Annotated in this window: 109 protein-coding genes, 2 tRNA genes and 3 pseudogenes (1 of these 114 only partly in view); 20 read left to right on the top strand and 94 right to left on the bottom strand. The window is 69.5% G+C overall.

The features are described 5' to 3' along the window. Positions 1-67 precede the first annotated feature (67 nt). The 7 genes from D473_RS0114725 to msrA form a co-directional block, all read right to left on the bottom strand. Positions 68-1,180 carry an acyltransferase gene (locus D473_RS0114725; protein WP_026126966.1) on the bottom strand — a complete coding sequence of 371 codons (1,113 nt, stop codon included), beginning with the start codon at positions 1,178-1,180 and terminating at the stop codon, positions 68-70. A gap of 437 nt (positions 1,181-1,617) precedes the next feature. Then, on the bottom strand, positions 1,618-2,217 hold the full coding sequence (locus D473_RS0114730; RefSeq protein WP_051043086.1) for a hypothetical protein: 600 nt from the start codon (positions 2,215-2,217) through the stop codon (positions 1,618-1,620). Between the two features lie 384 nt (positions 2,218-2,601). Continuing rightward, the gene (locus tag D473_RS0114735; RefSeq protein WP_051043089.1) at positions 2,602-3,204 is read right to left on the bottom strand and encodes a hypothetical protein; all 603 of its coding nucleotides are present in this window, start codon (positions 3,202-3,204) and stop codon (positions 2,602-2,604) included. Positions 3,205-3,769: 565 nt separating this feature from the next. After that, complete coding sequence (locus D473_RS0114745; protein WP_017609833.1) at positions 3,770-4,435, bottom strand: response regulator; 666 nt, start codon at positions 4,433-4,435, stop codon at positions 3,770-3,772. 122 nt (positions 4,436-4,557) lie between these two features. Further along, positions 4,558-5,769, bottom strand: coding sequence for a sensor histidine kinase (locus tag D473_RS0114750; RefSeq protein WP_017609834.1), 1,212 nt, complete (start codon positions 5,767-5,769; stop codon positions 4,558-4,560). A gap of 5 nt (positions 5,770-5,774) precedes the next feature. Then, complete coding sequence (locus D473_RS0114755; protein WP_017609835.1) at positions 5,775-5,990, bottom strand: hypothetical protein; 216 nt, start codon at positions 5,988-5,990, stop codon at positions 5,775-5,777. A 382-nt stretch (positions 5,991-6,372) separates the two neighbouring features. Further along, positions 6,373-7,032 carry a peptide-methionine (S)-S-oxide reductase MsrA gene (gene msrA, locus D473_RS0114760; protein ID WP_026126968.1) on the bottom strand — a complete coding sequence of 220 codons (660 nt, stop codon included), beginning with the start codon at positions 7,030-7,032 and terminating at the stop codon, positions 6,373-6,375. 78 nt (positions 7,033-7,110) lie between these two features. Here msrA and rarD point away from each other — a divergent pair, with 78 nt between their 5' ends. The 5 genes from rarD (at position 7,111) to D473_RS0114785 (ending at position 11,319) form a co-directional block, all read left to right on the top strand. Further along, positions 7,111-8,109: an EamA family transporter RarD gene (rarD, locus tag D473_RS0114765; RefSeq protein ID WP_017609837.1), complete on the top strand. Its 999-nt coding sequence runs from the start codon at positions 7,111-7,113 to the stop codon at positions 8,107-8,109. 118 nt (positions 8,110-8,227) lie between these two features. Next, entirely contained in the window at positions 8,228-9,166 is a 939-nt protein-coding gene (locus tag D473_RS27475) for a hypothetical protein (RefSeq protein ID WP_017609838.1), read from the top strand. A gap of 223 nt (positions 9,167-9,389) precedes the next feature. Beyond that, the gene (locus D473_RS0114775) at positions 9,390-10,481 is read left to right on the top strand and encodes a hypothetical protein (protein WP_017609839.1); all 1,092 of its coding nucleotides are present in this window, start codon (positions 9,390-9,392) and stop codon (positions 10,479-10,481) included. A gap of 188 nt (positions 10,482-10,669) precedes the next feature. Further along, the gene (locus tag D473_RS27700; protein ID WP_017609840.1) at positions 10,670-10,840 is read left to right on the top strand and encodes a hypothetical protein; all 171 of its coding nucleotides are present in this window, start codon (positions 10,670-10,672) and stop codon (positions 10,838-10,840) included. A gap of 251 nt (positions 10,841-11,091) precedes the next feature. After that, complete coding sequence (locus D473_RS0114785; protein ID WP_026126969.1) at positions 11,092-11,319, top strand: hypothetical protein; 228 nt, start codon at positions 11,092-11,094, stop codon at positions 11,317-11,319. Between the two features lie 363 nt (positions 11,320-11,682). Here the strand turns inward: D473_RS0114785 and D473_RS0114790 are convergent, their stop codons facing one another. From D473_RS0114790 to D473_RS28705, 18 genes are all read right to left on the bottom strand, one after another. Next, positions 11,683-12,687 (bottom strand): polyprenyl synthetase family protein, encoded by a 1,005-nt coding sequence (locus D473_RS0114790; protein WP_026126970.1) that lies wholly within the window; start codon positions 12,685-12,687, stop codon positions 11,683-11,685. A gap of 151 nt (positions 12,688-12,838) precedes the next feature. After that, entirely contained in the window at positions 12,839-14,497 is a 1,659-nt protein-coding gene (gene nuoN / locus D473_RS0114795; protein WP_017609843.1) for an NADH-quinone oxidoreductase subunit NuoN, read from the bottom strand. Next, positions 14,494-16,131: an NADH-quinone oxidoreductase subunit M gene (locus D473_RS0114800; RefSeq protein WP_017609844.1), complete on the bottom strand. Its 1,638-nt coding sequence runs from the start codon at positions 16,129-16,131 to the stop codon at positions 14,494-14,496. The genes nuoN and D473_RS0114800 overlap by 4 nt, the downstream gene beginning before the upstream one ends. After that, a complete protein-coding gene (gene nuoL / locus D473_RS0114805; protein WP_017609845.1) occupies positions 16,132-18,075 on the bottom strand; it encodes an NADH-quinone oxidoreductase subunit L in 1,944 nt (647 codons plus the stop codon). A 17-nt stretch (positions 18,076-18,092) separates the two neighbouring features. Next, positions 18,093-18,392 (bottom strand): NADH-quinone oxidoreductase subunit NuoK, encoded by a 300-nt coding sequence (gene nuoK, locus D473_RS0114810; RefSeq protein ID WP_017575853.1) that lies wholly within the window; start codon positions 18,390-18,392, stop codon positions 18,093-18,095. After that, complete coding sequence (locus D473_RS0114815; RefSeq protein WP_017609846.1) at positions 18,380-19,351, bottom strand: NADH-quinone oxidoreductase subunit J; 972 nt, start codon at positions 19,349-19,351, stop codon at positions 18,380-18,382. Before D473_RS0114815 ends, nuoK begins: the two co-directional genes overlap by 13 nt. Next, a complete protein-coding gene (gene nuoI / locus D473_RS0114820; protein ID WP_017609847.1) occupies positions 19,348-19,896 on the bottom strand; it encodes an NADH-quinone oxidoreductase subunit NuoI in 549 nt (182 codons plus the stop codon). Before nuoI ends, D473_RS0114815 begins: the two co-directional genes overlap by 4 nt. Next, positions 19,889-21,211, bottom strand: coding sequence for an NADH-quinone oxidoreductase subunit NuoH (gene nuoH / locus D473_RS0114825; protein WP_241474801.1), 1,323 nt, complete (start codon positions 21,209-21,211; stop codon positions 19,889-19,891). Before nuoH ends, nuoI begins: the two co-directional genes overlap by 8 nt. Before the next feature lie 56 nt (positions 21,212-21,267). Beyond that, on the bottom strand, positions 21,268-23,730 hold the full coding sequence (locus D473_RS0114830) for an NADH-quinone oxidoreductase subunit G (protein WP_017609849.1): 2,463 nt from the start codon (positions 23,728-23,730) through the stop codon (positions 21,268-21,270). Then, positions 23,727-25,046, bottom strand: a complete 1,320-nt coding sequence (nuoF, locus tag D473_RS0114835) for an NADH-quinone oxidoreductase subunit NuoF (RefSeq protein ID WP_017609850.1) — start codon at positions 25,044-25,046, stop codon at positions 23,727-23,729. The genes D473_RS0114830 and nuoF overlap by 4 nt, the downstream gene beginning before the upstream one ends. Continuing rightward, positions 25,043-25,780 (bottom strand): NADH-quinone oxidoreductase subunit NuoE, encoded by a 738-nt coding sequence (nuoE, locus tag D473_RS0114840; protein WP_017609851.1) that lies wholly within the window; start codon positions 25,778-25,780, stop codon positions 25,043-25,045. The genes nuoF and nuoE overlap by 4 nt, the downstream gene beginning before the upstream one ends. Beyond that, the gene (locus tag D473_RS0114845) at positions 25,777-27,072 is read right to left on the bottom strand and encodes an NADH-quinone oxidoreductase subunit D (RefSeq protein ID WP_017609852.1); all 1,296 of its coding nucleotides are present in this window, start codon (positions 27,070-27,072) and stop codon (positions 25,777-25,779) included. Before D473_RS0114845 ends, nuoE begins: the two co-directional genes overlap by 4 nt. Positions 27,073-27,118: 46 nt before the next feature. Further along, positions 27,119-27,859, bottom strand: a complete 741-nt coding sequence (locus D473_RS0114850) for an NADH-quinone oxidoreductase subunit C (protein ID WP_017609853.1) — start codon at positions 27,857-27,859, stop codon at positions 27,119-27,121. A gap of 2 nt (positions 27,860-27,861) precedes the next feature. Next, a complete protein-coding gene (locus D473_RS0114855) occupies positions 27,862-28,407 on the bottom strand; it encodes a NuoB/complex I 20 kDa subunit family protein (RefSeq protein WP_017609854.1) in 546 nt (181 codons plus the stop codon). A gap of 58 nt (positions 28,408-28,465) precedes the next feature. Beyond that, on the bottom strand, positions 28,466-28,825 hold the full coding sequence (locus tag D473_RS0114860; protein WP_026115710.1) for an NADH-quinone oxidoreductase subunit A: 360 nt from the start codon (positions 28,823-28,825) through the stop codon (positions 28,466-28,468). A 146-nt stretch (positions 28,826-28,971) separates the two neighbouring features. Then, entirely contained in the window at positions 28,972-30,276 is a 1,305-nt protein-coding gene (locus D473_RS0114865) for a geranylgeranyl reductase family protein (RefSeq protein ID WP_017609855.1), read from the bottom strand. Positions 30,277-30,750: 474 nt separating this feature from the next. Further along, the gene (locus D473_RS0114870; RefSeq protein ID WP_017609856.1) at positions 30,751-31,461 is read right to left on the bottom strand and encodes a demethylmenaquinone methyltransferase; all 711 of its coding nucleotides are present in this window, start codon (positions 31,459-31,461) and stop codon (positions 30,751-30,753) included. 544 nt (positions 31,462-32,005) lie between these two features. Further along, positions 32,006-32,521: a DUF4229 domain-containing protein gene (locus D473_RS28705; protein ID WP_017609857.1), complete on the bottom strand. Its 516-nt coding sequence runs from the start codon at positions 32,519-32,521 to the stop codon at positions 32,006-32,008. Positions 32,522-32,914: 393 nt separating this feature from the next. Here D473_RS28705 and D473_RS0114880 point away from each other — a divergent pair, with 393 nt between their 5' ends. Beyond that, complete coding sequence (locus D473_RS0114880; RefSeq protein WP_017575837.1) at positions 32,915-33,112, top strand: BldC family transcriptional regulator; 198 nt, start codon at positions 32,915-32,917, stop codon at positions 33,110-33,112. Positions 33,113-33,197: 85 nt separating this feature from the next. After that, a complete protein-coding gene (locus D473_RS0114885) occupies positions 33,198-33,554 on the top strand; it encodes a PLD nuclease N-terminal domain-containing protein (protein ID WP_017609859.1) in 357 nt (118 codons plus the stop codon). A 122-nt stretch (positions 33,555-33,676) separates the two neighbouring features. Here D473_RS0114885 and ccsB read toward each other — a convergent pair whose 3' ends face one another. The 12 genes from ccsB to D473_RS0114945 all read right to left on the bottom strand — a co-directional run bounded on the left by ccsB (position 33,677) and on the right by D473_RS0114945 (position 46,588). Further along, positions 33,677-34,669: a c-type cytochrome biogenesis protein CcsB gene (gene ccsB, locus D473_RS0114890; RefSeq protein WP_017609860.1), complete on the bottom strand. Its 993-nt coding sequence runs from the start codon at positions 34,667-34,669 to the stop codon at positions 33,677-33,679. Between the two features lie 3 nt (positions 34,670-34,672). After that, on the bottom strand, positions 34,673-36,286 hold the full coding sequence (gene resB, locus D473_RS25750) for a cytochrome c biogenesis protein ResB (RefSeq protein WP_017609861.1): 1,614 nt from the start codon (positions 36,284-36,286) through the stop codon (positions 34,673-34,675). Then, positions 36,286-37,092: a cytochrome c biogenesis CcdA family protein gene (locus tag D473_RS0114900; protein ID WP_017609862.1), complete on the bottom strand. Its 807-nt coding sequence runs from the start codon at positions 37,090-37,092 to the stop codon at positions 36,286-36,288. Before D473_RS0114900 ends, resB begins: the two co-directional genes overlap by 1 nt. Further along, entirely contained in the window at positions 37,092-37,820 is a 729-nt protein-coding gene (locus D473_RS0114905) for a TlpA family protein disulfide reductase (RefSeq protein ID WP_017609863.1), read from the bottom strand. Before D473_RS0114905 ends, D473_RS0114900 begins: the two co-directional genes overlap by 1 nt. Positions 37,821-38,089: 269 nt before the next feature. After that, the gene (locus D473_RS0114910) at positions 38,090-38,293 is read right to left on the bottom strand and encodes a helix-turn-helix domain-containing protein (protein WP_017575831.1); all 204 of its coding nucleotides are present in this window, start codon (positions 38,291-38,293) and stop codon (positions 38,090-38,092) included. A 251-nt stretch (positions 38,294-38,544) separates the two neighbouring features. Beyond that, a complete protein-coding gene (locus tag D473_RS0114915; protein ID WP_017609864.1) occupies positions 38,545-39,342 on the bottom strand; it encodes a phosphatase in 798 nt (265 codons plus the stop codon). A 203-nt stretch (positions 39,343-39,545) separates the two neighbouring features. Continuing rightward, a complete protein-coding gene (locus D473_RS0114920; protein WP_017609865.1) occupies positions 39,546-40,706 on the bottom strand; it encodes an acetoin utilization protein AcuC in 1,161 nt (386 codons plus the stop codon). 215 nt (positions 40,707-40,921) lie between these two features. After that, positions 40,922-42,388 (bottom strand): hypothetical protein, encoded by a 1,467-nt coding sequence (locus D473_RS0114925; RefSeq protein WP_017609866.1) that lies wholly within the window; start codon positions 42,386-42,388, stop codon positions 40,922-40,924. Between the two features lie 366 nt (positions 42,389-42,754). Further along, a complete protein-coding gene (proC, locus tag D473_RS0114930; protein WP_026126972.1) occupies positions 42,755-43,549 on the bottom strand; it encodes a pyrroline-5-carboxylate reductase in 795 nt (264 codons plus the stop codon). Positions 43,550-43,742: 193 nt separating this feature from the next. Further along, entirely contained in the window at positions 43,743-44,681 is a 939-nt protein-coding gene (locus D473_RS0114935) for a sugar phosphate isomerase/epimerase family protein (RefSeq protein ID WP_017609868.1), read from the bottom strand. A 159-nt stretch (positions 44,682-44,840) separates the two neighbouring features. Continuing rightward, positions 44,841-45,425, bottom strand: coding sequence for a C40 family peptidase (locus tag D473_RS0114940; protein WP_026126973.1), 585 nt, complete (start codon positions 45,423-45,425; stop codon positions 44,841-44,843). 230 nt (positions 45,426-45,655) lie between these two features. After that, entirely contained in the window at positions 45,656-46,588 is a 933-nt protein-coding gene (locus D473_RS0114945; RefSeq protein ID WP_017609870.1) for an SGNH/GDSL hydrolase family protein, read from the bottom strand. A 202-nt stretch (positions 46,589-46,790) separates the two neighbouring features. Between D473_RS0114945 and radA the strand changes: the two genes are divergently transcribed. Continuing rightward, the gene (gene radA, locus D473_RS0114950; protein ID WP_017609871.1) at positions 46,791-48,164 is read left to right on the top strand and encodes a DNA repair protein RadA; all 1,374 of its coding nucleotides are present in this window, start codon (positions 46,791-46,793) and stop codon (positions 48,162-48,164) included. Positions 48,165-48,183: 19 nt separating this feature from the next. Here radA and D473_RS0114955 read toward each other — a convergent pair whose 3' ends face one another. Beyond that, positions 48,184-48,558, bottom strand: a complete 375-nt coding sequence (locus D473_RS0114955; RefSeq protein ID WP_017609872.1) for an SSI family serine proteinase inhibitor — start codon at positions 48,556-48,558, stop codon at positions 48,184-48,186. A 394-nt stretch (positions 48,559-48,952) separates the two neighbouring features. Then, on the bottom strand, positions 48,953-49,663 hold the full coding sequence (locus tag D473_RS0114960; RefSeq protein ID WP_017609873.1) for a hypothetical protein: 711 nt from the start codon (positions 49,661-49,663) through the stop codon (positions 48,953-48,955). 129 nt (positions 49,664-49,792) lie between these two features. Here D473_RS0114960 and D473_RS0114965 point away from each other — a divergent pair, with 129 nt between their 5' ends. After that, positions 49,793-50,668: an HhH-GPD family protein gene (locus D473_RS0114965; RefSeq protein WP_017609874.1), complete on the top strand. Its 876-nt coding sequence runs from the start codon at positions 49,793-49,795 to the stop codon at positions 50,666-50,668. Positions 50,669-50,734: 66 nt separating this feature from the next. On the opposite strand, the gene D473_RS24915 is transcribed toward D473_RS0114965, so the two are convergent. The 28 genes and pseudogenes from D473_RS24915 to dacB form a co-directional block, all read right to left on the bottom strand. Then, on the bottom strand, positions 50,735-51,487 hold the full coding sequence (locus D473_RS24915; RefSeq protein ID WP_026126975.1) for a DUF3105 domain-containing protein: 753 nt from the start codon (positions 51,485-51,487) through the stop codon (positions 50,735-50,737). Between the two features lie 195 nt (positions 51,488-51,682). Beyond that, the gene (locus D473_RS0114975) at positions 51,683-54,193 is read right to left on the bottom strand and encodes an ATP-dependent Clp protease ATP-binding subunit (RefSeq protein WP_026126976.1); all 2,511 of its coding nucleotides are present in this window, start codon (positions 54,191-54,193) and stop codon (positions 51,683-51,685) included. A 679-nt stretch (positions 54,194-54,872) separates the two neighbouring features. Further along, positions 54,873-55,208 carry a histone-like nucleoid-structuring protein Lsr2 gene (locus D473_RS0114980; protein WP_017609877.1) on the bottom strand — a complete coding sequence of 112 codons (336 nt, stop codon included), beginning with the start codon at positions 55,206-55,208 and terminating at the stop codon, positions 54,873-54,875. Positions 55,209-55,410: 202 nt separating this feature from the next. Then, a complete protein-coding gene (locus D473_RS0114985) occupies positions 55,411-55,689 on the bottom strand; it encodes a hypothetical protein (RefSeq protein ID WP_026126977.1) in 279 nt (92 codons plus the stop codon). Positions 55,690-56,041: 352 nt separating this feature from the next. Further along, a complete protein-coding gene (locus D473_RS0114990) occupies positions 56,042-56,674 on the bottom strand; it encodes an amino-acid N-acetyltransferase (RefSeq protein WP_033353431.1) in 633 nt (210 codons plus the stop codon). 155 nt (positions 56,675-56,829) lie between these two features. Further along, positions 56,830-57,153 carry a LuxR C-terminal-related transcriptional regulator gene (locus D473_RS0114995; protein ID WP_017609880.1) on the bottom strand — a complete coding sequence of 108 codons (324 nt, stop codon included), beginning with the start codon at positions 57,151-57,153 and terminating at the stop codon, positions 56,830-56,832. A gap of 616 nt (positions 57,154-57,769) precedes the next feature. Next, positions 57,770-59,272, bottom strand: coding sequence for a bifunctional lysylphosphatidylglycerol synthetase/lysine--tRNA ligase LysX (lysX, locus tag D473_RS0115000; RefSeq protein WP_026126978.1), 1,503 nt, complete (start codon positions 59,270-59,272; stop codon positions 57,770-57,772). Positions 59,273-59,334: 62 nt separating this feature from the next. Further along, positions 59,335-60,117, bottom strand: coding sequence for a type III pantothenate kinase (locus D473_RS0115005; RefSeq protein ID WP_017609882.1), 783 nt, complete (start codon positions 60,115-60,117; stop codon positions 59,335-59,337). Between the two features lie 62 nt (positions 60,118-60,179). After that, positions 60,180-62,840, bottom strand: a complete 2,661-nt coding sequence (locus tag D473_RS0115010; RefSeq protein ID WP_017609883.1) for an L-aspartate oxidase — start codon at positions 62,838-62,840, stop codon at positions 60,180-60,182. A gap of 30 nt (positions 62,841-62,870) precedes the next feature. Then, the gene (gene panC / locus D473_RS0115015) at positions 62,871-63,734 is read right to left on the bottom strand and encodes a pantoate--beta-alanine ligase (protein WP_017609884.1); all 864 of its coding nucleotides are present in this window, start codon (positions 63,732-63,734) and stop codon (positions 62,871-62,873) included. 69 nt (positions 63,735-63,803) lie between these two features. Further along, positions 63,804-64,617, bottom strand: a pseudogene (locus D473_RS25755) (Rossmann-like and DUF2520 domain-containing protein). A gap of 173 nt (positions 64,618-64,790) precedes the next feature. Continuing rightward, positions 64,791-65,033, bottom strand: coding sequence for a hypothetical protein (locus D473_RS0115025; RefSeq protein ID WP_017575808.1), 243 nt, complete (start codon positions 65,031-65,033; stop codon positions 64,791-64,793). Positions 65,034-65,460: 427 nt separating this feature from the next. Further along, positions 65,461-65,703, bottom strand: a complete 243-nt coding sequence (locus tag D473_RS0115030; protein WP_017609887.1) for a chaplin family protein — start codon at positions 65,701-65,703, stop codon at positions 65,461-65,463. A 376-nt stretch (positions 65,704-66,079) separates the two neighbouring features. Next, positions 66,080-66,322: a chaplin family protein gene (locus D473_RS0115035; RefSeq protein WP_017609888.1), complete on the bottom strand. Its 243-nt coding sequence runs from the start codon at positions 66,320-66,322 to the stop codon at positions 66,080-66,082. 330 nt (positions 66,323-66,652) lie between these two features. Further along, complete coding sequence (locus D473_RS0115040) at positions 66,653-66,892, bottom strand: chaplin family protein (RefSeq protein WP_017609889.1); 240 nt, start codon at positions 66,890-66,892, stop codon at positions 66,653-66,655. A 153-nt stretch (positions 66,893-67,045) separates the two neighbouring features. Then, entirely contained in the window at positions 67,046-68,341 is a 1,296-nt protein-coding gene (locus D473_RS0115045; RefSeq protein WP_017609890.1) for a PH domain-containing protein, read from the bottom strand. Positions 68,342-68,650: 309 nt separating this feature from the next. Next, positions 68,651-69,097: a PH domain-containing protein gene (locus D473_RS0115050; RefSeq protein WP_026126979.1), complete on the bottom strand. Its 447-nt coding sequence runs from the start codon at positions 69,095-69,097 to the stop codon at positions 68,651-68,653. 167 nt (positions 69,098-69,264) lie between these two features. After that, positions 69,265-69,744, bottom strand: a complete 480-nt coding sequence (locus D473_RS0115055; RefSeq protein ID WP_017609892.1) for a DUF3180 family protein — start codon at positions 69,742-69,744, stop codon at positions 69,265-69,267. Beyond that, entirely contained in the window at positions 69,744-70,259 is a 516-nt protein-coding gene (gene folK / locus D473_RS0115060) for a 2-amino-4-hydroxy-6-hydroxymethyldihydropteridine diphosphokinase (protein ID WP_017609893.1), read from the bottom strand. The genes D473_RS0115055 and folK overlap by 1 nt, the downstream gene beginning before the upstream one ends. After that, positions 70,256-70,627 (bottom strand): dihydroneopterin aldolase, encoded by a 372-nt coding sequence (gene folB, locus D473_RS0115065; RefSeq protein WP_017609894.1) that lies wholly within the window; start codon positions 70,625-70,627, stop codon positions 70,256-70,258. The genes folK and folB overlap by 4 nt, the downstream gene beginning before the upstream one ends. Beyond that, entirely contained in the window at positions 70,620-71,072 is a 453-nt protein-coding gene (locus D473_RS0115070; RefSeq protein ID WP_017609895.1) for a nuclear transport factor 2 family protein, read from the bottom strand. The genes folB and D473_RS0115070 overlap by 8 nt, the downstream gene beginning before the upstream one ends. Then, positions 71,069-71,974 carry a dihydropteroate synthase gene (gene folP, locus D473_RS0115075; RefSeq protein WP_026126980.1) on the bottom strand — a complete coding sequence of 302 codons (906 nt, stop codon included), beginning with the start codon at positions 71,972-71,974 and terminating at the stop codon, positions 71,069-71,071. Before folP ends, D473_RS0115070 begins: the two co-directional genes overlap by 4 nt. 91 nt (positions 71,975-72,065) lie before the next feature. Beyond that, a complete protein-coding gene (gene folE, locus D473_RS0115080) occupies positions 72,066-72,665 on the bottom strand; it encodes a GTP cyclohydrolase I FolE (protein ID WP_017609897.1) in 600 nt (199 codons plus the stop codon). Next, complete coding sequence (gene ftsH, locus D473_RS0115085) at positions 72,662-74,671, bottom strand: ATP-dependent zinc metalloprotease FtsH (protein WP_017609898.1); 2,010 nt, start codon at positions 74,669-74,671, stop codon at positions 72,662-72,664. Before ftsH ends, folE begins: the two co-directional genes overlap by 4 nt. 271 nt (positions 74,672-74,942) lie before the next feature. Beyond that, positions 74,943-75,500 (bottom strand): hypoxanthine phosphoribosyltransferase, encoded by a 558-nt coding sequence (hpt, locus tag D473_RS0115090; RefSeq protein ID WP_017609899.1) that lies wholly within the window; start codon positions 75,498-75,500, stop codon positions 74,943-74,945. 78 nt (positions 75,501-75,578) lie between these two features. Beyond that, the gene (tilS, locus tag D473_RS0115095) at positions 75,579-76,553 is read right to left on the bottom strand and encodes a tRNA lysidine(34) synthetase TilS (RefSeq protein WP_017609900.1); all 975 of its coding nucleotides are present in this window, start codon (positions 76,551-76,553) and stop codon (positions 75,579-75,581) included. Continuing rightward, complete coding sequence (locus D473_RS0115100) at positions 76,550-77,638, bottom strand: zinc-dependent metalloprotease (protein ID WP_017609901.1); 1,089 nt, start codon at positions 77,636-77,638, stop codon at positions 76,550-76,552. Before D473_RS0115100 ends, tilS begins: the two co-directional genes overlap by 4 nt. Positions 77,639-77,758: 120 nt before the next feature. Further along, on the bottom strand, positions 77,759-79,120 hold the full coding sequence (gene dacB / locus D473_RS0115105) for a D-alanyl-D-alanine carboxypeptidase/D-alanyl-D-alanine endopeptidase (RefSeq protein ID WP_026126981.1): 1,362 nt from the start codon (positions 79,118-79,120) through the stop codon (positions 77,759-77,761). A 76-nt stretch (positions 79,121-79,196) separates the two neighbouring features. Here dacB and D473_RS0115110 point away from each other — a divergent pair, with 76 nt between their 5' ends. Beyond that, entirely contained in the window at positions 79,197-79,727 is a 531-nt protein-coding gene (locus tag D473_RS0115110) for an inorganic diphosphatase (protein WP_193373284.1), read from the top strand. A 20-nt stretch (positions 79,728-79,747) separates the two neighbouring features. Here the strand turns inward: D473_RS0115110 and D473_RS0115115 are convergent, their stop codons facing one another. Together D473_RS0115115 and D473_RS0115120 are read right to left on the bottom strand one after the other, a co-directional pair. Further along, entirely contained in the window at positions 79,748-80,326 is a 579-nt protein-coding gene (locus tag D473_RS0115115; protein ID WP_017609903.1) for a hypothetical protein, read from the bottom strand. 42 nt (positions 80,327-80,368) lie between these two features. Beyond that, entirely contained in the window at positions 80,369-80,617 is a 249-nt protein-coding gene (locus tag D473_RS0115120) for a hypothetical protein (RefSeq protein ID WP_017609904.1), read from the bottom strand. Between the two features lie 500 nt (positions 80,618-81,117). Here D473_RS0115120 and D473_RS0115125 point away from each other — a divergent pair, with 500 nt between their 5' ends. Further along, complete coding sequence (locus tag D473_RS0115125; protein WP_017609905.1) at positions 81,118-81,651, top strand: hypothetical protein; 534 nt, start codon at positions 81,118-81,120, stop codon at positions 81,649-81,651. 10 nt (positions 81,652-81,661) lie between these two features. Here D473_RS0115125 and D473_RS0115130 read toward each other — a convergent pair whose 3' ends face one another. Both D473_RS0115130 and D473_RS0115135 read right to left on the bottom strand, forming a co-directional pair. Beyond that, positions 81,662-82,039: a hypothetical protein gene (locus tag D473_RS0115130; protein WP_017609906.1), complete on the bottom strand. Its 378-nt coding sequence runs from the start codon at positions 82,037-82,039 to the stop codon at positions 81,662-81,664. Between the two features lie 48 nt (positions 82,040-82,087). Continuing rightward, positions 82,088-82,321: a hypothetical protein gene (locus tag D473_RS0115135; protein WP_026126982.1), complete on the bottom strand. Its 234-nt coding sequence runs from the start codon at positions 82,319-82,321 to the stop codon at positions 82,088-82,090. A 189-nt stretch (positions 82,322-82,510) separates the two neighbouring features. On the opposite strand from D473_RS0115135, the gene D473_RS27705 reads away from it, so the two are divergent. Next, on the top strand, positions 82,511-82,666 hold the full coding sequence (locus D473_RS27705) for a DUF7554 family protein (RefSeq protein WP_017609908.1): 156 nt from the start codon (positions 82,511-82,513) through the stop codon (positions 82,664-82,666). Between the two features lie 12 nt (positions 82,667-82,678). Here the strand turns inward: D473_RS27705 and D473_RS0115145 are convergent, their stop codons facing one another. The 10 genes from D473_RS0115145 to D473_RS0115190 all read right to left on the bottom strand — a co-directional run bounded on the left by D473_RS0115145 (position 82,679) and on the right by D473_RS0115190 (position 97,164). After that, positions 82,679-83,038 (bottom strand): hypothetical protein, encoded by a 360-nt coding sequence (locus D473_RS0115145; RefSeq protein WP_017609909.1) that lies wholly within the window; start codon positions 83,036-83,038, stop codon positions 82,679-82,681. Positions 83,039-83,161: 123 nt separating this feature from the next. Further along, a tRNA-Thr gene (locus D473_RS0115150) sits at positions 83,162-83,234 on the bottom strand. An 82-nt stretch (positions 83,235-83,316) separates the two neighbouring features. Continuing rightward, positions 83,317-84,852 carry an alpha/beta hydrolase gene (locus D473_RS0115155; protein ID WP_017609910.1) on the bottom strand — a complete coding sequence of 512 codons (1,536 nt, stop codon included), beginning with the start codon at positions 84,850-84,852 and terminating at the stop codon, positions 83,317-83,319. 104 nt (positions 84,853-84,956) lie between these two features. After that, positions 84,957-86,129, bottom strand: a complete 1,173-nt coding sequence (locus D473_RS0115160) for a DNA polymerase III subunit delta' (protein ID WP_017609911.1) — start codon at positions 86,127-86,129, stop codon at positions 84,957-84,959. A 184-nt stretch (positions 86,130-86,313) separates the two neighbouring features. Then, on the bottom strand, positions 86,314-88,455 hold the full coding sequence (gene tmk, locus D473_RS0115165) for a dTMP kinase (protein ID WP_026126983.1): 2,142 nt from the start codon (positions 88,453-88,455) through the stop codon (positions 86,314-86,316). A gap of 237 nt (positions 88,456-88,692) precedes the next feature. Beyond that, positions 88,693-91,536, bottom strand: a complete 2,844-nt coding sequence (gene topA, locus D473_RS0115170) for a type I DNA topoisomerase (protein ID WP_017609913.1) — start codon at positions 91,534-91,536, stop codon at positions 88,693-88,695. A 626-nt stretch (positions 91,537-92,162) separates the two neighbouring features. Beyond that, complete coding sequence (locus D473_RS0115175; RefSeq protein WP_017609914.1) at positions 92,163-93,407, bottom strand: hypothetical protein; 1,245 nt, start codon at positions 93,405-93,407, stop codon at positions 92,163-92,165. A 341-nt stretch (positions 93,408-93,748) separates the two neighbouring features. Then, positions 93,749-94,381 (bottom strand): chaplin family protein, encoded by a 633-nt coding sequence (locus D473_RS0115180; protein WP_017609915.1) that lies wholly within the window; start codon positions 94,379-94,381, stop codon positions 93,749-93,751. Positions 94,382-94,547: 166 nt separating this feature from the next. Beyond that, positions 94,548-95,600, bottom strand: coding sequence for a putative sodium/potassium/calcium exchanger (locus D473_RS0115185; RefSeq protein WP_017609916.1), 1,053 nt, complete (start codon positions 95,598-95,600; stop codon positions 94,548-94,550). A gap of 241 nt (positions 95,601-95,841) precedes the next feature. Beyond that, positions 95,842-97,164, bottom strand: coding sequence for a M20/M25/M40 family metallo-hydrolase (locus D473_RS0115190; RefSeq protein ID WP_026126984.1), 1,323 nt, complete (start codon positions 97,162-97,164; stop codon positions 95,842-95,844). A gap of 146 nt (positions 97,165-97,310) precedes the next feature. Between D473_RS0115190 and D473_RS0115195 the strand changes: the two genes are divergently transcribed. Next, positions 97,311-97,395, top strand: a tRNA-Leu gene (locus D473_RS0115195). A 593-nt stretch (positions 97,396-97,988) separates the two neighbouring features. Here D473_RS0115195 and D473_RS0115205 read toward each other — a convergent pair. The 7 genes and pseudogenes from D473_RS0115205 to D473_RS28710 all read right to left on the bottom strand — a co-directional run. Beyond that, a complete protein-coding gene (locus D473_RS0115205; RefSeq protein WP_017609919.1) occupies positions 97,989-98,567 on the bottom strand; it encodes a hypothetical protein in 579 nt (192 codons plus the stop codon). Then, complete coding sequence (locus D473_RS0115210) at positions 98,564-99,970, bottom strand: hypothetical protein (RefSeq protein WP_017609920.1); 1,407 nt, start codon at positions 99,968-99,970, stop codon at positions 98,564-98,566. The genes D473_RS0115205 and D473_RS0115210 overlap by 4 nt, the downstream gene beginning before the upstream one ends. Next, positions 99,967-100,776, bottom strand: coding sequence for an ABC transporter ATP-binding protein (locus D473_RS0115215; protein ID WP_017609921.1), 810 nt, complete (start codon positions 100,774-100,776; stop codon positions 99,967-99,969). Before D473_RS0115215 ends, D473_RS0115210 begins: the two co-directional genes overlap by 4 nt. Positions 100,777-100,844: 68 nt before the next feature. Next, positions 100,845-101,654, bottom strand: a complete 810-nt coding sequence (locus D473_RS0115220) for a hypothetical protein (protein WP_017609922.1) — start codon at positions 101,652-101,654, stop codon at positions 100,845-100,847. Further along, positions 101,651-102,211, bottom strand: a complete 561-nt coding sequence (locus D473_RS0115225) for an RNA polymerase sigma factor (RefSeq protein ID WP_017609923.1) — start codon at positions 102,209-102,211, stop codon at positions 101,651-101,653. Before D473_RS0115225 ends, D473_RS0115220 begins: the two co-directional genes overlap by 4 nt. A gap of 425 nt (positions 102,212-102,636) precedes the next feature. Next, entirely contained in the window at positions 102,637-102,819 is a 183-nt protein-coding gene (locus tag D473_RS27250) for a hypothetical protein (RefSeq protein WP_051043091.1), read from the bottom strand. 85 nt (positions 102,820-102,904) lie between these two features. Then, positions 102,905-103,093: pseudogene (locus D473_RS28710) on the bottom strand (transposase family protein); the annotation flags it as partial. Positions 103,094-103,382: 289 nt separating this feature from the next. Between D473_RS28710 and D473_RS0115235 the strand changes: the two are divergent. After that, on the top strand, positions 103,383-103,592 hold the full coding sequence (locus D473_RS0115235; protein ID WP_017609925.1) for a hypothetical protein: 210 nt from the start codon (positions 103,383-103,385) through the stop codon (positions 103,590-103,592). Between the two features lie 437 nt (positions 103,593-104,029). Here D473_RS0115235 and D473_RS0115240 read toward each other — a convergent pair whose 3' ends face one another. The 3 genes and pseudogenes from D473_RS0115240 to D473_RS0115245 form a co-directional block, all read right to left on the bottom strand. Then, positions 104,030-104,503 carry a VOC family protein gene (locus D473_RS0115240; protein WP_017609926.1) on the bottom strand — a complete coding sequence of 158 codons (474 nt, stop codon included), beginning with the start codon at positions 104,501-104,503 and terminating at the stop codon, positions 104,030-104,032. 87 nt (positions 104,504-104,590) lie between these two features. Further along, positions 104,591-104,800, bottom strand: a pseudogene (locus D473_RS28715) (DUF5996 family protein); the annotation flags it as partial. 23 nt (positions 104,801-104,823) lie between these two features. Beyond that, entirely contained in the window at positions 104,824-105,546 is a 723-nt protein-coding gene (locus tag D473_RS0115245) for a flavodoxin family protein (protein WP_017609927.1), read from the bottom strand. A gap of 617 nt (positions 105,547-106,163) precedes the next feature. Between D473_RS0115245 and D473_RS24930 the strand changes: the two genes are divergently transcribed. The 5 genes from D473_RS24930 to D473_RS0115270 all read left to right on the top strand — a co-directional run bounded on the left by D473_RS24930 (position 106,164) and on the right by D473_RS0115270 (position 111,130). Beyond that, positions 106,164-106,751: a TetR family transcriptional regulator gene (locus D473_RS24930; RefSeq protein WP_017609928.1), complete on the top strand. Its 588-nt coding sequence runs from the start codon at positions 106,164-106,166 to the stop codon at positions 106,749-106,751. Then, positions 106,744-107,622, top strand: coding sequence for an ABC transporter ATP-binding protein (locus tag D473_RS0115255; protein WP_017609929.1), 879 nt, complete (start codon positions 106,744-106,746; stop codon positions 107,620-107,622). The genes D473_RS24930 and D473_RS0115255 overlap by 8 nt, the downstream gene beginning before the upstream one ends. Then, positions 107,619-109,193 carry a fluoroquinolone export ABC transporter permease subunit gene (locus D473_RS0115260; protein ID WP_017609930.1) on the top strand — a complete coding sequence of 525 codons (1,575 nt, stop codon included), beginning with the start codon at positions 107,619-107,621 and terminating at the stop codon, positions 109,191-109,193. Before D473_RS0115255 ends, D473_RS0115260 begins: the two co-directional genes overlap by 4 nt. 98 nt (positions 109,194-109,291) lie before the next feature. Next, positions 109,292-110,461, top strand: coding sequence for a cytochrome P450 family protein (locus tag D473_RS24935; protein ID WP_017609931.1), 1,170 nt, complete (start codon positions 109,292-109,294; stop codon positions 110,459-110,461). A gap of 45 nt (positions 110,462-110,506) precedes the next feature. Further along, entirely contained in the window at positions 110,507-111,130 is a 624-nt protein-coding gene (locus tag D473_RS0115270) for a TetR/AcrR family transcriptional regulator (protein ID WP_017609932.1), read from the top strand. Between the two features lie 317 nt (positions 111,131-111,447). On the opposite strand, the gene D473_RS0115275 is transcribed toward D473_RS0115270, so the two are convergent. The 3 genes from D473_RS0115275 to D473_RS0115285 all read right to left on the bottom strand — a co-directional run bounded on the left by D473_RS0115275 (position 111,448) and on the right by D473_RS0115285 (position 113,905). Further along, positions 111,448-112,791, bottom strand: coding sequence for a DUF2252 domain-containing protein (locus D473_RS0115275; RefSeq protein ID WP_026126985.1), 1,344 nt, complete (start codon positions 112,789-112,791; stop codon positions 111,448-111,450). Between the two features lie 99 nt (positions 112,792-112,890). Continuing rightward, on the bottom strand, positions 112,891-113,220 hold the full coding sequence (locus D473_RS0115280) for a branched-chain amino acid transporter permease (protein WP_017609934.1): 330 nt from the start codon (positions 113,218-113,220) through the stop codon (positions 112,891-112,893). Further along, positions 113,213-113,905, bottom strand: coding sequence for an AzlC family ABC transporter permease (locus D473_RS0115285; protein ID WP_017609935.1), 693 nt, complete (start codon positions 113,903-113,905; stop codon positions 113,213-113,215). The genes D473_RS0115280 and D473_RS0115285 overlap by 8 nt, the downstream gene beginning before the upstream one ends. A 62-nt stretch (positions 113,906-113,967) precedes the next feature. Here D473_RS0115285 and D473_RS0115290 point away from each other — a divergent pair, with 62 nt between their 5' ends. Continuing rightward, positions 113,968-114,168, top strand: the start of a protein-coding gene (locus D473_RS0115290; RefSeq protein ID WP_026126986.1) for an Lrp/AsnC family transcriptional regulator. The gene runs 258 nt beyond the window's last position; 201 of the gene's 459 nt are visible here — the first part of the coding sequence; its start codon is at positions 113,968-113,970; its stop codon lies beyond the right edge, outside the window.

Below are 114,168 nucleotides of genomic sequence, written 5' to 3' on the forward strand. Positions count from 1 at the left end.
GCGCCGGTGGCACGGACACGCCCCTCGAAAGCCGCCCCGGGTGTTCCGCGGCCGGGACGCGCTCGGCTCAGACCGTGGCCCTCAGGTACGGGATCCGCTGGACGGCGGCGACCAGGACGAGGCTGATCACGAAGGTGGCGGCCGCGTACCCGCACGCTGCGAGGAACGCCGCACCCCCGTGCGGGGTACCCCCGAGGTCCCGCAACGTGTTGAGCACCATGACGTGCACGAGGTAGACGCCGAAGCTGAGGCCGGAGAGGACACTGACGATCCGGCCGATCCCCTGGGCGGCGGGACCGCCGATGGCCGCCAGTTTCAGGCCGGCGCTCCGCAACAGCAGGAAGGCACCCACGGATGCGAGCACCATCGTCGGCGACAGGAAATCGTAGACGTACTCGGCGCCGATACCCCATTCCCCCGCCGTGGCGGCGACCGCCCACGCGCCCACCACGGTGGCCGTGACACCCGCGGTGAACAGCACCGCGCCGTAGCGCAGGGCCCGGGGCCCGGGGTCGCTGGTCATCAGCAGCCAGCCGAGCAGGTAGTAGCCGAGGAAGGGCAGGAACTGCGTGGCCGCGGTCGCTCCGCCGACCCCGTCGACCAGCCCGAGGAGTTGGTCGGCCGCCCCGATACCGAGCGCGAGCCCGGCGAACCACCACAGTCCGGTGCGGGAGGTGTAGGCGACCACCGTGCGCAGGAACGGGGTGAGCAGGTAGAGGCCTGCGATGACGTAGAGGAAGTACAGGTGGATCGAGGGTGTGCCCGAGGAGGCCGCCGCGACCGCGTCGGAGGCGGCGATACCGTCACGCCAGTGCTCCCAGATCAAGTAGGCGGCGGTCCACACGATGAGGGGCACGCCGATCTTGGCCCACCGCTTGCGGTAGAAGGCGGCCGCGTCCTCGTGTTGCCTGGGGCGCAGGAGCAGTCCCCCGCTGATCATCACGAAGACGGGCACGCACCACCGCAGGGCGGAATCGAAGACGTGCGCGGCCCACCACGACTGGCTGCCGAGGTCTGCGTGGGTGGTACTCACGAGCGGGCTGAAGGCGTGTACGAGGACGACGGCCCCCATCGCGCAGACTCTGGCGAGATCGATCCAATTGGTCGCCGGAGCAGCGGTGTGGTTCGGGGCGCGCTTCGTCGACGCCGGGTCGCCCGCAGGGGTTTCGTCGACTCGCATCCCCCATCGATACCAGTTCGTTATCCTGTGGCTCAACCCTGTTCGCCGCTTTCCGTGGACAGCGATGCGCACAACACACAGCGGCCGCCCCCTGTCACCTGCGCTCCGGTTCCAAAAACCGGATCACCGCGGTTGCGACCCGTCCGAAAAACGTGACACGGCATGCCCCGAGCCTCCACTCCGGGCCCGACCGTGTCGTGAACACGGGGCGTGGCTCAAATAACACAAGGGGAAACCCCGGGGGAGAAACCCGGACCACATGCTCCCCACAGCGCGGGCCGGCGCTCATGGAAACAAAAAAGGTCCCGGCTCCATCAGGAACCGGGACCGGGGTCTCAGCGGCGAAGCGCGCAAGAGCGGGGTTCACACGCTCCACCGCCAGCGGGCTCGCGAAGGTCTTGTCACCAAGAAGGGGCTTGTCACCAAGAAGGGGCTTGTCACCAGAGGTGGTCGACGATGATCTCGGCGTCCTCGATCTGGTCGTGGTAACGGTCGGGGTAGGCCGAGCGCTGCACGTCCTGAGCGACCGCACCGGGCGAGACGTCCTTCCATCCCCCGTCGGGGTAAACGGCGTCCAACTCGTCGAAGAAGGCCTCGGTGGCCCAGCCGACGTCGAGCCGCTCGTCCGAGGAACCGTAGTGGTTACGCTGCTGGAACAGGCCGACGCTGTCGCGGTCACCGCCGGTGTAGTTGTTCAGATGGGTCTCGACGATGACGGTGGCCATCGCGATGCCGGCGGCGTCCTGACCCATGTCCCGGTCCTGCGCGGCCTCGACCACTTCCTTGGCACAGGTGGTGGTCCGCGCGTTCATGTTGCCGGCCATGTCCTGCTTCAACTTGTCGTTGAGCTCCTCGGCGACCTTCCCGGCCTCCTCGGAGAAGTCGCCGGAGACACCGTCGACACTCATCTCCACGCCCATGCATCCGTCGCCGGTGTCGTCACCCTTGTCATCGGCGGCAGCGGTACCGGGCCCGGCCAGGAGGATCCCTCCGGACAGCACCAGGGCCGAGGTCGCGGTAAACGTAAATTTGTGCATCAGTTCTGTAAATTTCATGGGCGCAAACTTACGGCATGACCTGGCCTTTTAGGACACCTTCATCGAGTGGGATGCTCAACACCAAGGCGAAGCAACCTTCCAGGCATCTCGACGGAAGCATCACCCCGCCCGGAGGGTCGCTTCACCCGAACGCCGACCGCACATGCCGTTCATGGACACGCCAGGCAAGCGCAAGAACCCCTCGCCACCGCCCTTCGCCCCACTGCGGGCCGGAAGCGGGTCTGCACTCTTCGGTCTCGGGCAGCCGTCCACCGTGGACACGAAAAGACCCCGGTTCCGTCGGGAACCGGGGCCGGGGTCTCAGCAGTGGAGCGTGTGAGAGCGGGGTTCACAGGCTCCTACCACCGCAGGTTTACAAGGGGCTCATGACCAGAGGTGGTCCACGATGACCTCGGCGTCATCGATCTGGTCGTGGTAACGGTCAGGGTAGGCCGAGCGCTGCACGTCCTGGGCAACCTTGCCCAGGGACTCGCTCTCCCAGCTCCCGTCGGGGTAAACGGCTTCCAACTCGTCGAAGAAGGCCTCGGTGGCCCAGCCGGCGTCGAGCCGCTCGTCGGAGGAGCCGTAGTGGTCGCGCTGCTGGAACAGGCCGATGCTGTCGCGGTCGCCGCCGGTGTAGTTGTTCAGGTGGGTCTCGACGATGGTGGTCGCCACCGCGATGGTGGCGGCTTCCTTGTTCATGTCACGGTCCTGCGCGGCCTGGACCACCTCGTTGGCACAGGCGGCGTTCTGAGGACTCATGCTGTCGGCCATGTCCTGCTTCAACTTGTCATTGAGTTCCTCGGCGGCCTTCTCGGCCTCCTCGGACGGGGCGCCGGAGCTGCCGTCGGCGTTCATCTCCACGCCCGCACACCCGCTGTCGGTGCCCTCCTCCTTCTCATCAGCGGACGCGGCACCGGGGCCGGCCAAGAGCAGTCCGCCGGTGAGCAGAACGCTCGATGTCGCTGTAAACACAAACTTCGGCATCGATTCGATAAAGTTCATATGTGCAATGTATTCAGTGACCAGCCCTTGTACAGTGTTTGAGGCCACATCGAATACGTGCGATAGGCGACACGGGCGCGGAGCAACCTTTGGCCCCCGTCCGCATACACAGCACCCGCCCACCACGGGAAACGGGCGTCAACTCTCCAGGTCAGCCCGTGTGCAAGGCGGATCGGGCCCCTCCCCGCGACCGCACGGCCCCGCTCCGGACAGGAGCATGCGGACGGACGACCGGCCTCCCGGGCGGGTCGAGCCAAGGATTCCGGAGAGTCGAGGGCCGATGTGTCCTCGAACACTCCGGCGGGGGCAATCGGAACTCCGATGACGGTTCAAGGAACCGGTAAGGGGCCGCGCCGAGCGCACACCTGATCAGGCAAAACCCCGGGCTCCCGCGTATTGGTGCGGGCGCCCGAGGGCGCAGGGGGCCGTCAGACCAGGTCGAGGAGGCGTAACACGCCCTCGAGGGCGTGGTCGCACCCGGTCCCGTAGTCGGCTTCTTGCGGCTCCCGGCCGATGACCAAGGGTTCTTCGCCGCCCCGCCACCTCCTCAGGACAGCCAGCCGGGACGGACCGTTCCCGTCTCATAGGCGATCACGACGAGTTGGGCGCGGTCGCGGGCACCGAGCTTGGTCAGGATCCGGCTGACGTGCGTCTTGGCGGTCGCGGTCGAGACGACGAGACGCTCGGCCAGCTCCTCGTTGCTGAGCCCGGCCGCGACCCCGGCCAGCACCTCGCGCTCGCGCTCGGTGAGGCTGTTGAGGTCGACGGCGGGCGGCGGCTCCTTGATCCGGCCCACGAACTCGGCGATCAGCCGCCGGGTGACCGTGGGTGAGAGCAAGGAATCGCCACGGGCCGCCACGCGTACGGCGTGGATGAGCTCCATCGGTTCGGTGTCCTTGACCAAGAAGCCGCTGGCCCCGGCCCGCAGCGCGGAGTAGACGTACTCGTCCACGTCGAAGGTGGTGAGTATGAGGACCCGGACGTCCTTGAGCCGGGGGTCCGAGACGATGCTCCGGGTGGCCTCCAGCCCGTCCGTGCCCGGCATACGTACGTCCATCAGGACCACGTCGGGACGCTCGCGCAGGGTCGTCTCGACCGCCGTGCCGCCGTCGGAGGCCTCCGCGACGACGCAGATGTCGTCCTCTTCGTCCAGGATCGATCGGAAACCCGCCCGCACCAGCTTCTGGTCGTCGGCGATCAGTACGTTGACCACGCTTCACCCCTCGTCGTTGCCGGCCCGAACCATCGTCGTGCCGGACGTTCCCGCTCCGTGAGCGTGTCAGGAGGTTCCACTCCGTAGCGGGTCATGTGCCGAGGCCCTCCGCTGCACGGTGCTCAGTCCACCGGAAAGGCCACCCGTACCTGAAACCCGCCTCCCGGGGCCGGGCCGGCGTCGAACCTTCCGCCCAGAGCCGCTGCCCGCTCACGCATCCCCCGCAGACCGTTGCCTTCCCGCTGCGGATCGGCGTCACCGGTGCCCTCGTCCGCCACGCGCACGACGACCCGGCCGGGGGCATTGCCGATGGCCACTTCCACCCGCGCGGAGTCCGAGTGGCGCCGCACGTTGGTCAGCGACTCCTGCACGATCCGGTACACGGCCAGGTCCACCGGCGAGGGCAACGACATCTCCGCCATGTCGGCTCCCCCGGAACCGCCCGTGCCCGCGGCGTCGGTCCCGTCCACCGTGAGAGCCACGTCGAGGCCGGCCTCACGGGTCCGGTGCACGAGCTCGGGGAGTCTGCTCACTCCGAGGGCTGGGGCGTCGGGCGCTCCGGAACGCTCTTCGTCCACTTGGCGGAGCACGCCGAGCGTCGCGCGCAGTTCCCGCAGAGTGTCCTTGCTGGTGCCCTTGATCGCTTCCAGGGCCTGCAGAGCCTGTTCGGGTTCGCGCCGGTGCACCGCCGAGGCCGCCTGGACATTGATCAGAGAGATGTTGTGCGCGATGACGTCGTGCAACTCGCGTGCGATGTGCAGGCGCTCCTCGCTGGCCCGGCGGCGCGCCTCCTCCTCCCGGGTGCGTTCGGCCTCGGCCGCACGTTCCTCGGTCGCACGCAGGTGCAGAGCGCGGCCACGACTGATCTCGGCGGCGGCGATGGCGGCGATCATCCACCCCAGGACGGTGAGTGTGCGCCATGGCTCGAAGGCCAGTGACTCCCCCACTGCGAAGACGGCGACCGCAGTGAGGACGGTGACCACGGGTGCCGCACGCCGCCCCGTCGCTGCCAGCCGCATGACGGCCACGAAGAGCAGGAGCCACGCGGGCCAGGCATCGGTACTGCCCGTCAGGTAGTACAGCGGCAGACACAGGCCCACGACCACGGCGGTGACCATGGGCCGGCGGCTCAGGAGCGTGATGGAGGCGGAACCCACCACGAGCAGACCCATGCCCTGTATCTGGAGGGGGACGCCGTTCCTCTGGGCGAAGACGACCTCGGCGATCAACAGGGCCGTCGCCGCGACGACGGCGATGGCGACATCGTTCAGGGTGCCGTCCGGCCGGTCGGGAACGCGGTCGCTCCCCCGGACCGGAAACCAACGCGCCGCCATGTCCTCTACTTCCTTTCCCCTGAGACCAGAACAGGTGCGCAGATGAGGCCGAAGGCCGCGAACAGCGGAATGAGATAGCGCAGGACGGGGGCCCGGCCCGGCAGCTCACCACCCCCCAGCACGAGTAGGAGAACGGCGAGCGTCTCCGAGAGCACGAACCCGGCGGCTCCCCCGACGATCAGCCCCAGCGCCGCCGCACCGACGGCCTTCAGCGCCCGCATCTCCCCCGCCTTTCTGATGGGGTTCGCTCCTGACCGTCCGGGGGCGGAAAGGACCCGTGACTGCCCCACCGCTCGTCGGAACACACGGGGACCACCGGTGTGAGGACGGCCTCTCGCGCGGCCCGTTCGACTGACGTCGTGCAACGCTACACGGGGGGTTTCGGGCGCTCGTACAACCGTGGCTGACACTTCTCGTCCTCCTCGAGGTGTACGCCGCCATGTCCCACCCACCACCGGTCATGCCGCGACAAGCGGCCCTCAGCAGAAGGCGTGCGTGCGATGTCGAGCGGGCACCCGAGCAAGCAGAACCCCGGGCACCCGCGTCTGATGCGGGTGCCCGGGGTTCCTCAGGTCTTCGGGGCGGCAGGCCCCGGGAGCGGGTTCAGCCGTCGGTGCGTGCAACACCGATCGGGCAGCTCGCGCCCGTGCCGCCCGAGCCGCAGTAACCGCCCGGATTCTTGTGCAAGTACTGCTGGTGGTAGTGCTCGGCGAAGTAGAACGCCCGCAGGGGCTCGATCTCGGTCGTGATCGAGCCGTACCCGGAACGCTCCAACACCGGCTGGAACGCCTCGCGCGTGGCTTCGGCCGCCTCGCGCTGGGCCTCGTCGTGGTACAGGACCATCGACCGGTACTGGGATCCGACATCGTTGCCCTGGCGCAGGCCCTGCGTGGGATCGTGGCCCTCCCAGAAGATCTTGAGGATCTCGGTGTAGGAGATGCGCTCGGGTTCGAAGACCACACGGACCGCCTCTGTGTGTCCGGTCAGCCCGGAGCACACCTCCTCATAGGTCGGGTTGGGTGTGTATCCGCCCGCGTAACCGACGGCGGTCGTGATGATGCCGCCCTCGGCACCCAGGCGCCAGAAGACCTGCTCCGGCCCCCAGAAGCAGCCCATGCCGAGGTCGGCGATCTGCGCGCCGTCGGGGTAGGGCGGGGCGGGCGGCGTGCCGAGCACGGTGTGGCGCTCAGGCACCGGAACCGGGGTGTCCCTGCCGGGCAGGGCGTTGGCTGGATCGACCATGGTCGCGTTTCTCCCGAACATGTCTCCAGGCTATCCACCGGTCAAGGGAACGGCCGGTGCCGCGGCCCTCTACGGGAGGCCGGGGCATAGGATCACAGGATGCCCGATTCGAACCGCGGCGTCCTCCTGGGTGCGAGCGCCTTCCTGTTCTGGGGTTTCGCCGCCCTGTACTGGCCCCTTCTCTCCGCGTCGGACCCCTCCGAGGTGCTCGCCCACCGCATGGTGTGGGCGCTGTTGGCGATGTGTGTGATCCTGCTGGTCACACGCCGCGGCTGGGGCTGGGTGATCCCGGTCCTGCGCGATCCGCGCCGTCTGCTTCCGGTGGCCGTCGCCGCGGTGGTGATCTCCCTGAACTGGTGGGGGTTCATCTACTCGGTCTCGATCAACGAGACGCTCCAGGCCTCTCTCGCCTACTTCATCAACCCGCTGATGTCGGTGCTGCTCGGCATGGTCTTCTTCTCCGAGCGGCTGCGCCCGCTGCAGTGGGTGGCGGTGGCGCTGGGCACGTTCGCGGTCGTGGTGATGACGATCGCCTACGGCGCGACACCGTGGTTGTCGCTGCTCATGGCCGCCTCGTTCGCCACGTACGGCGCGGTGAAGAAGTACGTGGACCTGGACGGCACCCAGAGCCTGACCGTCGAGACCCTGGTGATGTTCCTGCCTGCGCTCGGGTTCGTCGTGTACCTGGAGGCCTCCGGGGCCGGCACGGCGTTCTCCGTATCGGCCGGGCACACGGCGTTATTGATCGGCGGCGGGTTCGTGACGGCCCTGCCCCTGCTGCTGTTCGGCATGGCGACGCGGCTGATTCCCCTGAGCGTGGTGGGGATGCTGCAGTACATCGCTCCGACGCTGATCTTCCTCATCGGGTGGCTGATCCAGGGCGAGGAGATGCCCGCGAGCCGGTGGGCCGGGTTCGTCCTGGTGTGGCTGGCGCTCTGCGTGTTCGTGTCCGACCAGTTCAGGGATCGACGCAAGGCCCGGTCCACGAGGACGGCGGTCGGTCTCCGTGGCGGCAGGGGCCCCGCGCAGGGTCGGACCGAGCGGCCGGCGAGGGAGGGCGAGCAGCCGGAACGGCACGACTACCCGTCCGAGGAGTGACCGCCACGGCTACCCGGGTTCCGGCAACCCGAAACTACAGCAGGTGACACTGTGCTAACGTGCAGTCGCATGCGCGGGACGTCCGCGCAGACCGTACTGCTCCCCGGAGGGTCCTTCCATGCCCGACGCCGGCCGCACGGCCCACGCCCCTCGCGTGGCCACCGCCGTGCGCCCGGCCGTGGCGGCCCTCCTGCTCCCTCTGCTGGCCGCCGTCTTCCTCGCCGCGCTGTGGCTCCTGGGGGGCAGCCCCGCCCACGCGCTCGACCTGAACGGGGGCGTGGACGGCTCCGAGGCCGGCGCCCCCGGGCCGGGCCCCGGAACCGGCCCGGCAGACGAACCGGCACCGGCCACCGAACCGGCCGAGGAGACCACCGGGGACCGGACCGCCGGCACCTCCCTGGACACGCTCGTCACCGGCGAGGTCACCGCGCCCGTGACCGACACCCTCGGCTCCGTCCACCAGCGCCTCGGTGACCCCGCGTCCGGGCCCGACGGCGGCGAGCTCTCCGAGGCCGGGCTCCCCGTCGCGGAGGTCGGCGAGGGCGCACGCCGCGTCGTCGAGGGTCTCGGCCGGGAGGACAGCGCCGGCCCCGGTTCCGGCCCCACCCCCGTGATCACCGGCGAGGACACCCCCGCGTCCGGCACCACGTCCGAGGACCACGCCGAGACCGCCGCCCCCTACCGGGACACCGACGACGACCGCGACGCCGAACGCGACCGCCGTGCGTCCGAGGACACCGCACCGGAAAGCCCAGGCGCAGCCCCCGGGACCACCGTCGACACCACACCGGTGTTCGCCACCGCCACCGACCGCAGCGCCGACGCGGCCCCGGAGACCGGCGCGGGCTCCGACAGGGGGGAACCGGGCCCCTCCCACCCGGCCTCCGCGCCGACCACCTCCGCCCAGAGCGCCGGCCCGGCCGCGCCCGCCGTCGCCGGGTTCCTGCCCTCCTCCTCCGTCACCGGGCCCGCCTCCGCCGCGGTCCGCCCGTGGTCGACCGCTCCGTACGGGGTGCCCGCCGACCCCGCCGACGCCCCCACGGTCTCCCCCGACTAGACGGTCCGACGCCGCAGCGCCCGCCCGCGAGGACCGTTCCCAGTCCTTTTCCGCTCACCTGGGAGCTGACCTGAGTCCCGTGCCCGATGCTCACGGGGTTCACGTCAGCCGGTGGTCCAGTGCGCCTCCGATGCGCCGACCGGCTGCTGCCCCGGCCGCCCCTACACCGCGCGGCCGCCCCGAACACACCACGCACCACTGCTTGACCAGGGAAGGAAGACCCATGTCGCAGTACCGACGTTTCACCGCGAGGACGGCCCTGCTCACCGCGGGCACGGCCGGTTTCGTCGCCCTCGGTTCCGGGTTCGCCGGCGCCGACACCCTCGAATCCGTCACCGAGGAGATCGCTCCCATGGCGGAGCGTGCCCTGATGGAGAACGTCGCGCCCACCGTCAACAGCCTCGTCCCCCAGGGCACGGGCAGCGCCGCCGGTGGCGCGCTCGACGAGCTGCAGCAGACCGCGAACGACCCCGACAAGCCCGCCCCGGACCTGGGTGAGACCCTGCCGAAGAGCGAGGAGCGCATCGTCACCCCGGTGGGTGATGCGCCCAACCCGGTCCCCGTGGCCACCGACACGCTCGCCGAGGGCCAGGAGATGACCGGTCTGGACGGCGATCCCTACGACACCGCGGGCCACCGGGCCGGGGAGGTCGTGGAGGAGACCGCGCACGGGGCCGGGGACCGCTTCGAGGAGAGCGCTCACAGCGCGGGAGGGGGTCTGGAGGAGACCGTGACCACGGTGGTCCCGCAGGCGGCCCACACCGTCGTGGGCGTGCGCGACCAGGTCCTCCCGCAGGTCTCGGACCTGGAGCGGGTCACGGCTCTGCCCTCGGAGACCACCGTGGGAATGGCCGGCGACGGGAACCGGGAGGAGCCGCCGACGGTTCCGCAGTCCTCCCAGGAGAGCCCGGGCGTGGTGGAGACGGCCACGTCGGCCGCCGACGGCCTCACCCCGGAGGGTGTGGAGACCTTCTCCCTCAGCGGTCCGGCCGCCGACACGGACGTGCGCCTGGCCGACGGCGAACTCGACCCGGCGCTGGAGGCGGTCGAGCCCGTCACCGGGCAGGTCGAGGAGAGCCTCCCGCAGTCCTCGGAGCTGGGTCTGCCACAGGTCGCCGAGGGTATGGACACCGGGACCGCCGAGGATCTGGTCAGCGGTCTGAGCCGGGGCACCGACCTCGTGCACGACATCGACCTCAGCGACCCCGTCAGCATCTCCGGCGGCACCGAGGCGCCCGAGACGCCCGAGGGCATGGTCGAGTACCCGACCGTCACCGACCTGCCCGGGTCCGACGCCCTGCCCGTCGTGAGCTGAGGCCTCGCACGGACGGCCGCACAGGCACGCGGCGCCGCCCGGGGAACCGGGTGGCGCCGCACCCGTGTACGGTTCGGGACTTTCGCCGCACAGAAGCAGGGACGAACAACGCCGTTCCCGAGCGTGAGTGACCTGAGTCATGATCGAATCAGGTCGAGGCACCCGCAGCGGAAGGCAGGAGGACCGGGATGACCCCAGAACGCGAGGACATCGACCCGGACGACGAACCACTGACCGAGGAGGAACAACGGCTGGACGAGATCCAGGCGCGCGGCCTCCGGGAACGGCAAGCGGACCAAGAGCGGGCCGGGCACCGGTTCGACCTGTTCGACGAGTCCGAGTGGGGTCCGAAGGGATAGGGCACACGCCCGAGGGCCGAAGGGGCGGAAGACCATACCCGCACCTGCGGCACACGGCCGGTCGCGTGGAGGCGGTGGTGTACCACCCGGAGCGCGTCCGCGTCCGGCCGATTCCGAGGACCTCCTGACAGAAGGTCCGGCCCGCTCTACTCTGGAGATCTCTGCCTCCGGGCAGCCGAGGGAGCCGGACAGAGTACAGCTGCCCCGCCCACCGCGGGGCCGCCACTGGTGACGGAAGAGTGGTGACGACCATGAAGGAATCGTCCGACGAGGAGACCGGTCTGAAGAACGACCGCGACCACGAGACCGCCCTGGAACAGCACTCGGCCTCCGATCCGGATGCCCCCCTCACCCCGGCCGAACGCCGCATGGAGGAACGGATCGGAAAGTGGCTGGAGCGGGGACGCGCACGTGAGGCGCGGGCCAGGGCCGCCGGACTGAGCCGTGAAGCCGCTCAGGAGTCCTGGACCTGGCGTTGATCCCACCGCCGGCACAGCTCTCGGGCTGAACCCCCGCAGCACCCACCGGGCCCCTCCCGGTGGAAGCCTCCGGACGCCGGGCGTGGACCACGCCCCACCCCGGCTGCTCCACCCGGCCGGCCCTGCGGCCCCCGGGCCGCTCCGCCTGCCACCACCACAGCGGCCCCGACGAGCCGTGAGTCGCGAGAGAACCGCCGGACCGTCGAGCATCCCGCCCTCCGGGGCGCTCCGCCCCGGACCCCGTTCCCGTCCCGGACCGCACGCAGCTTCGCCCGGCGCGCCTCGATATCCGCGACGACCGGCTCGGCGACCTCCGCCGCCGGCGCGTCCGCCTCACACGCCGCTCGCGCGGGGACCGGGGTGTCAGCCGGTACGCTCGACCACGTAGTCGCAGAGCGCTTCGAAGGCCGCGCGGGGGCGTCCCTCGGGCAGGGTCGCGAGCTCGGCGCGGGCCTTGCCGGCCCACCAGCGCAGGGTCGCGTCGGCCTCGTCCATGGCCGGGTGCGGACGCAGCAGCGCCAGGGCCTCCTCGGCCTCGTCCTCGTCGAGCGGGCGGCCCAGCAGGGAGCGCAGACGTTCGTCGGCGGGGTCGGTCGAGCGCAGGGCGTAGAACATCGGGAGGGTGAGCACACCCTCGCGCAGATCGGTGCCGGGGATCTTGCCGGAGTCGTCGGGGTTGCCGGCCACGTCCAGGATGTCGTCGGCCAGTTGGAAGGCCATACCGAGGGCGTCGCTGGCGCGGGTCAGGGTCCCGGTGGTCTCCGGGTCGACCTTGCCGAACATCCCGCCGAACTCGGCGGAGGAGGCGATCAGCGACGCCGTCTTGTCACTGATGACCTGCAGGTAGTGGTCGAGCGGGTCGGCGTCCTCCATCGGCCCGGAGGTCTCGCGCACCTGCCCCTTGACCAGGCGGGCGAAGGTCTCGGCCTGCAACCGGACGGCCTCGGTGCCCAGGTCGGCGAGCATCCTCGAGGCCTGTGCGAACACGTAGTCGCCGGTGAGGATGGCGACACTGTTGCCCCAGCGCATGTTGGCGCTGGGAAGCCCCCTGCGGACCTCCGCCTCGTCCATGACGTCGTCGTGGTAGAGCGTCGCCACGTGGGTGAGCTCGACGACCGCGGCGGCGGAGATGAGGTCGGGGGTGCTGGGGTCGCCGAAGTGGGAGGCCAGCAGCACCAGCATCGCCCGGAAACGCTTGCCGCCCGCCTGCAGCAGGTGCGAGGCCGACTCGGTCAACAGCGGATCGGTCGAACTCACCGAGTCCCGGAGCATCTCCTCGACCTTGTCGAGGTCGTCCTGCACCTCACGGGCGAGGGACAAGTCGACTCTCGGCAGAGCGAGAAACCCGCTCGGGACAGCACCGCTCACCGTAAAGCTCCACCTGTTGAACGGGCACGTACACGGCTCCGGAGGGGAAGGCCGCGACCGTGCTCAGCACATGAACATGATCCGACTTGCCACGGTATCCGACCCGGAATGGTGAACCAAAGCCACCACCCGGGTCGGGACCTGTGGGCGGTCAGGGGGACGTGCGCTCCAGTGATGCCTCGTCCACCATGACCGCGGCCGGTTCGGGGCCCGCCTCGTCCGACGGCAGGAGGGTGTCGAGGACAGGACCCGGGAACACGCCGAGCGTCAGGGTCGCGGCCACACCCACGGTGATGACACCGCCGGTGAGCATGCCCGCGGGCACGACGGTGGGGCCCTCCTCCTCCGGATCCCGGAAGAACATCACAACGATGATCCGGATGTAGAAGAACGCGGTCACCGCACTGCTGAGCACGCCCACGACCACCAGCGGGGTGGCACCGGCCGCCACGGCGGCCTCGAACACCGCGAACTTGCCGATGAAACCGCTGGTGAGCGGGATACCGGTGAAGGCCAGCAGGAACAGCGACAGCGCACCGGCCAGGCCGGGGTGGCGCCGTCCGAGCCCGGACCACCGCTCGATGTCGCCGAGTTCCTGGCCGCCGTCCCGGGTACGCACCAGCGTCAGGATCGCGAACGCGCCCAGGGTCGTGAACCCGTAGGCGGCCAGGTAGAACATGGCTCCGGCGAGCCCGTCGGTGCTGGCGGCGACCACGGCGGTGAGGATGAACCCGGCGTGCACCACCGAGGAGTAGGCCAGCAGGCGCTTGACGTCGCGCTGGGTGATGGCCACGATCGCGGCGACCACCATGGTGAGCACGGCGATCGTCCACAGCATGGGCTCCCACAGTTCCAAGGAGCCGCCGAAGGGCACGAAGAAGACCCGCAGCAGGGCGCCGAAGGCGGCCACCAGGGTGCAGGAGGCCATGAGCGCAGTGATGGGTGTGGGCGCACCCTGGTAGACGTCGGGCTTCCAATTGTGGAAGGGCACCGCACCGACCTTGAACAGCAGGCCGATGGCGACGAGCCCGATCCCCATGAGCATCAGGGGGTCGCCGTCGCCTCCGTCGAAGATCGGGGCTCCGCCGTTCTCCACGGCCGCGCGCACCTCCGCGAAGTTCACACTGCCCGCGTACCCGTAGACCAGGGCGATCCCGAAGAGGAAGAACGCCGAGGAGAACGCTCCGAGCAGGAAGTACTTCACCGCTGCCTCCTGTGAGAAGAGGCGACGGCGGCGCGCCAGCCCGCACAGCAGGTACAGCGGCAGGCTCATCACCTCGAGGGCGATGAACATGGTGAGGAAGTCGTTCGCGGCCGGGAACATGAACATCCCCAGCACCGCGAACAGCACCAGCGGGTAGACCTCGGTGTGCTGGGAGCCCGCCATGATGTGGGCGCGCTCCTGTTCACTGCCGGGCACGGTGGCGGCCTGGGCGGCGAAGGCGTCCCGTCCGTCTCGGCGCTCGGTGATGAGCACGAGGCTGATGAGCGCCAGCACCGCGATGGTGCCCTGGAAGAACAGGACGACGCGGTCCACGGCCAGTACCCCGGCGACGAGGGTGGCGCCCTCCTCCGGCAGGGTCCCGGCCTGCAGGACGAACAGCAAGAAGGCGGCCAGCAGGGCCAGGAACGCGACGGCGACCTGCAGGCCGCGGCGCCGTGCGGCGGGCACGAAGGCTTCGAAGAGCACGGCGAGCACGCCGGCGCCGAACACGACCAGGAACGGGGCGAGCAGCCACCAGTCCAGGGTCGGCACCTCTGATGTGATGACGGGTCCGGAGAAACCCTCGTCGGTGTTGAGGGGGATCACTCCCGGCCTCCTTCCTCGGTGGTGGCGCCGTCAGCGGCCGAGGTATCCGCGGTACCGATCTGCGCGGTGCGTTCGACCGCGGGGCCGATCGCGTCGAGCATCGGCTGCGGGTACAGGCCGAACACGATGAGCAGGGCCAGCAGCGGGCCGACCGCCCACTTCTCCCGCACGTTCAGGTCCTTCAGGCCGGAGAGCCGTTCCGGGGTGGGGCCGGTCATGGTGCGCTGGAACATCCACAGGATGTAGAGCGCGGCCAGCACCACACCGAGGACGGCGATCACGGCCGCGACGGGGCTGAAGGCGTACACCCCGATGAGCACCAGGAACTCGCTGACGAAGGGCGCCAGCCCCGGCAGTCCCAGACCGGCGAGCCCGGCGACGAGGAAGGCCCCGGCCAGCAGCGGGGCGACCCTCTGCACACCGCCGTAATCGGCGATCTCGGCGCTGCCGCGGCGGGAGATGAGGAAACCCACCACGAGGAACAGGGCGCCCGTCGCGAAACCGTGGTTGACCATGTACAGGGCCGCGCCGGCCTGGGCCTGCTCGGTCAGGGCGAAGATCCCCAGTGTGATGAACCCGAAGTGGGACACCGACGTGTAGGCGACCAGGCGCATCATGTCGCTCTGGCCGATCGCGAGGATCGCGCCGTAGACGATGCTGACCACGCTCAGCGCCACGACGGGCCACACGAACGCGGACACCGCCGAGGGGAACAGTTCCAGGCAGTAGCGGAGCATGCCGTAGGTGCCGACCTTGTCGAGCACACCGACGAGCAGTACCGCCGTGCCGGGCCGTGAGGCCTGGGCGGCGTCGGGCAGCCAGGTGTGCACCGGCCACATCGGCGCCTTGATCGCGAAGGCGATGAAGAATCCGAGGAACAGCCACACGGCCAGTTCCGTGTCGATGCCGGCGAGGGCACCGCCGGAGCCGGTCAGCTCGGTCCACAGGAAGGTCCCGCCGGCGACGTAGACGCCGATGACGGCGACCAGCATGATGAGTCCGCCGACGAGGCTGTACAGCAGGAACTTGACCGCGGCCCTGGCCCGCTGCTCCCCCCGGCCGTAACGCCCGATCATGAAGTAGACCGGGATGAGCATGGCCTCGAAGAAGACGTAGAACAGGAACACGTCCGTGGCGGCGAAGACACCGACCATCATGGCCTGCAGGACCAGGATGAGCGCGAAGTAGCCGGCGCCGCCGTCCTCCCGGTCCTCGTGCTCGCGCCAGGCGGCGAGCATGACCAGGGGCACGAGGACCGCCGAGAGCAGGATCAGCACCAGGGCGATGCCGTCGACACCGACCGCGTAGTGCACGCCGAAGCGCGGGATCCAGTCGTGGGTCTGCTCGAACTGCATCCCGGACGCGCCCGTGTCGAAGCGCAGGGCCATGGCCACGACCACGGCCAGGGTCGCCAGGGAGAACCCGAACGCGACGCGCTTGGCGTTCTCGGCCCCGGCGGCCGTCCCTCGAGCGGGGCGGACCTGGGTGATGGTGTCGGTGCCTCCGCCGGTGGCGGCCTCGGACCGGCGCATCTGTGCCGTGTCGGCCGCAGGTGTCCGGGCTCGGGACAGTGCCCGGACGGCGACCGCGCCGATCGCGGGAAGCGCGATCGCGATGGTGAGCCAGGGGATCATTTACAACCTCACAGCCAGCGTCGCGGCGACGATGACGGCGCCGAAGAGCATGGTGAGCGCGTAGCTCCGGGCGAACCCGGTCTGCGCCCGGCCCAGCCCGGACGAGGAGTCGCGGACCCCGGCCCCGAGGCCGTGGACCGCGGCGTCGATGACCTTGTCCTCGATCACGGCCAGGGCCTTGGTGAGGACCTGGCCGGGACGCATGACCAGGCCTTCGTTGATCTCGTTGCCGTACAGCTCCCTACTGGCGGCGACGGTGACGAGATTGCCCTTCGGGGCGGTCTCGGCCACCGGCTTGCGCAGATAGATCGCCCAGGCCGCGGCGACGCCGAGGACCAGGACGACCAGCGCCGCGATGCCGTAGGGGGCGGTGAAGGCGTGGGCCACGTCGAAGTGGTGGACCTCGGCCCCGGTGGCGGGGGCGAGGAACGTGGCGAAGCGGTCGCCGAGCATGAGGAAGGCGCCCAGGGCGAGCGAGCCGATGGCGAGCAGGACCATGGGCACGGTCATGCTCGCGGGCGACTCGTGGGGGTGCACGCCCTCCTCCCACCGCGGTTTGCCGAGGAAGGTCATGAAGACCATCCGCGACATGTAGAACGCGGTGAGCAGTGCGCCGAGGATGACGGCGCTGCCCAGGACCAGGCCGGCGGTGCCGCCGACGCCGAAGGTGGCGGAGATGATGCTCTCCTTGGTCCACCAGCCCGACAGCAGAGGAACCCCGATGATGGCGAGGTAGCCGACGCCGAAGGTGGCGAAGGTGATCGGCATCTTCGCGGCGAGACCGCCGTAGCGCCGCATGTCCACGCCCTCGTTCATGGCGTGCATGACCGATCCGGCTCCCAGGAACAGCCCGGCCTTGAAGAAGCCGTGCGTGATCAAGTGGGCGATGGCGGCGACGTAGCCGACGGGCCCGAGGCCGGCGGCCAGGACCATCATGCCGATCTGGCTCATCGTGGACCCGGCCAGGGACTTCTTGATGTCGTCCTTGGCGGAGGCGATGATGCCGCCGGCGAGCATGGTGGCGGCACCGACCGTGACGACCGCGGTCTGGGCGACCGGGGCGCCCTCGAAGATCGGGCCGGCGCGCACGATGAGGTACACACCGGCGGTGACCATGGTGGCCGCGTGGATGAGCGCGGACACCGGGGTGGGGCCCTCCATGGCGTCGAGCAGCCACGCCTGGAGCGGGAGCTGCGCGGACTTGCCGCAGGCGCCCAGGAGCAGCAGCAGGCCGATCGCGAGGAGGATGCCGTCGCTCGCGCCGGGCACGGCGGCGAAGACCTCGCTGAAGCTGACCGCCCCGAGAACGGCGAACATGATCATCATCGCCACCAGCAGCCCCAGGTCACCGACCCGGTTGATGAGGAAGGCCTTCTTGGCGGCGGTGGCGGCCGAGGGCTTGTACTGCCAGAACCCGATGAGCAGGTAGGAGGCCAGGCCCACGCCCTCCCACCCGAGGAAGAGCAGCACGAAGTTGTCCGCCAGCACCAGCACGAGCATGGCAGCGACGAACAGGTTGAGGTAGGCGAAGAAACGGCGCCGACCGGGGTCCTCGGCCATGTAGCCGATGGAGTACACGTGGATCAGTGAACCCACGAACGTGATCAGCAGGGCGAAGCTGATCGAGAGCGGGTCCACGAGGAGGTCGACCCCCGCCGAGAACCCGCCGACGGTGAACCACTCGTAGACGGGGACGGAGACGCTGCGTGCGTCGCCGGCCCGGCCGAGCAGGTCGAAGAGGATCAGCGCCGCCAGGACGAAGGAGGCCACCGGGAGGAGCGTCCCCAGCAGGTGGCCCCACTTGTCCGTGCGCCGGCCGCCCAGCAGCAGGATCGCCGCGCCCGCGAGCGGGAGGGCGAACAACAGCCAGGCGAACGACAGGACGGGGCTGTCCGCAGCGGTCGCCACCGCGGGTTCGGCGGCGAGGTACGCGTGATGTGTCACAACTGCCACGTCGCCTTCTAGTTCTTGAGCAGGTTCGCGTCATCGAGCGACGCCGACCTGCGGGTCCGGAAGATCTGCATGATGATCGCGAGCCCCACGACCACCTCGGCTGCGGCGACGACCATCACGAAGAAGGCAATGACCTGCCCCTCGATGTCTCCGTGCATCCGGGCGAACGCGACGAACGCCAGGTTGCAGGCGTTGAGCATGAGCTCCACGCACATGAAGACGATGATCGCGTTGCGGCGTACGAGGACGCCGACCGCGCCGATGGTGAACAGCAGCGCCGCGAGGACGATGTAGTTCATCGGGTCCACGAGGACTCGACCTCCTGCCCATTGCCGTTCTCGCCGTGCTCATCGGCGTCGCCGTCCTCGGCGGCCCCTCCACCGGAGGAGGCGTCCTGTTCCGGGGCCCCGGCTGCGCCGTTGGCCGGCCCGATGGGTTCGGCGACCTTGAGGCTCACCGGGTCGGAGCCGCTGCCGGCCAGCGCGGTCCGGCCGGCCCGTGCTTCCTCGGGCACCTGCGACTGGTGCTCGGGGTCGCGTGCGGTGAGGACCGGGTTGAGCGAGAGCTGGGAGACGGTGCCGTCCGGCAGCAGCGCGGGCATGTCGATCGCGTTGTGCCGGGCGTAGGTTCCGGGCCCGGGCAGCGGGGTCGGGTGGTCGCCGCGGATGCGGTCCTCCGACATCTCCCGCTGGGTGCGGCGCTTCTTGGTCCGGGAGGTGTGGGCCAGCACCATGGCGCCGAGCACAGCGGTGACGAGCAGTGCGGCCGTGGCCTCGAACGCGACCAGGTAGCGCAGGATCAGCTCACCGGCGATCCAGGGGATACTGCCGCCCGCGGCGGCCGCTCCCCCGGCGATCCCGGCGGGGTCGCCGACGGTGATGCGGGTGATCCCGGTGACCAGGGCACCGATGAAGGCCAGGGCGACGACGGCGGTCATGATCCGCTGTCCGCTGAGCGTCTCCACGAGGGAGTCCGAGGAGCTGACGCCGACGAGCATCAGCACGAACAGGAACAGCATGAGGACCGCGCCGGTGTAGACGACGATCTGCACGACCATGAGGAACGGGGCCTCGTTGATGCCGTAGAAGATCGCCAGGCCGACCATGGTCAGGGCCATCGACATGGCCGAGTGCACGGCCTTGCGGGAGAAGACCACACCCAGGGCGCCGAGCACCGCGATGGTGCCCAGCACCCAGAAGACGCCGGCCTCCCCCGCCCCGATGGGGGCGGCGAGGGTCACGGGGGAAGCGGGAACGAACGGGTTCAACGCAGGGCCTCCGCGTCCTCGGCCGTGCCCTGCGAACCGTGCTCACCGCGCCCGGTGGCGTAGTAGTCCTGTTCGGTCTCGCCCAGACGCATGGGGTGGGGCGGTTCCTCCATGCCCTCCTTGAGCGGGGCCATGAGCTGTTCCTTGGTCCAGATCAGGCTCTGCCTGCTGTCGTCGGCGATCTCGTACTCGTTGGTCATGGTCAGGGCGCGCGTGGGGCACGCCTCGACGCAGAGACCGCAGAGGATGCAGCGCAGGTAGTTGATCTGGTAGACGCGGCCGTAGCGCTCGCCGGGCGAGTACCGGTCGTCGTCGGTGTTGTCTCCGGCCTCCACGTAGATCGCGTCGGCCGGGCAGGCCCAGGCGCACAGTTCGCACCCGATGCACTTCTCCAACCCGTCGGCCCAGCGGTTGAGCTGGTGTCGTCCGTGGAAGCGGGGCGCCGTGGGGCGCTTGACCTCCGGGTACTCGACGGTGGGCACCTTCTTGAACATGGTGTGGAAGGTGACACCGAATCCCTTCACGGGGTTGAGCCACTCAAGCACCGGAAACCTCCTCACCCTTCTCGTTGCGGTCGGCAGCGCCGGCGGTGACGGCGTGGGCCGTCCGCGGCGGTTCGGCGAGCACGCTGCTGCCGTAGTGCGATGCCGTGCTCGGGGGCACCGGGAACCCGCCGAAGGACGGGTCGCTGTGGGCCCGGCGCGCGTTCTCGGCACGCCGGTGGGACTCCTCCGCGCGCTCGCGGCGCACGTGGCGCAGCCAGGCGTAGAAGGCGGCGAGGGTGGCCGCGGTGAAAGCGGCCACGACCACGGCGACGAGCACCGGGGAGGCGCCGTCGAGCACGAGCATGCGCACGACGGCCACGCCGGTGATCCACACGAGCTGGATGGGGATGAGTACCTTCCATCCGAGCTTCATGAGTTGGTCGTAGCGCACACGGGGCACGCTGCCGCGGACCCAGATGAACAGGAACATGACGGCGGCGAACTTGAGGATCCACCACAGGAGCGGCCACCAGCCCTCGTTCGCGCCGGCGAAGAGCGCGGTGACGCCGGGCGGGGCGTACCAGCCGCCGAGGAAGAGCGTCACCGACACCGCGGCGACGGTGCACATGTTGACGTACTCGGCGAGGAAGAACATCGTGAACTTCATCGACCCGTACTCGGTCATGAAGCCGCCGACGATCTCACCCTCGCCCTCGGCCAGGTCGAACGGCAGACGGTTGGTCTCACCGATCATCGTGACGATGTAGATGAGGAACGAGGGCAGCAGCAGGACCGCGAACCACACGTTCTCCTGGGCGGCGACGATCCCCGATGTGGTGAGCGTGCCGGCCATGATGAAGACCGCGACGAACGACAGGCCCATGGCGATCTCGTAGCTGATGACCTGCGCGGAGGCGCGCAGGCCGCCGAGCAGGGCGTACGGGGACTGAGAGGCCCAGCCGCCGAGGACGAACCCGTACACGCCGAGCGCGGCGGCGGCCAGCACCAGCAGCGCGGCGATGGGCAGATCGGTGAGCTGCAGCGGGGTCGTGACCCCGAACAGGTTCACCTCGGGTCCGAGCGGGATCACCGCGAACGTCAGGAACGCGGGGATCGCCGCGATCATGGGCGCCGCGATGTAGACGAACCGGTCGACCCCGCGCGGGATCACGTCTTCCTTGAGGGAGAGCTTGATCCCGTCGAACAGGGACTGCAGGAGACCGAAGGGGCCCATGCGGTTGGGTCCGTGGCGCTGCTGCATACGGCCCATGACCTTGCGGTCGGCCATGATCATCATGAGCACGCAGAGCATGAGGAAGACGAAGATCGCCAACGCCTTGATGGTGACGATCCACCAGGGGTCGTTGCCGAACATCTCCAGGGTGCTCTCCGAGGCCAGGTGGGCCACACGCGGATCGAGAGCGACGGGGGTCACTGCTGCCTCCCGGCGTCGGTGGTGGGCGTGGCCAGCGCGACCGTCTCCCCGGCGTGGCTGCCCAGGTCGCGGCGGACGTCGCAGCCGTGGGCATTCGCGGGGAGCCAGACGACCCGGTCGGGGATGCCGGTGACGATCGCGGGGACGGTCACCGAGCCGGCGGCGCCGGTGACACGCAGGCTCCCGCCGTCGGCGACCCCGACCTCGTCGGCGGTGGCCCGGGACAGGTAAGCGCGGGCGGGCCGGGCGGTGCCGGCGAGGAACGGTTCCCCGTCCTCCATGCGCCCGGTGCCGAGCAGTTGGCGCCAGGTGGACAGGACGGCCTGTCCGGCGCCGGGGGCCGGCACCTCGACGGGCCTGGCGGAGGGGGCCGGCGCCCGCTGCCCGGCCCAGATCCCCAGTTCCATGAGTTCGCGGTAGGCGGCGGCGTCGTCGGGGAGCCCGAGGTGCACGTCCATGGCGTCGGCGACGGCGGAGAGCACCCGCAGGTCCGAGAGGGCGCCGGGCACCTTGAGCGCGTCGCCGAAGGGACGGTGGCGCCCCTCCCAGTCGACGAAGGTGCCGGACTTCTCGGCGACGGCGGCCACGGGCAACACGATGTCGGCGCGGTCGGTGACCTCGCTCGCGCGCAGTTCGAGGCTGACGATGAACGGGACCCTGGCCAGGGCCTCACGGGCCGCGGCGGGGTCGGGCAGGTCGTCGAGTTCGACGCCGGCGACGACGAGCGCGTCCAGTTCCCCTGCCGCGGCGGCCGCGAGGATGGCCTCGGTGTCGCGTCCCGGGGCCTCCGGGAGGTTGCCGGTGTTCCAGGCACGGGCGACCTCGGCGCGGGCCCCGGGGTCGGTGACGGGGCGTCCGCCCGGCAGCAGGTTGGGCAGTGTTCCGGCGTCCGCGGCGCCGCGCTCACCGGCCCGGCGCGGGATCCACACGAGGCGGGCCCCGGTGCGGTCGGCCAGTGCGGCGGCAGCGGTGAGCCCGCCGGGGACGGCGCCCAGGCGTTCGCCCACGACGACGACCGCGCCCTCGCGGCCGAGGGCCTCGACGGCTTCGGGGTGTTCTTTCTCCAGCTGGTTGAGGGTGCGGGCCTCGTCGCCGGGGACGGTGGGAACCAGGGTTCCGTCGGCCTTGGTGAGGCCCAGGGTGGCGTGGGAGGCCAACGAGTAGACCTGGAGTCCGTGTTTGCGGTGGCCCTTGCGCAGGCGCAGGAAGACCGTCGGTGACTCGTCCTCGGCGTCGAACCCGGCCATGAACACGGCGGGTGCCGTCTCCAGTGCGGTGAAGTCGACGTCGATGGGGGTGCCCGCGACCCGGTTGGCCAGGAAGTCGGCCTCCTCCTCGGAGGAGACGCGGGCCCGCATGTCCACGTCGTTGGTGTCCAGGGCCAGGCGCGCGAACTTGGCGTAGGCGTAGGCGTCCTCGAAGGTGAGGCGTCCGCCGGCGAGCACCCCGGTCCTGCCGCGGGCGCGGCCGAGGCCGTCGGCGGCCATGCTGACCGCCTCGGACCAGGACGCGAACTCCAGCGCGCGGCTGTCCTCGTCACGCACCAGCGGCCGGGTGAGCCGGTCCGACTGGGTGGCGTAGGTGAAGGCCCAGCGGCCCTTGTCGCAGTTCCATTCCTCGTTGACCTGCGGGTCGTCGCCGGCCAACCGGCGGGTGACCTTGCCGCGCCGGTGGTCGGTGCGCTGGGCGCAGCCGCCGGCGCAGTGCTCGCAGACGCTGGGGGTGGAGACCAGGTCGAAGGGGCGCGACCGGAACCGGTAGGCGGCCCCGGTGAGCGCCCCGACCGGGCAGATCTGCACGGTGTTGCCGGAGAAGTAGGAGTTGAAGGGTTCGTCGCCGGCGATACCGACCTGTTCGTCGGCGCCGCGTTCCATCAGCTCGATGAGCGGGTCACCGGCGATCTGTGCGGCGAAGCGGGTGCAGCGCGCGCACTGGATGCAGCGTTCCCGGTCGAGCAGGACCTGGCTGGACAGCGAGATCGGTTTGGGGAAGGTGCGCTTGACGTCGACGAACTGGGTCTCGCCCTGCCCGTTGGACATCGCCTGGTTCTGCAGGGGGCACTCGCCGCCCTTGTCGCAGACCGGGCAGTCCAGCGGGTGGTTGATGAGCAGGAACTCCATGATCCCGCGCTGGGCCTTCTCCGCCACCGCCGAGGTCAGGTGGGTATTGACCACCATCCCCTCCATGACGGTGATGGTGCAGGAGGCCTGGGGTTTGGGCATGGCCCGGCCGTTGCCCATGTCGGGGACCTCCACCAGGCACTGGCGGCAGGCCCCGACCGGGTCCAGGAGCGGATGGTCGCAGAACCGGGGGATCTGGATCCCGAGGAGTTCGGCGGCCCGGATGAGCAGTGTGCCCTTGGGGACCTGGATCTGGAACCCGTCGATGGTGACGGTGATCAGGTCCTCCGGGGGCAGGGCCGGTGAGGACCCGCCGGAGGTGTTGGAGGTGACGGTCACTGGTTCCCTCCCGTCGTGATCGCACGGTCGCCCCAGAGGGTGGACCTGGAGTGGTCGAAGGGGCAGCCGCCCTGCTCGTAATGGTCGACGTACTCCTGGCGGAAGTACTTGATCGACGACATGACGGGGCTGGCGGCGCCGTCGCCCAGCGCGCAGAAGGCGCGGCCGAGCAGGTTGTCGCAGATGTCGAGGAGCTTGTCGATGTCGGCCTCGGTGCCCTCGCCGCGTTCCAGACGGTCCAGCACCTGCACCATCCAGTAGTTGCCCTCGCGGCACGGTGTGCACTTGCCGCAGGACTCGTGGGCGTAGAAGGCGATCCAGCGTCCGACCGCGCGCACCACGCAGGTGGTCTCGTCGAAGAGCTGCAGGGCGCGTGTGCCCAGCATCGACCCGGCCTGGCCCACGGACTCGAAGTCCAGAGGGGTGTCCAGGTGCTCGTCGGTGAAGATCGGTGTCGAGGACCCGCCGGGGGTCCAGAACTTGAGTTCGTGCCCGGGGCGCATGCCGCCGGCCATGTCGAGGAGTTCGCGCAGGGTGACGCCGAGCGGGGCCTCGTACTGGCCCGGTCGTGCCACGTGCCCGGACAACGAGAAGAACCCGAAGCCGGCGGACTTCTCGGTCCCCATGGAGGTGAACCACTCGGGACCGTTGGCGACGATGCCGGGAACGCTCGCGATGGACTCGACGTTGTTGACCACCGTGGGCGAGGCGTAGAGACCGGCCACGGCGGGGAAGGGCGGCTTGAGCCGGGGCTGGCCGCGGTACCCCTCCAGTGAGTCGAGCAGCGCGGTCTCCTCACCGCAGATGTAGGCCCCGGCACCGGCGTGCACGACGACTTCGAGGTCGAACCCGCTGCCGAGGACGTCGTTGCCGAAGATGCCGGCCTCGTAGGCCTCGGCCACGGCCTGGCGCAGACGCCGGACCACGTGGAGGACCTCACCGCGCACGTAGATGAAGGCCTGGTGGGAGCGGATCGCGTAGGCGGCGATCGCGACACCCTCCAGGAGCACGTGCGGGTTGGCGAGCATGAGCGGGACGTCCTTGCAGGTGCCCGGCTCGGATTCGTCGGCGTTGACCACGAGGTAGCGCGGTTTGGGGTTGTCGGCGGGCAGGAAGCCCCACTTCATGCCGGTGGGGAACCCGGCACCGCCGCGGCCCCGCAGGCCGGCCTGTTTGATCTGGTCGACGATGGCGTCGGGGTCCATCTCCAGGGCCTTGCGCAGACCCTGGTATCCGCCGGTCTCCCGGTACCCGTCGAGGGTGTAGGAGTCGGAACGGTCCCAGTTCTCGGACAGGATCGGGGTCAGGGTGGTCACTGCTGTCCCCCTTCTTCCTCGGAGGGGCGGATCGGGAGGTCGTCGGGGTCCGGGGCGGCCCAGCCGCGCTCGCGGGCCAGTTCCAGCCCGGCCAGGGAGGGCCCCGCGGCCTGCACCCCTTCGCCGCCGCGGCCGTCGTCGAACCCGGCCAGGACCCGGGAGGCCTGCTTCCAGGTGCAGAGGCTGTCGGCGCCGCGAGTGGGTGCCACGTCCTCGCCCAGGCGCAGCCCGTCGACGAGCTCCCGTGCGGTGCCGGGGGTCTGGTTGTCGAAGAACTCCCAATTGACCATCACCACCGGCGCGAAGTCGCAGGCGGCGTTGCACTCGACGTGCTCGAGCGTGACCTTGCCGTCGTCGGTGGTCCCGCCGTTGTCCAGGTCCAGGTGATCCTTGAGGGAGGAGTAGATCTCGTCCCCGCCCATGACCGCACACAGGGTGTTGGTGCACACCCCGACCTGGTAGTCGCCACCGGGACGGCGGCGGTACATCGTGTAGAAGGTTGCTACCGCGTTGACCTCGGCCATCGTCAGTTCGAGCTGGTCGGCGCAGAAGGCCATGCCCGCCTGGCTGACGTGCCCCTCCTCCGCCTGGACCAGGTGCAGCAGCGGCAGCAGCGCCGACCGGGCCCGGGGATAGCGGGCGATGATGTCCTTGGCGTCCGGTTCCAGACGGGTGAGGACCTCGTCGGGGAACCGGTCGGTCCCGCCCTCCGGTGTGATCTCGTTCTCGCTCACCGGTCCACGCCTCCCATCACCGGGTCGATACTGGCCACTGCGGCGATGACGTCGGCGACCGAGCCGCCCTCGCACATGGCCGCTACGGCCTGCAGGTGCACGAAGGAGGGGTCACGGAAGTGCACGCGGTAGGGGCGGGTCCCGCCGTCGCTGACCGCGTGGCAGCCCAGTTCGCCCTTGGCGCTCTCGACCGCCGAGTAGGCCTGCCCCTCGGGGACCCGGAACCCCTCGGTGACCAGCTTGAAGTGGTGGATGAGCGCCTCCATGGAGCCGCTCATGATGTGTGCGATGTGGTCGGGGGAGTTGCCCAGACCGTCGGGGCCGAGCGCGAGCTTGGACGGCCAGCCGATCTTGCTGTCCTCGATCATCACGGGCCCGGGCGCGAGCTTGTCCAGGCACTGTTCGATGATCTTGAGGCTCTCCTCCATCTCGGCCACACGCACGCGGTAACGCGCGTAGACGTCGGCGCCGTCGGAGACGGGCACGTCGAATTCGTAGTTCTCGTAGCCGCAGTAGGGCTGGGCCTTGCGCAGGTCCCAGCCCAGGCCGGCGGCGCGCGCCATCGGCCCGGTCGCGCCCAGGGACATGCAGCCGGCCAGGTTGAGGTGGGCCACGTCCTGGGTGCGGGCCAGGTAGAGCGGGTTCTCGTCCAGGAGCTTGCGCAGCACCTTGATGCGCTCGGGCATGACCTTGAGCAGCTCCTTGATCTTGCCGACCGCTCCGGGCGGCAGATCCTGGGCCACACCGCCGGGGCGCACGTAGGCATGGTTCATCCGCAGGCCCGTGATGAGCTCGAGGACGTCCAGGCACAGTTCGCGCTCACGGAAGCCGTTGGTCATGATCGTGGTCGCGCCGAGCTCCATGCCGAAGGTCGCCATCGCCACGAAGTGGGAGGACATCCGGTTGATCTCCATGACCAGGACCCGGATGACGTCGGCGCGTTCGGGCACCCGGTCGGTGATGCCGAGCAGTTTCTCGACCGCCAGGCAGAACGCCGTCTCGTTGAAGAGCGGCGTCAGGTAGTCCATGCGGGTCACGAACGTGGTCCCCTGGGTCCACGTCCGGAACTCCAGGTTCTTCTCGATGCCGGTGTGCAGGTAGCCGATCCCGACCCGCGCCTCGGTGCAGGTCTCCCCGTCCAGGGTGAGGATCAGGCGGAGCACGCCGTGGGTCGAGGGGTGCTGGGGGCCCATGTTGACGACGAGGCGCTCGGCGCTGGTGGCCTGGGCCTTCTCGATGACGTCGTCCCAGTCCCCGCCGGTCGCGTCGATGTAGTCCTCGGTGACGGTCACGCCGTACCTCCCTTCTGGCCGAACTCGGTGCTGGTGGTCCGTCGGGTCACTGGTAGGACCTCCGTTCGTCCGGCGGGGGCACGGTGGCGCCCCGGTACTCCACGGGGATGCCGCCCAACGGGTAGTCCTTGCGCTGGGGGTGGCCGTGCCAGTCGTCGGGCATCTGGATCCGGGTCAGGGCGGGGTGGCCGTCGAAGACGATCCCGAAGAAGTCCCAGGCCTCGCGCTCGTGCCAGTCGTTGGTCGGGTAGACCGACACGATCGAGGGCACGTGCGGGTCTGCGTCGGGGCAGGTGGTCTGCACCCGGATCTGGCTGTTGTGGGTGATGGAGCGCAGGTGGTAGACCGCCTTGAGCTCCCGGCCCTCGTGTTCGGGGAAGTGCACGCCGCTGACCCCGATGCACAGCTCGTAGCGCAGGGCGGGATCGTCGCGCAGCACCCGGACCAGTTCCAGCAGGGCTTCGCGCCGCACGTGGAACGTGATCTCCCCGTTGGCGACCTCCACCCGTTCCACGGCGTCGCCGCGCTCACCCAGGGCCGTTTCCAGGGCGTCGGCGACACGGTCGTAATCGGCGGTGCGCGGGTCCTCGGGGTCGGTGAAGGGGCGGCTGCTGGAAGCGGGAGCGCTCCCCCTCACCTGGAGCCCGCCGTAGCCGGAGGTGTCGCCGGTGGTGCTCGCCCCGAACATGCCGGTGCGCTTGACCGGTGCGGCCAGGCGTTCGCGTCCCTGGACGGCGGGCAGTTCCTCGGCCTGCTCGTCGCGCTCGCGCTCGTACTCGTTGCTCACGTTCAGTCCTTGTCCACGAGCGGGAGCGAACGGCGCAGCATCCGCTCCTCGGTCTCGGCGATCTCCTGCTCCCGGTGGGCGCCGAGCTTGGTGTTCTGCACCTTGTCGTGCAGCTTGACCACGGCGTCCAGGAGCATCTCGGGACGGGGTGGACATCCCGGCAGGTACATGTCCACGGGCACGATGTGGTCGACGCCCTGGATGATCGCGTAGTTGTTGAACATGCCGCCGCTGGAGGCGCACACGCCCATCGCGATGACCCACTTGGGCTCGGGCATCTGGTCGTAGATCTGGCGCAGGACGGGTGCCATCTTCTGGCTGACCCGGCCGGCGACGATCATGAGGTCGGCCTGGCGGGGCGTGGCGCCGAACTTCTCCATGCCGAAGCGGGCGATGTCGTAGTCGGGGCCGCCGGCCGACATCATCTCGATGGCGCAGCAGGCCAGACCGAACGTCGCGGGCCACATCGAGCTCTTACGGGCCAAACCCACGACCTGTTCGACGGTCGTGAGCGCGAACCCGGCGGGCAGTTTCTCTTCGAGTCCCATCAGCGGTCCTCCTCCGGGCCGGTCTGGGGGCGTGTGCCACGGATCGTGCGTGTTCCGGTCAGTCCCATTCGAGGCCCCCGCGACGCCATTCGTAGGCGTAGGCGATGGAGACGTTCACCAGGAAGAGCACGATCGCGATCAGGCCGAACCAGCCCAGGGCGTCGAAGTGCACGGCCCACGGGATGAGGAAGATGATCTCGATGTCGAAGACGATGAACATCATCGCCGTCATGTAGTACTTCACGGTGAACCGGCCGCCGCCGGCCGGCTGGGGGGTGGGCTCGATGCCGCACTCGTAGGACTGCATCTTGGCGCGGTTGTAGCGCTTGGGCCCCAGGACGGCACCGGCGACCATCGACACGACCACGAAGGCGGCGCCGATACCGCCGAGCACGAACAGCGGTGTGTACAGCTCCACCGTCATCCTCCTTCGGACTGGCGCTCGCCCGAGGGCGTCGAAGCGCTTGTGATTGCTTTCACTTGCACGGGTTCTTCTCTGGTTCGTCCCGTCGGTGTCTGGGGCCGGGGCGGGCGGGCCCGCCCCGGAAACGGATGCGGGACCGCTCAGGCGGCCGGCGCGATCCTGGAGAGGCCGTTGACGACCCGGTCCATCGCGTCGCCGTTGCTGGGCTCGGTCAGATTGGCCATCATCTTCAGCCCGAACTTCATGAGCGTGCGCTGACGCAGGCCGTACTTGGTCGCGTACTTCATGAACTCCGGCTGGCCGATGAGCTTCACGAAACAGCGGCCGAGTGTGTAGTAACCGCCGTAGGTGTCGGCGAGCACGTCGGGGTAGCGCAGGAGCGCGCGCTCCCGGGTCTGCTGTGTGGGGCGGCCGCGGGCCTGCACGACCACGTCTGCGGCGAGGCGGCCGGCCTCCATCGCGTAGGCGATGCCCTCGCCGTTGAAGGGGTTGACCATGCCGCCGGCGTCGCCGACGAGCATGAGGCCGCGGGCGTAGTGCGGGACCCGGTTGAAGGCCATGGGCAGGGCCGCGCCGCGGATGGAGCCGCGCTGGTTCTCCTCGGTGAAGCCCCATTCCTCGGGCATGGAGGCGGTCCAGCGCTGCAGCAGCTTGCGGTAGTTCATGTCCTGGAAGGAGGACGTGGAGTTGAGGATGCCCAGGCCCACGTTGCTGGTGCCGTCACCCACGCCGAAGACCCAGCCGTAGCCGGGCAGCAGGGCGTCCTTGTCGCCGCTGCGGTCCCACAGTTCCAGCCAGGCCTCGAGGAAGTCGTCGTTGTGGCGGGGGCTCTCGAAGTAGGTCCGTACGGCCACGCCCATGGGCCGGTCGTCGCGCTTGCGCACGCCCATGGCCACGGACAGGCGGGAGGAGTTGCCGTCGGCGGCCACCACGAGCGGGGCGCGGAAGCTCGTCGGTTCGCGGTCGGCGTTCTTGGCGTGCACCCCGACGATGCGGTTGCTGCGCTCGTCGATGATCGGGCCGGTGACGGAGGTGCGTTCCAGGAGCTTGGCACCGGCCATCACCGCGCGGTCGACCAGGATCTGGTCGAAGTCGTATCGGGTGCGCACAAGGCCGAAACCCGGGTACTCGGCCAGGTCGGGCCAGGGCAGCTCCAGGCGGGCGCCGGCGCCGACCAGGCGCAGACCGTGGTTCTGGACCCACCCCTCGTCCTCGAAGGTGATCCCCATGGCCGTCAGCTGCTTCACCGCCCTGGGCGTCAACCCGTCACCGCAGACCTTTTCGCGGGGGAAGGAGGTCTTCTCCAGGAGAAGGACGTCCAGGCCGGCCTGGGCGAGGTAGTAGGCGGTCGTGGCGCCGGAGGGGCCGGCACCCACGACGATGACGTCGGCGTCGTATGCGATCCGCTCCCGGCCTCTGGGAGGGGAGGTGGCTGTCTCACTCACGGGTTTGGTCCTCGGCTGCTCGCGGGTGCTGCGCGACCGTCCGTTGCGGGGTGACGGCCCGGTCACTCGTGGTGCTGTATCCGTTCGGGGACGTTCGGCTTGCCCGATATGAGAAGTATGTCCTACATCTCTGGGCCTTGTGAAGCACTTCACAAACCTCTTTTCCGAAGTCTAGACCACTCCTGACCCCCATAGCGAACCCCAGGGGGTATGAAGAGCACGCGATACACAAAATTCTCATTGGACTCAGATCCCCCACCAGGAACGAATGCTGCTATTCGGTGGCAAACATGCAGCTCAGGTTTACTTCAGGCCCGGCCGACCGCCCCGAGGCCCCCGGAGACACAAAAACCCCGAGGAAGCGGAGCATCCTCGGGGTACACAGGGCTTTTGCCCTCTCGCCTCTCACGGTGAAACGTGAGGCTTTTATGGTTTTTTATGCATGCGCATGCATGTATGGGCGTTATGCCGGTTTTACTTGTCGCGGAAACCCCGGTGCATGGCCACGATGCCGGTCGACAGGTTGCGCCAAGCGACCCTCGACCACCCGGCCTCCTGCAGTCGCCGTGCCAGCTCGGGCTGCTTGGGCCAGGCCATGATCGACTCGGACAGGTAGTCGTAGGACTCCCCGCTGCCGGACACCAGGCTCGCGATCCTGGGAAGCGCACCCATGAGGTAGGTGGCGTAGAGCTTGTCGACGAACTCCACCGGGATGTGACTGAACTCGCAGATGACCATCCGCCCGCCGGGCTTGGTCACGCGGTGCAGCTCTCCCAGAGCCTGATCGACGTCGGCGACGTTGCGCAGGCCGAACGAGATGGTGACGGCGTCGAAGGTCTCGTCGGCGAAGGGCAGACGCAGGGCATCGCCGGCGACGAAGGTCACCCCGCCGCGGGAGGCGCCTCCGCGGCGCTGCACCCCGGTGCGCAGCATGCCCAGGGAGAAGTCGGAGGCGATCACCCGGGCGCCCTTGACGGCGATGGACTCGGAGGAGGTTCCGGTCCCCGCGGCCAGGTCGAGGACCAGCTCACCGCTCTGCGCGTCGACCGCGTCGACCACGGCCTTGCGCCAGATGCGGTCCTGGCCGAGCGAGATGACGTCGTTGACGAGGTCGTAGTTCTCAGCGATGCCGTCGAACATCGCCGCGACGTCCTGAGGCTTCTTGTCGAGCTTGGCGCGGGTCATGGACCAAGACTAAAGGGCCCGCACACGCGGCGTGACCCGGATCCCCGGATCGGCCCGGGACCACCGCCACGGCCCTCATGTGGAGTGAGCGCCTGGCCGCCGCCGTCGACGCATGGGCCTCCCGGCACGAGGCACAAGGTCTGGTCCCGCTCAACCACACGAAGGGCTCTCCCCCGAATCACCTACAACGGCGCTGGGCCTCCCCAACCACAAGAAAGCCAAATACTCCACCACACAAAGGGTTCAGCCTCAGCGCAGGTGCACGGTGCAAGTTCTCCCGAGTCACAAGAAACCCAGACGCTCCACCACACAAAGGGTCGAGCCCCAGTGCACGTGCACGGTGCAAGCTCTCCCCGCCTCAGACTCTCTCTTCTTTTCCAGGGAGTGTTCGTGGTTACCGTCTGTGGTTCCGTGTCCCGTTCTTGGGGCCGGGTTTCGTCTGTGGCTGGGGTTCAACCCCCTGGCGTGCGGCTCTGCGCATACCTTCTCCCACCCCTGTGGGGAAGGGCCTTCCCCCGGGCCGGACCAAGGACAAAGCGCGGGCTCACGCGTCCCCCGTGCGTGGGTGCCTGAGGGGCTCCGGGCGTCCAGATACCGCGTAAGCATGGCTCGGGAGACCACCGCGCGGAACGCGCAAGGGGGCCTTCGGCCCAAGGGGCGACGCACCGCGCGAGGACTGGGGTTGAGCAACCCGACCCCCGTGGGGAAGGGAGCCCCAGTGCACCGTTCCGGCCTCAGCCGTCCTTGGTCTCGGCCTTGGCAGGCTCGCCGCNTGGGAGTACTGAGCCTCTTCGGCGGCGTCCTGGAGGTGGTCCTCGCGCGTGGCTCCGCCCTCGAGGCGGTCGCCGAGGCTCGCGCCGCTGCGCTCCTTGTTGCGATCGACGATCTGCTGGGAGATCTGGTCGCGCCACTTGGACAGCAGAACGTAGGAGGCCAGACCGCTGACGACCCAGGCCAGGACCAACGCGACCCACGAACGGGCTCCGAAGAGATAGACGACCCCGAAGGCGGCCGCGAAGAGACCGAGACGGGCCGCGGTGTAGGTCAGCCAGCTACGCATCAAAAAGCCTCACAACAGACGATTGCCTGGACTAGATTGGTCGCCACGCCCCTCTGTGCCGCTCGGCCGGACCGAGGTCCGGTGGTCCGCCGTGGCGCGCCGATGTCCTCCGTCCAGGTTAAAGGGAGGCCGTTGGTACCCGGCACCAGGTCGGGGTGGTCTGGGCCGCAACGGTGTGCGCGGCGGAAACAGATCGGGATTCATAAATACATGGGATGTTTTCCAATCCCGACAGCCGGGCCGGAACATCACGTTCCGGTCACATATCCCGTACTCCTCCCCACAACACCGCAATTTCTCCGAAAACTAGGGAGGAAACGGACCGACTCGTGCACACTAGGGGATCAAACGCCCGCCTCCCTCAGACTCCAAGGCGGGCACGATTGGGGGAATGTGAAGGTGGAACGAGCAAACGAACGCCTGTTGACCCCCGGGGAAGTGGCCTCACTCTTCCGGGTTGATCCCAAGACCGTGACGCGTTGGGCCGCGTCGGGACGGATCAGCAGCATCCGCACCCCCGGCGGTCACCGCCGTTTCCGCGAATCGGAGGTGCGGGCCCTGCTGCTCGGGGAACCGAGCGAGACGCACTGAGGATCACTTCACCCCTGGCCGTGAGCCCGGCAACCGTCACGGAACCCCCCGTGTCGGAGCAGCGTCGGCAGGATAGGCTTGGGACATGCTGTGGCTCGGTGGCCTGATCACGTTCGCAACGATCGTTCTGTGGGTGTACGCGTTCTTCGACGCCATGACCACACCCAAACAAGAGATCCGGAATCTGCCCAAGATCTTGTGGATGGTCGTGATCGTCCTCTTCCCGGCCGTCGGCGCGGTCCTGTGGATGTTCCTGGGGCGCCCGTACGGGCCCGTGTCCGCCCAAGGCGACGAACCCGCCCAGAGCGATCTCGGTCGTTCTGCGGACGACCTCGACCCGTCGGACTTCGCCAGGCCCTCGGACCCGTCGCGCCCACTGGGCCCGGACGACGACCCCGAGTTCCTGCGGAACATCAACCGGCGCATCGACCCGGACGAATGACCACACACGCACTCACGTGAAACCGTCCGGGGCACCGCCTCGGACGTACCGAGGGCCGGACCCGGGCTGTGCGCCGGGCCCGGCCCTCGGTACGTCCGTGCGCACGAGCGGCCCCGCCCCCGTCAGGCGTAGGAGTGCAGCCCGCTGAACATGTAGTTCACGGCGAAGAAGTTGAACATGACCGTCACGAAGCCCAGCACGTTGATCCAGGTGGCCCCGCGTCCCCGCCAGCCACCGGTGGCACGCGCGTGCAGGTAGGCCGCGTAGATCACCCAGGAGATGAAGGACCAGACCTCCTTGGGGTCCCAGCCCCAGAACCGGCCCCAGGCCTCGTCGGCCCAGATCGCACCCGCGATGATCGCGAAGGTCCAGATCGGGAACGCGAACAGGACCATCCGGTGCGAGATGCGGTCCAGCAGTTCGGCGCTGGGCAGCCTGCCGGCCACCCCGGAGACCTTGTGCCCGGCCGCCCGCTTGTCCTCTGCGCGGCGCGCGATCAAGTAGGTGACGGCGGCGGCACCGGAGACCATGAAGGCACCGCCGGCGATGATGGTCGCGGTCACGTGGATCGGCACCCAGTAGGACTGCAGGGCAGGGATCAGCGGCCCCGGTTCCACGTAGAGCCAGCGCACACCGATCCCGAGCAGAAGCACCACGGGCACCAGCACGAAGACACCGAGGAAACGGGCCTGGTACCGCCACGAGGCGTAGAGCAGCGCACCGACGGCGACCAGGCACATCGCCACGATGAACTCGAACATGTTGCCCCAGGGCCAACGTTCCGCCGCCAGGCCGCGGGTGATGAGCTGGACCAAGCTCATCAGGAATCCCGCTCCGGTGACGCCCAGGGCGATCTTGCCGACGGCGTTCTGGGGGGCCTTGGCCTCACCCTCGGTGGTCCGGACGTTGACATGGATGTCCTCGTCCTCGCCCTTCTGTCCACCTGCGGTGACCGGCATGAGCTTGCCGGCCCTGAGCTCGGTGCGTCGGCCGTAAGCGGCCTCGACAGCGAAGAGGAACAGGGCGACCGAGTACACGACGATCATCGCGATGATCAACGTGTCACTGGTCGAGGCCATCGCCTCGTCCGCTGGTCCGGCGAGTGTGTACGTCACCGGTCACTCCCTCGTGTTCGTCGACTCTTGGGGGTCGGATGGGTTGGGGCCGTCGTCCGGCTCGCTGTTGCGGAGCCGTCCGGCGAGCGTGGTGGTGAGTTCGTGGAACTCCTGGTTGTTGGCGGCGACCTCGGTCTTGCCGAGCCCGGCCAACACGACCTCGGTGCGTCCGTCCTCCCGCTCGGCGGCACGTACCCAGACCCGTCGCGGGCGCACGAACAGGGTCAGGAGCAGGCCGCCGACCGCGGTGACGGCGGCGCCCAGGGCGAAGGGCCGTGTGCCGTCGCGGTTGCTCTGGAGGCTGATGAACTCGCTGTAGCCGCTGAAGGTGACGGATCCGGCGTCGTCGGGCAACTCCCAGGTGTCGCCCATCTCCATGACCGTGGACTCGCCGATCTGCTCCAGCTCCTGGGTCCGGAGCTGGTAGACCGACTGGGGTTCGTGCATGCCCAGGTCGCCTTGGTAGGCCTCCATCGTGACCACGGGGTTCTCCGGCCCCGGGAAGGAGGAGACGAGCTCGCCCTGCCCGTCCTCCGTGGCCGTCGGCAGGAAAACACCCGTGAAGCCGAGCTCCTCTCCACCGGTGTCGGGCACCTTGACGACGCCGTCGGAGGTGAAGCTCATGGTGTCGCGGTACAGGAACGGCACCGCCTGGTCGAAGACCACGTCGCCTTCGGCGTTGCGGACCTCGAACTCCGGGGCGTAGCCGTGGCCGAGCAGGTAGACCTGCACGCCGTCGACGGTCAGCGGTTCGTTGACCTCCAGCTCGTGGGTCTTCTCCTCGGCCTCGGGCGACTCCCGGTAGGTCATGTCGGCGGAGTAGGAGTCGGCCTGGCCGCGCAGCTCGCCGTCCTCGAGGAAGACCACCTCGAAGTCGTCGAGCTGGAGGGTGAAGGGCTCCATCCGGTCGGTGTCGGTCCAGTGCCCCGGGTAGATCGCGTCGTAGGAGGGCAGTGTGTTGGCGAAGCCCTCCCCCTCGACCATGAGCATGTTCCCGCGGTAGCCGAAGAACGACCCGGCGGCCAGGGCGAGGAGCAGGCCGATGAGGGCGACGTGGAAGAGCACGTTGCCGGCCTCGCGCATGTAACCGGTCTCGGCCGAGACCGAGTCCCCGTAATGCTCGATCCGGTACCCCTTGAGGACCTTCTTCGCCTGTTCGAGGACGGTTCCGGGCGCCGCGTCGGTGCTGAAGGTCGCCGCGTAGGGCATGCGCTGCAGGTTCTTCGGTGTGTGTACCGGTCGGCCGCGCAGTGCCTTGACGTGGGTCATCGCACGGGGGATCACACACCCGGTCAGCGAGACGAACAGCAGCAGGTAGATCGCCGCGTACCAGGGCGAGGAGAAGACGTCGAAGAGGTAGAGGGAGTCGAGGACCGGAGCCAGGTCGGGGTTCTCCCGGAAGTACTGGTCCACCTCGTCGACGCTGACCCCGTTCTGCGGCAGGAACGAGCCGGGGATGGCACCGACCGCGAGCAGGAACAGCAGGATCAGCGCGGTGCGCATCGACGTCAGGATGCGCCAGGCCCAGCGGAGCCAGCCGGTCAGGCCGAGCCCTTTGGGCCTGTTCTCGGACGATCCGCCGGACTCGGTGGACGCCTCGGACGTGGTCGTGCTCATCAAATCACCGTCTGGAAGTCTGCGGCCCACTGTTGCATGACGATCGTGAGTTCGGTCCACAGACCGCTGACCATCAGGAGGCCGACGAGGACGAGCATGAGGCCACCGGCGACGGTGACCGCACGCGTGTGCCGCCTGAGCCAGGCGAAAGTGCCGAGGGCGCGCCGGTAGGCCAGCGCCGCCAGGACGAAGGGCAGGCCCAGGCCGATGCAGTAGAGGAGCGACAGGAACATGCCGCGTCCGGCCCCGCCCTCGACGAAGGCCAGGCTCTGCACGGCGGCCAGGGTCGGGCCGATGCAGGGGGTCCACCCCAGGCCGAAGAGGATCCCGAGCAGCGGGGCTCCGGCCATCCCGGCCTTGGGCAGCCACGTGAAGCGGAACTGGCGTGCGAAGCCGGGCAGCAGCCCCATGAAGGCCAGGCCGAGGACGATGGTGAGTGCCCCCAGGACTCGGGTGATGGGGTCGGTGTAACCGATGAAGAGGTCGCCGAGCCAGCCGATGAACCCGCCGACGGCCACGAACACGAGCGTGAACCCGGCGATGAACAGGACACTGCCGGTGACCATGGTCCAGCGGCGGGTGGCGAGTTCGGCGTCGACCTCGGCGACGGTCGCGGTTCCGCCCCCGCCGGAACCGGAGGTGCGTTCCCTGACCTGCGTGCCGCTCATGCCGGTCACGTAGGAGAGGTAGCCGGGCACCAGCGGGAGCACGCACGGGGACAAGAAGGACACGAGCCCGGCAGCCAGGGCGAGAGGCGCCGCGAGGAGGAGGGAACCACTCAGGACCGTGGTGCCGATCGGATCCATCACTCGGGGTCCTCGGTGGCAGCGCCCTCGGAGCCGCCGTCCTCTTCGGCGTCCTGCCCCTCCTGCTCTTCCTCGGCCTCCTGCTCGGCCACGCGCGGCCGCTCCTCGGGATCGCCCAGGTCGAACTCCGTGACGATCGGGTTCAGCAGATCGGTGAGTTGGCCGTAGGTGGTGGGGCCGATGACGCGGGCGGCGATGTCGCCCGCGGGGTCGATGACCAGGGTGCTGGGGATCGCGCGCGGTGGCACGGTGTCGCGGAAGGCCTGCGGGACCTCGCCGGGCTGGTCGTAGAGGCTGGGATAGGCGACGCCCTTGTTCTCGGTGTAGGCCTCGGCCGCGGTGCGGTTGTCCTTGATGTTCACACCGAGGAACTCCACACCCAGGTCGGCGTACTCCTCGTGGACCTCATCGAGCACGGGCTGTTCGGAGCGGCAGGGGCCGCACCAGCTCGCCCACACGTTGACGACGAGGATCTCCCCCTCGTAGTCGCTGAGTGCGAGGTCCTCGTCCTCGAAGGTGGTGCCCTCCACGTCGGGCACGGCTTCGCGCTCGCCGGCGTCGAAGACGGTCGCGCTGCCGTCACCGGAGATGAAGCGGTCCTCCTCCCCGCCGGCCTGGATCTCGGTCCCCCCGGCGCATCCGGACAGGACGAGGGCGGCGACGGACACGGCCGCCACGGCACGCGTCGCGGAGCTCCGCGGTCGCGCGCCGGTTCTGGTGCTGCGCATCGAGCGAACCTCGCGAACGGGGTGTGAACAGGACTGACTACAACAACGACAAAGTGTAGTAGACGCCCTGGCCAAGCCGGAGTCACCCCGGCACGAGTGGGAGGCCTACGGGGACGGACCCCGTGGAGGGGGCCGTGGAAGGGGCCCCATGGCGGGATCCGTGGAAGGGCCCCGTGGCGGGGCGGTGTATGGGGGACACCGACCCTGTGCGCCGCGGGGGCGGCCGCCGAGGCACGGACGCTCACGCCCTGCCTCGGCCGCCCTGCCGGTCAACCAGCCTCGACGAAAGCTTCGCGGAGGTAGTCGTGCACGGCCCGCTCGGGCACTCGGTAGGAGCGCCCCACACGAATCGCGGGGAGATCCCTGGAGTGCACCATTCGGTAAACGGTCATCTTGGACACACGCATGATCGTGGCGACCTCCGCCACGGTCAAGAACCTGACCTCGTCGAGAGGCAGCTTGCTCCCGTTCATCTTCCGACGCCCTCATTCCCGGACGTGAATGTTGTCTACCGTTCGACCCGGCGATGGCGGACGGCGGGCGACCCCGGTACGTGCCCGCCCCAAAGCCATGCCAGCGTGTCGTGCTTTCACTTTTGACACGTCCGTTTTCAGAGTAGAGCGGAGTTCCCGTCGGCGAAAGACCGTTTTCCGTTCGCCCGGCTCCTCCCACCCCTCGCGGGGCCCGAAGATGTTTAACGGTGGGTATAAATGGCCGAACTCGTTCAGAGAAGTCCGGCTCGCGCCAGCACGTACTCCCGCAGAGGTGCGTAGTCCTCGGTCAGATAACCGTCGTCCATAGGCACGGTGACCAGTAGTTTTCCTTCGTGTTCCCCGAGAAACAGAGCCGGGTCGTTGCAGTCGGCGAAACCCACCGTCGGCACTCCGGCCTCACCCGCCGCACCCGCGAAACCGTGATCGGCGATGACCAACTGCGGCCACGCTTCACCGCGCTGTGTGAGGGCCTCGAGGATGGCCCGCATCGCGAACGGATGGTGGCTGTGCCGCGGCAGGTGGCCGTCGGTGACGATGGCGATCTCCTCCTCCCACTCGACGATGCGCCGCGTGGGCGGGCGCTCGGTGGTCACCTCGTAGGAGTAGCCCCCTGCCGCTGTCACCACCGCACACCCGCGTTGGGCGAGCGCGTCCTTCCAGGACCGGTAGGTCTCCCGGAGCTTGGTGGGGTGCCCCGTCGCGAACATGACCGTCTCCTGCCGTTCCGCGGCCAGGGCCATGCGGTCGGCGAGGGCTTCGAGGGCGTCCACGGTCAGGTCGGGGTCGATGGTGTCGATGCCCCACGAGTAGGCGGGGTCGTCCACCACCCCGCAGTGTTTGGTCATCAGGGCGAGAACCTCGTCGAAGCTCCACTCGTGCCCGAAGGTGAGCCCGAACTGGTGGTAGGGGTCGTTGTCGACGAGCCGCTGATAGTGCTTGAGGTTGTTCTGGCGAGGCGTGTCCACATGACCGGCGATCCCGGTCCTCACCAGATAGGTGATGAGTTCAGATCGTGTCGGCGGCGTCACCGGCGTCCCCTTCCGTCGTCTGCGCGGGAGACGCGTGGTTCACCGCACGGCCACCACCGCGTCGACTCCCGTTCGCCCGTACTCAAACGTCTTCCTACCCGCTCCGCGCGGCCGACGCCCGGCCCGGTCCGATTCGTGACCTGTTCCGGCGGCGGACACCATCGCGGTCGTTCCCACCCTCCACACCGTGGAACACGTTCTCGTCACAGGGTCGGGTCGATCCCGTGGCTGGGGAAGACCGCGGCGCGTGTGGCGTGGATGGCCCGGTCGAGGGATTTGCCGGGGTCGTAGCCCTCCTCGAAGGGCGTGAAGGAGACCTCGCGGCCGTCGGTCATGTAGAGCGGGGCGAGCTCACCGGTGCGCTTCCGGACGAAGTCGCGCCAACCCTGCGGGGTCTCGGCGTCGGGATCCACGGGGACGCCGGCGGCCTCACCGAGCAGGTGGGTCCAGGCGCGGGGCACGACCTGCACGAGCCCGTACCCGCCGCCGCCGAAGAGGAGCCAGCGCCCGCCGGCGGTCTTCTGGGCGAGCTGGTGCAGTTCCTGGTAGGCGCGGCGCTGGCCGTCCACGCTCAGCGTCAGGTTGGCGAGCGGATCGAGAGCATGGGTGTCGCAGCCCTGCTGGGACACGAGGATCTCGGGTTGGAACTCGTGGAGCAGGGGCGGGACCACCGCTTGGAAGGCACGGTGCCACCCGTTGTCGCCGGTGCCCGCGGGCAGTGGCACGTTGACGGCGTAACCCTCGGCGCCGGGGGCGCCTGTCTCGCCGGACACCCCGGTGCCGGGGAAGAGGGTCGCAGGCGACTCGTGGAGGCTGATGGTGAGCACACGCGGGTCGTCGTAGAAGGCGTTCTGCACACCGTCGCCGTGGTGGACGTCCACGTCCACGTAGGCGATGCGTTTGGCGCCCTGTTCCAGGAGCCAGGCGATGGCCAGCGCCGGGTCGTTGTAGACGCAGAACCCCCAGGCGTTGCCGCGCATGGCGTGGTGCAGGCCGCCGGCCACGTTGGCGGCGTGAGCACTGCGCCCCGTCCAGACCGACTCGGCCGCGGCCACGGACGCGCCGGAGATGAGTGCGGCGGCGTCGTGCATGTCGGGGAAGACGGGGTTGTCGGCGGTGCCGAGCATGTGTTCGTCGTTGGGTTCCAGGGTACGCCCGGCCTGCTTGACCGCCTTGATGTAGGCGGGTGAATGCACGAGGGAGAGGAGCTCGTCGGAGGCGGGTTCGACGTCCAGCAGCTCCACGCCCGGTGTGTCGAGGATGCCGAGTTCACGGGTGAGCGCCATGGTCAGTTCGACACGGATCGGCGCCATCGGGTGCTGTGGACCGAAATCGTAGCTGGTGAGTCCTTCGTCCCATGCCACCCGAAGCGAGCAGGGCGTGCGCCCTCCCATATGGTGACCCCCGTTTCAGGTGTGCGTGCTCCGAAGCACACAGTACGCAAGCCCGCATGTGGCGCCGACCCCCGGGGGTGGCACCCGTGAGGGCGACGGGCGGCCCCGCCGTGCGGAGCCGCCCGTGCCTCGGGGGTCCGTGCGGCCCGGGCCCTTCGACGAGAGCTCGGCCACACGTGCGGAGTTCAGCCACTGACCATGAAGAAGCAGTCCTCGTAGCTCTCGCCGGCCCCGAACTCCACGGATTCGCCGTGGAGCACACCGCCCTGGCCGGGGAACCCGACGACGACGCGGTACTCACCCGGCTGGATCTCGGCCTCCAGGGTGTCGATGCCGCTGGCGCAGTCCTCCTGCGGCGGCTCGTCGTAGACCTCGCAGTCCTGGCAGGCGTCGGCGGTGACCTCGCCGTACTCACCGTCGGGGCCCACGTACAGGAGCTTCATCTCGTAGGGCGAGTCGTTGCCGAAGGACAGCGTCGCGTCGTCGCCGCCGCCCTCGCCGGTGAGCTGCAGTTCGAGGGGCTCCTCCCCCACCGCGACGAGCTCGTCCATCTCCTGCTCGACGAAGCCGGCACCGACCTGCTGCTCGAGGTCCTCGACGTCCTCGGCCTGGTGGTCGGGGTAGTCCTCGGCCAACACGGTGTGCATGTCGTCGGCGGTGTCGGGGTCGCCGGCATCGAGGCTGTACCACCCGCAGCCCAGTGCGGCGTCGGGGCGCTCGGTCTCGATCGCGTGGGCCACGCTCGGAGCCGCTTCCCAGTCGAGTCCGGCGAAGACGTCGATCTCCTCGAAGGCGGCGCACTCGTCGGCGCCCCCGTAGGAGGAGGTGCCGTCCCGGTACAGGTCCATGAGCGCGTCGGGGGCCTGCTCGGCGGCCGGGGTGCCCTCGTAGTCCTGCGGGATGATCGAGTAGACCTCCTGGGCCTCTTCGTAGTCACCGTCCTCGGCGAGGTTCCCGGCGAAGTCGAGGTGGATCTGTGCGATCTCGCCGCCGCTGTCCTCCCAGACCGAGCGCGGCATCTCGAAGTAGGCCGCGTAGTCCTCCAGCGCCTGCTCGAACTCGCCGGCGTCGACACCCTCCTGCGCGCGTTCGAGTCGGGCGCAGGCCTCGGTTCCCTCGCGGGCACGGTCCATGAGGGAGGGCGAGAAGGAGAGTTGGAACCCGTTCTCGATCCGCTCGTAGGTCTCAACGGCGTCCGGGCACCGTCCCTCGCGATGGAGGCCGTCGGCGCTGCGCAGCTGCCATTCCCCCGTCTGCCACACCCCGAGCAGGGCCGCGGTGACGGCGACGACCAGCCCGGCGGCGGTGAACAGGGGACCGCGGGCCCGCGGGAGGGGTTCGCCCCGGGTCAGGGCCCGCTGGTCGCGGGCGCGGCCGGCGAAGAGCCCGTGCACCACGGCGGCGAGGACCCAGGCGAGGAAGATGGGTACCCAGACGAGCAGGCTGTCGGCGGCGCCCATGATGCCGGCGGTGATGAGCAGGCCGACGGTGATGATGAGAGCGGCGACGAAGAACGGCCACTGCTTGAGGTGGGCGTATCCGGCGCCGACCCCGGAGAGGTTGAGCAGCCCGGCTCTGCGCGCGGAGGGCGAGGAGAACAGGCCGAGTGCCGGGGGCCCCGCACCGCCGGGGCCCCCGGGGCCGCCGGGCATACCTGGGCCGCCGGGGCCGCCGGGCATACCTGGGCTGCCGGGGCCCATGGGGCCGCCGGGTCCGGGGGGCCGGGGGCTCCCACCGGAAGGGTGGCCCGGTGAGTGCCCGCCCGCCGGGGGTCCGACCGGAGGCGGACCGGCCGGCGGGGGGGTTTCGCCCGCNCGCCCGAGGGTCCGTGAGGGTACTGGGGACCCCCTCCCGGCGGCCGAGGCGGCCCGGAAGGGGGATGCTCGTGTGTCATGGGGAGCCCGGGGTGTGGAGGAATGGGTACGGGACCTGACCAGCCCCACCCTCCAGAATAACGACGGGGGCGACAAAATGGACGTCACCACCGGGTTCTGGCCGTTTGCGGCCCCCGCCCGGGCTCAGCTCTGCGACAGCGAGCGGCTGCGGTCCCGCGCTGCCTCGATCGCGTCGGTGAAGGCGGTGCGCACCCCGTGCCGCTCGAGCTCGCGCAGCGCCGCGGCGGTGGTTCCTCCGGGGGAAGTGACGTTCTCCCTCAGCACGACCGGGTGCTCCCCGGTCTCATCGAGCATCGCGGCCGCGCCGGTGATCGTGTGTCCGACCAAGCGCTGGGCGGTGTCTCGCGGCATCCCCATGGCCACACCGGCCTCGACCATGGTCTCGGCGATGAAGTAGAAGTAGGCCGGCCCGCTCCCGGAGATCGCCGTCACGGTGTCCATGTGGCGTTCCTCGAGCCGGACGACCTCACCGACCGTGCCCAGGATCTGCTCGGCACGGTCCAGGTGCTCGGACGCAGTGTGGCTGCCGCCGGCCAGCGCCGTCATGCCCTCGCCCACCAACGCGGGGGTGTTCGGCATGGCACGCACGACCGGCACGGACACCGGCAGGTGGCTCTCCAGTGCCTCGGTGGTCAGCCCGGCCGCGACCGAGATGACGAGGGTGCCGGCGGACAGATGGTGACCGATCTGCTGCAGCAGCGAGGGCATGTCGTGGGGCTTGAGGGCGAGCAGCAGGGTGTCGGCCCGCTTGGCCGCTTCCTCCACCGGGACGACGTCGACCCCGTAGCGGGCACGCAGTTCGTCGGCGTGCCCATCGCGCGGTTCGGTCACCAGGACCTCGTGCTGCGCATGGTCCTTGGCCAGCATTCCGGCGAGAAGGGCCTCGCCCATCTTGCCCGCACCGATGATCGCGATCATGAAGAGTCCTTTCTCTCGGGCACGCTCGGCCGGCACGGCCACCCGGCACGGCCTTCGACGGACGCCCGGCGGCTCAGTAGCGGTCGCGGCGGCGGAAGGCGCCCACCGAACACGCCCCTCCCCACGCTAGAGGGCGCAGCGCGCTCGCGTGCACGATCCGTCCCGGTCCGTGGACACAGGGACGCGACCCTGGTCACCCGCGGCCGTCGGTCTCCTCTTCGTCGACGGTGCCGGACCGGTCGACGGAGAAGTGGCGTGGTGGCTCTCCCCCGCGACGGCGCAGCAGGGTGATGCGCTCGCGCCGGTCTCCGGAGCGCGCGAAGTCCTGCGGTGTCGGCGCGAAGTGCAGACGGGTGAAGGCCAACGCCTCGGCGAGCTCGCGCATGCGCGCCTGTCGGTCGGGGGCCTTGCGTGTGCTGACCTCGAGCACGAGCTGGCCCCCGTACCCGTTGTTGGCCAGGTGTTCGAGCAACGGTGCGACGGGTTGCCGTCCCCGGCCGGGGATCAGGTGCTCGTCGATGTTCTGGCCGCCGAAGCCGTCGGTGACGTGGACGTGGGAGAGTCGGTCGCCCAGGCGCTTTGCCATGTCCATGGCGTCGGAGCCGGACATTGCGGTGTGCGACAGGTCGAGCGTGACGTCGGGGTAGTCGCGGTCGAGGGGGTTCCAGCTCGGTGCGTAGGGAACGACCTCGCGGTCGCGCACACGCACCGGGTACATGTTCTCGACCGAGAAGACCACGTCGGTCTCGTCCTGCATTCGGGCGATACCGCGTTCGAAGTCCCGGGCGTACTCACGCTGCCAGCGAAAGGCGGGGTGCACGACGATGGTGCTCGCGCCGAGGGACTCGGCCATCTCCTTGGAGCGGACGAGTTTGCCCCAGGGATCCTTGCCCCAGACCCTCTGAGTGAGGACGAGACAGGGCGAGTGCACAGCGGTCACGGGGATCTGGTGGTAGTCCGACAGACGCCGCAGCAGGTCGATGTCCTGGCTCGCCGGGTCGGAGGAGACGAGGACCTCCACACCGTCGAACCCCAGCTTCGCGGCGATCTCGAAGGCGGCCGGGGTCTTCTCCGGGTAGACCGACGCCGACGACAGGACGACGGGCGCGTCTGGGACCTGGATAGGGCTCACCCGACCCAGACTATGTGCTTCTGGCGGGTCCGTGCTTCCCGCCCGCGCCGGGGCGGCGTGGCGGGGGCGCTCGCACGGCGCCCCGGCCCGTCCGGCGGTGCGGTACCGGACGGACCGGGGCACGGTGGTGGGGAGCTCACCGGGACAGGGCCTCCGGCCTCAGCCGAGCCGGACGGCCCCGGCGAGGTTGGCGTGGTGGACGTCGCGCTCGCCGACCTGGCCCCCGGAGTTGGGGGCGTCGATCATGCGGCCGTCGCCGAGATAGATCGCGACGTGGTACGCGGGTCCGCCATCGCTCCAGTAGAGGATGTCGCCCCTCTGCGCGTTGTCGTAGGAGATCTTGCTGCCCTGGGCGACCTGGTCGTAGGTGATACGGGGAAGATCGATGCCGGCCTCCCCGAAGGCCCACTGCACCAGACCGGAGCAGTCGAACGAGTCGGGGCCGGTACCGCCCCAGGCGTACGGGGTCCCGGCCTGGGACTCGGCAGCGTTGATGGCCTCTTCGACGGTGGCGTCGGCCAGGGACTGGTGGACCCGTTCTGCGGACGGTGTCGGCGGGGAGGAGGGGGTCTGTGCGGCGTGGGCGGCTGCGGGGGCCGCTCCGGCCGCGAGAGCGGCTGCGGCCAGTGCCGCAGCCGTGAGTGCGCGTGCCCCGCGCGTGGGGTTCCGGTCGGGTCGGGCCTGTCGCTCCGCGATGCGGGTTCGACAGACCTTGATTTGCTCGTGATGCCGAGGTTCATACATGGATGCCTCCAGCTGTGTCACGGCTGCCCGCGCCCTTGTGACGCAGGTCTCTCAACCGATCACCCCCCATTCGTTACACACAGAAACAGTTGAGTCACTCTAGGTAGCAAAAGCGCGATCCAACGCGAGCAAAAACCTGATTGCACCAGGCCCGCAAATCCCACATCAGGCCATAAAAAGGACCGCGCCCCGGGCGGAGCGCGGTCGGACCTGATCGGGCGAGGACCGGGTCAGGGAACGGGCACCTGCAGAGCCTCACTGACGAACGCGGTCGTGGCCTCCATCCCTGCCCGGTTGGGGTGGACCGGAGCGGCGGCGTTCTCGGGGATCACACCTTCCACCCAACGCACGTCGGAGGGCTGGCAGGAGTCGTGCCCGCGCTCGAGGACGTCCACGAAGGTCGCCCCGTGCGCAGCGGCCTCTTCGGAGAGCATCGCGTTGAGGTCGAGCTGCGCCTGGTCCAGGTACGGCACGTCTCCACCGGAGATCGGCACGGTGGGCCAGCAGCCCCCGCTCTCAGGCAGGATCTGCAGGTAACCCACGAACATCACGGTGGCGTCCGGGCTGCGTTCGGCGACGTCGTCGAACACCCCGGAGATGTCACCGCGCAGGTTCTCGATGCGCTGGTCGAGCTCGTCGCCGTAGTAGTCGGCACACGGGTTGCCGCCGGGGCTGATGACACTGCGCTTGGCACACTCGATCAGCACGTCGGCGAATCCGAAGTCGTTGCCGCCGATACCGATGGTGACCAGGTCGGTCTCCGGGGTCAGAGCATCCAGCTGGGGTGGCTGGTCGTCGAACTGGGCCTCGTAGAGGTCCTCCACGACCGCGCCGGAGCAGCTCACGTCGACGAGCTCGCCGACACCGAGCTGCTCCGCGAGCATCTTGGGATAGTTGGCGCCGGACTGCATGCAGCCCAGGAGCGGGGCCTGCTGCTGGACCACCAGGGGCCCGGCCGTGAAGGAATCGCCGATCGCCACGTACTCCTCGAACGCCGCGGCCTCGGGGATCTCCTCGGCGGCCTCGGCGGTCTCAGCCGCGACGGGGGAGCCGGCCAGGGACAATCCCAGCAGTGCGACCGCGGGCAGGGCCAGGCGGGTGGCCCGGCGACGCAGGCGCCCGGGGGCCGGGGTGTGGGCCGACGTGTCGTCAGGACGGAACACGCGGGTCTCCTCTCCTGTGAGCGGGGGTGGATGGAGCGGGGAAGCGCGGTCCTCACGCAGCCCCGATGGACCCTTGTGAATTCTTAACATGATTTACATACGAGGTCGCCTAACCCGTAGGTAACTTTCATGTACCCCCGCTCCCGCCTCCCTTCCTGTGGACGGAGCCCGCGTGTCGGCGCGTGCGGATAGCGTGACGGCCATGGCCAAAGCTGCGAAGTCGACGTTCCGATGCACCGAGTGCGGGTGGTCCACCCTCAAATGGGTCGGCCGCTGCGGTGAGTGCCAGGCCTGGGGCACCGTCGAGGAGGCCGGGGCCCCCGCTCCCGCCTCCATCGCGCCCGCCCCGGTGAGCAACCGTGCCCGTCCCATCACCGAGATCAGTGTGGAGACCGCAGAGGCCGTACCCACCGGCGTGGACGAACTCGACCGCGTCCTGGGCGGCGGCGCCGTCCCCGGCGGGGTCGTGCTGCTGGCCGGCGAACCCGGTGTGGGCAAGTCGACGCTCCTGCTCGAGGTCGCCTCCATGCGCGCACAGCAGGGCCCTGTCCTCTACATCACCGGCGAGGAATCGGCCGGGCAGGTGCGCCTGCGCGCCGAGCGCCTGGACGCCCTGTCGGACCAGCTCTACCTGGCCGCCGAGACCTCCATCGCCTCCCTCCTCAGCCACATCGACGCGGTCGCACCGCGCCTGCTCGTGGTCGACTCGGTGCAGACGATGGTCTCGCCCGAGGTCAGCGGCGTTCCGGGCGGAGTGACCCAGGTCCGCCAGGTCACCGGCGCCCTCATCCAGATCGCCAAGGAGCGCGGCATCGCCACCGTGCTCGTCGGCCACGTGACCAAGGACGGCTCCATCGCAGGTCCGCGCCTGCTGGAACACCTGGTGGACGTGGTGCTGCAGTTCGAGGGCGAACGCCACTCCCAGCTGCGGCTGCTGCGTGCGGTCAAGAACCGCTACGGCCCCACCGACGAGATCGGCTGCTTCGAGCTCACCGAGGACGGCATCGAGGGGCTGCCCGATCCCAGCGGCCTGTTCCTCACCGAACGTACCGACCCGGTCTCCGGCACCTGCGTGACCGTGACTCTGGAGGGACAGCGCCCCCTCATCACCGAGATCCAGGCCCTGATCGCTCCCACCCCGCTCCCGGCCCCGCGCCGCGCCACCTCGGGGCTGGACACCGGGCGGGTGAACATGATCCTCGCGGTCCTGGAAAAACGCTCCGGGATGAAGCTGGCCAACATGGACGTGTACGCCTCGACCGTGGGCGGCGTGCGGCTGGGCGAACCGGCCGTGGACCTGGCCCTGGCCATCGCCGCGGGCAGCTCCTTCAACGACAAGCCCCTGCCCCCCGGGTTCATGGCCGTCGGCGAGGTGGGGCTGGCCGGGGACGTGCGGGCGGTGACCGGGGTGCGCCGCCGGGTCGCCGAGGCACAGCGCCTGGGCTTCACCCTGGCGGTGGTACCCAAGGGCTTCGGCGACTCGATCCCCGGGATCGAGGTCCACGAGGTCGAGGAACTCAGCGAGGCCCTCGACCACGTGGCCAAATACCCGAGGCCACGCCTGGTCGGGAGGTGACCGGCCGGGCCGCCGCCCTTCAGAAGCCGAAGACCGCACCCTTGGCGAGGCCGAGCCGGCAGGGGTTGCCGAAGGTCTCGGAGTACTCCTCCACGCCCATGGCCTCGACCGTGACGGGGTTGTACTCCATCGTGCAGAAACCCTCCTCGGCAGGGATCTGCTCGATCGTCCCGGCCTCGGCGATCAGGTCACAGGCCTCCTGTGCGTTGGGGTGGGTACCGCCCACAGGGTCGCAGTCGAGGCTGGCCCGGCGCTGCTCGCCGGAGTTGCCGAACTCCAGCGTGAGCACGTAGTCGGCGTCCGTACGGGCCGCCGAGGCCGGAGCGGCAAGACCGGCCGCGCAAGCGGCCGCTGCGGTACAGGCGATGACGGATCCGAGGATGCTGCGCTGCACGATGACTCCAGAGATGTGTGGGAATCATTGACGCCCTCCCCCGGGGTGAAACCCCGGGGATTCCTACCTCCTCGCGGCTGTAGGCGCGGAGCGCCTCGCGGCGTCCGCCGGTTCCTGTTTCACCGGCCGGAGCCCCACCCGAAAAGATGTGGTCTTACCCTGCCTCCGCAGGCGTTTAAGGTCTCCGTCCGCCCGGCGGCGACCTGCCGGTGGGCTTGGTTCTCACCCATCGACATGACAGAAAGTACAAGACCAAGAACACACAGTGCAAACCAGGGCCGACTCATCTCCGGCGTGAACACCGGAGTGCTCACGGACCAGCCCGGTAAACAGCAAAGCACCAGGAGTGGCGGAGAACGGGTCAACCGGTACCCGGCCCGGAGGCCGGGCCGGGTCAGCCGACGCGGAAACGCAGCTCGTCGGCGCCGCCGCTGTAGGTCCCGCCGAGCTCGGCGTGGTACCAACCACTGCCTGCGACCGAGGTCGTGTCCCGGCAGTCGGAGAAGGAACGCTCACGCTCCCAGTCGATGACGTAGCGGTGCGTGCGGCCCTGGTCGAGTCGGCGTTCGTCGCTCGTGTCACCCTCACGGCAGTGCGCCGTGGAGTAGACCGAGTCCTCTCCGGAAGTGACCACCATCTCCAGCGCCTCGGGGCCGACGTCGACGGTGCAGGTCTGCTCAGCGGTGTTGACGGCCTCGACGACGAAGGAGGGGTCCACCCCGGCGGGATACTGCTGTTCCTCGCCCTTCTTCTCCTCGAAGTCGAAGCTGACCACGACGTCCTGGGGCCGGCAGGGATCCTCCGCGCTCTCGGGCGCGGCGATGTCGGAATCGCCACCGGCTCCGCCGTCGCCCCCGGCGTTCTCGTCGTCGCCGCCCTCGGCACCCTCAGCGCCCTCGGAAGGTTCCTCGGAGGGGGAAGGCTCCTCGGTGGGCTCGGCCTCCTCTTCGCCGTTCCCGTCCTCGGAATCTTCCTCCGGTGGGACACTGGGAGAGGCCTCGGTGTCGCCGCCTGCCCCGGCCTGGTTCTGCTGCCCTTCCTCGCCCGCCGAGGGCGAGCAGGCATAGGCGAGGACAGCGATCACCGCCAGGAAGGCTGCCAACACCAGGGCGCGCCGCTTCCAGTAGGTCTCGCGACTGACAGCTCCTGGGTGTCCGGTACTTGACGCCATGGGCCGTAGTATTGCGTTTTTGCGCGCCACTCACCTACCCAACCCGCCGAATTCCTATAAAAGATGAGCGACAACCCTTACAGCACAGCGGTTCTGGCGTGGTACGAGACCAACGCCCGCGACCTGCCCTGGCGCTCCCCCGACGCATCCCCGTGGTCGATCCTCGTCAGCGAGGTCATGCTCCAGCAGACCCCGGTGGTACGTGTCCTGCCGGCCTGGCAGGCCTGGATGGAACGATGGCCCACCCCCGCTGACCTGGCAGAAGAGCCCTCGGGTGAGGCCGTGCGCATGTGGAACCGGCTCGGCTACCCGCGCCGCGCGCTGCGCCTGCACGCGTGTGCCGTGGCCATCACCGAGGAACACGGCGGCCGAGTACCCAGCGACCACGCGGCCCTGCTCGCGCTCCCGGGGGTGGGGTCCTACACCGCGGCGGCCGTTGCGAGCTTCGCTTTCGGACAGCGCCACGCGGTTCTGGACACCAACGTGCGCCGAGTCCTGGCCCGTGCCGAAACCGGGATCGAGTACCCGCCGAAAACCCAGACCAAGGGGGAGGCCGCGCTGGCCGAGTCGCTCGTGCCCGGGCCGCCGTCGGTCGCAGCGCGCTGGGCCGTGGGCGTCATGGAGCTGGGCGCACTGGTGTGCACCGCGCGGTCGCCCAAGTGCGCGGACTGCCCCATCGCCGGCCAATGCGCATGGCGGCTGGCCGGCAAACCGGCCCACGACGGGCCGCCCCGGCGCGCACAGACCTACGCCGGTACCGACCGCCAGGTACGCGGCCGCCTGCTGGCGGTGTTGCGCGACGCCGAGCATCCGGTGCCCAAGGACTCACTCGACGCGGTCTGGGACGACGGGATCCAGCGCGAGCGCGCTCTGGACGGCCTGGTCGCCGACGGGCTCGTCGATCCGTTGGACGACGGGCGCTTCGCGCTGCCCGGCTGATCCCCTCAGCCACACAAAGGGCCCAGCCCCTCACGTGGCTGAGCCCGCCTGGGTCGGCCCCTCCGGTCAGCCGTGTTCCTCCACCAAGGCGTCGAGCTGTGCCCCGTCGTCCCCGAACTCGGCCTCGGTCCCGGAGTAGGCACCGCTGCACGGACCGCCGTGTTCGGGTGTGGTGACCCCGCGGTCGAACTCGCGCAGGAACTCCTCCAGCGCCGGGTCCCCGGGATCCTCCAAGGCCACCTGCGCGCCCCAGGCCGAGGCGACCACGGGCGCGGGCAGGTTCTCCATCGGGCTGACCAGGACGAAGTCGCCCGGGTTGTAGTACGCGGCGAGTGTCTCGACCTCGTCGGCTTCCAGCACGGCTTCGTCGTAGGTGATCCAGACCGCGCCGTGCTCCTGGGAGTGCACGCCCAGTTCGGTGCGGATCGGTTCCTCGTAGACGCCGCAGTCCTGCCAGATGATGTAGTGGTCGCCGCCCACGGGCGGGTGGAGGCCGTACCCGACGTCCGTGCCGACCTCCACGTGTGAGGCGGACGGGGCACCGAAACGCTGCACGGCCCCGATCTCGTCGGGATCCACGGGTTCGGCCGAACGGCTCATGTCGGCGATGTCCGCGCCGCTCCCCACGTTCTCGTTCTGGGAGCCGAACAGGACGTTGCATCCCACCGCTCCCCCACCGACCACCAGGCCGGTGACGAGCAGGCCGACGGCGAAACCCCAACCGCTGCCGGAGGCGGGCCGGGGCGGGGTCGGGCGTACACTGTGCTTTCTTCGCTCCGATACGGGGCCGGAGTCTCGGGGGGAAGGATCATCAGTCACCTGGGAACCTCAGAGTCTGTTCGGCAGACACCGTTTTCCTGCTGCGCGCTGCTCGTCACGGAAGGCATCTACCGAACAGACCCTAGCCCTCCCCGGAGCGCGCCACCAGAGCCGCCATGCTCCTGAACACACGCCGCGGGGGCGTCCCATGAGGAACGCCCCCGCAGCAGGACCGGTCACGACCGGTACGTATGGTTACTCGCCGGTGCCGGCGGCCGACTCCTCGACCTCCGGGGCGTCCGGCACGTTGGACGGCTTCGGAACACCCTTGAAGGTGAAGGTCGCGTCGGAGCCCTCGCCCTCGGCATCGATCACGACGATCTGACCGGCCTTGATGTCGCCGAAGAGGATCTTCTCGGAGAGCTGGTCCTCGACGTCCCGCTGGATCGTGCGACGCAGCGGCCGCGCGCCCAGGACCGAGTCGAATCCGCGCTCGGAGAGCACCTGCTTGGCCTTCGGCTTCAGCTCGATCCCCATGTCCCTCTCCTTGAGGCGGGCGTCGAGGCCGGAGATCATCAGGTCGACGATCTCGAAGATCTCCTGCTGGGTCAGCTGGTGGAAGACGATGACGTCGTCCACACGGTTGAGGAACTCCGGCCGGAAGCTGTTCTTGAGCTCCTCGTTGACCTTGGACTTCATCCGCTCGTAGTTGGTACCGGCGTCGTCCTCCTTGGCGAAGCCCATGGCCACGCCCTTGGAGATGTCCCGCGTACCCAGGTTGGTGGTCATGATGATGACCGTGTTCTTGAAGTCGACGTCGCGACCCTGGGCGTCGGTGAGACGACCCTCCTCCAGCACCTGGAGCAGAGAGTTGAAGATGTCGTTGTGAGCCTTCTCGATCTCGTCGAAGAGGATCACGGAGAACGGCTTGCGGCGCACCTTCTCGGTGAGCTGGCCGCCCTCCTCGTAGCCGACGTAGCCGGGCGGGGAACCGAACAGCCGCGAGACCGTGTGCTTCTCCATGAACTCGGACATATCGAGCTGGATCAGCGATTCCTCGTCCCCGAACAGGAACTCGGCCAGGGTCTTGGACAGCTCGGTCTTACCGACACCGGACGGGCCGGCGAAGATGAACGAACCACCCGGGCGCTTGGGGTCCTTCAGACCGGCGCGGGTACGGCGGATCGCCTGGGAGAGCGCCTTGATGGCGTCCTCCTGACCGATGACCCGCTTGTGCAGCTCGTCCTCCATACGCAGCAGCCGGGAGCTCTCCTCCTCGGTGAGCCTGAAGACCGGGATACCGGTGGAGGCGGCCAGGACCTCGGCGATGAGCTCCTCGTCGACCTCGGCCACGACGTCCATGTCGCCGGCCTTCCACTCCTTCTCCCGCTGCGCCTTCTTGTTCAGCAGCTGCTTCTCGTCGTCACGCAGCGACGCGGCCTTCTCGAAGTCCTGCGCGTCGATCGCCGATTCCTTCTCGAGGCGCACGTCGGCGATCTTGTCGTCGAACTCGCGCAGGTCCGGCGGAGCGGTCATCCGGCGGATGCGCATCCGCGAACCGGCCTCGTCGATGAGGTCGATGGCCTTGTCCGGCAGGTAGCGGTCACTGATGTAGCGGTCCGCCATCTGCGCCGCGGCCACCAGGGCCTGGTCGGTGATGGAGACCCGGTGGTGGGCCTCGTACCGGTCGCGCAGACCCTTGAGGATCTCGACGGCGTGCTTGGTGGAGGGCTCATCCACCTGGATCGGCTGGAAGCGCCGCTCCAGAGCCGCGTCCTTCTCCAGGTACTTGCGGTACTCGTCGAGCGTGGTCGCACCGATGGTCTGCAGCTCACCCCGGGCCAGCATGGGCTTCAGGATGGAAGCGGCGTCTATGGCACCTTCCGCCGCCCCTGCGCCGACCAGCGTGTGCAGCTCGTCGATGAACAGGATGATGTCGCCGCGTGTGCGGATCTCCTTGAGGACCTTCTTCAGCCGCTCCTCGAAGTCACCGCGGTAGCGGCTGCCGGCCACGAGAGCACCCAGGTCCAGCGTGTACAGCTGCTTGTCCTTGAGCGTCTCGGGGATCTCACCCTTGGTGATCTTCAGTGCGAGGCCCTCGACCACGGCGGTCTTACCGACACCGGGCTCACCGATGAGCACCGGGTTGTTCTTGGTCCGCCGCGACAGGACCTGCATGACCCGCTCGATCTCCTGGTCCCGACCAATGACCGGGTCGAGCTTGCTCTCCCGGGCGGCCTGGGTCAGGTTCCGACCGAACTGGTCGAGAACGAGGGAGGTGGAAGGGGTGGACTCGGAGGAGGCACCCGAAGTCTGGGCCTCCTTGCCCTGGTACCCGTGCAGGAGCTGGATGACCTGCTGGCGCACGCGGTTGAGGTCCGCGCCGAGCTTGACCAGCACCTGGGCGGCCACGCCTTCGCCCTCACGGATCAGGCCGAGCAGGATGTGCTCGGTCCCGATGTAGTTGTGGCCCAGTTGGAGAGCCTCGCGAAGCGACAGCTCCAGGACCTTCTTGGCGCGCGGTGTGAAGGGGATGTGACCCGACGGCGCCTGCTGGCCCTGGCCGATGATCTCCTCGACCTGCTGCCGAACCGCTTCGAGGCTGATGCCGAGGCTCTCCAGGGCCTTGGCGGCGACGCCCTCACCCTCATGGATGAGGCCGAGCAGGATGTGCTCCGTACCGATGTAGTTGTGGTTGAGCATCCTGGCCTCTTCCTGGGCCAGAACCACCACTCGCCGCGCGCGGTCGGTAAACCTCTCGAACATGTCTCGTCGCTCCTCTACAGAGCGGTCAGGCAGGGACGGTGTTTGCCGACCCAACTTTTCCGCATATCGGCCCCACAGGGATAACCGCCCCGGGGAGCTCTGCCGCACCCGTCCGTGGCCGGACGGCAGGCCCGCCGACCAAGACGGACGTCTCCGCAAGGCCGGCCGCAGCCGCCCGTGCCAGAGACTTTCCCCGACGATAGGGCGTTCACCCAACATCCAACTACCAATTGCCTCGTTAGATTTCGGTGTACGCCGAAGGCGAACGGCCCGGGGACTCCCGACCTTCATGGAGTCCCCGGGCCGTACGTGTGCACGCCGAATTAATCTGCTGAGAGCGAACAGGCCGAGCTGCTCGAAGGCGATAGGAGCCTGACCGGAATCTTGTGTCACCAGCATCCGCGAGCCCGGGAAGGCGCCCGGTGCCCGCGGGAGGCCCAGCGGTTCGGCCGCTCGCGATAGTCCGTGCGGCTGCGCCTTCCGCGCACCGCGCTCCACCGAAGAATTTTCGGTTCGGACCGCGTCGCCCCCCGGCCCGCGAGTTATCCCCTGCATCCCCGTGTCACAGGGCCGTTCGTTCACGACCCCGGGATGTGTACGCCCCATGCCTCCCCGCGCTCACCGGAGCCATTCCATCAAGAAGTGACAACATTTCGGCGAGCCGGGGGTACCGGCAAAGCTAGCCCTTGACCGCCTCATATTCGGCGACGATGGCAGCCGGGATACGGCCACGCTCATTGACGGGCTTCCCCGCAGCCTTGGCCCAAGCGCGAATCTCAGCGCTGCGCTCACGGCTGGGAGTATTGCGGCTGCTCTTCTTCGCACCGCGACCGGGCTTGGTCGGTGCCTTACGGGCTGCCTCGACGAAGGGACCGAGAGCTTCGCGGAGCTTGGCGGCATTACCCGCACTGAGGTCGATTTCGTACATCGAGCCGTCGAGCCCGAACGTCACCGTCTCCTCGGCCTCGCCGCCGTCGAGGTCGTCGACCAGGAAAACCTGGACCTTCTGTGCCATGGAATCAAACCTTTCAGAAGCGCGGTGTCTCCACACCTGAATATAAAGCTATCTCGGGAGAACGCAGAAGACAATTCCCGGCGTGCCAGAAATCATCATGACTTGACCCTGGGGTTTCGGAGGGGACCTCACGACCGCGCGACGGGTCCCACGTACAGCTCACCTGGACACGGGGCCCGGACAGAGTCGACCGGTTACCGTATCAACGTCCGTCGGAATCCGCGCGTGCCCCGTCATCGGCAATAGATGCCTCGTTCGCCGTGGCGGCCTCTTCCGGCCCGATCGCGTCTTGATCACTCTCATCACCGGAGTCGGTCTCCTTGCCGACCAGGCTTCCATCCGTCCGTCGCGGAGCCATCTCGTTCCGCAGGATCTTGATGATGAAGAAGCAGAAGGTGCCACCGACCACCACCGGCGGGAGCAACGCCGACAATACATCGATGAGACCAGGGGGAAGCAGTGATGACAAAAAGTCACCCATCGAAGCGGCCCACCCTTCCCGGTTGTCACTTATCGCAGCAAATACCCGACCGAGGGTCGGGACACTCCTGGGGGGATGGCGCCGATGATCCGGGCAAACCATGACCCGAGGCACTTGGCCCGGCCGGTCCCCGGTTTGTCATCGGACGTACCGGACTCCGCCCCCGGCGAACCCGATCACCGTCAATGTCCGGTCGTGTGCCCACTCGACGGCGGGCAGGGCCTGTCTCCATGATCGGCCTTCCCGAAATACACGGGTTCGACCACAGGCGGTGAACTCGAGTGCCGGCACCACCGGCGAGCGCAGGACCACATTACCCGCCCCCTTCCACCCCGATACCACCCGGTGGTGATTAGCGGCCCTCAGCCCGGCGCGGGGCCTGGTCGAGGTGCACGAGCATCCTGGTGTTCCCGAGTGTGTTGGGTTTGACCCGCTCGAGGTCGAGGAATTCGGCCACACCCTCGTCATAGGAACGGAGCAGTTCCTCGTAGACACGACCCTGCACAGGAGTCCCCTGGATCGGCGAGAACCCGTGCGCGGCGAAGAATCCGGTCTCGAATGTCAGGCAGAACACACGGCTCACACCGAGTTCGCGCGCGGTGTCCAAGAGGACGGAGACGATGCGGTGTCCCACACCGAAACCGCGCAAGGCGGGGTCCACGGCGACGGTGCGGACCTCGGCGAGGTCCTCCCAGAGCACGTGGAGGGCGCCGCAACCCACGACACTGCGTTCCGGCTCGGGGGCCGCGCCCCGCTCACCGGGACCGGCGGGCCCCTGCCCGGGTGCCCCCTCCGGAGCGTCCGCGGAGAGATCGTCGGGGAAATCCTCGGCCTCGGCGATCCAGAATTCCTGGATGTCCTCGTAGAGGTTGACGGTGCTCTTGGACAACACACGGCGGTCGACGGTGTAGGTGTCGACGAGCCGGCGGACGTGGACCACATCGCTCGTGCGCGCGCGGCGCACCTGAACATGACGAACGGGCATAGCCGGACCAGACTATGCCCCCGCGGCGCCCCTTCCCGACGGTGTACCCCCGCCCTCGGGCGGCAGACGCAGTCTCTCGGCGGACGGTACGCAGCGGATGCGCGACGGTTCCGGATATGCCCGTGATCGGCCCCGGCCCTGCGGCCGGAGCCACGTCAGATCAACTGACGCCGTGCGGCCCACACGACCGCTTCGATGGGCGTGTTGACTCCGAGCACGTCGCAGATGTTGCGGATGCGACGGCGCAACGTACGGGCGCTCAGCTCCAGGTGCCGGGCGGCGACCTCGGTGGTCACCCCGGTGGCGATCTCGGCCAGCAGCTCCAGCTCCTCCCGGTTCAGTTCGACCGGGGTGTAGGTGCTGCTCAGCGCGCTCTCGCTCGCCCGGGCCTGGAGAGGCACCACGTTCTCTCGGTGCTCCCGGGGCGCGGGAGCCTCCTGGTCCTCAGCGGCATGTCGTACGAGTGTGGCCTGTTCCACTCCGTCCTCCCTCATCCATGTGAGTGCGGAACAACAACTCGTCACCTGTGTGGATGCCGACGGGCTCGGCCCGGTTCTGTCCACCGGGGGCCGTATTCGCCGACTCGCACCTGGGGCCACCGTTCCTCTGGCACAGGGCAGGCGGCTGGGTGCGGGCACGACGGAGCCCGCACACCCCCGTGGTCATGAGCTGGGACGGTCAGCTCACAAGTGGGGGCGTTCGGCGTGCACGAGTCCGGGAAGGCCATCGGCCCGGCCCGGGGCTCGCCCACCGTCGATCTTTTTCCACTTAGGCAATCGAGCGGACCGAAGTCCGCCAATCAGCACGCTAGGCCGAGGAGTTCCGACCGTCAAGGCCCGATAAAACACCATGTACATCCAGGCAAATCCCGACCGTTGCCCCGAGGGTGGAGAAAACGATCGGCATCGATGATGACCTGCGTAAACAAGCTTCATCCATCGACAGGGTGCCTGTACACCCGGTGACCGGGAAAAATATCGGCCTGGCCCCGGGGACACCCCGCTGTAACCAGCGGGAGAGACGGCCCGACCGAACGGTGAGAGGTCACCGCACGGCTCTCGACACGTCCCCGGGGCGGCCGTCCGTACGCCGCTGTCAGTCCCCGTCCGGCTTGACGATCGGGAACAGCACGGTCTCGCGGATGTTCTTACCGGTGAAGGCCATGAGCAGCCGGTCGATGCCCACACCCACACCGCCGGAAGGCGGCATGCCGTACTCCAGCGCCCGCAGGAAGTCCTCGTCGAGCTGCATCGCCTCGGGGTCCCCCTCGGCGGCCATCAGCGACTGCTCGGTGAGGCGGCGACGCTGCTCGACCGGGTCGACCAGTTCGGAATAGCCGGTGCCCATCTCCATGCCGAAGCCGATGAGGTCCCACTTCTCGGTGAGCAGCGGGTCCTCTCGGTGCCGACGGGTGAGCGGGCTGGTCTCGACCGGGTAGTCGCGCACGAACGTGGGCTGCATGATCGTGTGCTCGACCAGCTCCTCGAAGACGTGCTCGACGAGCTTGCCCTGGCCCCAGGCGTGGTCGAACTCCACACCCTCGGCCTCGGCCAGCCGCTGGACCTCCTCGACGGACGTACGCGGGTCGACCCCGGCGCCCAGCGCCTCGGATACAGCCCCGTACAGGGTGACCTGCGGCCATTGCCCACTCAGGTCGTAGACGACCCCGTCGCGCTCGATCTCGGTCGAGCCGAACGCAGCGCGGGCCGCCTCCTGGATGATGTCCCGGGTCACGTCCGCCATCACGTTGTAATCGGCGTAGGCCTGGTAGAACTCCAGCATCGTGAACTCGGGGTTGTGCGTGGAGTCCGCGCCCTCGTTCCGGAAGTTCCGGTTGACCTCGAAGACCTTCTCCAGACCGCCCACGACCAGGCGCTTGAGGGACAGCTCAGGCGCGATGCGCAGGTAGAGGTCCATGTCGTAGGCGTTGATGTGCGTGGTGAAGGGGCGCGCCGTGGCACCGCCGTGCACCCGCATGAGCATGGGGGTCTCGACCTCGATGAAGTCGCGGGTGTTGAGTCCCTCCCGGATCGCGCGGATGGCGGCCGAGCGGCGGCGCACCATCTCCTGCGACTCGGGGTTGACGATCAGGTCGACATAACGCCGGCGCACCCTGGCCTCGGGGTCGGTCAGACCCTTGTGCTTCTCCGGGAGCGGACGCAGGCACTTGGCCGTCAGCGTCCAGGAGTCGACCATGATCGACAGCTCGCCGCGGCGGGAGGTGATGACCTCCCCTTCCACGCCGACGTGGTCGCCGAGGTCGACGTCGGCCTTCCAGGCGTCCAGGCGCTCCTTGCCGACCTTGTCCAGGGACAGCATGATCTGGATGTCGCCGCTCTCGTCGCGCAGGGTGGCGAAGCAGAGCTTGCCACCGGTGCGGTAGAGCATGACACGTCCGGCGATCGCGACACGGACGCCGGTGCCCGTGTCGGCCTCGAGGCCCTGGTGTTTGTCACGCACGGTGCCGATCGACGTGTCGCGAGGAAAAGTCACAGGGAAGGGGTCGGTGCCCTCCTCCCGTAGACGGTCCAGCTTCTGTCGCCGGACACGCATCTGTTCGGGCAGGTCGTCGTAGGTGTCATCGTGCGCGTCATTCACGCGCACGATCCTACCGGCGCTCGGTGCCCCGGCCGACCGGGGTCCGCTTCGCCGGAGCCGGCTCAGGAGGAGTTGCGTTCGAAGACCAGGCGCAACCCGATGAGCGTGAGCCAGGGCTCGTGGACGTCCACGGTCTCGCACTCCCCCACGACCGTTCCGGCGAGGCCTCCGGTGGCCACCACCGTGACGCCGTCGGGGTTGTCGGAGAGCTCGGAGACCATACGGTCGACGATCCCGTCCACCTGTCCGGCGAACCCGTAGACGATGCCCGAGCGCAGCGCCTCGGTGGTGTTCTTGGCGATCGCCGCACGCGGGCGCACGATCTCGACCATGTGGAGCTGTGCGCCGCGTTGGGAAAGGGCGTCCACGGAGATGTCGATGCCCGGGGCGATGGCACCGCCCACGTACTCACCCTTGGCGCTCACCGCGTCGAAGGTGGTGGCCGTGCCGAAGTCGGCGACCACGCTCGGACCGCCGTAGAGGTGGCCGGCCGCCAGGGCGTTGACGATCCGGTCGCTGCCGACCTCCTTGGGGTTGTCCATCCTGATCGGTACCCCGGTGCGCACGCCCGGTTCGACGATGACCGCGGGCACGTCCCCGTAGGCGCGCCGGAACATCTCCCGCATCTCGTGCTGGACCGAGGGCACCGAGCAACACAGGGCGATGCCGTCGATACCGTTCGGCCCGGTCAGGGTGCTTGCGGCCAAGAGCCCGTTGAGCACCACCGCCCACTCGTCGGCGGTGCGGCGGGTGTCGGTGCCCACTCTCCAGTGTTCGACGAGCTCTTCGGCGTCGAAGAGGCCGAGGACCGTCTCGGAGTTGCCGACGTCGATCGCGAGCAGCATTCTGTGGACCCTCATCCGTGGTCGAAGTGGCATGTTTTCCAGGAATCTTCCAACAGGATCCCTCAGGCCAGATCCAGGGCGATGTCCAGTGCGGGGCTGGAGTGCGTCAGGCCCCCGACGGCGAGGAGGTCCACACCGGTGGCGGCGACCTCGGCGGCGGTGTCCAGGGACAGGCCCCCGGACGATTCCAGGAGGGCGCGGCCGCCGGCCAGTTCGACGGCCTTGCGCAGGTCGGCGGGGACGAAGTTGTCCAGGAGGATCTCCTCCGCACCGGCTCGGAGGGCCTCCTCGACCTGGTCGAGGTGGTCGACCTCGACCTCCAGGGGCAGGTCGGGGAAACGCTCCCGGATCGCTCGCACGGCCGCTCCGACACCGCCGGCCGCCACGACGTGGTTGTCCTTGACGAGGCCGGCGTCGCTGAGGCCGTAGCGGTGGTTGGTGCCCCCACCGCAACGCACGGCGTACTTTTCCAGGGCGCGCAGGCCGGGACGGGTCTTGCGGCTGTCACGCACGCGGGCCCCGGTCCCGGCCACTGCGTCGACCCAGCTGCGGGTGGCGGTGGCGATCCCGGACATGTGGGTGAGCAGGTTGAGGGCGGTGCGCTCGGCGGTGAGCAGGTCACGGGTGCGGGCGGTGACGGCCATGAGGACGTCGCCGCGGCGGACCCGGTCACCGTCGGAGACTCGGCGTTCCACCTCGACGGCGCCGTCGGCCACGAGCCAGAAAACCAGCTCGGCGAGGGCGAGCCCGCTGACGGTGCCGTCGGCACGGGCGGCCACGTGGCCGGTGCGGACCTGGTCGGCAGGGGTGGTGGCCACGGTCGTCACGTCGATGCCGGGACCGGCGGTGAGGTCCTCGGCGAGAGCGCGGCGGACCAGGTCCAGATGGGACCGGTGGGGTGCGGTCCAGGGCAGAGTGAACTCGTCGCGGGCCTCGGAGGCGCGGTCGGCGGCGGCCAGGGGGAAGGCGATCGTGTCGAGCTCGGCGCGGAGGGCGGGCGGCAGGGAGGGGGAACGGTCCTCGAGTGCGGTCACGGTGGTCTCGCCTTCCAGTCGGACGATGACGGCGGTCGAACGCAGGCCGGGCCGGGGGGCGGGATGGTCGGCGCGCTGGTGGGATCCCCGGCTCTCGGTGCGGTGCAGGGCCGCCGAAGCCACCAGGCGGGCCACGGTGAGCAGGTTGGCGGCCTCCCAGGCGGCCGTGTCGGGCACGACGGGGGTCTTCCGGAAAGCGAGGGTGTCGAGTTCGCGGACCAGCTCGGTGAGGCCTTCCCCCGTGCGCAGGACACCCGCGTGGCGGGACATCAGGGCGCGGATACGCGGGGCCAGGGCGGGATCGGGGAGCGGGAACCGTTCGGGGGCGGGGACGAGGCCGGTATCGGGGGTGGCCCCCTCACCCCGGGCGGTACCGGTGACCGGGTCGGCGCCGGAGGCCGCCGTGCCACCGGGGCGCTCCCCGGCCAGACGTGCGGCGATCCGGTCGGCCTGCACGAGCCCTTCCAACAGGGAATTGGAGGCCAGGCGGTTGGCGCCGTGCACGCCGGTGCGGGAGACCTCTCCAACGGCCCACAACCCCGGAACCGAGGTCCGACCGTCCACGTCGACCTCCACCCCGCCGGAGCCGTAGTGGGCGGCAGGGGCGACCGGCAGCGGGCGTTCCAGCGGATCGATGCCGTGCTCACGGCAGGAGGCGAGGATCGTGGGGAAACGCCGCTCCCAGGTCTGCCGGCCGAAGTGGCGGGTCTCCAGGTACACGTGGTCGGTGCCCCGCTCGGCCATGACACGGGCGATGGTGCGGGCCACGACGTCGCGCGGCGCCAGGTCGCCGAGCTCGTGCACCCCCTCCATGATGCTGTGGCCCCCGGCGTCGACGAGGCGGGCGCCCTCGCCGCGCAGGGCCTCCGAGACCAGGGGCCGACGTCCGCTCGCGTCGGGCTCCGACCACAGGACGGTGGGGTGGAACTGGATGAACTCCAGATCGCACAGGCGCGCGCCCGCCCGGGCGGCCAGGGCGAGGCCGTCGCCGGTGGAGACGGGCGGGTTCGTGGTCGAGGCGAAGACCTGCCCCATACCTCCGCTGGCCAGGACCACCGCGGGGGCGCGGACCGCGCCCACACCGCCCCGTTCGCCCTCGTCCATGACGTGGAGGGTCACGCCCCCGACGGCCCCTGTCGCGGGGTCGCGCAGCACGTCGAGGGCCACGGCGTGCTCGACGGTCTCGATACGCTCCTCGGCCCGGACCGCCTCGACGAGGGCCCGCTGGATCTCGGCCCCGGTCGCGTCACCGCCGGCGTGGGCGATGCGGTCGGCCCGGTGACCGCCCTCCCGGGTCAGGGAGAGCTCCCCGGTCTCGGAGCGGTCGAACTCGGCGCCCAGGCCGATGAGCCTGCGCAGGGCTCCGGGGCCCTCGGTGGCGAGCACGTGCACGGCGAGGGGATCACACAGCCCTGCGCCGGCGAGGTGGGTGTCGACCATGTGGGCGACGGGGCTGTCCCCGGGGGCCATGGCTGCGGCGATCCCGCCCTGGGCGTAGACGGTGGAGCCGTGGGACAGCCGGTCCTTGGTCACGAGCACGACCCGGCCGTGACCGGATCGCCGGGTGTACCCCAGAGCGGCGCTCAGACCGGCGATGCCCGACCCGACGACGACGGTGTCGGCACCGACGGACCACCCGGGGGCAGGGGCGTCGAGACGGGTGGTCAGGGGCGGTGTCGGTGCGCTCATCAGTCTCTCTCGGGAAGGGGGAAGGTGCCCTCAGAGGGGCACCGCCGTGTTGTCGATGAGTCTGGTCACGCCCACACGGGCGGCCACAGCCAGTACCGCGTCGCCGCTGTGGTCGGCGGAGGCCTCCTCGAAGGTCGCGGGATCGACCAGGGCGAGGTAGTCGAGGCGGACCGGCGGGGTGGCTGCGGCCGCCTTCTCCAACACCTTGCGGGAGGCCGCTCGGACGGCCTCCGCACCGCCGGGTGCGGCCTCGCGTCCGGCGGCGAGGGCACGGGAGAGCGCCAGGGCGCTGGCGCGCTCCTCCTCGGACAGGTAGGCGTTGCGGCTGGAGGAGGCCAGGCCGTCGGGGTCGCGGCTGAGGGGCGCGCCGACGACCTCCACCGGCAGGTCCAGATCGGCGACCATACGGCGCACGAGGGCGATCTGCTGAGCGTCCTTCTCACCGAACACCGCGAAGGCGGGGCGCACGAGGTGGAAGAGCTTGGCGACGACGGTGAGCACGCCGGTGAAGTGCCCGGGACGGAAGGCGCCCTCGAGGCGCTCACCCATGGTCCCGGCGTCCACGGTGACCATCTGGGGCGCGGGGTACATGGTCGCGGTCTCGGGGGCGAAGACCACGTCCACTCCCTCCTCCGCGCACACACGGGTGTCGGCCCCGAGATCGCGGGGGTAATGCTCGAAGTCCTCGTCCGGCCCGAACTGGAGCGGGTTGACGAAGACACTCACGACCACCGTGTCGGCACGTTCGCGGGCCAGGCGCATGAGGCTGCGGTGGCCGCTGTGCAGGGATCCCATGGTGGGGACGAGGCCGACACCCTCGGCGCCGGTGAGGGCGGCGCGCAGTTCCCCGGGGGTCCGGGCGACGAGGGGGCCGGGCTGGGTGGGTGCGGTCATCGGTGGTCTCTCGGTCGTGGCCCGGGTCCGGGCTCGGCGGTGCGGGACGTGGCGCCGGGCGGGCCGGTCTCAGCGACGCAGGACGTCGAGCAGGCGTGCGGCGTCCTCGGGTTTGAGGAGCCCGGCGGTGATGGCGCGGTCGGCGGTGAGCCGGGCGAGCTCGACATAGCTGGCCACACTCTCGGGGGCGTTCTCCCTGAGCTGTTCGATATGGCCGGCCACGGTGCCGGAGTCGCCACGCAGGACCGGACCGCTGAGGCCGTGGATGCCCAGGCGCAGGGCGTTGTCGAGGGCGGCGCTGAGCATCGGCGCGAGCATGCGCCCTGGTTCGGGGACACCGGCGGCCTGCAGGAGGCCTGCGCTGTCGGCGACCAGGGTGACCAAGTGGTTGGCCCCGCCGGCCAGGGCCGCGTGGTACAGGGTGCGTTTGTCCTCGGCGATCCACACCGGTTCGGCCCCCATCTCGACGACGAGGGCCTCGGCGATGGGACGGAGCTGCTCCGGTGCGGTGACCCCGAAGGCGCAGTCGGCGAGGCGGTCGATGTCCTCGTCGCGGCCGGGGAAGGTCATCGCGGGGTGCNACGAGGATGGTGCCGCGCAGATCGGTACCGGTCTCGGCGAGCCCTTCGGCCACGTCGGCGAGGGCGTCGTCGGGCACGGTGAGAAGGACGAGGTCGCTGGCTTCGACGACCTGGGCGGGTTCCATGATGCGTGCGCCCGGCAGGCGCTCCTCGACGTAACGGCGGGAGCGTTCGGAGACCGCCGCGGCCGCGACGACCTTGTGTCCCGCCCGGCCGAGTGCCTGAGCCAGGACGGACCCGACGCGGCCGGGCCCGATCACCCCGACCCGTAGCCGCGCGGGACGCCCCTGCGTCGACTCCATCGTGCGTGCCCCCTCGGTGGTCCGGTGCGTCCGGCCCGCTCGTTCGGCCATGACGCCTGAGCACACGATAGCCCGCCCGGCCCGGTGGCCTGCCGCCCCCGTCCCCCGGCACGCGTGCGGGGCGGGCACCGCAGCACCCGCCCCCTGTGTGTTCCTGCTGGTCTCCGCCCCGGTCAGTTCTGGATGATCACCCCCGAGTTGAAGCACGAGGCCTGGGTCTTGCCGAGCACGGCATTGGCGTTGCCGCAGCCTTCGTTCTCGTTCTCCACCCCGTTGATGTAGGAGAGATTGCCGCTCACGTCGGAGCCGTGGCTGTGCGTCCAGGCCCCGGAGTGAGCGGCGGCCGGTGCGGCGGTGAGGAGGATCCCGGCGGAGGCCAGGGCCACGGCACCGGTGGCGAGTGTCTTCTTCAACACTGGTGTTCTCCTTCTGTGTCCGGTCGGGGGGACCGCCGGACCGCGTGTGGTTCCCGAGGGCACCTTCTGGGGGGCGCCGACTGAGAACGTACCGACACGGAACCCTGGAATAACCCCGATGAACTGCGGTCATCACAAATGGACCCAATCCGTTCACACTGTGTAGTTACGAGCCGGGGGCCGATCCGGACGTAGGGGCATACGTCCGCCGACGTGTGGTGGCACTGCGTCACTGGAGACAGCAGTTCCAGTCGGCCAAGAACGGAGATTGCGGGCCGACCGGGCCGACCTCGCACGGAGCGCGGAACAGCTGAGCCGCTCCCGGACGAGGGAGCGGGCCGACCGGGCCTCCCCGGACACAGAGAAGGGCGCCGCCCCGAAGAGGGGCGGNGTCGCGCTCCGGCCCGATCGGGCCGCGGCCGAGGTGTTACTTGTCCTTGACGGTCGCACCCGAGTCCACGCAGTTGGCGCCGGAGACGCCCAGGATCGCGATGGAGTTGCCGCAGACGTTGACCGGCACGTCCAGGTCGGCCACGAGCTGGTTGCCGGAGAGGACAGCGCCGTTGCCGGAGGTCGCGACGTCATCGGCGGCCATGGCGGGAGCACCGGCGAACAGCACACCACCGGCGGCGGCAACGATGGCACTGGCAGCGAAAGCCTTCTTCAGCATGTATGTCTCCTGAATTCCCGGCCGATGTGGGGCCGACCGGATGTTGACTATGTGTCGTAAGTCGAGCACGCACAGTGCTCTTGTTCCATTCAGCCACAACTGGTGTCTGCTCGTGACCGGAATCGCGGAACGTTTCTCAGCTGTGACCTGCTCAGATCGCGGAGAGTGTCGATTCATGTCGGAATTGTCGCCCTTTCCCAGTCCTTGATTTCGGACACAGGAGGACAGGACTCCGACCCGACCGAAGGCACCCGACGCACAACAGAGGCGCCACCCCGCCATCACGGAATGACGCCCGTCTCACGCTCCTGGCACGGCCGCCCGCCGGGGCCCCTCGGGGCGGACCGGCCGGACCCGAGCGTGCAAGCTCACGGCATTACCAGTCCTTGACGGTGGCGCCGGAGTCGACGCAGTTGGCGCCGGAGACACCCAGGATCGCGATGGAGTTGCCGCAGACGTTGATGGGCGCGTCCACGTCGGCCACGAGCTGGTTGCCGGAGAGGATGCTGCCGTTGCCGGAAGTCGCGACGTCATCGGCGGCCATGGCGGGAGCACCGGCGAACAGCACACCACCGGCGGCGGCAACGATGGCACTGGCAGCGAAAGCCTTCTTCAGCATGTTTTCTCCTACGGACCGGCCCCCGAGGGAACCAAACATCCGGAAATCGACGATTTGTATGACTGTGAACACTCCCCGTGTTCAGAGACTATTGAGCCACATACACCGACCTCGCGGGGGCCGATTCCGAGAATTTTCTCCGACCGCGACCTGGAAGTATGACCTAACGTGACATCCCATGTCGGACATGGTGGAGCGAAGGGGAAACAAATCAGTGCCCATGTGTGCCATAGGTCACATGCTTCACAGGGCACGCAAGTACCCCAGGAACGACGAAACGCCGCCCCACCGGAGCGGGGCGGCGCTCACGCAGAACCAGACAGGCGGCTCCTAGTCGACGACCGTGGCGCCGGAGTCGACGCAGTTGGCGCCGGAGGCACCGAGGAGGGCGATGGAGTTGCCGCAGACGTTGATGGGCGCGTCCACGTCGGCCACGAGCTGGTTGCCGGAGAGGATGCTGCCGTTGCCGGAGGTCACGACGTCATCGGCGGCCATGGCGGGAGCACCGGCGAACAGCACACCACCGGCGGCGGCAACGATGGCGCTGGCAGCGAAAGCCTTCTTCAGCATGTATGTCTCCTGAATGCCGGGGCTCGAGGCACCGACGGTTGCTTACTTTTTGCAGCAATGAGAACACTCTTTGTGTTCGCTGTTATTCAGCCATATCCGTTCGCATGTGCGTCGATCGCCGTCGGCGTGTCGCGGGACTGCTGTCCGAAAACCTCAGGAGCCGCGGAGGTCGTCCCGCTCACGGGTCAGCGTGGCCCGGGTCGCCCAACGTTCTGTACCCGCCTCGGTGCCCCGCGCGCGACGTCCGTGCCCCGCGAGCGCGTCGAGGAGGGAGCGGGCATGGCCCGGTTCCACCCCCTGAGCGCGGCCTTCGGCAGGGCCGGGCGGGGTGTCCGCACCGACCGTCAAGCGCCCCGTGAGCCGGGACCACGGCCCCTCGGCCAGACGCAGTGCCTGCACCCGCTCCACGGGAACCACGTCGGTGGTCCGGCAGAAGATTCCGCGGGTGGTCACGAACAGGTACTCGTCGGCCCCGACATCGCTGTGACGCATACCGCCGCCGGAGGCCAACGGCACGGACACCGCGTCACTACCCGGGAAGACCTCGTTGACCAGGGCGAACGCGCGGTGCCGGGGGGCCACCGGGAGCAAGGTCGCCGAGTCGCCCTGGCGGGCGCCCGCGTACCCGGCGACGTTGGCCTCGACGCGGGCCACCCCGAGGGCCCTCCACAGGAGCGGTTCCACCACGCGCACTGCCTGGACCCGGCCGGGCGGAACGGTCTGCATCCGGCGCTGGAACATGCCGTAGCGCAGTCGGAGCCCGTCACCTGAGGTCGAGGCGTAGAAATCGGTGTAGCGGGTGAGCGGGCCCCAGAAGTGCCGCAGCAGACCGAGCACGAGTGGGACGACCGCACCGAAGACCCCCGGTTCCCCGAAGACCACACCCGCCGTCAACAGCATCAGCAGTGCCACGAAGGCCAACAGGACCGGGACACGGAACAGCAGCGCACCCAGCAGCAACGGGAACGGCAGGCGGTAGAAGGGCCACTCGGGGGCCTCGGGGGCACGCCCGGGCAGACCGGCGGCGTGCGCCAGTACAGCGACGCGCATGCGTTCGGCGAGTTCGTGGCGCAGGCACGGGAGGCGGACGACGCTGCCGTCGCCCCCGGCCAGTTCCACCCGTAGTTCGGCCAGGCCGAAGACCTGCATGAGCAACGGGCGCACCACGTCGACCGCCTGGAGCCGGCTCAACGGGATCTCACGGGAGCCGCGCAGGAGGAGTCCGCTGTGCACCACGAGGTGGTCCTCGCGCAGCCCGAACGTGGCGTACCACCACGCGGGCAGGCAGTAGGCGAGCGTTCCGAAGAGCACCGCGACCGTCATCATGAGGACCCAGTCGAACCCGAACTGGCCCAGGATCGGCCCCGCGAGCGCGGCGAACACCAACGTGACGGCGACGACCTGGAACAGGATGATGATCCAGTGGGCGCGGAAGACCCCCGTGGTCACGTCCCCCAAGGGCCTGGGCGGCGGGGCGGCGTACCACTGGCCTTGTGGGGCGGGCGGCCCGGTCGGCGGCGGGGCCCACTGAGGCGCGGGCCCGCTGGACGAGAGGGACGGACCTTGCGGGTACTGGGGGTACTGGGGCCCCGGTGTGCCCTGCGGATGGTGCGGCCCCTGCGGCGGGTACACCCACCCTTCCGGCGGTGATCCTGGCGGTGGTCCGCCGCCGGGCGGGACCCATCCCCCGTTCTGCGGGGGCCTCTGCCCGTACCCGCGGTCTGCGTCACCGTCTTCCGGCTGTGCTGGTCCGTGCACCTACAACCCCGTCGAGAAGCTCTCGCTGCGCGCCGCGAGACGGCCCCGCAACTGGACGGCCTGCTCCAGTGGCAGGCCGAGGACCTTGGTATCGGCGGTACTGGCCGCCGTGCGGATACGCACCGTCGCGATGCCCAGGGCCTGTTCCAGGAGATCGGCCGTCATGTCGACGACCTGCATACGCCCGTAGGGCACCACCACGAGCTGGCGGAGGAGGACCCCGTAGGTCAGGTACAGCTCCGACTGCGCCTCGACGAATCCCCACGAGCGTTGGAAGGCACCGGCCACGAAACAGCTGACGACGAACGCCGCGCCCACGGCCACGGCCCACGCCAGGGCCCACATCCATCCGCCCCACACCATCGCCATGACACTGCCCAGGCCGCCCACGAGCAAGCAGACGCCCGCGGCGGCCACGCGGCGGTACCACGCCAGTGCCCCGGGCAGCCGGGTCCACCGTGTGCCCTCGGGCGGGTCGAAGGGCCCCGGGGGCCGCACGGGCCCGGGGGGCGTGTCCGGCTGTGACGGCTCGCTGCTCTCCACGAGGCCAGTCAACCATCTGTGCGCAACACCCCGGTGCACCGTCCCGCCGCGTGGCCGCCCCCGCGTCCCTGTCAGGAAGAGGCGTCGTCGTCGCGGTCGTCGTCGGGCACACGGCAGCTCTGCTCCAGGTACAGGGCGGCGGCCAGAAGCAGCCCGGAGGCCGCGGCGGTGCCCAGGGAGTTGAGGAAGACCTCGCGGTGCACGGGCAGGGCGAGAGTCTCCACCAGCGGCAGGACGAGCCCCACGAAGAAACCCGCGGCGAGCGCGGCGAGCACCGCACTCGCCTTGGCGAGTGCCAACAGGCGGGCTGCGCTGAGCGGCTCCATGGGCTCGGTTCCGGGATCGCGCCGGACCCGGCGCCGGGTCCGGCCTCCGGTGAACAGCTCGGCCAACACCAGCAAGAGCAGGGTCGGGATCGCCGACCACGGCACCATCGGGATCCCCGCGACGACCTGGTCGACCAGGAGCCCCAGCAGCACCCCGCACACTGCGAGCAGCGTCGGCAGACGCCACCCGGTGGGTGCGAGGCGCTGCTGTGGGTCCTCGGGCATCAGGTCCCCCGCGGCAGGGACAGCGCCAGGTCGTCCCGGCGCTCCAGATCCTGGTCCTCGCCGATCCGCGTCAGGAGGTCGGGGACCGGGCCGTGCCCAGGGAGCTCGGCGCCGGGGTCGGCCTCCAGCCACGGGCGCAGCACGAACGCGCGCTCGTGGGCGCGCGGGTGCGGCAGGGTCAGCTCCGGGTCCTCGGAGCGTGTGCCACCGAAGACGATGACGTCCACGTCCAGGGTGCGCGGGCCCCAGCGCACCTCACGGACCCGGTCGAACTCCTGCTCGGTGCGCTGGGCGCGGGCCAGGAGTTCACGCGGGGACCCGCCGGAGTCCACGAGCAGTACCGCGTTGAGGAACGCCCCCTGCTCGGGCCCACCCACCGGGGCGGTCTCGAACACCGGGGACACCGCCACCGCACGAGGTGCGTCCGGCCCCGCCAGCAGCGCGTCGACCGCGCCCTGGAGCGTCGCCCTCCGGTCCCCCAGGTTCGATCCGAGGGACAGTACCGCCGTGGTCACCGTTCCTCCTCACGCCGTCGGTCGACGGTCACCGCCACGTCCTCGAACTCGTGCTCGATGGGAGCAGACGGTTTGTGCACGGTCAGCTCGACCCGTTCCACGGGCTCCTGGGCCAGACACACCCGGGCCAGACGCTCCGCGAGGGTCTCGATCAGGTCGACGGGCTCGCCCGTGAGGACCTCCACGAGCCGGTCGGCGAGCTTCCCGTAGTGCACGGTGTCCTCGACGTCGTCGGAGACGGCGGCCGGGGCGGCGTCCACGTGCAGAACGGCGTCCACGACGAAGACCTGGCCTTGGCGGCGTTCGAAGTCGAACACGCCGTGGTGGCCGACCGCTCGCAGCCCGCGCAGGGTGATGCGGTCAGGCATCCGTGGTGCCCCCCGCTTCCTCGTCCTCCTCCATGAGGACCGGCGAGGCGTGGTGCGACCACAGCCGCCATCCGTGCTCGGTGTCGACGAACAGGTTGGTGGTGACCACCTGGCCGCCGGCGACGAACCCGGGGCTGTCGTCCTCGGCCGTGAGCACGTTCTCCTCGCAGGTGACCATGGCGATGCCACCGGACACACCGATGTGGGTCTCGGTGAGCACGTACTGGATGTAGGTCACATTGGCCATGATCAGCGACCAGGCCCGCATGATCTCGGCACGGCCGCGCAGCAGGGGCCATCCGGGGTTGACGCACACCAGGTCGGGGGCCTCGTGCTCCTCGGCCCAGACCGAGCGCATCAGGTCGATGTCGCCGTTCTCGATGGCGCTGTAGAACTGCGCGTTGGCCTCTGCCACGCTCTCCATGACCTCTTGCCGCGAACTCACAGGCCACCCCGGTCGGTCTCGGGCTCGCGGCCCTCGTCCAGGCGGGTGCCGCCGTCGGACCAGGCCGCGGCCACCCGGACGGCGTCGGCGTTGGGTCGCACGTCGTGCACCCGCACCGCCCAGGCGCCGCGGTCGGCCGACAGGGTGGTGACGGCGGCAGTGGCGGAGTCGCACTCGGTGAAGGGGCGGTCCTCCGCCTTGGGGTCACCGAGCAGGCGGCTCAGGAAACGTTTGCGGGAACCGGCCACCAGAACGGGGCGCCCGAGTTCGTGGAACCGTTCGAGCTGGTGGAGCAGCGCCCAGTTGTGCGCCGGCTCGGGGCGTTTGGAAAAGCCCAGTCCCGGATCCAGGACGATCTGGTCGGGGGTGACACCTGAACTGATCATGGCCTCCATACGGTCTCGGAGCTCATCGAGGACCTCCTGCACGACATCCGTGTACACGGCACGGCTCTGCATGTCATGACTATGCCCACGCCAGTGCATCAACACGTACGCCACACCGGAAGAGGCCACGAGACGCGCCATGTCGGGGTCGGCCAGCCCGCCGCTCACGTCGTTGACCAGCACGGCCCCGGCCTCGACGGCTCGTTCGGCCACACGGGCGCGCATGGTGTCGACGCTGACGGCCACACCACCGGCGGCCAGTTCACGCACCACGGGAACGACGCGTCGCAGTTCCTCCTCGGCCGACACCCGCTGGGCGCCGGGCCGGGTGGACTCACCGCCCACGTCGATGATGTCGGCCCCTTCTGCGACCAGGCGCAGACCGTGTTCGACCGCTCGGCCGTGGTCGAACCATGAGCCGCCGTCGGAGAAGGAGTCGGGGGTGACGTTGACGACCCCCATGACCTGGCACCGCCCGTGTTCGGGCAGGCCGGGAACTGTGTGATTCGGCCCCATGGGAATCAACCCTACGTGCAGGCGGCGGGGCCGGGGGCGCTCGCCCCCGGCCCCGCCGGTCGTTCGGTCGCCGGGACGGTGAGGAGCCGTCTCAGCGGTGGTCGAAGATGAGGCTCATGGCCTCGGACCGCGTGCGGTCGCTGGCACGGAAGGCGCCCCTGACCGCGGAGGTCACGGTCTTGGCTCCGGGCTTGCGGATACCGCGCATGGACATGCACAGGTGCTCGGCCTCCACCACGACGATGACGCCGCGCGGGTCGAGGTAGTCCATGATGGCGTCGGCGACCTGCCCGGTCAGGCGCTCCTGCACCTGCGGGCGGCGCGCGTAGACGTCCACGAGCCGGGCCAACTTGCTCAGGCCGGTGATGCGCCCGTCCGCGCCGGGGATGTAACCCACGTGCGCGACCCCGTAGAAGGGCACGAGGTGGTGCTCACAAGTGGAGTAGAGCTCGATGTCCTTGACCAGGACCATCTCTTCGTGGTCGGCCTCGAAGGCCGTGGTGAGCACGTCTCCGGGTTTTTGGCCCAGGCCGGCGAACTGCTCCTCGTAGGCCCGGGCGACCCGTGACGGGGTCTGCTGGAGCCCGTCACGGTCGGGGTCCTCCCCGATCGCCAGGAGAATCTCCCGCACGGCGTTCTCGATACGGGCGTGGTCGACGTGTCTGGGAGGAATGTCCTCGACCTCGCTCACGTGTCTCCTCCCTCGGTCTCTGCGGACGAGCCGGTGATCTGCTGTCCGTCGGCAGGCCTTCCCTGATGGACCTCGGTGCCGTTGAGGCGCGCGAGTTCCTTCTGCGACCGCACGGGCGGCCGGTCGGAGGGCTGGCGCTTGCCGTAGCCGGTGTAGGAGCCGCGCGAGGGGCGCTTCTCCACCGGGGCAAAGACCTCCAGCACCTGCGACTTGGTGAGCGTCTCCTTCTCGAGGAGCTGCAACACGAGCTCGTCGAGGACGTCGCGGTACTCCATGAGGACCTCGTAGGCCTCGTCGTGCGCGGACTCGATGAGGCGGCGGACTTCTTCGTCGATGACCGAGGCGATCTCGTCGGAGTACTCGGGCGCGTGCGACATCTCCCGGCCCAGGAAGGGTTCGGACCCGGAGGTGCCGAACTTGCGTGCACCCAGCCGTTCGCTCATGCCGTACTCGGTGACCATGTTGCGGGCCAGGCCGGTGGCCTTGTCGATGTCGTTGTTGGCGCCGGTGGTGGGCTCGTGGAAGACGAGCTCCTCGGAGGCGCGCCCGCCCAACATCATCGCGAGCTGGTCCATCATCTGCGAACGCGTGGTGAGGAACTTGTCCTCGGTCGGCAACGACATGGTGTAGCCGAGGGCGCTGCCGCGCGGCAGGATCGTGACCTTGTGGACCGGGTCGGCGTTGGGCAGCGCGTGCCCCACGAGCGCGTGGCCGCCCTCGTGGTAGGCGATGACCTTCTTCTCCTGGTCGGACATCACCCGGGTCTTGCGTTCGGGGCCGGCCATCACCCGTTCGATGGCCTCCTCCAGCAGTGCGTGTGTGATGACGTCCTCGCCGCCGCGTGCCGACAACAGGGCACCCTCGTTGATGACGTTGGACAGGTCCGCACCGGTCATACCGGCGGTCTGGCGGGCGATGACGTCGAAGTCGACGTCCTCGGCCAGCGGCTTGCCCGTAGAGTGGACCTTGAGGATGTCACGGCGCCCGTCCATGTCGGGGCGGTCCACGACGACCTGGCGGTCGAAACGGCCCGGGCGCAGCAGCGCGGGGTCGAGGATGTCGGGACGGTTGGTCGCTGCGATGAGGATGACGCCGCCCTTGACGTCGAAACCGTCCATCTCCACGAGCATCTGGTTCAGGGTCTGCTCGCGCTCGTCGTGGCCGCCGCCCATACCGGCGCCGCGGTGGCGTCCGACGGCGTCGATCTCGTCGACGAAGATGATCGCGGGGGCATTGGCCTTGGCCTGCTCGAACAGGTCGCGTACACGCGAGGCGCCCACACCGACGAACATCTCCACGAAGTCCGAACCGGAAATGGAGTAGAACGGCACCCCGGCCTCGCCGGCGACCGCGCGCGCCAGCAGGGTCTTACCGGTCCCGGGCGGGCCCATGAGCAGTACACCCTTGGGGATCTTGGCGCCCATGGACTGGAACTTCTCGGGGTTCTGCAGGAACTCCTTGATCTCGTGGAGCTCCTCGATGGCCTCGTCCGCCCCGGCGACGTCGGAGAAGGTGTTCTTGGGCGTGTCCTTGGTGATGAGCTTGGCCTTGGACTTGCCGAAGTTCATCACGCGGGAGCCGCCGCCCTGCATCTGGCTGAAGATGAACCAGAAGATGAGGATGAGGATGACCAGCGGCAGAAGGCTGAACAGTGCGGTCGACCACATCGATGTGGTGGCCACCGACACCTGGTAGGAGTCGAGGTTGCTGTCCTCGCTGTCCGCGGACGTCTGGAGCATCTCCGCGAGCTGCATGCCCTGGTTCTCGACCCAGTAGGCCTCGAGGACCTCGTCGTCCGTGGTCGTCAGCACGATGCGCTGGTCCCGGTCGACGATCTCGGCACTGACCACCTCGTCGTTCCCGACGAGCTGGTAGACCTCGGAGATGTCGGCCTCGCGCGTCTCGGGCCCGCCGCCGATGTCGAACACACGGAAGCCGATGACGAGGACGACGAAAACGGCCAGGATCCAGATCCACGGGCCGCGGAAAATACGCTTCAGATTCATGTGAGCGGTCCCCTGACGGGTCCGTCCCTTCTGACCAGGCAGCCCGCACCGGAGGAGTTTCCGAAGCAGGACGTATCGGACACGTGCTCCCCGCGAAGTCGCCGGGACAATCGACGGTACACCTCACGTCGCCGAGCAGGCACACCGCTCGTCCCGAGCGGTGCCCACGGGGGCGGGGGCGCGGAACCGTCATGGTGAGAACGACGGCACCCCGTCCAGTTGTTCCCCGGACGGGTCAAGGACCGGGGTGAGACGGGCTACGCCCCCGCTGCTAGTCGCTCTCGTAGACGTGCGGCGCGAGTGTGCCGATGAAGGGGAGGTTGCGGTACTTCTCGGCGTAGTCGAGCCCGTAGCCGACGATGAACTCGTCGGGCAGGTCGAAACCGATGTAGCGCACGTCGAGATCGACGTCGAGGGCCAGCGGCTTGCGGACCATCGTGCAGATCTCCACCGACGTGGGCCCGCGGGACTTGAGGTTGCCCACGAGCCAGGACAGCGTCAGGCCGGAATCGATGACGTCCTCGACGATGAGCACGTCGCGGTCCTGGATGTCGGTCTCGAGGTCCTTGAGGATGCGCACCACCCCGGAGGAGGTCGTTCCCGCCCCGTAGGAGGAGACGGCCATCCAGTCCATCGCTACCGGGGAGTGCAGGGACCGTGCCAGATCGGCCATGACCATGACGGCCCCCTTGAGCACACCCACGATCAGCAGGTCCCGTCCCGCGTAGTCCGCGTCGATCCGCGCGCCCATCTCCTGCAGGCGCGTGGTGATCTGCTCTTCCGTGACCAGGACCTTCTCGAGGTCCTGGCCCATGTCCTTGGCGTCCACGCTTCGTGTTCCTCGCTGCTGGGTTCCCCGTGTGCGGCACCAAGGATAAACGCGGCCGGAACCGGCATCGCGCCCCGGTCACCCACCGATACGGATCAGGCCGTCCCGACGGCGCCCGCGCAGGCCGCCGGGGAGATCGATGTGTGACTGCCCACTCCAATCGGTGATCAGGCGGTCGAGTTCACGCACGTGACGGGCGTTGAGGTCACTCGGCGGGCACCCGGCGTCCAGGGCGGCCCGGTGCAGGGCCCGCGTACGCAGGGCGGGCGGGGCGGCCTCCAGCTCGGCGACGGAGAGTCCCTCCGCAGGGTCGCCCCCGGCGCGCGTGCGCAGGTCGTCGGCGAGCACGTCGAGGGTGTCGGCGTCCGAGCGCAGCATCCCGGCGGTACGGGCGAGCGCGCGGGCGACCCCGGGGCCGAGGGTCCTCTCCAGGGCGGGCAGGGCCTCGTGGCGGACCCGGGAGCGGGCGAAGCGCGGGTCCTCGTTGTGCGGGTCCTCCCAGGGCGAGAGGTCCATACGCAGGCAGGCGCGGCGTACGGTCCCGCGGTCCAGTTCGAGAAAGGGCCGCAGGTAGAGACCGGAACGGGGCGGCATACCGGCCAAGGAACGTGCGCCCGACCCCCGGGCCAGTCCGAGCAGGACCGTCTCGGCCTGGTCGTCGAGGGTGTGGCCGAGCAGTACGACGGCAGGCGCGTGGTCGGCGGCGGCGGTGTCGAGGGCGGCGTAGCGGGCGGTGCGGGCGGCCGCCTCGGGCCCTCCCCCGCCGGCCACGCGCACCGTGCGCACGAGCGAGGGTTCCAGGCCCAGGTCCGTCATGACCCCGGCGACGGTGCGGGCGCGTTCGGCCGATCCGCCCTGCAGTCCGTGGTCGACCGTCACGCCCCCGGCCCGGTAGCCGCGGCGGGGCGCCTCGAAGGCCAACGCCCCGGCCAGGGCCAGGGAGTCGGGGCCGCCGCTGCACGCGGCGAGCACGGTGGTCCCACGGGGCAGGACGCGCAGAACCCGCCGCACCGCCGAACGTGCGGCGGCAACGGCGGGATCGGGTCCGCTCACCCGGTGATGGCGGTGGGGCGCACCACTCGGTCGATCCACGCGTTCGGGTCGCGGATCTCCGCCATCGTCGGCAGGGTCTCCTGGGAGGTCCACACCTTGTTGAAGTCGGCCATGCCTACCCGGTCGACGACCGTACGCACGAAGGCCGCGCCTTCCTCGTACTGTTTCATCTTCATGTCCATGCCCAGGAGCTGGCGCATGATCCGGTCCAGCGGGTTGGCGGCCTCGCGGCGCTTCTGGAACCGGGACCGGATGCGTTCGACGCTCGGCACGACCTCGGGGCCGACGGCGTCCATGACATAGTCCCCGTGGCCTTCGGCCAGGCTCATGACCGCACTGACGCGGTCCATGATCTCCTGTTGTTCCGGGCTCTGGAAAGCCGTGAGCAGCCCGCCGGTCTCTCCGTCCCCGCGCACCGCGCCGGCCACGGCCTCACCCGCTGCGCGCAAGCGGTCGAGGAAGGCGGAGGCATCCATCTCCGAGGACAGCAGGAGCTCCTGCATGAGGTTCTGGACATACCCGCGTAGCCACGGCGTGGACGTGAACTGCATGCGGTGGGTCTCCTCGTGCAGGCAGACCCAGAGACGGAAGTCGTGCGGGTCGACATCCATCTCCCGTTCGGTGTTGACGATGTTGGGCGCCACCAGGGTCATGCGTCCGGTGGGCAGGTTCCCGTCGGGGTCCGGCGGGAGGAAGAGTTCGTACTGGCCCAGGACCTTCCCGGCCAGGTACGACAGCACAGCGCCCAGCTGCATGCCGGTCACCCGGGAGCCGACCGCGCCGGCCAGGTTCGCGCCGGGGACGGCGTTCTCGGTGCGCTCGGCACTCATCTGTTCGAGGGCGGGTTCGAGTACGACCCGGAATCCGTCGACATTGGCCCGGATCCACCCGGGGCGGTCGACGACCACCGCGGGCCCGGTCGGTACGAGAGGGTTCAATCCGGTGAAGTCGCTCACGTGTCCGGCGGCGACGGTGGAGAGCTCACGCAACTGCGCGACGGCCTGCCGCGCGTCGGACAGTTCCACCTGCGGCCCCGGGCGCACGAGGCGGACCCCGGTGCTGACGGCTACGTCCCAGTCGATCACAGTCACGCCCGTCAGCCTACCCGCGGGTCCGGCGGAGGCACCGCGATCAGGGTGGGAAATCAGGGGCGCTTCAGGGGTGGGCGGCCCCCGGTCAGGGGTGTCCCTTCCCGTGGCCGTCGGTCATGAGCACCCGCACTCGCTGAGTGCGGCGGCGAAGGTGTCCAACTGCGGTCCGGTGGCACCGTCGACATTGGCGACGAAGGCGTACACGAAGAGGTTGCCCTCCTGGTCGTGCACGGTCCCGGCCAGGGAACTGACCCCGTCCAGGGTCCCGGTCTTGCCGCGCACGAGCCCGGCACCGCCGTGGGAGCCGGAGTACTCGGAGTAGCGGCCCGCCAGGGTGCCGGTGGCGTGGGCTGTGGGCAGACCCGTGAAGGCCGCGTCCAGCTCCGGGTGCTCGGGGGCGCCGGCGAGCTGGATCATCTCCACGAGCGCGCGGGGTGTGATGCGGTTCTCCGGACTCAAACCGCTGTTGTCGGCCAGGTCCACGCCGTCGATGCCCAGGCCGTCCAGGACCTGGTGGGTGGCCGCGGCGGCACCGGCGAAGTCGGGCTCCTCGCCCGTTTCCAGGGCGGCCAGGCGTCCCAGGGACTCGGCCATGTTGTTGTCGCTGGCCAGCATCATGAACTCGACCAGGTCGGAGACGGGGGCGGACTCGATCTCGGCCAGCACTTCACCGGAGGCCTTCTCCTCGGAGGGGGCGCCCTCGACCTCGATCCCGGCCTCCTCCAGCTGGACGGCGAAGGCGTCGGCGGCTGCGCGCGGCGGGTCCTCCTCGCGGGTGGACACGTCGGGGTCGACACGGCCGCTGTCCAGGAGGAGGGCGTGGGCGGCGGCGGTACTGCCCTCGGTGATGTAGGTGGGTTTCCAGCCGGGTCCGGTGTCGGAACCGGTGAAGTGCGAGTCGTCGTAGCCCAGGGAGACCGAATCCACACCCTCGTCCTCGAGGGCCTCCGCGGTGCTCTCCGCGAGCTCCTCCAATGTCGCCACCTGCGGGTACGCTACGGTGCCGGATTTTTCGGTCAGTGTCGCATCGCCCCCTCCCCGCAGAACCGCCCGGCCCTGCTCCGCGTCGAGGTGTACCTCGGTGGTCAACCTGTGGTCGGGGCCTGCGGTGGACAGCGCTGCGACGGCCGTCGCGATCTTCGTGGTCGAAGCGGGCACGGCCGCGGTGTCGGCATCGCGCTCGAAGAGCGTCTCACCGGTGGCCCCGTCCACGACGAAACCGGAGAGGCCGTCCTCGAGCCCGGAAGCCGACATGGGATCATCGAGGACGTCCGCGATCCGATCCGGGTCGGCCGGAGTGGAGGCCGCGGGATCCACGGACGCCGCGCCCTCGGCGTCCGTGACCGGGTGGGGTGATGCCGGCAGTGGTCTGGCCTCGACCATGTCGAGGGTGACGAAACCGGCGATCAGCACGAATATGTTGAGAAGGGCCAGCGTGACGAACGCTTCGCCTCGTACCCGTCGCACCCGGGGCACCTGCCCTTCCTTCGGTGTCGCGGCCTGACATTGTAGTTATAGGGCGACATTAGTCGCATTGGGAGCCGAGATCAGCATGGAATTCGACGTTACGATCGAGATCCCCAAGGGGGAGCGCAACAAGTACGAGGTGGACCACGAGACCGGCCGGATCCGTCTCGACCGCATGCTGTTCACCTCAACCACTTATCCCGCCGATTACGGGTTCGTCGAGGGAACGCTCGGTGAGGACGGTGACCCCCTGGACGCGCTGGTCCTTCTCAAGGCCCCGACGTTCCCCGGTTGCCTCATCCGCGCCCGCGCCATCGGCATGTTCCGTATGCGCGACGAGGCCGGGGGCGATGACAAACTGCTGTGCGTCCCGGCGACGGACCCCCGCCAGGAGCACCTGCGTGACATTCACCACGTGAACGAGTTCGAGCGCCTGGAGATCGAGCACTTCTTCCGCGTGTACAAGGACCTCGAGCCCGGAAAGTCCACCGAGGGTTCGACCTGGGTGGGCCGCCACGAAGCCGAACAGGAGATCCTCGCCTCGATCAAGCGCGCCGAGGAACACGGCACCCACGGCGACCCCTCGCACATCACCACCACCCCCTCCACCGAGTAGCCGGCCCCACCCGGGCCCCGTCAGCGCCGAATCTGCGGCGCGACGGTGCCCGGGACCGGACCGAACGCGGCGTCGTCGGAGAGCACGACACCCGCCAGGGTCAACAGCAACAGGGCGCCCAACAGCGCCAACCCCACCGGCACCAGCGGGAACAGGCCCCGCAGCGGCGCCGGTTCACCCGCACGGCGCGGAAAACCGTCCCTGCGGAAGTCGTCCGCGCGCGCGGCCACGTGCGCTCGGTAACCGTCCAGCTCCGGACCCGCGGTCCCGTTGAGCACGCGGCAGCGCACCATCTCGGTACTGCCCGGCAGCCCCGACGGCGGGAACGCCCCCGTCGCCGCCCGGTGGCGCGCGCACTCCGCCTTCGCCATCGCGTGCAACCAGTCCCGGAGACGATCGGGGTCCTTCACCTTGCCGATGTGGGCGCGGGACGCGATGAGCACGTCCCTGAGCACCACGTGCGCGGCGTCGCGGTCGGCCAGGGCGAGGATGCAGCACCGGTAGAGCTCCTCACCGTAGTTTTCCAGGAGTGCGGCGTAGGCCACCTGGGGCGGGGTACCGCTGGAGCTCAGGGTCAGGAGCAGGTCCCGGTCGGTCATAGACCAAGAATCTACGCCGCGCATACCGCCCTCCCCCTTCATTCACCGAAAGTCGGTCGGGTCGCTTCCCTCGTCACCGGCGGCGTCGCGATCCTGCGCAGGGGGCCACGGCCATCCGCCCCACGCGAACCGGGAACGCATCCAGAGGAGCACGTACGTGGACACGGCCAGAACCACCACCAGAACCGCCGCGCCCGCGCCGAGAAAGCCCAGTGTCATGACCCCGGCGGCCGCGATGACGAGCCCGCGCACGAGCAGGCGCGCCCACAGTCCCGGTTCCTGGGGGATCAAGCGGGCCTTCTGAGGGATGCCATGACGGCCACTCCTGTCACTACCGCGGGGGATGCCCCGGGCCGGCGAACGGGCCGCCACCGGGGTGCACATGTCACCACCACGGGGCTCCGGCCGCAACACACCCGGCGCCGGCGCCGAACTCCCGTTTTCCTCGGACCGGCTTGACTACCCCTGTGGATGCTGGTGTCCTTACAACCATGGATCCGCACACCCGCACCTCCACCCCGGCTCGCACGGCCCCCTGGGCCCCCTGCCGCCTGGCCGGTGCGGCGTGTCCGTGTTGTCGTCCCTGAGCCACCGCGACGGCCGTCTCCACTGACCGGCCCGGTGCCTCCCCACCGTCCGACCGCATTTCTGCGACGACGGTGATCAGCTCTTGTGACCGCGGGAGACCTGTGTCCGTGGCGCCCCTCGGCGCCCACTGCTCCCCGGTGCCCTCGGACGACCCGCGCGCCCCACCATGGTTCCGGGCGCGCACACGTGAAGGATAGTGCCCGATGTCCCGTCAGGTTTCGCCCACCGCCCTCGCCGAACCCGCCGCCCGGGTCTCCTTGGAGGGGATCGGCGATGTCGTCGACGCCGGAGCCCGCTCCGGCTATGCCCATCTGAGTGAACGCTGCGCCCCGACGCTGGGCCGCCTGTGCTCGGCCGCCCGGGACGCCGCCGCGGACCTGGCCCGGTCCAGCCGATGGCCGGTACGCCGCGGCCGCTGGCAACCCGCGCCCCATAACGCCCGCCGCCATGCGGGAGAACGGATGCGGGTGAGCGTGGTGGCCCTGGAGCCGAACAGTTTTGTGGCCGGACCACGGGTGCCGGGCCACCGCCGCGGCTCCCTGGAGGTCCTGCACTTGGTCGGTGGGCGCGCCCACCTCATCGACTCCGGCCCGGACGGGTGGATGCGGTCGGCCGCCGAACTGGCCCCGGGCCGTACCCGCGTCGTGGGAACACCGGCCGGCGGCGGGCGGCGCGGCCACCAGTTCCTCGTCAACACCGGCGACGAGGTGGCCGTCGTGCTCAGAGTGACCGCCTGAGCGCAGTGCTTCACGTGTCATCTGCCCGACCGGCAGCGGCTTCGCGCAGGGCCGTGTCGACCGCCTCGATCGAACGCAGCAGCACCGCCGTTCGCTGCCCCTCGGCCAAGTAGGCGTTCATGACCTGATCGAGCGCGTGCGGCGGCAGGTGGCCGCGCAGGTCCACGCGTGCGGTCCGGTAGCCCTCCCGGGCGGCCTCCAGCGCGGCGGAGACGTACTGGCGGGCCAGACGGGACAGGGCGACGGGGTGGCGGCGCAGGACCCCGTGCAGGCGGTAATCGGCGGGCACGTGGTCGAACAGCCACACCAGAGCCGTCTGCTCGAAGGAATCCGCACCGGGCGGGTGCACACTCGCGGGCCAGTCCGGTGTCAGAGACTGATCGGGCATACGTGCAGCATACCCCGATATTCGTAAATACGTTCGATCGGTGTTCGCTCAGCCCTCTGAGCCGCTCTCGGACCTGCTCCCGGAACCACCCTCGGATTCCCCCTCGGCGGCCCGCTTCTCCAGCTCCACGTTGAGTGCATGCTCAGCTGCGTCGATCGCGGCCCGTGCGGTGATCGCGTTCGTGTGCGCCCGGTCGACCTCGTCCAGCAGGATGCAGTCGAAGGAAACCCTGGCGTCGTGGATCGCAGCTTCCAACTGACGTGATGCCTCTTGCAGACTCATGTTCCCCTCTTCCCCTCAAAAAGGGCACCGCACACACGCTCCACGCGTCCCTCGAACCCCAGGAGGAGCACCGTCACACACTGTCGTCATCGACCGCGCCCCGGCCGTTCGGGGCACTGGCACATCCGCACGGCACACTGAGAAGACCCCGCATTTTTGGCGGGGACCGACGACGCACGAAGGAAGACCATGCTCCGTATCGTCCTCGTCCTGCTCGCGATCTGGATCGCCCTGGGGATCCTGGGTGCGGTCCTGCGCGGCCTGTTCTGGCTGACGGCGATCGCCGCGGTGCTGTTCGTCGCGACCGCCGCCTGGGGGTGGTTCACCAGGTCGCGGGAGCGCTGACCACCCGCGCCGTCAGCCGGACGCGGGGTCGCCGGTCGCGTCGGGATCGTCCAGATCCGCCACGATCCGGCGGGCCCGCGCGTGGTCGGCGCGCAGGCGGTCGGCGACCATACGCACGGCCTCCTCTCGGCGCCCGTCGGCGACCAGGGCCAACGCACGGTGGCGCACGGACGCCGGCAACCGCTCCTCCGAGGACGGCGCCGGGACGTACCCGCCCACCTGCGCCTCGGGGACGGCACTGAGGTCCCGGCCGCCCGTCGGCGGGCGGCGCCCCTGCTCCACCCGCGCCACGACCAGGCGCAGGGCGTAGGATCCACCGCCCAGGACCACGATCGCCCCGAGCAACGCGATCATCATGAACATCAGGCTCATGGCGCGAGCCTACACAGTGTCATGAAAAGAACACGCAAAGCTGTTGAAAGGATCATCGGAGCAGGCCGCGGCAGGAACGACGAAGGCCCGTCCGGGTGGACCGGACGGGCCTTCGAGGGTCGGAGCCGCCTATCGGAATCGAACCGATGACCTATTCATTACGAGTGAATCGCTCTGCCGACTGAGCTAAGGCGGCACCGCGCCGCACATCGCATGCGGCGAAGCAGGAACCAGTCTAACGCCTCCCCGGAGTGCCGGGTACACACGTTCCGGTGCGGTCAGGCACAGGCCATACCGTCCTCGGGCACGGTGAGGTCGACCAGATAGTCGTCCACGATCCCGTCGATGCAGGGATCACCCATGAGGTAGCCGGTGTGGCCGTCCCCGTCGCGGGTGAGCAGGAACCCGGGGTCGAGTTGCTCGGCCAGCGCCTCCGACCAGGCGTAGGGGGTCGCGGAGTCGCGTGTGGTCCCCAGCACCATGATCGGAGCGGCGCCCTCGGCGGTGAGCTCCCCGCCCTCGGACACGGCCTCCTCCGGCCAGAACGCACAGGTGAGGGCGCCCCAGGCGAGTCCGGGGCCGAAGAGCGGCGACTCCTCCCCCGCCGTGCCCGCGGCCTCTTCGTAGACGTCCACGTCACGGGGGCCCGGGGAGTCGGAACAGTTCACCGCGGAGAGCATCGCCGTGGAGTTCTCGTAGGCCGCCGGGTCACCGCGGCTGTACAAGTCGTCGGCGAGCTGCATCAGGACCGTGCCGTCGCCCCTCTCCATACCGGAGGCGATGCCTTCGCGCACGCGTTCCCAGAAGTCCTCGCTGTAGAGGGCGGCCATCACCCCGAGCTCGGCGCGGGCGCGGTTGACCTCGCGGTCGTCGCCGGTGTTGCCCAAGGGCTGCTCGGCGGTGCCCTCCAAAAAACCGGTCAGGGCCTGCACCCCGTCCTCGGTCTCCTCGCCCGGCCCGCCGAGAGGGCAGTCCTCCCGGCCCAGACAGTCGTCGACGAAGGCACGCAGCGCGGTCTCGAAACCGGTCGCCTGCGCCACACCGGCCTCCAGGGGCGTCTGGCTGGGGTCGACCGCACCGTCGAGCAGGAGCGCACGCACCCGGTCGGGGAACTGCTCGGCGTACTGGGCGCCGATGTGGGTGCCGTAGGAGGCGCCCATGTAGGTGAGCTGGTCGTCGCCGAGCAGGGCCCGGAGCACGTCCATGTCGCGGGCCACGTTCTCGGTACCCACGTGCATCATGAGCTCGGGGGCCTGCTCCTCGCAGGCGGCCACGAACTCGCGGCTGCTCTCCGCTGCCTCGGACACACCCTCCTCGGTCAGGGCGGCCGCATCACCGGTGCCGTCCTCGGTGTCGTACTGGGCACCGAGGTACTCGTCGATCCCGTCGGTGTCCATACAGGTCAACGGTGTGCTGCGGCCGACACCGCGCGGGTCGAACCCGACCACGTCGAAGTTGCTGCGTACCTCGTCGCTGGTGATGAAGGGGGCGGCGTCAGCGAAGTCGAAACCCGAACCGCCCGGCCCGCCGGGGTTGACCACGAGTGAGCCCGCAGGGTCGCCGGACGCCGAGGGGAAACGCTTGACGGCGATGTCGATGCGCTCGCCCTCGGGCTCGTCGTAGTCCAGGGGGACCTCGAACGTGGCGCACTCGGTACCGGAGGCGCCCTCCTCGCAGGCGCTCCATTCCAGGCCCTGCTCGGTGAACTCCTCGGGCGCGGCGTCGGAGGGGGCCGACGCTTCCTCGGGCCCTTCGGCTTCCTGGCCCGTACAACCGGAGACGGTCAGAACCGCAACGGCGGCCAGTCCCGCCACCGCCCTCCTCGCCCTCGTGCTCACCCGTCACCCTTCCGTCGTGGCCGCAGCGTCGGCGTGTCCCCGGCGCCCGCCCATTCTGCCCGACGGCCGGTCCGCGCCGCTCAGCCGATCAGGAGAGCCGAGGTCATCGCCTCCATCGCGATCTGCGGGTGGACGTTGGCGGCGATGCGTTCGCGGCACTCCATGATCGCGTCGATCCGGCGCAGCGTGCTCTCGGGCGACCCGGACCCGGCCATGCGCCGGAGGTCGCCGGAGTTCTCCTCGGTGGAGCGCTCGACCTGCGCACCGAGTTGGAGGGTGAGCACGTCGCGGTAGAAGGCGGCCAGATCGAGGAGCGCGCGGTCGTAGGAGTCGCGTTTGATACGGGTGGCGCGGCGCTTCTGGCGTTCCTCCAGTTCCTTGAGGGCGCCGGAGCCCCCCCGGATGGCCTTGGCCACGCCCTTGCCCTTGGACCCCTCCCCGAAGGCGGCTTTGAGCTCCTCGCGTTCCCTCTCGTCGAGACCGCCGGTGAGCGCCTTGGCCTCCTGCTCGGCGATCTCGTAGAGGCGGGAGGCCGCCGTCACGCACGCGCCGAGGCCGTCGAGGCGCGCGGGGATGGACAGCACCTCCTCGCGGCGGCTGCGGGCCTCGGGGTCGGTCGCCAACTGGCGGGCGCGGTCGATGCGTCCGGCCGAGGCGCGGGCCGCCTGTTCGGCGGTGGAACGGTCGATACCGTCGCGGTCGGTGAGCGCGGTGACGAGTTCGGCGGTGACAGGGTTGGTGAGGGTGGCCAGGCGGCAACGCGAGCGGATGGTGACGAGCAGGTCCTCGGGGGTGGGGGTGCACAGCAGCCACACGGTGCGCGGGGAGGGTTCCTCCACGGCCTTGAGAAGGGCGTTGGAGGCGGCCTCGGTGGCACGGTCGGCGTCCTCGAAGAGCACGATACGGAACCGGCCCCCGGCGGGTTTGGAGCTCGCGCGCAGGACGAGGTCGCGGGTGGCGGCCACACCGAAGCTGAGGCCGCTCGGGCGCACGTAGAGCACGTCGGGATGGGTTCCGGCGAGTGTCTGGTGGCAGGAGTCGCAGTGCCCGCAACCGCCGTCGGTGCATTGCAGCGCGGCGGCGAAGGCGCGGGCGGCCTCCTCCCGGCCCGATCCCGGCGGGCCGGTGAAGAGCCAGGCATGGGTCATGCCGGTGCCGGGGCCGCCGGAGACGAGCTCGTCGGCCCCGGAAACGGCCTGGCGGAGCTGGGCGACGGCCGTCCGCTGGCCGACGAGGTCGTCGAAGACCCTCACGCGTACCCCCGGGGAGACTCGGTCCTGCAGGTTCGCTCTCAAGGATAGGAGCGCCCGGCGACGTTCGGTCCGGACCCGGTACGTCCCCGGGCGGGGCCGGCGATGGCCGGGCGAACAGAGAAGGCCCCGGCGCGTGCCGGGGCCTTCCCGTGTGTCGAGGATGCTCGGTCCTCGTCGCTGGTACTCAGTCCTCGTCACGGATGATCGGGATCATGCCGGTCACCGCTTCGGAGCTGCTCGGTACCGGGTCGGGCAGCAGGCTGCGCACCCGCTTCCGGATCTGGCGGGTGACCTTCTCCAGCGGCTCGCTCGCGTCCACGACCAGGTAACGCTCGGGCTCGGCGTCGGCCAGGGCCCGGAACTCGCGCCGTACCCGCTCGTGGAACTCCACCGCCTCCGACTCGATGCGGTCGGCGGGGCCGCCCAGGCGATCGAGGCCGTCCTCCGGGCGTACATCCAGCAGCACCGTGAGGTCGGGGACGAGGTTCTGCGTGGCCCAGCGGTTGACCTCGCGCAGCTCGTCGATCTCCAGCTCACGGCCGGCCCCCTGGTAGGCGAGGGTGGAGTCGACGTAGCGGTCGCTGACGACGACGGCGCCGCGGCGCAGCGCGGGCAGGATCTCCTGCTCCACGTGGTCGGCCTTGTCGGCGGCGTAGAGCATCGCCTCGGCCCGCCGGGTGATGTGGGAGTTCTCCCGGTCCAGCAGGATGCCGCGCAGACGCATACCGAGCTTGGTGGCGCCGGGCTGACGGGTGCCGACGACCTCGAAGCCCTGTTCGCGCAGCCACACGGTGAGGTCACGGACCTGGGTGGACTTCCCGGCCCCCTCACCGCCCTCGATGACCACGAACGCGCCGGGGGTGCGCACCTCCCCGTCGCCCTCCTCGGCGTTGGGGTCGACCCCGCGCAGGGCGGCGAACAGCTCCGGCAGCATACCGGGCCCGGCTTCGGGGTCCTCCCGGTTGACCAGGCGGTGAGCGAGGGCGCTGAGCACGACCGCTACCAGGCCGACCGCCATGAGCACGATGCCGGTGCCCCAGAGCCGGTACTCGAGCTGCACGCCGAGGGCCAGGCTGTGGTCCCCGGCCAGTCCGGCGAGCAGCGGGGCGAGTACGGCCACGGCCACGAAGGTCAGTCGTGCGGCCCCGTGCACGAACGCGAACGCACGCTCGCGGTGGGCCGACTCCTCCGAGATGGTGCCGGCCGTGGCGGAGGCGGCGATGTCGAGCAGGCGCAGGCCGGTACCGGCGGCCACACCGGAAGCGAACCCGAGGGCCAGCACGAGTACGGCCGAGAGCACCATGTCCCAGACCGAGCCGGTGAAGAGCAGCGCGATCGAGGCGAGGACGAGCACGAGCCCGAACAGGCGCCGACGGCTGAACTTCTTGAGCAGGCGCGGCCCGGCGACCATGCCCAGCGCGGCGCCGCCGAAGACCGCGGCGAAGAGCACACCGAAACCGCCGTTGCCGGCTCCGAGTGCCTCCACGTGCGCGCGGCCCACACCGACCACGGCCGCACCGGCGGCCACCGCTGTCAGCAGGCCGATGAGGAGCCCGCGACCCAGGGCGGTGCCACCGGTGTGGCGGGGGCCGGTCACGACCGAGCGCAGGACGGCGCCGTCACGGTTGGGGTTCGCCGCCGAGAGCCCCGGGTTGTGCTTGGGGATCGGCAGGGTCGCCACGACGATCGCCGCGATGAAGAACGTGAGGCCGTTGAGGTACAGCGCGATGTCGGCCTCGGGGTTGGCCAGCGAGGGCACGAACGCACCGAGGACATTGTTGACCGAGGCCAGAGCGGCGAAGAGCAGCGCGGCCAGGGGCGCGGTGATGTAGGCGGCCAGCAGCGTGAGGCGGTTGGCCTCGGCGAGCTGGCGGCGCGGCACGAGGCTGGGGACGGTGGCGTCCTTGGCCGGGGTCCACAGCAGGGCGAGGACCTCGGCGAGCAGGCTCGCGATGAACAGCCACTGCAGCGCGAAACCGGACCAGAGCAGTCCCACGATCGGGATGGACACGTAGAACAGGCCGCGCACGACGTCGGCGCCGACCATGGTCCAGCGGCGGTCGAGTTTTTCGGCGAGCGCGCCCACCAGCGGGCTGAACAGGACGGATGGTGCGAGCTTGATCGCCACGACCGCGGCCACGGCCAGGTGGCCGGCCAGGGGCGCGGCGTCGGCGGTGAAGATCACCGCGAGCGAGATCAGTGCCAGCAGGCTCAGCCAGTCACCCAGGCTGGACAGGGAAAGCGAGATCCACAACCTTCTGAAGGATGTGATCGCCAGGACGTTGCGCGCCTCGGACGGCGCTCCCAAGGGTGCAGATCTGCTCATAGCGCTCACGATTGTCGATGAGGGGGAGAGGGAACGGCGGGACGATCGACCCACGCGAAGAATTTCGGTGGGCGTTGACGGGGTTTCTTTACGTTTCAACGCCCCCGTCCGCCTCACACAGACTAGTACGGCACGGCAAGCCGGGCACAGTTCCTGATCGTCACGAGGGGGTCTCGGACGCGGAACGGCCCGCCCGCGATCGGACGGGCCGTTCCCGCGTGCTGTGCCGGGGCCGGGTCAGGTCTCGTCGGCCTTCGGCGACGAGCTCTTGGGCTCCCCGGTCTTCTTCGCGGGCGCCTTCTTGGCCGTCGACTTCTTGGTGGTCGTGGTCTTCTTGGCGGTGGTGCTCTTGGACGCCGTGCTCTTGGCGGCGGTGCTCTTGGACGCCGTGCTCTTCTTGGCCGGGGCCTTCTTCTTGGCCGGGGCCTTGGCACGGCGCTCGGCGAGCAGCTCGGCGGCGCGCAGGTCGCCCAGGGACTCGACCTCGTCGCCCTTGCGCAGGGAGGCGTTGGTCTCCCCGTCGGTGACGTAGGGACCGAAACGGCCGTCCTTGATGACCATCTTCGCGCCGCTGGCCGGGTCCTGGCCGAGCTCGCGCAGCGGCGGGGCGGCGGCGCGGCGGCCGCGCTGCTTGGGCTTGTCGAAGAGCTCCTTGGCCTGCTCCGGAGTGATCGAGAAGATCTGCTCCTCGGTCTCCAGGGACCGGCTGTCGGTGCCCTTCTTCAAGTAGGGACCGAAACGGCCGTTCTGCGCGGTGACCTGCTCATCATCGACCTCACCGACGACCCGGGGCAGCGACAGCAGGCGCAGCGCGTCCTCCAGTGTCACGGTGTCCAGGTCCATGCTCTTGAACAGGGAACTGGTGCGCGGCTTGACCTTGGCCTTGCCCTTGGGCTTGGTCTCACCCTCGGCGGGTTCCTCCAGGACCTCGGTGACGTAGGGGCCGAACCGGCCGGTCTTGGCCACCACGGTGCGCCCGGTCTCGGGATCGGTCCCGAGATCGCGGTCGCCGCTGGGCTGGGCGAACAGCTCCTCGGCCTTGTCCTTGGTGAGCTCGTCCGGGGCGAGGTCCTCGGGCACGTTGACGCGCTCGCCGTCCCGGTCCAGGTAGGGGCCGTAGCGCCCGACCCGCAGCAGGATGTCGGTGCCCGGCACCGGCAGGGAGCTGATCTCCTTGGGGTCGATGTCGGAGAGCTGGTCACCGACGAGTTCCTTGAGCCCGACCTCGGACTCGCCCCCGGAGGTCTGCCCGCCGAAGTAGAAGCGGCGCAGCCACGGCAGACTCTCCGCCTCGCCCCGGGCGATGTCGTCGAGCACGTCCTCCAAGCGGGCGGTGAACTCGTAGTCGACCAGGTTGCCGAAGTGGCGTTCCAACAGCTGCACCACGGCGAAGGCCAGGAACGAGGGCACCAGGGCCGTGCCCTTCTTGAACACGTAGCCGCGGTCCAGGATCGTGCCGATGATCGAGGCGTAGGTGGAGGGACGGCCGATCTCCCTCTCCTCCAGTTCCTTGACCAGGGTCGCCTCGGTGTACCGCGCAGGCGGCCGGGTGGCGTGGCCCTCCGCCTCCAGGCTCTCGGCCTTGAGCGGGGCGCCCTCCTCCATCGAGGGCAGGCGGCGCTCGCGGTCGTCGAGGTCGGCGGCCGGGTCGTCGGAACCCTCGACGTAGGCCTTGAGGAACCCGTGGAAGGTGATGACCTTGCCGGTCGCGGTGAACTCGGCGATCTCGCCGGCACTGGAGGTGCCCTCGATACGGACGGTGACGGACTCACCGACGGCGTCCTTCATCTGGGAAGCGACGGTGCGTTTCCAGATGAGCTCGTAGAGGCGGAACTCGGGGCCGTTCAGGCCGGTCTCGGCCGGGGTACGGAAGGTGTCGCCGGCCGGGCGGATCGCCTCGTGCGCCTCCTGGGCGTTCTTGACCTTCTTGGCGTAGACGCGCGGCTTGTCCGGCAGGTAGTCACCGCCGTAGAGGCGCCGTACCTGATCGCGGGAGGCCTTGACTGCGCTGTCCGACAGCGTCGTGCTGTCGGTACGCATGTAGGTGATGTAACCGTGCTCGTACAGGCGCTGGGCGATCTGCATCGCCTGCTTGGAGGACAACCCGAGCTTGCGGGAGGCCTCCTGCTGCATCGTGGTGGTGCGGAACGGCGCATAGGGCGAACGCCGGTAGGGCTTGCGCTCGACCGAGCTGACGGCGAAAGCGGACCCGTCGAGGCGCTCGGCGAGCCCGCGGGCGGTCTGCTCGTCCAGGTGGTACACGTCGCGGTCGGAGCGCAGCATGCCCTGGGAGGTGAAGTCGCGCCCCACGGCCACACGGCGCCCGTCCACCGACATCAGGCCGGCGGGGAAGGACGCGGGTCCGTCGGAGGCGCCGGAACCGGTGGCGTCGAAGACCGCCTTGAGGTCCCAGTACTCGGCGGAGGTGAAGGCGATGCGCTCGCGCTCGCGCTCGACCACCAGACGGGTGGCCACGGACTGCACCCGTCCCGCCGAGAGCTTCGGCATGACCTTCTTCCACAGCACCGGCGAGACCTCGTAACCGTAGAGCCGGTCGAGGATGCGGCGGGTCTCCTGAGCGGTGACCAGGCGGGTGTTGAGGTCGCGTGTGTTGTCGGCGGCGTGGCGGATCGCGTCCTTGGTGATCTCGTTGAAGACCATGCGCCGGACGGGGATCTTGGGCTTGAGTTCCTGGAGCAGGTGCCACGCGATGGCCTCGCCCTCGCGGTCCTCATCCGTGGCGAGCAGGAGCTCGTCGGCTTCGGCCATGAGCTCCTTGAGCTTCTTGACGTGCGCCTTCTTGTCGGTGTTGACGACATAGAGCGGCTCGAAGTCGCCGTCGACGTCGACACCCAGGCGAGCCCAGGCCTGTCCCTTGTACTTGGCCGGGATCTCGGCGGCCTTGGTCGGCATGTCCCGGATGTGGCCGATGCTGGACTCCACGACGTAGCCGCGACCCAGATAGCCGGCGATGGTCTTCGCCTTGGCGGGGGACTCGACGATGACAAGAGCGGTTCCCTCGCCCTGCCGTGCGTTGTCCGTGGAGCCGTTCTTGCCGGCGCTACCCTTCGTGGCTGGCACGCTGTTCCCCTACGTCTAGCCTTACCTGATCTGTTCGGCTGTGGTCCGTCGGTGTCCTGTGGAAACCGACAGTAACCGAATTCCGGGCCCTCCCCCGTCGGCGGGACGCCGGGCCGTGTCCCGTGCACACGGACGACGTGTCGCCACGATCGGTCCGCGCCCCACCGGCATCCGCAGAATAAGCGTTCGAGGCACCGGTACCGGCCCGTAACCCTGAACAGTGACAACGGCGGTGGGGCCCAGAACCCTTCCACCGCCACTGTCGAGCACCCGGAACGCCGTGACGGAGTGACTTCGGCCACACTTGCACGCCCTCGCCGTTCCTCCACCCGGAATGCGGCGAGTCCTCCCGGATATTCCCGGGAGGACTCGACTCGCCCTGCATGGTGTTCTCGAGCGGAGGTCACCCCGCTCCCCTGCTGTCCACCGCGACATCTGCGATCAGGGGGCGGAGGCGACCACCCTCGTCGGGGCCGTTCCTGTGGTGGATGCCTCAGGTCTCCCGCGGTCCACCGCGACCTCCGCGACCAAACGGAGGCGGGACACCTTCGTGCTCCCCGGTCCCGACCTGCACGTCGGGACCTGCCACGTTCACGGCCCCAGTGGGACGTGTGCGGCTCTGCCCCTTACAGGCCCAGGCCCACAGCGCCCAGCACGTCGTCGACCGGGCTGCCCAGGCCGCTCTCGGGAGCCTCGGGCAGCAGCCCTGCGGGCTCCTCGGCGGGAGCCTCTTCCGCGGGAGCCTCCGGAGCCGGGGCCTCCTCGGCCGGGGCTTCGGGGGCCGGGTCCATCGGAGCTTCCTCCGCGGGAGCCTCCGGGGCCGGGGCCTCCTCAGCGATGACGTCCCCGACGGGAGCGTCCTCGGCCGGGGCTTCCTCGGCGGAGGCCTCCATGGCGCTCTGCTCCGCGGTCTCCTGCAGGTCGTAGGCCACAGGAAGCTGGTCGGAGACCGGAACCTCGGGCAGCTTCTCCACGACCGGCAGGCTCTCCAGCGCGGTCTGCTGCTCGGGAGCGCTCTGGTGCTCGACCGCGGCCCCGGTGTCGGTCGCGTTCGCGCCCGCCACACCCAGCACGCCGATCCCGTTTCCGGTGACGTTGACCGGAACGTCCAGGTCGCCCACCAGCTGGTTGCCGCCCAGCAGCGAACCGTTGCCGGAGGAGCGCACGTCCTGGTGGTGATCCTCGACCGCGGCCCCGGTACCCGTGGCGTTGGCGCCCGCGGCACCCAGGACCCCGACAGCGTTGCCGGCCAGGTTCACCGGCACGTCGCCGTCGATCACGGCCTGGTTGCCACCCAGCAGCGAACCGTTGCCGGAGGTGGCGATGGAACCGTGGTCGTGGCCCCGGGGGGCCGACTGGCGCAGCACGCCGGCGTCCACCCCGGAGGTGTCCGCGGCCGGCAGGAGCTGCGCGTTCTCGGCGGCCTCACTGAGCACGTCCGTGGCCGTGACGTCGCTCGGCGCGGACTGGTGCTCGACCGCGGCCCCGGAATCCGTGGCGTTGGCGCCCGCGGCACCCAGGACCCCGACAGCGTTACCGGCGGCGTTCACCGGCACGTCGCCGTCGATCACGGCCTGGTTGCCACCCAGCAGCGAACCGTTGCCGGAGGAGCGCACGTCGTTGTCGCCGTGGTCCTCGACCGCGGCCCCGGTGCCCGTGGCGTTGGCCCCGGAGACACCCAGAGCACTGATCGCGTTGCCGGACAGGTTCACCGGCACGTCGGCGTTGGCCACGGCCTGGTTGCCTCCGAGCACAGAACCGTTGCCGGAGGTCTCGGCACCACTGTCGGCGAAGGCGACCCCGCTGCCCAGGGCGACGAAACCCGCTGCGAGGAGCAGCGACTTGGCGGATGTGCTGGCCCACTGACGCATGTGGAACGTCCTTTCCAGAGTTCGGAAACGTTCGTCTGATTGCTGAGAAGGTTGTGCCGCCGGGCCCGGGCCACCCCTCCCCTGGCTGGGGAACGGCGTCCATGGCCCGACCGGGGAACATCCGGTCGGCCGCGCACCTGGACGATGCGTGTCTGCCGGGTCGTGGGACGCGCCGCCACCGGTTTCCACTGGAGGTGGGACCGGGTGCACGCGCCCTGTCCGATCAACCCCGTCCCTGCTCGGGACGGCGGCTGACGTGAACCCCGCGAACATGGCCTCTGATCCGTGCTGCGGGACTCGCGTCAACCCCCGGGCCGCCTGTCGGCGGCCCGGGAGGCCGATCAGGCTCCGGCGCGGCGACGCAGACCGAAGACCAAGCCGGCGCCGACAGCCAGCGCACCCACGGCGGCGGCGATCAGACCGACCAGGGGACCGCGCTCGGTGCCGGTTTCGGCCAGGTCGGCCGTGACCGGGGAGGGCTCGCTCGGAGCGGAGATCTCGTCGGGGACGTGGCCCGGCTCCTCGCCCTGGTCGTCCGGCTTCTGCGCCCCCGGCTCCTCGGGCTCGCCCGGGTGCTCCGGGACCTCGGGCTCACCCGGCTCCTCGGGCTCCTCGGGCTTCTCGGGCTTCTCGGGGTAGCCGGGCTCCTCCGGCTCACCCGGCTCCTCGGGCTCCTTCGGCTCCTCGGGTTCCTTCGGCTCCTCCGGCTCACCCGGGTGCTCGGGCTCCTTCGGCTCCTTCGGCTCCTCGACGGAGGCTCCGGAGTCGGTGCACTGGGCACCGGCCACACCGAGCAGGCCGACGGCGTTGCCGCAGAGGTTGATCGGCGCGTCGACGTCGGCGCCCAGCTGGTTGCCACCGCCGATCGATCCGTTTCCACTGGTGGCGGTGTCGGCGAAGGCAGCGCCCCCGGAGGTCATCAGGAAGCCGGCGGCCACCAGGGCGGCGATCCGGGCGTGGGTTTCATGGGTCATCGCATGTCCTTGGGTCAGCGAGAGAAGAGTTGACTGGAGCCACTCGTTCCGACCGCGGACAGGTATGACCCGGGCGCTGGGGCCGGGGTCGAGGCGCTACCCGCCGGAAGGGGCGGGGCGACTGCGCGCAAGCGCGCGGACCGGCCGCGGTCGTGGAAGATCGCGGCTAGTCAGGGGTGTACGACGGGTCGTCGGCAGCGTCGCGGACCACCACAGTGGGGTCCCCGGGCAGAACGACCCGCTGAGCCCGGGGAGCCGTGTGATCGGCCCGGGCGGTGAGGAACCCGGCGGCACCGGGTGCGGAGAAGGTCGGCGAGGAAGCGCCCGTGGCGTCCGTTCCCACCGAATGCTGGCCACCACCGGCGATGAGATGGATACGCTCCACCTCACCGTCGCCGTCGGAGGACACGTGGTGGGCGGCCTCCTCGGCCGCGGCCCGCCACTCGGGGTCCTCCGTCTGGGCGATGGCCAGTGCGGCGTTCCCGGACGCGGAGGTCTCTTCCTCCTGGCCGTCGCCGCGCCCGTCCCCTTCGGGCTCCGTGGAGAGTTCGCCGTCGTCGGTCTCGCGTGCCTCGTCGGCGGCGGTGGCGCCGTCGACGGAGCGGGCCGACTCGGTCAGCCCCTCGGTGAGGCTGTCGACCAGAGCGGTCTCGCCGCGCAGGGAACCGTCGGTGGGCTCCACGACGTCCTGGCCGGTACGGGCCAGGCCGGTGACCAGTTCGCCCGCACCGCGGGCGGTGTCGCCGACGGCCCGGGAGGTCTCGCCGACCACCCGGCCGGTCTCGTCGCCGGTGCCCTCGAGGGTCCCGGCGACACCGGACTCACCGAGGGAATCGGTCACGTCCGTGGCTCCCTCGAAGGGCTCGGCGGCGCCGGCGCCCTCCAGGGTGTCCGCGGGCAGGGAGAGCGCACGGGAGGCGGTCTCCTCGGTGACCCGACCGGTGGTCTCGGTGGTCCGGGCGGCGGTGTCGGAGAGCCGGGAGTCCCGGACCTCGTCGCCGACCGCCTGCCCGGCGTGCTCGGTGTTCTCTCCGAGCTCCCGGACGTTGTCGACGAGCCCCTCCGGCTCGGGGGCGGTGTCACTGTGGGCGACACCGAACCCCCCTGCCAGCCACGCGACGGCGACGATGCCGGACAGGAGCAACAGGCGGACCAGAGCGTGGGAGCCATGGGCAGCGCGACCGGTCAGAACCGGCCACCTCTGACCCATGAACACCATGGATGCCCCTTCCCCGCTGCTGCTGGACGGTCCCGCGCGTCGGCATCGCCGCGGTCGCACGGCGGGGCCGGACCGTCAGCGCACACCTGCTTCCGGTGACGCCGAGGGACTCCAACCCCTTGAACTCGAAGCAACCGTAACATCACGTTCCGTGATCACGCACCGGATTACCAGGCCGAACCGAGAAGATCTCGGCCCGGCCGGAGGGCGTCTCGGGGCAAGCTCTCCCGAGACGGACGGATCAGCTCATGCCGACGAATCGGTCGAGTACCCGCACACCGAACTGGAGACCGTCCACGGGCACCCGCTCGTCCACCCCGTGGAACATTCCGGCGAAGTCGAGCTCCGGCGGGAGCTTCAACGGGGAGAAGCCGTAGTTGCGGATCCCCAGACGGTGGAAGCTCTTGGAGTCGGTACCGCCCGACAGGCAGTACGGCACGGCCTTGGCGCCCGGGTCCTCCGCCAGCAGCGACTCCGACATCGCGTTGACCAGGCCGCCGTCGAAGGAGGTCTCCACCGCCGGCAGGTGCTGGATGAACTCACGGCTCACCTTCGGGCCGAGCAGCTCGTCGATCTTGGCGAAGTACTGCTCCTCGGTGCCCGGCAGGAACCGGCCGTCCACCTGCGCGGTCGCCTCGCCCGGGATGACGTTGGCCTTGTAGCCGCCGCCCAGCACCGTCGGGTTGACCGTGTTGCGCAGGGTCGCGCCGATCATCTTCGCGATCGGCCCCAGACGCGCGACCGTGCCCTCGACGTCGCGCTCGTCGAAGGGGATACCGAACTCCTCGCACACCTCTTCCAGGAACGTGCGCACCGTCGGCGTCAGATGCACCGGGAACCCGTGCTCACCCAGACGCGCGACCGCCGCGGCCAGCTCGGTCACCGCGTTGTCCCGGTTGGTCATCGAGCCGTGGCCCGCCGTGCCGCGCGCGGTGAGCTTCATCCACGCGATGCCCTTCTCGGCGGTCTCCACCAGATACAGGCGGCGGTTCTCCTCCATCGTGACCGAGAAGCCGCCGACCTCGCTGATGGCCGAGTCGCAGTCGGCGAACAGCTCCGGGTGCTCGTTGACCAGGTACTGGGCGCCCCACGTACCACCGGCCTCCTCGTCGGCCACGAACGCGAGCACGATGTCGCGCGGCGGGCGGCGGCCCTCGCGCAGGCGCTGGCGCATCATCGCCAGAACCATCGCGTTCATGTTCTTCATGTCGACCGCGCCGCGCCCCCATACGCATCCGTCGGCGACCTCGCCCGCGAAGGGGTTGCGGGTCCAGTCCTCGGAGGCCGCCGGGACCACGTCGAGGTGGCCCTGGATCAACAACGGCGGGCGGCTGGAGTCCTCACCCTCGATGCGCGCCACGAGGTTGCTGCGCCCCGGGTGCTTCTCGTAGATCTGCGATTCCACACCGACCTCGTCGAGCCGGCCCGCGACGTACTCCGCGGCCTTGCGCTCGCCGGGGCCCGAATGGTCGCCGTAGTTGGAGGTGTCGATCTGGATGAGCTCTCTGCAGAGGTCGGTGACCTCGGCCTCCGCCGCGCTCAGGTCCTTGCCGGGTTCGGCCATCCGTGCACTCCCGTCCATCCGCACCTTGTGCCCTGCTTTCCCCCGAACACTAGCCACGGAGTCCCCCGGCGGAAAACATGGTTCGGGCACCCCCTCGGCTTTGCTACGATTGAGGTGTCCGGAGCGAGAGCCCCGGAATCACCCAGGTCCGGGTGGCGGAATAGGTAGACGCGCTAGCTTGAGGTGCTAGTGCCCGTTAAGGGCATGGGGGTTCAAGTCCCCCCTCGGACACGAACCATTTCCCCATAGGGGTGGTTGAGACTCTGGTGCGGGTCGAGGTTTACCTCGGCCCGCACAGTGCTGTGTGCAGGCTGCTAACGCAGCCGAAGGCCGAGCCCCTTGCAGACCTCGGCCTTGTCCCGATACTCCGGCGGGCACGCGGAGCGGGCCTTGGAGCACTTCGAACTCCTTGTTCGGCGACAAGCCACCCGAAAGCGGGCACCTGTCCACCGAGCCGAAGCGACCTCAGTGCCGGCGCTGTCCGGGGTCCGGTTCCACTCTGTCTCGCCGCCGTTGGCCGGATCGATCAGCTGGATGATCAGGGCTCCGGAACTGCGCCCGGTGTGCCAGAGCGATTTACCCGCCGGGACGGGCCCGTCCCGTTTGGGGCGATCGAGTGCCCTGCGGTAACGGGCCCGGGTCTCGGGATCCGGGTTCTCGATGTGCAGACCGCCTTCGGCCGCGTTCAACTGCTCGATCGGCTTCGCGGCTTCGCCTCCCAGCACTGACCTACAGGCTCTTGGTCTTTGCCTGCTTTGCGCCGGCGGAAGGTGTCCGTCGTCGGCGGGATGACGGCCGGGGCCGTCAAGGGGTGAGTGCGACGCTCATACAGGTCGAGGCCCCCATGCCGCGTAACCGATCACCCCCACGGCGGCGAACACGAGTGCGGTGGTCATCGCCACGGCGCTGTCCGCGGGCTGCACCAACCAGGTCAGTACCCGCAGCGCATCCGAGTCCGCCTTGATCGGCACGTTCGCCAGTACGGTTGCCCCGAAGGGAAAGGACCAGCCGAACGAACCGCCGGCCAGGGCCGCGCCGATCCCGGCCAGACCGACCAGACCAACGGCGTCTCTGACGATCACTTCGGGCTGCAGCTGGGAATCGGCCAATACGTCCACCACGAGGGGGCCGGCCGCTGCCATCGCGGCGAGGGCGACCAGGTGCGCGGCACGCCGTGGCGGCCAGGCGAACGAAGCCGTACGCTCACGTGCGGCATCGAACCCGCACAGACCGGTCGAAGCCGCGGCCACCCCCGGTACCATCATCACGCTCATCAGTCGGCTATCGATCTGGTCGGCTCCCCACCAGAGGGTGAGTCCCAACAGAAGGACGGCCCCGGCCAGGAACACGAGCAGTACGATCGGTAGCTGCCGGGACCGCGTATAGAGGATCAACCATCTCATTGAGGGTTCCCCCCTTGGGCGAGGAGATCGAGCTGGTCGCTCTCGCAGGTGAGTCCGGCCTCGCGCACGGCGGCGACCCGGCGTATCTGCTCCTCGCGCGGTAGGGACCGCAGCGTTTCCCAGGCCGGGCGCACCATTCCCTGATAGGCGGAGCTGTCCTCGGAGATCCACGGGTACAGGATCGGCATCGGCTGCAGTTCCGTACCCAGCAGCCAGTTGGCCGTGACGATGCGCGCGGAGATCTCCGTCTCCTCAACACCACAGGCCGGGGTTCCGGCGCCGGCGAGGAGCGCCATGAGCAACTCGTCCGCACCATCGGACTCCCCTTCTCCACGCTGCTCGAACTGCATCAGCATGTCGGAGCTCACCGAGACCGTGTCCGCAGGCCGTGGCAGCGAAGCCCGCTCCTCATCACCGAAAGCGGGTACTTCCTCCACCGAGGTCGGCGCTTCCGGCAGGACTGCGAGCTTGGCGAGCGCCTGCCTGGCGGTACCGGCGAAATCGTCCAGCAGGTGCTCGTGCGCCCGGGTTACGCACACCCGCGGCCCGTCCTCGTCGCACACCAGCGCCGCCGCTTGGGTGTCGTGGGGGTAGGCCGCGCTCGCCTGGCCCGGTAGCAGGACCATGGCCAGCACACCGCCGAGGAGACTGGGCACCGCTGAGGCGATCCTTGTCCAAGAATTCCGAGCTGCCAGCAGGAGGAACCCGGTCGCGGCGATACCGAGGAACCACAGCGCCTGGGCAAGGCTCACCTGGTGGGCCACCAACCTGTAGGCGCTCTCGGCACCGTCGAGCCCCGGTGAAAGCAGCGCTGCTTTCATGCGCCACGGGTCGGAACCGGCCTCTACGGAAATCTCGATATTCAGCAGCAGCATGACCAGCGCGTAGCCGCCGACCGCCACGAGCGGCGGCGTCACCATATACGGCAAGAGGTGGCCGAGCCCCATTCCCAGCAGGCTCCCCGCGACCAGCGCGAGAACACCGACGGCGGACACGGCCAGCCAGGAGAGCGAGAAATAGCTGGTGGCCGAGGCCACCTGCGCCGCCCCTACCGCGAATATCGCTGTGCAGGCGACGATCAAGCCGATCGCCACCGCTGCCGCGAGCATCGCCGAGCGCTGCCACGAGGAGCGCGGCGTGCTGGAAAGTACCTCATCCATCCGTGAACGGCGCTGCCGAGTGCCCTGCCAGGCACCGAGGCCGACCACCACCGGCCAGGTGAACATGAGCATGAACCGCTGCCATTGCGCGAGTCCCTGCCACTGCTGGTCCCACGCGCCGGTCCCCTTGGCCCAGGGGCCGGGGAGCAGGTACAGCAGGGCCAGTGTGAGCACGGCCAAGGCCAAGCAGATCCACGGTGCGATTGAGCGGCGCAGCTCGGTGCGCAGAATCCTCGTGCTCATCGTGCTCCCTCCCCGGTGGTGTGGTGGCGGGCCAGCAGGGCCGAATATCCCCGCTCGCTCGGGCTGTCACCGGGATCGGTGCCGCTGCCCGCAGCGGCGAGATCGGCCGCTCGCCCTTGGAACACCAGGCGCCCCTCATCGACAAGTGCCACATCGGTGCACACGGTGGCGACGTCCTCCACCAGGTGCGTCGACACCACCGTGCAGGTGTCCTCGCTCAGCCCGCGCAGCAACTGCCTGAACTGCATGCGCTGCGATGGGTCCAGGCCCGCGGTCGGCTCATCGAGCAGCAGGATCCGCGGGCCGTTCACGATGGCCTGGGCGATTCCGGCCCGGCGCGCCATGCCGCCAGAGAGCGTTTTCATCCGGTCATCGGCCCGGTCTGCCAGACCGACTTTTTCGATGGCATGCTGCACCGCATCGGCTATACCGCTCTTGGGTACCTCCTTGAGCCATGCCATGTACTCGACGAACTCGCGGACGGTGAACCTGCGGTAGAAACCGAAGTCTTGCGGCAGGTACCCGATCTGGCGCCGTATGCGGCGCATATCGACGCGCCCTCTGACGGACTCGCCGAGCAGCTCCAGTCCACCGCCTGACGGGCGCAGTACCGTGGCCAGCGCCCGAATCAAAGTGGTCTTGCCTGCCCCGTTGGGGCCCAGTAGGCCATGCACTCCCGTGCCGAACGCCAGATCGATCCCGTCCACGGCCATCCGCCGCCCGGCGGCGACCCGCAGCCCTTCGGTGCGGATCTCCCAGGCATGGTTCGCCGGGGCGGTCTCGGCCGCCCCCACCACGCGTGCCATCACATCTCTCCTGTCTTCTCCACCTGCTGGGTTTCCGGCTTGACCACCGGCTTGAATTCCGGCTGCTCTCACATCCGGACGAACGACCTGGCGCGCAGTATCAGCACCGCGGTTGCGGCCGCGAAGACCGCGCCCCACGCCGGAACGGCCACCGGGGTGACCGCTACCGGCAGTTGCGAGGTCAGCAGGCCGGGGGCGAGCACACCCAGCGACCACAGCGTCACGACCACAGCGGCAGCGTGCTCCAACCTGATGACGCTGCCCAGCGCGAGGGTCACGGACGTGCAGGCCAGACACGGCAGTAACCAGACCACCGATGAGGTGCCTGTGGTGAGGCCCGCGACGACCAGCACCGGCATCACCACCGCCAGCACGGCTACCGTGCGCCGCAGCAGCAGATAAAGCCCTGCTCGCGGGGTCGCGGTCACCAGCTCATACGCCGGATCGAGACTTCTCGTCCATACCGCGGCGATGCCGAGCACCGGAATGACCGGGGCCAGCAGCAGCACCAGCGGACGGCTTTCGGGGACGGCGAAGAACGAATCGACGGCCACAGCCAGCACTGCCACCAGTGCCGCACCAACGACCCACGGAAGCATCACCGGCGAGGTCCAGCCCGCCAACCGTGCCAGCCGCCCTCGGCGGGGTACGGGCGGGCCGGTGGTCAGGGACGGCGCCAGTGCTTCCCAGGTTCGATCGACCAGCGCCGCCGTCCGGGGCGCCTGGCCGGGCACTTCCTCGGCGAGGCGGGCGCGACAGGACGGGCAGGATTCCAGGTGCGATTCCAGCGACCACAGCACCTCGCCGGCGATCGCGTCAGCGCGCGCGTAGCGGCGGATCAGCTCGATGGAAGCATGCGTCTTGTGCTGGTCGTTCATGACAGTGCCTCTCGCATGATGATCCGCGCCCGGCGCGCCCGAGTCTTCACGGTTCCCTCCGGCAGTCCCAGCAGCACGGAGGTCTCCCGCACCGACAGCCCGTCGAGCACCATGGCCTGCAGCACCTGCCGCAGTTCGGGTACCAGCGTGTTCAGCGCGCTTCCCAATTCGCCGCTGACCGCTCCGACCAGCGCTTCGTCCTCCGCGGCTGGGGCGGCCACCGGTCCGACGGCTTCCGGAGGCGGATGCACATACCGCGCACGGCGCCGGAACGCGTCCACGAGCCGGCGCGCGGCGATGGTCCACAGCCACCCCGCGGCGCTGCCGTCCACCGCTGTCCCGGCAAAACTTCCCGCCGCCCGCCATACGGCGAGGTAGGACTCCTGCAGCACCTCGGCCACGATCTGCTCATCGCTGCATCGGCGCCGCAAACGTAGGGCCAGCCATGGCGAGGTCCGGCGGTACAGCTCCTCGAAAGCCGCCCGGTCGCCCTTGGCAACCAAGCGGACGAGGCCGGCCTCGTCGGCCGACTCGATGGCTTCCCGAGTTTTTCTCACACTTGGCAAGACGTGGCGGGTCCGCGATCGGTTCTCACAAAAAGGTGATGTGAGTCACATTGCTATTGCTTGTGCCGCATCGGTCCCGGTTCTCTCCGACGCGGCGTGGTTCATCGAGCTGGGAAAATTGGGGTCACGAGCGGGGCAGATCGGACGCGGGGCCCCTCACTTTCCCCAGCTCGATGAAAACCGGTCAGGACAGGGCAGCCCCTGAGGGAGTGAAAGTCCCGTGGCACCGGATCTTCTGACGAGCCCGCCCCTACCGCGTGTGAGGCGCCTCAGACAGACCTCGGTCACTTCCCCTGCTCAGTTCCGGCTCCTGGCGGCCCGCACGGCCACGGCCACGGCACTCAGCCAGAGCCCGGCCGGAACCGTGTACGGCACGGGGTGATTTCATTCTCGGAGTCGTCTGAGGTAACCGCTGGTCACGCGTTCCCGAGGAGATCGAGCGGGCGGGTGAAGCAGTCATAGCCCACCCACCCGTGAGCCGCGGGGATACTCGCGAACCCCAGCCCGGCCGGCAGGCCGATCGCCAGCTCGCGCAGCAGGGCCATGTTCTGCGGTGCTGCGCCTGTGCGCACCCGCGAGGCGTCCTCGCCGAAGCTCACGTCGCGGATGTGGTGGCGGAGCTGGGAGCCGGCCGGGCTGGTGGTGCGGGCTCCGAGCCGGGCCAGGGGGCTGGGGCGCGTTGGTCGCCCGCTGGCCGATGGCCTGCAGGCAGCGAGTGCCGGCCACTACCGCGCACAGGGAGGTGAGCAGGATGCAGCCGAGCGGGTAGCGGCGTCCCCGCCGGTCGCGGGGGTCGCAGTCCCTGGACGGTAGGGGCGGCGGGATCGATAGAGCGGTTGGGGCGGAGGCGTGCGTGGCAGGCTGGAGGCGCAACGGAGTCCCTTGGAAGTCAGAGATGCAGGAGTCCCTGTTCTTCTAGCGGGCTCCGTTGTTGTGTGCGGGCTTCTCCTGGATCGCTACGGCGTTGTGACCAGCGTTGACCTCACGCACCCCGACTTTGAGACCGCCCTGGTGCAGCGGGGGTTCTTCAGGATCGCTCGGATCGCGTTCGGTCCGTCCCCACGTGCGTGGGACTCGGTGAGGAGGAAGGAACTCGGGGCGACATGTACGCTTTTCGTGCTTCCAAGACCCCTCGACCGTCCCCTCACCAAGAAAGACGAGCATGACCGAGGAAACCCCCTCCGAGAAGAGCACCGGCCCCGGCCTGCCCTACCTTCACATGGTGCTGGTCGGTGTCCTCTTCCTCCTTCTCATGCTGGTCAAGTTCGAGGACCCCCTACCCGACCTGCGCACACCCCTGATGGCCGTGCTCGGTGCAGCGCTCGCCGTCAGCGCCTTCCTCCTGGGCAGCAGGACCCTGAAGAAGGACTGACAGTCGAGCCCCGTCCCGTGGACGGGGGCTTCGTTTTAGCAGGGTGGTTCACCAACGGCACCGTGAGGTTGTCCTGACGGCCCTGCTCAAAGCCCACACCCCATGTACGTGGTGGGGGGCTTCCTCTGTCCACAGGCCCCAGATTCGGGATGGCGGCCGTGCCGCGCTCCCCTCATCCTGGAACCTCACCACGACGAGGGCCACTCGTGTATCAGCTCTGGAACCAGGCTCGACCACGGCCCCGCGCGACTGGTCCGAGGAGGAGCGCAAAGTCCCGGCCCTGTACGGTCCATCCCCACGTGCGTGGGGCCTGCGCACTGCCGTCCTTCAGGTTGATCAGCACGCTCGGTCCATCCCCACGTGCGCGGGGAGCACGATGCATTCCTGAACGACCCCAAGTCGGTGGCGGGTGGCACGCTTGGAGGTCCGTGGGCGGGTCATGGCTGGTCCCCTGTGCTGCCCGCAGGCGGATCGGCGTAGACACCGCGCAGTATTCCGGTCGCCTGGCCGATTTCGATGAGGTAGTCGTCGGGGTCACGCATGTAACAACGGATCTCGGCCTTACGGTCGATCGGTTCGGTCAAGAACTGCGCGCCCTGTTGCCGGGCCTGTTCGTAGAAGGCCGCGATGTCGGCCACCCGGACGTTGAGGAACGCCGAGACGGAGTTTTCCGGCCGCGGCGGACTCAGACTGATGCCCGGTTTGTCCGGGGTGGGGCCTCCGCCCGGGTTCATGATGACCCAGCTGTTGGCGACCTGGACCACGCACGGGTTCTCCTCCTGGACCACGTACCCACCGAAGATGTCGGTGTAGAAAGCCCGGGACCGGGCCACATCCGTGACGGTCAGGAACTGAGTGACCAGCACCCCTTGGTCGGGTGCGGGAAAACCGGCCGAATTGTCTGCGTTCATGGCCACATCCCTTTCTGTTGGCGCCCCTGTGGTGCCAACGAGCGCTTGCCCGACGCTCGGGCCGGTCCTCGAGGTGTGCACGTCCCGGCCTGCGTTGCTCGCCGCGGCCCCGTACGTGCTCTGCGAGAGCTCGGACAGGCCAACATCGGGATCGGCGGCGGTGCGCACGTCGGCGCAGGGCAGCAGGAACTCCTGCACGGCTGCGTTGGCCGCCGCTGCACGACCGGATGCGCACAGGCCTGCAGCACTGACGGCTGCCGGTCGTGCGCGGTCATCGATCGCTCCTCGGGGCCTCAGGGCTCGCGACTACGGCGCTCTGATCAACGGTGTTCGGGGTTGTCCTGCCCGGCGTGGCAACCGGCGTCCCAGTCGGCGCGACGGTTACCCATCGCGGGGATACCTCCGGCCCGGCGCAGCATGCTCGCCATGTGCAGCAGGTTGTAGGTCATGAATGCGGTGTTGCGGTTGGTGAACTCGTTCTCCGGACCGCCGGAACCGGGATCGAGGTAGGACGGCCCGGGGCCGACCTCACCGATCCAGCCGGCATCGGCCTGCGGGGGGATGGTGTAGCCGATATGTTGCAGGCTGTAGAGAACGTTCATGGCGCAGTGCTTGACGCCGTCCTCGTTACCGGTCACCAAACAGCCGCCGACCCGGCCGTAGTAGGCGAATTGGCCCCGGTCGTTGAGCACGCCGGAATAGCCGTACAAGCGCTCGATCACCCGTTTCATGACCGAACTGTTGTCGCCGAGCCAGATGGGCCCGGCCAGCACGAGGACGTCGGCGGCCAGGACCCGTTCCAGCAGAGCGGGCCACTCGTCGACAGCGGCGCCGTGCTCAGTCATGTCCGGACGCACCCCGACGGCGATGTCGTGATCGACTGCGCGGATCTGATCGACCTCGACGCCGTGCTCGCGCATGATCGCCACGCTCTTGTCGATCACACCTTGTGTGTGGCTCAGCCCCGGTGCATGGACGAGTGTGCAGTTGATGTACACCGCCCGAAGCCCGGCGAAGCCGTTGGTGGTATCCGGTTCGGTCATCGCTTCCTCCCGCGAACTGCGGTGGTCGGGCCCCGAAGATCTGTGTGACCAACGTTCGAGACCCGCTCACACGCACAAGGGCTGAAGAGAAACCGAACGGGATCGGCAGTGCCGCCAGGGCCACTCGAAAAGAACGCAGTGACGTGTATAACAAGGCTGCACACGGACTTCAACGACTCGCTCGGCGCCCCGCCCCGCTGCGCAGCACCGGGGCGAAGAGGGTGACCTCCGGGGTCCGTGACGCAAGCCCCCGCCCCAGGCGGGTTCAGGCTCTGCCGGCACATCTGGACGGAGAGCTTCCGACCCGCCCGGCTCGAGCCGTATGGGCGGGTTTTGTCGCAACACTCCGGTAGCCCTCACGTAGGGCTCTGATCACCGGAATGCGCAGTCCCGCTTCGCTTCGGTGGAAACGGGCCGGACACGGGTGGCCCTCCGTCCGCAGGGCCCCGATGCAGCACGGTCCGGTACGCGGGTGCAGACCGGGTGGGCCGCGCCCGGGTCGGCCCCGAGGAGCCCGCGGGGACCACGGAGGCCCGCACAGGTCTGGACACGAGCAACCGCCGACGTTAGTGTTAGTGAGTAACCTGTTATCAACTAACATCTGACGGGTTCGGGGCATGGCGCACTGGCGTGAGCAGAAGCGGGAACGCACCCGGAACGCACTGCGGGAGGCGGCGTTCCGGCTGTTCGCCGAGCACGGATACGAGGACACGACCGTCGCTCGGATCGCGGCCGAGGCGGGCGTCTCGCACATGACGTTCTTCCGGTACTTCCCCTCCAAGGAGGACGTGGTCCTGCGAGACGACTACGACCCGGTGCTCGAAGAACTGATTCGGGCCCAACCCCCGGAGAAGCCTCCGCTGCGGCGTGTACGCGACGCGGTCATGAGCGCTGTGCCCGCCGTGTACGCACAGGAGAGGCAGGCCCTGTTGCTGCGCTCCCGGCTGCTGCTGGCCACCCCTGCCCTGCGTTCCCGTATGGGGGAGAGTCTGAACGGCTCACAGACCGCGTTCGAGAGGGGGCTCAGCGACCCGGCCGAGACCGATACGCCGCCGTTGGCCGCCCGTGTCGTGGCGTCGGCCTGTGTCGCCGCGCTCACGACCGCCATCACGGCCTGGGTCGAGGAGGGCGGCACGGGGGACCTGCCCGCGCTCATGGACCAAGCTTTCGACGCACTCGAATCACTCGGAGTCCCGGATGCGTGAGAACTCCACCGAAGACGACGTCATCTCCGTGACGGATCTGCGCGTGCGCTACCGCGGGGCGAGCGGGGACGCGGTGCGGCAGATGGATTTCACCGTGGGGTCGGGGGAGGTCTTCGGCTTCCTCGGTCCTTCGGGTGCGGGCAAGTCCACGGTCCAACACGTGCTGACCCGACTGCTGCGCGGCTACGAGGGCCGTGTGCGTGTACTCGGCCGCCCGCTTCCGGAGTGGGGCAGGGACTACTACGAGCGGATCGGCGTCGGGTTCGAGCTGCCCGCCGAGTTCACCCGCCTGACCGCCGGGGAGAACCTGGAAGTGTTCGCCTCGCTCTACCGCGGCCCCGTGGCGGACCCCACTGAGCTGCTGGACCGCGTCGACCTGGCAGAGGCCGCACACCAGCGGCTGAGCACCTTCTCCAAGGGGATGAGGATGCGCCTGAGCCTGGCACGGGCCCTGCTCAACCACCCCAGCCTGCTCTTCTTGGACGAGCCCACCTCCGGCCAGGACCCGGTGCGCGCGGCGCTCCTGCGCGAGGTCGTCCGAGCCGAGGCGGACCGAGGCACCACCGTCTTCCTGACCACCCACGACATGCACACCGCCGAGCACCTGTGCGACCGGGTCGCCTTCGTCGTGGACGGTCGGATCGCCGCCATCGACACCCCGGACGGTTTCCGCCGCCGCTACGGTCGGCCCGGCGTCGTGGCCGAGTACACGGTCGGGGGCCGCCCCCGCCGGCGCATCTTCGACCTCACGGACCTGAGCACCGGCGGTGAGCTGTCAGGGCTGGTGTCCTCGGGTGCGGTCACGGCCCTGCACACACGTGAGGCCACACTCGACGATGTCTTCGCCGCGGTCACCGAGGTCCGGCTGTGAAACGGTTCACCGGCACGATCGCGCTGGAGGCAAAGCTGGTGTGGCGGTACGGCATCGTGGCGGTCGCCACCGTCCTGGCCGTGCTCTGGACCGGGATGCTGTGGTCCCTGCCCGCATCGGGGGCGCACACGCTGGTTCCCTACCTTCTGTTCCTGGACACGGCCGGGTTCGGGGCGCTGTTCGCCGTCGCGCTGCTCATGTTCGAGCGGGTCGAGGGCACAGCCGCCGCCCGGGAGGTCACCCCCGTCAGCCCCGGAGAGGCCACGCTCGCCCGTGTGGGGATGCTGACTCTGCCGGTCGTCGCCATGGCGGTGCCCATGATCGTGGTGACCGTTCCGGACGGGCGCGTCTGGGGTGCGCTCGGGCACGCCACGGCCGGGGTCGCGCTCACTTCGGTCCTGTTGGTGGCCGCCTGTTCGGGCCTGGGTGCGCGTACCCGCACCTTCCAGGGAGCCCTGCTCGCCACGGCCCCGGCCACCGTTCCCCTCGTCGCGGTCCCGGCTCTGCATCTGGCCGGGGTGGTCCAGAGCCCGCTGCTCTGGGCCGTTCCCACCACAACGGGCGCCGAACTGATCAGTCGTGGCCTGACCGGACAGGCGGGGGCACCGGAGGGCCTTGGCGGTCCCATCGCGCTGCTGTACGCGGCGGGGTGTGCGGTGGCCTTCTGCTGGTGGGCCGCCCGGAACTCCACCACCGGGCTCGCGGCGGTTCCGCACCGCACCGGCCCCGAGTCCGCGGGGGCCGCTCCGGTGGAGGCCGACCGCGGCCCGCAACGGGGCGCCGCGCTCCGGTCTGCTCGGGCACGCGCGCGCCGTCCCGCCGCACCCGGGCGACGGGCTCACCCCGTTGTGGGCCTGGCCCGGTACGAATTCGTCGGTGTGCAGCGTGACCCGCTGCTTCTGACCGTGGCCCTGGCACCCTTGCCCTTGGCGCTGGTGCTGCGATGGACCTGGCCGGTGCTCGTCGAGTACCTGCGGTCCACCTACGGTTTCGACCCCGCTGCGCACACCCCTGCCGTGTTCGGTGCCCTGGTACTGCTGCACATCCCTGTGATGATCGGTGCTGTGGTGGCGCTGCGCGTGAGCGAGGACATCGATGACCGCACCTTGCTGGTGCTGCGTGTCTCGCCCCTGTCGCTGACCGCCTACTTCGGGTTCCGCACGGGGACGGCCGCCTTGCTCACCCTGGGCGGGTTGGCGATCGCCGTGCCCTTGTCCGGTCTGGCTCCGGTGATGTCGCCGGGCCTGGTCACGGCCGTGGTGCTCGCCGCGCTGTTCGCGCCCTTGGTGGTGCTGGCCACCGCGGCGTTCGCGGGCAACAAGGTCGAGGCTCTGGTGGTGGTCAAGGGGGCGGCGGCCGTGTCCGTCCTGGTCCCGGTGCTGGTCTGGGTGCTGCCCTCGCTCTGGTGGTCCCCGCTGCTCGTGCTGCCGCCCACGTGGTCGCTTCTGGCGCTGCCCGGATACCCGGCCGACACCGTCGCCTCGCTGGTGATCCTGCTCGGGGGGCTGGCGGCCGCCGTCGCCGCCGCGGTGCTCCTGGCCCGGCGGATACGGTCGCGTCTGCTCACGTAGGAGCCCGGTCGGCGGTCGGTGTCCTTGACCCGTGTCTCCCGGGCTGATTCTCTGTGAACAAATATCCATTTTGTTTTCATGGTTTCAGGAGGCGTCGTATGGACGTCGATCTCGTCTCCGCACTCACCTCGCCAGAGCGCGACACCGCGCTCGAACGGCTGTGCGCCGGTCCCCCGGTCAAGACCGCCAGGTACTTCGACGGAACCGTGATCACGCTGGTCACCGGCTACGAGGAGATCATGGCGGTGCTGAGCGACCCCCGCTTCAGCAACGACCCGAGCAAGCAGACCACGTTGGACTTCTCGAGCGTGACAGGGATCCCCGAGGAGGTGCGGCCCTACTTCACGGCGGCGCTGGGCGCCCAGGACCCGCCGGACCACACGCGGCTGCGCCGGCTGGTCTCCAAGGAGTTCACCTTCCGGCGGGTGGAGCGGCTCAAACCACGGATCCAGCAGATCACCGACGAACTGCTCGACGCACTGCCCCAGGAGGCCGACCTCGTCACGGAACTGGCCTACCCGCTGCCGATCCGGGTGATCTGCGAACTCCTGGGCGTGCCGTTGGCGGACCAGGACCGCTGGCGCCGGTGGGCGCGGGGCATGAGCTCCTTGGACCCGGAGACCATGGCCGCCAGTTCCCGGGGCCTGGTCGCCTACATCCGGGAACTGGTCGCCGCCAAGCGCGCGGACCCGGGCGAGGACCTGCTGTCCGCCCTCGTCGCACACGATGAGCTGACCGAGGCCGAACTCCTCTCGCTGTCCCTGAGCATCCTGCTCGCCGGCCACGAGACCACCGTCGCGATGATCTCCGCCGGCGTGCTGATGCTGCTGGAGCACCCGCAACAGCGCGAGCGTCCGGCCACCTCACCGGAGGCGGTGGCCGATGCGGTGGAGGAGTTCCTGCGCTACAACGGGACCGCGGACGCAGGCGTGTTCCGCTACACCTTGGAGCCGGTGGAGCTGGGAGGGACCACCATCCCCGCCGACAAGCCGGTGATGCCCCTGTACTTCGCCGGCAACCGGGACCCGCGCACCTACGAGCAGCCGTTCGAACTGCGGCTCGACCGTGGACGGGCCGACCACCTCGCCTTCGGACACGGCATGCACTACTGCCTCGGTGCCGCGCTGGCCCGCGCGGAGCTGCACATCGTCTTCACCGAGCTCCTGCGCCGCTTCCCCCAGCTCGCCCTCGCCCAGCCCGAGGCGCCGCCCCACTGGAAACCCGGACCGTCGCGTGCACTGGACACCCTCCCGGTACGGCTCACCTGAGCACCCGGACCACGCGCGATCACGCTTTCGAAGAGGAACGAACCCTTGCCACCCACGTTCACCCCGGAGGAGAGGGAACGCGTCGCCGGCATCCTCCTGGAGACCGGCCTTCGGCTGTTCACGGCCCAGGGCCTGCGCAAGACCTCCCTGGCGGAACTGGTCGCCCCGGCGGAGATCGCCAAGAGCTCCTTCTACGCTTTCTTCGATTCCAAGGAGGCCCTCTACCTCACGCTCATGGAGCGCCAGATGGGCGAAGTACACAAGCGGGTGATCGAGGACGCCCTGCTGAGTACGGCCGACACCCGGGAGGCGCTGCGCCGCTTCCTGCACGCCACTGTCGCCGAGCTGTCCACCAATCCCCTCTATCAGCGCCTGGCCACCCACCCGGAGGAAATGGCCGCGGTCACCCGGAAGGCCTCGGCGGAGCCGCCCCCGATGGGACCGGACAGCCCGATCGCTGCGTTGAACGACTTCGTCACCGCCCGCCGGGCCGAGGGGGAGTTGATCGGAGCCGATCCGGCCGCGATCGTGGGAGTCCTCCAGACCGTGCTGCTGCTGCCCGTCAACACCGAACACCTGTCCTCCCCCGAGCAGTACCAGCAGACCCTCGAACTCGTCATCGACCTCGTCGTCTCGGGGCTGGCCCCGAAGAGAGGGCCCCGGCCCTGAGAGCGCTCCTGCTCACCCAGGGCACACGCGGCGGCGCCCAGCCCTTCCTCGCTCCGGCCCCGGCCCTGGAGACCCCCCGGTCACACGGCCCTCGGTGTCGGGTACGCCCTCGCCCGCCCCAGGGCCGGACCAGGGTCGTCGTCGCCCCGGTGGGCGCCAGGGTGGAACCGGGCGGGATCCTGGTGGCACCGACCGTCTACGGATCGACGGCACAGCGGGGACCATCGCCCTGCTCGACGCCCCCTTCTGCCAGATGCTGTGTCAGTCGGGCTCGGCCGACAGTGCCCCCACTTTTGGGGCGGATGGGGCCGGCCGTCTCACGCCGGATCGCTGGAGCGCACCCCGGTGATCTCGTTGTTGCGGAAGGCGTCCACGAACAGGGCGTGGTCGGCGCGCACCTGCGCGGCGTAGCGGTGGGCGAAGCGGGTGCACCATTCGGTGAACTCGCGCTCCTTGCCGGCCAGGGAGGCGGCGATGCCGTCCTCGGTCTCGCCGCGGACCAGGGCCGCGTCGGCGTAGGTGTCGGAGACGCAGTGCGCCTTGGCCGTGGCCCGGCCCAGGTAGTCCAGCACCGGGGCGATGTCGGCGGGCTCGGTGAGGTCGTCCCACTCCAGGTCGTCGACGTAGGGCGAGAGTTCGCTGACCACGTAGCCCTCGCCGTTGATGTCGGTGTGTCCCAGCAGCGGGTCGGCGTGGGCCTGCAGCGCGCGCTGTGAGACCGCGGTGCGGTGGCCGTGGTGGTGGAACTGCTCCATGATCTCGCGGTCGGAGACCACCCGGGAGGGGGCGGCGATGTTGCCCTGCTTCATGGAGAGCACGAAGTCGTTCTCCCACGCTTCGGTGGGGCCCTCGATGAGAACGTTGTAGGCGGGCAGTCCGGCCGATCCGATGCCGAACCCGCTCTTGCCGACGATGTCCTTGATCCGGTACGCCAGCGGGTCGTAACGCTGCTCGGGCGGGATGGTCTCGAGGTACTCGGCGAAGGCGGCCGCGACACGCTCGTACTCGTCGCGGCCGAGCCGCCGAACCCCTGGTCCGTTGCGGAAGACCGCCTCGTACCCGTCCAGAGTCGTCATGGACCGCAGCATCTTGAAGCGGCTGTTCATGCGCGCCTGCTGCAGCACTTCGTGCACGGTGCCTTCGGTGTTGCCCAGACGCAGCGAGAACTCGTCGTCGTTGTCGTGCTCGGCGAAGGTGGCGACCTGGTCGACGTAGGCGTTGACGTAGCGCGGAACCAGGGCGCTGATGTCGTCGTCGGAGAGTGCTTTCTGCCAGCCCAACAGGGCGATACTGGCGACGAAGCGCAGCAGGTCCCAGGTGAAGTGCCCCAGGTAGGCCTCGTCGAAGTCGTTGATGTCGAAGACCAGTTGGCCTTCGGAGTTCATGTACGTGCCGAAGTTCTCGGCGTGCAGGTCCCCCTGGATCCACACTCGGGAAGTGCGCTGGTCGACCCAGGGGTCGTCCATGTCGATGGTGTCGGCGTAGAACAGGCAGGCGCTTCCCCGGTAGAACGCGAAGGGGTCGGCGGCCATCTTGCGGAACTTGCCGCGAAAGGCCCGGGGGTCGGCAGCCATGAGGTGGGAGAAGGCGTTCTCGAGGGTCTGGACGATGTGGTCGCGCCGCTGGGGGGAGCTGTCGGGAGGGGTGTCGATGTCGAACATGGGCTCAGGATGCATGCACGACTGCCATAGTGCACATCGGTCGGTTTACTCCGTCCCGTGCTGCGGCCGTCCGGTGGTGGGGCCGCCTCGCTTCCGGCCTCAGAAGGCGGGAACCGTGCTCGAGAGCACCACGTGGACGGTGGTGCCGCCCAGGATGCTCAGCAGCGCGTTACCGCGCCACAGATGCAGGCCCACGGTGGTGGCCAGGGCGGTCAACGGCACCAGGGACTGCGGCTGCGGCAGGGGCAGGTCGCTCAAGGAGTAGACGACCAGGATGATCATGACCCCGGCGGGCATGCGGGTACTGAGGTAGTCCACGGTGTCGCCGGTGCGCAATGTGGACAGGGCGACGAAGGGCAGGGCACGCAGCCCCCAGGTGACGGCGGCGGTGGCCAGGACCGCGGCGATGGCGAAGTGGGTCTCAGACACGGCTGGGCCTCCTGCGGGTGATGAGGTGGCGTCCCAGGAGTGCGGCTGCGAAGAGCGCGAGGGCGGCCACGAGCATCTGGTCGGGAAAGAAGATCAGGGCGATCAGGGCGCTCCCGAGTGCGAGCACGGGGGTGGGCACGTCACCGCGGGTGTCCTTCAGGGCGTCGAGGGCCAGCACGGTGAACAGGGCTGTCAGGGCGAAGTCCAGACCCTGGACGCTGTCGGGGATGAAGCCGCCCAGCAGGGCTCCGGCGGTCGCGCCGCCCACCCAGTACATGTGCATGCAGAACTGCGACCACAGGATGCGCCGGCCCGGCCAGGTGCGGGCCTGCTCGCCGGTGGCCAGGGCATAGGCCTCGTCGCTCAGCGCGAAGGTGGCGTAGGCCTTGCCCGCCCGGCTCCTGATCCGGTGCAGCGGGAAGGACAGCGCGTAGAACACGTGCCGGAAGTTCACCATGAACGCGGCCGCGGCGATGGCGGTCAGCGGGGCCGTTGCGGTGACCATCCCGATGAGCAGGAACTCGAAGGACCCGCCGTAGATGAGCAAGGCCGACAGGCCCGCCCACCACCAGTCCAGATCCGCCTGGACCACGAGGACCCCGTAGGTCAGGCCGATCGGGACGAAACCCAGCCCCACCGGAGCGGAGTCGAGGAAGGCGACCCGCAGGTCAGGACTGATACGCATAATGAAATTATAGGAAAGATTTCACCTCATATGGTTACACCTTTAAAGCATATGCTGGCCCTATGAGCAATGAACATATACTCGATCCGGTTGATCGCGAAATTCTGTTCCAACTGCGCCAGGAAGGTCGGCTTTCCAACGTCGAGTTGGCTCGGCGGGTGGGTCTGACCCCGCCTCCCTGCCTGCGCCGGGTCAAGCGCTTGGAGGAGGCGGGCGTCATCACCGGGTACCGGGCCGTCGTCGACCCCGCACAGCTGGGTCGG

The sequence above is a fragment of the Nocardiopsis xinjiangensis YIM 90004 genome, assembly GCF_000341145.1.
GTDB classification, from domain to species: domain Bacteria; phylum Actinomycetota; class Actinomycetes; order Streptosporangiales; family Streptosporangiaceae; genus Nocardiopsis; species Nocardiopsis xinjiangensis.

Excerpts from the sequence above, each read along its gene's own strand:
- D473_RS0115275 (WP_026126985.1), bottom strand. The coding sequence starts at position 112,791 with ATGTTCGACATCGACACCCCTCCCGACAGCTCCCCCCAGCGGCGCGAC.
- D473_RS27705 (WP_017609908.1), top strand. The coding sequence starts at position 82,511 with ATGCTCCGTATCGTCCTCGTCCTGCTCGCGATCTGGATCGCCCTGGGG.
- rarD (WP_017609837.1), top strand. The coding sequence starts at position 7,111 with ATGCCCGATTCGAACCGCGGCGTCCTCCTGGGTGCGAGCGCCTTCCTG.
- D473_RS24935 (WP_017609931.1), top strand. The coding sequence starts at position 109,292 with ATGGACGTCGATCTCGTCTCCGCACTCACCTCGCCAGAGCGCGACACC.
- D473_RS0114800 (WP_017609844.1), bottom strand. The coding sequence starts at position 16,131 with ATGATCCCCTGGCTCACCATCGCGATCGCGCTTCCCGCGATCGGCGCG.
- D473_RS0115220 (WP_017609922.1), bottom strand. The coding sequence starts at position 101,654 with ATGAACGACCAGCACAAGACGCATGCTTCCATCGAGCTGATCCGCCGC.
- D473_RS0115005 (WP_017609882.1), bottom strand. The coding sequence starts at position 60,117 with ATGCTGCTCGCGATCGACGTCGGCAACTCCGAGACGGTCCTCGGCCTC.
- folP (WP_026126980.1), bottom strand. The coding sequence starts at position 71,974 with ATGGGGCCGAATCACACAGTTCCCGGCCTGCCCGAACACGGGCGGTGC.
- D473_RS0114730 (WP_051043086.1), bottom strand. The coding sequence starts at position 2,217 with ATGCACAAATTTACGTTTACCGCGACCTCGGCCCTGGTGCTGTCCGGA.
- D473_RS0115175 (WP_017609914.1), bottom strand. The coding sequence starts at position 93,407 with ATGCGTCAGTGGGCCAGCACATCCGCCAAGTCGCTGCTCCTCGCAGCG.
- D473_RS0114965 (WP_017609874.1), top strand. The coding sequence starts at position 49,793 with ATGAGCGACAACCCTTACAGCACAGCGGTTCTGGCGTGGTACGAGACC.
- D473_RS0114990 (WP_033353431.1), bottom strand. The coding sequence starts at position 56,674 with ATGCCCGTTCGTCATGTTCAGGTGCGCCGCGCGCGCACGAGCGATGTG.
- D473_RS0115115 (WP_017609903.1), bottom strand. The coding sequence starts at position 80,326 with ATGACCGACCGGGACCTGCTCCTGACCCTGAGCTCCAGCGGTACCCCG.
- D473_RS0114885 (WP_017609859.1), top strand. The coding sequence starts at position 33,198 with ATGCTGTGGCTCGGTGGCCTGATCACGTTCGCAACGATCGTTCTGTGG.
- resB (WP_017609861.1), bottom strand. The coding sequence starts at position 36,286 with ATGAGCACGACCACGTCCGAGGCGTCCACCGAGTCCGGCGGATCGTCC.
- D473_RS0114940 (WP_026126973.1), bottom strand. The coding sequence starts at position 45,425 with ATGTATGAACCTCGGCATCACGAGCAAATCAAGGTCTGTCGAACCCGC.
- D473_RS0115180 (WP_017609915.1), bottom strand. The coding sequence starts at position 94,381 with ATGACCCATGAAACCCACGCCCGGATCGCCGCCCTGGTGGCCGCCGGC.
- D473_RS0115110 (WP_193373284.1), top strand. The coding sequence starts at position 79,197 with ATGGAATTCGACGTTACGATCGAGATCCCCAAGGGGGAGCGCAACAAG.
- D473_RS27475 (WP_017609838.1), top strand. The coding sequence starts at position 8,228 with ATGCCCGACGCCGGCCGCACGGCCCACGCCCCTCGCGTGGCCACCGCC.
- D473_RS0115035 (WP_017609888.1), bottom strand. The coding sequence starts at position 66,322 with ATGCTGAAGAAGGCTTTCGCTGCCAGTGCCATCGTTGCCGCCGCCGGT.
- D473_RS0114750 (WP_017609834.1), bottom strand. The coding sequence starts at position 5,769 with ATGGCGGCGCGTTGGTTTCCGGTCCGGGGGAGCGACCGCGTTCCCGAC.
- D473_RS0114755 (WP_017609835.1), bottom strand. The coding sequence starts at position 5,990 with ATGCGGGCGCTGAAGGCCGTCGGTGCGGCGGCGCTGGGGCTGATCGTC.
- D473_RS0114985 (WP_026126977.1), bottom strand. The coding sequence starts at position 55,689 with ATGGGTGACTTTTTGTCATCACTGCTTCCCCCTGGTCTCATCGATGTA.
- D473_RS0115010 (WP_017609883.1), bottom strand. The coding sequence starts at position 62,840 with ATGAGCGCACCGACACCGCCCCTGACCACCCGTCTCGACGCCCCTGCC.
- D473_RS0115210 (WP_017609920.1), bottom strand. The coding sequence starts at position 99,970 with ATGAGCACGAGGATTCTGCGCACCGAGCTGCGCCGCTCAATCGCACCG.
- D473_RS0115125 (WP_017609905.1), top strand. The coding sequence starts at position 81,118 with ATGTCCCGTCAGGTTTCGCCCACCGCCCTCGCCGAACCCGCCGCCCGG.
- D473_RS0114905 (WP_017609863.1), bottom strand. The coding sequence starts at position 37,820 with ATGCGCAGCACCAGAACCGGCGCGCGACCGCGGAGCTCCGCGACGCGT.
- D473_RS0114735 (WP_051043089.1), bottom strand. The coding sequence starts at position 3,204 with ATGCCGAAGTTTGTGTTTACAGCGACATCGAGCGTTCTGCTCACCGGC.
- nuoH (WP_241474801.1), bottom strand. The coding sequence starts at position 21,211 with ATGTTCGGCAACGACCCCTGGTGGATCGTCACCATCAAGGCGTTGGCG.
- D473_RS0115030 (WP_017609887.1), bottom strand. The coding sequence starts at position 65,703 with ATGCTGAAGAAGGCTTTCGCTGCCAGTGCCATCGTTGCCGCCGCCGGT.
- folB (WP_017609894.1), bottom strand. The coding sequence starts at position 70,627 with ATGCCTGACCGCATCACCCTGCGCGGGCTGCGAGCGGTCGGCCACCAC.
- D473_RS0114785 (WP_026126969.1), top strand. The coding sequence starts at position 11,092 with ATGAAGGAATCGTCCGACGAGGAGACCGGTCTGAAGAACGACCGCGAC.
- D473_RS0115135 (WP_026126982.1), bottom strand. The coding sequence starts at position 82,321 with ATGAGTCTGCAAGAGGCATCACGTCAGTTGGAAGCTGCGATCCACGAC.
- D473_RS0114855 (WP_017609854.1), bottom strand. The coding sequence starts at position 28,407 with ATGGGACTCGAAGAGAAACTGCCCGCCGGGTTCGCGCTCACGACCGTC.
- D473_RS0115205 (WP_017609919.1), bottom strand. The coding sequence starts at position 98,567 with ATGAGATGGTTGATCCTCTATACGCGGTCCCGGCAGCTACCGATCGTA.
- ftsH (WP_017609898.1), bottom strand. The coding sequence starts at position 74,671 with ATGAATCTGAAGCGTATTTTCCGCGGCCCGTGGATCTGGATCCTGGCC.
- D473_RS0115185 (WP_017609916.1), bottom strand. The coding sequence starts at position 95,600 with ATGGTGTTCATGGGTCAGAGGTGGCCGGTTCTGACCGGTCGCGCTGCC.
- D473_RS0114980 (WP_017609877.1), bottom strand. The coding sequence starts at position 55,208 with ATGGCACAGAAGGTCCAGGTTTTCCTGGTCGACGACCTCGACGGCGGC.
- msrA (WP_026126968.1), bottom strand. The coding sequence starts at position 7,032 with ATGTTCGGGAGAAACGCGACCATGGTCGATCCAGCCAACGCCCTGCCC.
- D473_RS0115285 (WP_017609935.1), bottom strand. The coding sequence starts at position 113,905 with ATGCGTATCAGTCCTGACCTGCGGGTCGCCTTCCTCGACTCCGCTCCG.
- D473_RS24930 (WP_017609928.1), top strand. The coding sequence starts at position 106,164 with ATGGCGCACTGGCGTGAGCAGAAGCGGGAACGCACCCGGAACGCACTG.
- D473_RS0115240 (WP_017609926.1), bottom strand. The coding sequence starts at position 104,503 with ATGAACGCAGACAATTCGGCCGGTTTTCCCGCACCCGACCAAGGGGTG.
- D473_RS0115215 (WP_017609921.1), bottom strand. The coding sequence starts at position 100,776 with ATGGCACGCGTGGTGGGGGCGGCCGAGACCGCCCCGGCGAACCATGCC.
- proC (WP_026126972.1), bottom strand. The coding sequence starts at position 43,549 with ATGATCGCGATCATCGGTGCGGGCAAGATGGGCGAGGCCCTTCTCGCC.
- D473_RS0115235 (WP_017609925.1), top strand. The coding sequence starts at position 103,383 with ATGACCGAGGAAACCCCCTCCGAGAAGAGCACCGGCCCCGGCCTGCCC.
- D473_RS0114870 (WP_017609856.1), bottom strand. The coding sequence starts at position 31,461 with ATGACCCGCGCCAAGCTCGACAAGAAGCCTCAGGACGTCGCGGCGATG.
- D473_RS0115130 (WP_017609906.1), bottom strand. The coding sequence starts at position 82,039 with ATGCCCGATCAGTCTCTGACACCGGACTGGCCCGCGAGTGTGCACCCG.
- D473_RS0115245 (WP_017609927.1), bottom strand. The coding sequence starts at position 105,546 with ATGACCGAACCGGATACCACCAACGGCTTCGCCGGGCTTCGGGCGGTG.
- D473_RS0114975 (WP_026126976.1), bottom strand. The coding sequence starts at position 54,193 with ATGTTCGAGAGGTTTACCGACCGCGCGCGGCGAGTGGTGGTTCTGGCC.
- D473_RS27700 (WP_017609840.1), top strand. The coding sequence starts at position 10,670 with ATGACCCCAGAACGCGAGGACATCGACCCGGACGACGAACCACTGACC.
- D473_RS0115255 (WP_017609929.1), top strand. The coding sequence starts at position 106,744 with ATGCGTGAGAACTCCACCGAAGACGACGTCATCTCCGTGACGGATCTG.
- D473_RS0115145 (WP_017609909.1), bottom strand. The coding sequence starts at position 83,038 with ATGAGCCTGATGTTCATGATGATCGCGTTGCTCGGGGCGATCGTGGTC.
- tmk (WP_026126983.1), bottom strand. The coding sequence starts at position 88,455 with ATGAGCAGATCTGCACCCTTGGGAGCGCCGTCCGAGGCGCGCAACGTC.
- D473_RS0115190 (WP_026126984.1), bottom strand. The coding sequence starts at position 97,164 with ATGGCCGAACCCGGCAAGGACCTGAGCGCGGCGGAGGCCGAGGTCACC.
- D473_RS0114775 (WP_017609839.1), top strand. The coding sequence starts at position 9,390 with ATGTCGCAGTACCGACGTTTCACCGCGAGGACGGCCCTGCTCACCGCG.
- D473_RS0114725 (WP_026126966.1), bottom strand. The coding sequence starts at position 1,180 with ATGCGAGTCGACGAAACCCCTGCGGGCGACCCGGCGTCGACGAAGCGC.
- D473_RS0115040 (WP_017609889.1), bottom strand. The coding sequence starts at position 66,892 with ATGCTGAAGAAGGCTTTCGCTGCCAGCGCCATCGTTGCCGCCGCCGGT.
- D473_RS0114910 (WP_017575831.1), bottom strand. The coding sequence starts at position 38,293 with ATGAACGGGAGCAAGCTGCCTCTCGACGAGGTCAGGTTCTTGACCGTG.
- radA (WP_017609871.1), top strand. The coding sequence starts at position 46,791 with ATGGCCAAAGCTGCGAAGTCGACGTTCCGATGCACCGAGTGCGGGTGG.
- panC (WP_017609884.1), bottom strand. The coding sequence starts at position 63,734 with ATGACCGCACCCACCCAGCCCGGCCCCCTCGTCGCCCGGACCCCCGGG.
- D473_RS0114925 (WP_017609866.1), bottom strand. The coding sequence starts at position 42,388 with ATGCCCGGCGGCCCCGGGGGCCCCGGCGGTGCGGGGCCCCCGGCACTC.
- D473_RS0114900 (WP_017609862.1), bottom strand. The coding sequence starts at position 37,092 with ATGGATCCGATCGGCACCACGGTCCTGAGTGGTTCCCTCCTCCTCGCG.
- D473_RS0115055 (WP_017609892.1), bottom strand. The coding sequence starts at position 69,744 with ATGCCCGAGGACCCACAGCAGCGCCTCGCACCCACCGGGTGGCGTCTG.